At 54.1% G+C, this 115,343-nt stretch carries 104 protein-coding genes (1 of these 104 running past the window's edge); 29 read left to right on the plus strand and 75 right to left on the minus strand.

Annotated features, from left to right (window positions below; translation table 11 throughout):
- On the plus strand, window positions 1-1,848 hold a 1,848-nt coding region (locus Q1L85_RS00005; protein WP_300431914.1), incomplete at its 5' end, for a hypothetical protein.
- A gap of 72 nt (window positions 1,849-1,920) precedes the next feature.
- Window positions 1,921-2,958 (plus strand): hypothetical protein, encoded by a 1,038-nt coding sequence (locus Q1L85_RS00010; protein ID WP_300428118.1) that lies wholly within the window; start codon window positions 1,921-1,923, stop codon window positions 2,956-2,958.
- A gap of 3 nt (window positions 2,959-2,961) precedes the next feature.
- Here the strand turns inward: Q1L85_RS00010 and Q1L85_RS00015 are convergent, their stop codons facing one another.
- The 9 genes from Q1L85_RS00015 to Q1L85_RS00055 all read right to left on the minus strand — a co-directional run bounded on the left by Q1L85_RS00015 (window position 2,962) and on the right by Q1L85_RS00055 (window position 10,565).
- Window positions 2,962-3,402, minus strand: coding sequence for a hypothetical protein (locus Q1L85_RS00015; RefSeq protein WP_300428117.1), 441 nt, complete (start codon window positions 3,400-3,402; stop codon window positions 2,962-2,964).
- 41 nt (window positions 3,403-3,443) lie between these two features.
- Window positions 3,444-3,992 carry a flavodoxin gene (locus tag Q1L85_RS00020; RefSeq protein ID WP_300428116.1) on the minus strand — a complete coding sequence of 183 codons (549 nt, stop codon included), beginning with the start codon at window positions 3,990-3,992 and terminating at the stop codon, window positions 3,444-3,446.
- Between the two features lie 127 nt (window positions 3,993-4,119).
- Complete coding sequence (locus tag Q1L85_RS00025; protein WP_300428115.1) at window positions 4,120-4,575, minus strand: hypothetical protein; 456 nt, start codon at window positions 4,573-4,575, stop codon at window positions 4,120-4,122.
- Between the two features lie 66 nt (window positions 4,576-4,641).
- Complete coding sequence (locus Q1L85_RS00030) at window positions 4,642-5,859, minus strand: heme biosynthesis HemY N-terminal domain-containing protein (protein ID WP_300428114.1); 1,218 nt, start codon at window positions 5,857-5,859, stop codon at window positions 4,642-4,644.
- A complete protein-coding gene (locus Q1L85_RS00035; RefSeq protein WP_300428113.1) occupies window positions 5,856-6,962 on the minus strand; it encodes a uroporphyrinogen-III C-methyltransferase in 1,107 nt (368 codons plus the stop codon). The genes Q1L85_RS00030 and Q1L85_RS00035 overlap by 4 nt, the downstream gene beginning before the upstream one ends.
- A gap of 39 nt (window positions 6,963-7,001) precedes the next feature.
- On the minus strand, window positions 7,002-7,784 hold the full coding sequence (locus tag Q1L85_RS00040) for a uroporphyrinogen-III synthase (RefSeq protein WP_300428112.1): 783 nt from the start codon (window positions 7,782-7,784) through the stop codon (window positions 7,002-7,004).
- A complete protein-coding gene (gene hemC, locus Q1L85_RS00045) occupies window positions 7,781-8,713 on the minus strand; it encodes a hydroxymethylbilane synthase (protein ID WP_300428111.1) in 933 nt (310 codons plus the stop codon). Before hemC ends, Q1L85_RS00040 begins: the two co-directional genes overlap by 4 nt.
- Window positions 8,714-8,799: 86 nt before the next feature.
- Window positions 8,800-9,531 (minus strand): LytTR family DNA-binding domain-containing protein, encoded by a 732-nt coding sequence (locus Q1L85_RS00050; RefSeq protein ID WP_300431918.1) that lies wholly within the window; start codon window positions 9,529-9,531, stop codon window positions 8,800-8,802.
- Window positions 9,528-10,565 (minus strand): sensor histidine kinase, encoded by a 1,038-nt coding sequence (locus tag Q1L85_RS00055; RefSeq protein ID WP_300428651.1) that lies wholly within the window; start codon window positions 10,563-10,565, stop codon window positions 9,528-9,530. Before Q1L85_RS00055 ends, Q1L85_RS00050 begins: the two co-directional genes overlap by 4 nt.
- Window positions 10,566-10,685: 120 nt before the next feature.
- Here Q1L85_RS00055 and argH point away from each other — a divergent pair, with 120 nt between their 5' ends.
- Window positions 10,686-12,080, plus strand: a complete 1,395-nt coding sequence (gene argH / locus Q1L85_RS00060; RefSeq protein ID WP_300428653.1) for an argininosuccinate lyase — start codon at window positions 10,686-10,688, stop codon at window positions 12,078-12,080.
- A gap of 130 nt (window positions 12,081-12,210) precedes the next feature.
- Here argH and Q1L85_RS00065 read toward each other — a convergent pair whose 3' ends face one another.
- The 7 genes from Q1L85_RS00065 to Q1L85_RS00095 all read right to left on the minus strand — a co-directional run bounded on the left by Q1L85_RS00065 (window position 12,211) and on the right by Q1L85_RS00095 (window position 22,618).
- Window positions 12,211-12,936 carry a helix-hairpin-helix domain-containing protein gene (locus tag Q1L85_RS00065; protein ID WP_300428654.1) on the minus strand — a complete coding sequence of 242 codons (726 nt, stop codon included), beginning with the start codon at window positions 12,934-12,936 and terminating at the stop codon, window positions 12,211-12,213.
- A 74-nt stretch (window positions 12,937-13,010) separates the two neighbouring features.
- The gene (locus Q1L85_RS00070; RefSeq protein WP_300431921.1) at window positions 13,011-13,889 is read right to left on the minus strand and encodes a transglutaminase family protein; all 879 of its coding nucleotides are present in this window, start codon (window positions 13,887-13,889) and stop codon (window positions 13,011-13,013) included.
- Complete coding sequence (locus tag Q1L85_RS00075) at window positions 13,889-16,396, minus strand: circularly permuted type 2 ATP-grasp protein (RefSeq protein WP_300427025.1); 2,508 nt, start codon at window positions 16,394-16,396, stop codon at window positions 13,889-13,891. Before Q1L85_RS00075 ends, Q1L85_RS00070 begins: the two co-directional genes overlap by 1 nt.
- 59 nt (window positions 16,397-16,455) lie before the next feature.
- Complete coding sequence (locus Q1L85_RS00080) at window positions 16,456-19,851, minus strand: transglutaminase family protein (RefSeq protein ID WP_300427027.1); 3,396 nt, start codon at window positions 19,849-19,851, stop codon at window positions 16,456-16,458.
- A gap of 15 nt (window positions 19,852-19,866) precedes the next feature.
- Window positions 19,867-20,802: an alpha-E domain-containing protein gene (locus tag Q1L85_RS00085; RefSeq protein ID WP_300431923.1), complete on the minus strand. Its 936-nt coding sequence runs from the start codon at window positions 20,800-20,802 to the stop codon at window positions 19,867-19,869.
- Window positions 20,802-22,265, minus strand: coding sequence for a circularly permuted type 2 ATP-grasp protein (locus Q1L85_RS00090; protein ID WP_300427030.1), 1,464 nt, complete (start codon window positions 22,263-22,265; stop codon window positions 20,802-20,804). The genes Q1L85_RS00085 and Q1L85_RS00090 overlap by 1 nt, the downstream gene beginning before the upstream one ends.
- 107 nt (window positions 22,266-22,372) lie before the next feature.
- Window positions 22,373-22,618: a hypothetical protein gene (locus Q1L85_RS00095; protein ID WP_300427031.1), complete on the minus strand. Its 246-nt coding sequence runs from the start codon at window positions 22,616-22,618 to the stop codon at window positions 22,373-22,375.
- A gap of 145 nt (window positions 22,619-22,763) precedes the next feature.
- On the opposite strand from Q1L85_RS00095, the gene Q1L85_RS00100 reads away from it, so the two are divergent.
- The 3 genes from Q1L85_RS00100 (at window position 22,764) to cynS (ending at window position 26,713) form a co-directional block, all read left to right on the plus strand.
- Window positions 22,764-23,711, plus strand: coding sequence for an ABC transporter substrate-binding protein (locus Q1L85_RS00100; RefSeq protein ID WP_300427032.1), 948 nt, complete (start codon window positions 22,764-22,766; stop codon window positions 23,709-23,711).
- A 1-nt stretch (window position 23,712) separates the two neighbouring features.
- Window positions 23,713-26,145 (plus strand): bifunctional diguanylate cyclase/phosphodiesterase, encoded by a 2,433-nt coding sequence (locus tag Q1L85_RS00105; protein WP_300427033.1) that lies wholly within the window; start codon window positions 23,713-23,715, stop codon window positions 26,143-26,145.
- A 127-nt stretch (window positions 26,146-26,272) separates the two neighbouring features.
- The gene (gene cynS / locus Q1L85_RS00110) at window positions 26,273-26,713 is read left to right on the plus strand and encodes a cyanase (RefSeq protein ID WP_300427046.1); all 441 of its coding nucleotides are present in this window, start codon (window positions 26,273-26,275) and stop codon (window positions 26,711-26,713) included.
- Between the two features lie 3 nt (window positions 26,714-26,716).
- On the opposite strand, the gene Q1L85_RS00115 is transcribed toward cynS, so the two are convergent.
- From Q1L85_RS00115 to Q1L85_RS00220, 22 genes are all read right to left on the minus strand, one after another.
- Complete coding sequence (locus tag Q1L85_RS00115) at window positions 26,717-27,637, minus strand: LysR family transcriptional regulator (protein WP_300431926.1); 921 nt, start codon at window positions 27,635-27,637, stop codon at window positions 26,717-26,719.
- Between the two features lie 4 nt (window positions 27,638-27,641).
- A complete protein-coding gene (locus Q1L85_RS00120) occupies window positions 27,642-29,093 on the minus strand; it encodes a class I adenylate-forming enzyme family protein (RefSeq protein WP_300427037.1) in 1,452 nt (483 codons plus the stop codon).
- Between the two features lie 29 nt (window positions 29,094-29,122).
- Entirely contained in the window at window positions 29,123-29,716 is a 594-nt protein-coding gene (locus tag Q1L85_RS00125) for a hypothetical protein (RefSeq protein WP_300427039.1), read from the minus strand.
- 122 nt (window positions 29,717-29,838) lie between these two features.
- Window positions 29,839-30,444, minus strand: a complete 606-nt coding sequence (locus Q1L85_RS00130) for an outer membrane protein (RefSeq protein WP_300427040.1) — start codon at window positions 30,442-30,444, stop codon at window positions 29,839-29,841.
- A 55-nt stretch (window positions 30,445-30,499) separates the two neighbouring features.
- Entirely contained in the window at window positions 30,500-31,084 is a 585-nt protein-coding gene (locus Q1L85_RS00135) for an outer membrane beta-barrel protein (RefSeq protein WP_300427041.1), read from the minus strand.
- 136 nt (window positions 31,085-31,220) lie between these two features.
- Window positions 31,221-31,649, minus strand: a complete 429-nt coding sequence (locus Q1L85_RS00140) for a F0F1 ATP synthase subunit epsilon (protein WP_300427042.1) — start codon at window positions 31,647-31,649, stop codon at window positions 31,221-31,223.
- 62 nt (window positions 31,650-31,711) lie between these two features.
- Window positions 31,712-33,106 (minus strand): F0F1 ATP synthase subunit beta, encoded by a 1,395-nt coding sequence (gene atpD, locus Q1L85_RS00145; RefSeq protein WP_300427043.1) that lies wholly within the window; start codon window positions 33,104-33,106, stop codon window positions 31,712-31,714.
- A 38-nt stretch (window positions 33,107-33,144) separates the two neighbouring features.
- Window positions 33,145-34,005: a F0F1 ATP synthase subunit gamma gene (atpG, locus tag Q1L85_RS00150; protein WP_300431930.1), complete on the minus strand. Its 861-nt coding sequence runs from the start codon at window positions 34,003-34,005 to the stop codon at window positions 33,145-33,147.
- A gap of 69 nt (window positions 34,006-34,074) precedes the next feature.
- Complete coding sequence (atpA, locus tag Q1L85_RS00155; protein WP_300431932.1) at window positions 34,075-35,613, minus strand: F0F1 ATP synthase subunit alpha; 1,539 nt, start codon at window positions 35,611-35,613, stop codon at window positions 34,075-34,077.
- A 15-nt stretch (window positions 35,614-35,628) separates the two neighbouring features.
- The gene (locus Q1L85_RS00160; RefSeq protein WP_300431934.1) at window positions 35,629-36,165 is read right to left on the minus strand and encodes a F0F1 ATP synthase subunit delta; all 537 of its coding nucleotides are present in this window, start codon (window positions 36,163-36,165) and stop codon (window positions 35,629-35,631) included.
- A gap of 12 nt (window positions 36,166-36,177) precedes the next feature.
- The gene (locus tag Q1L85_RS00165; protein WP_300431936.1) at window positions 36,178-36,648 is read right to left on the minus strand and encodes a F0F1 ATP synthase subunit B; all 471 of its coding nucleotides are present in this window, start codon (window positions 36,646-36,648) and stop codon (window positions 36,178-36,180) included.
- Window positions 36,649-36,699: 51 nt separating this feature from the next.
- On the minus strand, window positions 36,700-36,927 hold the full coding sequence (atpE, locus tag Q1L85_RS00170) for a F0F1 ATP synthase subunit C (RefSeq protein WP_015488783.1): 228 nt from the start codon (window positions 36,925-36,927) through the stop codon (window positions 36,700-36,702).
- Window positions 36,928-37,032: 105 nt separating this feature from the next.
- The gene (gene atpB / locus Q1L85_RS00175; protein ID WP_300431938.1) at window positions 37,033-37,932 is read right to left on the minus strand and encodes a F0F1 ATP synthase subunit A; all 900 of its coding nucleotides are present in this window, start codon (window positions 37,930-37,932) and stop codon (window positions 37,033-37,035) included.
- A 23-nt stretch (window positions 37,933-37,955) separates the two neighbouring features.
- Window positions 37,956-38,324 carry a F0F1 ATP synthase subunit I gene (locus Q1L85_RS00180; RefSeq protein ID WP_300424557.1) on the minus strand — a complete coding sequence of 123 codons (369 nt, stop codon included), beginning with the start codon at window positions 38,322-38,324 and terminating at the stop codon, window positions 37,956-37,958.
- A gap of 169 nt (window positions 38,325-38,493) precedes the next feature.
- Window positions 38,494-38,778 carry a hypothetical protein gene (locus tag Q1L85_RS00185; RefSeq protein ID WP_300424559.1) on the minus strand — a complete coding sequence of 95 codons (285 nt, stop codon included), beginning with the start codon at window positions 38,776-38,778 and terminating at the stop codon, window positions 38,494-38,496.
- Between the two features lie 72 nt (window positions 38,779-38,850).
- The gene (locus Q1L85_RS00190) at window positions 38,851-39,777 is read right to left on the minus strand and encodes a ParB/RepB/Spo0J family partition protein (protein ID WP_300424561.1); all 927 of its coding nucleotides are present in this window, start codon (window positions 39,775-39,777) and stop codon (window positions 38,851-38,853) included.
- Window positions 39,778-39,804: 27 nt separating this feature from the next.
- Window positions 39,805-40,599: a ParA family protein gene (locus Q1L85_RS00195; RefSeq protein WP_300424563.1), complete on the minus strand. Its 795-nt coding sequence runs from the start codon at window positions 40,597-40,599 to the stop codon at window positions 39,805-39,807.
- A 12-nt stretch (window positions 40,600-40,611) separates the two neighbouring features.
- Entirely contained in the window at window positions 40,612-41,247 is a 636-nt protein-coding gene (gene rsmG / locus Q1L85_RS00200) for a 16S rRNA (guanine(527)-N(7))-methyltransferase RsmG (RefSeq protein WP_300424565.1), read from the minus strand.
- Window positions 41,248-41,324: 77 nt separating this feature from the next.
- Window positions 41,325-42,227 carry an FAD:protein FMN transferase gene (locus Q1L85_RS00205; RefSeq protein WP_300424566.1) on the minus strand — a complete coding sequence of 301 codons (903 nt, stop codon included), beginning with the start codon at window positions 42,225-42,227 and terminating at the stop codon, window positions 41,325-41,327.
- On the minus strand, window positions 42,205-43,383 hold the full coding sequence (locus Q1L85_RS00210; RefSeq protein WP_300424568.1) for a DUF3570 domain-containing protein: 1,179 nt from the start codon (window positions 43,381-43,383) through the stop codon (window positions 42,205-42,207). The genes Q1L85_RS00205 and Q1L85_RS00210 overlap by 23 nt, the downstream gene beginning before the upstream one ends.
- Before the next feature lie 8 nt (window positions 43,384-43,391).
- Complete coding sequence (locus tag Q1L85_RS00215) at window positions 43,392-44,744, minus strand: DUF1501 domain-containing protein (protein ID WP_300424570.1); 1,353 nt, start codon at window positions 44,742-44,744, stop codon at window positions 43,392-43,394.
- 10 nt (window positions 44,745-44,754) lie between these two features.
- On the minus strand, window positions 44,755-47,022 hold the full coding sequence (locus Q1L85_RS00220) for a c-type cytochrome (protein ID WP_300424572.1): 2,268 nt from the start codon (window positions 47,020-47,022) through the stop codon (window positions 44,755-44,757).
- A gap of 253 nt (window positions 47,023-47,275) precedes the next feature.
- Between Q1L85_RS00220 and Q1L85_RS00225 the strand changes: the two genes are divergently transcribed.
- Window positions 47,276-48,457 (plus strand): YbfB/YjiJ family MFS transporter, encoded by a 1,182-nt coding sequence (locus tag Q1L85_RS00225; RefSeq protein ID WP_300424573.1) that lies wholly within the window; start codon window positions 47,276-47,278, stop codon window positions 48,455-48,457.
- Here the strand turns inward: Q1L85_RS00225 and Q1L85_RS00230 are convergent.
- The 4 genes from Q1L85_RS00230 to Q1L85_RS00245 form a co-directional block, all read right to left on the minus strand.
- Window positions 48,448-50,199 carry a DUF4105 domain-containing protein gene (locus Q1L85_RS00230; protein WP_300424575.1) on the minus strand — a complete coding sequence of 584 codons (1,752 nt, stop codon included), beginning with the start codon at window positions 50,197-50,199 and terminating at the stop codon, window positions 48,448-48,450. The genes Q1L85_RS00225 and Q1L85_RS00230 overlap by 10 nt on opposite strands.
- Window positions 50,199-50,564, minus strand: a complete 366-nt coding sequence (locus Q1L85_RS00235) for a hypothetical protein (protein WP_300424577.1) — start codon at window positions 50,562-50,564, stop codon at window positions 50,199-50,201. Before Q1L85_RS00235 ends, Q1L85_RS00230 begins: the two co-directional genes overlap by 1 nt.
- 160 nt (window positions 50,565-50,724) lie before the next feature.
- Window positions 50,725-52,623, minus strand: a complete 1,899-nt coding sequence (gene mnmG, locus Q1L85_RS00240; RefSeq protein WP_300424579.1) for a tRNA uridine-5-carboxymethylaminomethyl(34) synthesis enzyme MnmG — start codon at window positions 52,621-52,623, stop codon at window positions 50,725-50,727.
- A 334-nt stretch (window positions 52,624-52,957) separates the two neighbouring features.
- Window positions 52,958-53,791, minus strand: a complete 834-nt coding sequence (locus tag Q1L85_RS00245; protein WP_300424581.1) for a hypothetical protein — start codon at window positions 53,789-53,791, stop codon at window positions 52,958-52,960.
- Window positions 53,792-53,894: 103 nt separating this feature from the next.
- Here Q1L85_RS00245 and Q1L85_RS00250 point away from each other — a divergent pair, with 103 nt between their 5' ends.
- The 5 genes from Q1L85_RS00250 to Q1L85_RS00270 all read left to right on the plus strand — a co-directional run bounded on the left by Q1L85_RS00250 (window position 53,895) and on the right by Q1L85_RS00270 (window position 58,512).
- Entirely contained in the window at window positions 53,895-54,443 is a 549-nt protein-coding gene (locus Q1L85_RS00250; RefSeq protein WP_300424583.1) for a TetR/AcrR family transcriptional regulator, read from the plus strand.
- Window positions 54,444-54,604: 161 nt separating this feature from the next.
- Window positions 54,605-55,447, plus strand: a complete 843-nt coding sequence (locus Q1L85_RS00255; protein WP_300424585.1) for a metal-dependent hydrolase — start codon at window positions 54,605-54,607, stop codon at window positions 55,445-55,447.
- 20 nt (window positions 55,448-55,467) lie between these two features.
- Complete coding sequence (locus Q1L85_RS00260; protein ID WP_300424587.1) at window positions 55,468-56,322, plus strand: metal-dependent hydrolase; 855 nt, start codon at window positions 55,468-55,470, stop codon at window positions 56,320-56,322.
- Window positions 56,323-56,476: 154 nt separating this feature from the next.
- Window positions 56,477-57,736 carry a hypothetical protein gene (locus Q1L85_RS00265; protein ID WP_300424589.1) on the plus strand — a complete coding sequence of 420 codons (1,260 nt, stop codon included), beginning with the start codon at window positions 56,477-56,479 and terminating at the stop codon, window positions 57,734-57,736.
- Window positions 57,733-58,512, plus strand: a complete 780-nt coding sequence (locus tag Q1L85_RS00270; RefSeq protein ID WP_300424590.1) for a transglutaminase-like domain-containing protein — start codon at window positions 57,733-57,735, stop codon at window positions 58,510-58,512. The genes Q1L85_RS00265 and Q1L85_RS00270 overlap by 4 nt, the downstream gene beginning before the upstream one ends.
- Here the strand turns inward: Q1L85_RS00270 and Q1L85_RS00275 are convergent.
- The 7 genes from Q1L85_RS00275 to Q1L85_RS00305 all read right to left on the minus strand — a co-directional run bounded on the left by Q1L85_RS00275 (window position 58,472) and on the right by Q1L85_RS00305 (window position 69,002).
- Window positions 58,472-59,800 carry a HAMP domain-containing sensor histidine kinase gene (locus Q1L85_RS00275; protein ID WP_300424592.1) on the minus strand — a complete coding sequence of 443 codons (1,329 nt, stop codon included), beginning with the start codon at window positions 59,798-59,800 and terminating at the stop codon, window positions 58,472-58,474. The two genes, Q1L85_RS00270 and Q1L85_RS00275, sit on opposite strands and share 41 nt — an antisense overlap.
- Window positions 59,797-60,516: a response regulator transcription factor gene (locus tag Q1L85_RS00280; RefSeq protein WP_300424593.1), complete on the minus strand. Its 720-nt coding sequence runs from the start codon at window positions 60,514-60,516 to the stop codon at window positions 59,797-59,799. Before Q1L85_RS00280 ends, Q1L85_RS00275 begins: the two co-directional genes overlap by 4 nt.
- The gene (locus Q1L85_RS00285) at window positions 60,516-63,716 is read right to left on the minus strand and encodes an efflux RND transporter permease subunit (protein WP_300424594.1); all 3,201 of its coding nucleotides are present in this window, start codon (window positions 63,714-63,716) and stop codon (window positions 60,516-60,518) included. Before Q1L85_RS00285 ends, Q1L85_RS00280 begins: the two co-directional genes overlap by 1 nt.
- The gene (locus Q1L85_RS00290) at window positions 63,706-64,908 is read right to left on the minus strand and encodes an efflux RND transporter periplasmic adaptor subunit (protein ID WP_300424595.1); all 1,203 of its coding nucleotides are present in this window, start codon (window positions 64,906-64,908) and stop codon (window positions 63,706-63,708) included. The genes Q1L85_RS00285 and Q1L85_RS00290 overlap by 11 nt, the downstream gene beginning before the upstream one ends.
- A complete protein-coding gene (locus Q1L85_RS00295) occupies window positions 64,898-66,286 on the minus strand; it encodes a TolC family protein (RefSeq protein ID WP_300424596.1) in 1,389 nt (462 codons plus the stop codon). Before Q1L85_RS00295 ends, Q1L85_RS00290 begins: the two co-directional genes overlap by 11 nt.
- 103 nt (window positions 66,287-66,389) lie before the next feature.
- Window positions 66,390-67,997 carry a methyl-accepting chemotaxis protein gene (locus Q1L85_RS00300; RefSeq protein WP_300424598.1) on the minus strand — a complete coding sequence of 536 codons (1,608 nt, stop codon included), beginning with the start codon at window positions 67,995-67,997 and terminating at the stop codon, window positions 66,390-66,392.
- Between the two features lie 15 nt (window positions 67,998-68,012).
- Window positions 68,013-69,002, minus strand: coding sequence for a cytochrome-c peroxidase (locus Q1L85_RS00305; protein WP_300424600.1), 990 nt, complete (start codon window positions 69,000-69,002; stop codon window positions 68,013-68,015).
- A gap of 204 nt (window positions 69,003-69,206) precedes the next feature.
- Between Q1L85_RS00305 and Q1L85_RS00310 the strand changes: the two genes are divergently transcribed.
- Window positions 69,207-69,647, plus strand: a complete 441-nt coding sequence (locus tag Q1L85_RS00310; RefSeq protein WP_300424601.1) for a MerR family transcriptional regulator — start codon at window positions 69,207-69,209, stop codon at window positions 69,645-69,647.
- Here the strand turns inward: Q1L85_RS00310 and Q1L85_RS00315 are convergent.
- On the minus strand, window positions 69,640-70,323 hold the full coding sequence (locus tag Q1L85_RS00315) for a type 1 glutamine amidotransferase domain-containing protein (protein ID WP_300424602.1): 684 nt from the start codon (window positions 70,321-70,323) through the stop codon (window positions 69,640-69,642). The two genes, Q1L85_RS00310 and Q1L85_RS00315, sit on opposite strands and share 8 nt — an antisense overlap.
- 169 nt (window positions 70,324-70,492) lie before the next feature.
- Here Q1L85_RS00315 and Q1L85_RS00320 point away from each other — a divergent pair, with 169 nt between their 5' ends.
- Both Q1L85_RS00320 and Q1L85_RS00325 read left to right on the plus strand, forming a co-directional pair.
- Window positions 70,493-71,422 carry an NAD-dependent epimerase/dehydratase family protein gene (locus tag Q1L85_RS00320; RefSeq protein ID WP_300424604.1) on the plus strand — a complete coding sequence of 310 codons (930 nt, stop codon included), beginning with the start codon at window positions 70,493-70,495 and terminating at the stop codon, window positions 71,420-71,422.
- A 79-nt stretch (window positions 71,423-71,501) separates the two neighbouring features.
- Window positions 71,502-72,290, plus strand: coding sequence for a type 1 glutamine amidotransferase domain-containing protein (locus Q1L85_RS00325; protein ID WP_300424605.1), 789 nt, complete (start codon window positions 71,502-71,504; stop codon window positions 72,288-72,290).
- 87 nt (window positions 72,291-72,377) lie between these two features.
- Here the strand turns inward: Q1L85_RS00325 and Q1L85_RS00330 are convergent, their stop codons facing one another.
- The 4 genes from Q1L85_RS00330 to Q1L85_RS00345 form a co-directional block, all read right to left on the minus strand.
- A complete protein-coding gene (locus tag Q1L85_RS00330; RefSeq protein ID WP_300424607.1) occupies window positions 72,378-73,841 on the minus strand; it encodes a coniferyl aldehyde dehydrogenase in 1,464 nt (487 codons plus the stop codon).
- Between the two features lie 13 nt (window positions 73,842-73,854).
- Complete coding sequence (locus Q1L85_RS00335) at window positions 73,855-74,856, minus strand: hypothetical protein (protein WP_300424609.1); 1,002 nt, start codon at window positions 74,854-74,856, stop codon at window positions 73,855-73,857.
- A gap of 69 nt (window positions 74,857-74,925) precedes the next feature.
- Entirely contained in the window at window positions 74,926-76,155 is a 1,230-nt protein-coding gene (locus Q1L85_RS00340) for an NADH:flavin oxidoreductase/NADH oxidase family protein (RefSeq protein ID WP_300424611.1), read from the minus strand.
- Window positions 76,156-76,267: 112 nt separating this feature from the next.
- Window positions 76,268-76,621 (minus strand): hypothetical protein, encoded by a 354-nt coding sequence (locus Q1L85_RS00345; protein WP_300424612.1) that lies wholly within the window; start codon window positions 76,619-76,621, stop codon window positions 76,268-76,270.
- Between the two features lie 152 nt (window positions 76,622-76,773).
- Between Q1L85_RS00345 and Q1L85_RS00350 the strand changes: the two genes are divergently transcribed.
- Window positions 76,774-77,145 carry a hypothetical protein gene (locus Q1L85_RS00350; RefSeq protein WP_300424613.1) on the plus strand — a complete coding sequence of 124 codons (372 nt, stop codon included), beginning with the start codon at window positions 76,774-76,776 and terminating at the stop codon, window positions 77,143-77,145.
- Here Q1L85_RS00350 and Q1L85_RS00355 read toward each other — a convergent pair.
- Entirely contained in the window at window positions 77,123-77,578 is a 456-nt protein-coding gene (locus tag Q1L85_RS00355) for a very short patch repair endonuclease (protein WP_300424615.1), read from the minus strand. The genes Q1L85_RS00350 and Q1L85_RS00355 overlap by 23 nt on opposite strands.
- Before the next feature lie 60 nt (window positions 77,579-77,638).
- On the opposite strand from Q1L85_RS00355, the gene dcm reads away from it, so the two are divergent.
- Entirely contained in the window at window positions 77,639-78,988 is a 1,350-nt protein-coding gene (dcm, locus tag Q1L85_RS00360; RefSeq protein ID WP_300424617.1) for a DNA (cytosine-5-)-methyltransferase, read from the plus strand.
- Here the strand turns inward: dcm and Q1L85_RS00365 are convergent.
- From Q1L85_RS00365 to rpmH, 7 genes are all read right to left on the minus strand, one after another.
- Window positions 78,983-80,179, minus strand: a complete 1,197-nt coding sequence (locus Q1L85_RS00365) for a type II restriction endonuclease (protein ID WP_300424619.1) — start codon at window positions 80,177-80,179, stop codon at window positions 78,983-78,985. The genes dcm and Q1L85_RS00365 overlap by 6 nt on opposite strands.
- Before the next feature lie 90 nt (window positions 80,180-80,269).
- Window positions 80,270-80,830: a hypothetical protein gene (locus Q1L85_RS00370; protein ID WP_300424621.1), complete on the minus strand. Its 561-nt coding sequence runs from the start codon at window positions 80,828-80,830 to the stop codon at window positions 80,270-80,272.
- A 34-nt stretch (window positions 80,831-80,864) separates the two neighbouring features.
- On the minus strand, window positions 80,865-82,256 hold the full coding sequence (mnmE, locus tag Q1L85_RS00375; RefSeq protein ID WP_300424623.1) for a tRNA uridine-5-carboxymethylaminomethyl(34) synthesis GTPase MnmE: 1,392 nt from the start codon (window positions 82,254-82,256) through the stop codon (window positions 80,865-80,867).
- Window positions 82,257-82,458: 202 nt separating this feature from the next.
- A complete protein-coding gene (yidC, locus tag Q1L85_RS00380; protein ID WP_300424624.1) occupies window positions 82,459-84,117 on the minus strand; it encodes a membrane protein insertase YidC in 1,659 nt (552 codons plus the stop codon).
- A gap of 2 nt (window positions 84,118-84,119) precedes the next feature.
- Complete coding sequence (yidD, locus tag Q1L85_RS00385; protein WP_300424626.1) at window positions 84,120-84,422, minus strand: membrane protein insertion efficiency factor YidD; 303 nt, start codon at window positions 84,420-84,422, stop codon at window positions 84,120-84,122.
- A complete protein-coding gene (rnpA, locus tag Q1L85_RS00390) occupies window positions 84,382-84,771 on the minus strand; it encodes a ribonuclease P protein component (protein WP_300424628.1) in 390 nt (129 codons plus the stop codon). The genes yidD and rnpA overlap by 41 nt, the downstream gene beginning before the upstream one ends.
- A 30-nt stretch (window positions 84,772-84,801) precedes the next feature.
- Window positions 84,802-84,936, minus strand: coding sequence for a 50S ribosomal protein L34 (rpmH, locus tag Q1L85_RS00395; RefSeq protein WP_068435451.1), 135 nt, complete (start codon window positions 84,934-84,936; stop codon window positions 84,802-84,804).
- Between the two features lie 565 nt (window positions 84,937-85,501).
- Here rpmH and dnaA point away from each other — a divergent pair.
- From dnaA to Q1L85_RS00420, 5 genes are all read left to right on the plus strand, one after another.
- The gene (gene dnaA / locus Q1L85_RS00400) at window positions 85,502-87,046 is read left to right on the plus strand and encodes a chromosomal replication initiator protein DnaA (RefSeq protein ID WP_300424629.1); all 1,545 of its coding nucleotides are present in this window, start codon (window positions 85,502-85,504) and stop codon (window positions 87,044-87,046) included.
- Window positions 87,047-87,085: 39 nt separating this feature from the next.
- Window positions 87,086-88,186: a DNA polymerase III subunit beta gene (dnaN, locus tag Q1L85_RS00405; RefSeq protein WP_300424630.1), complete on the plus strand. Its 1,101-nt coding sequence runs from the start codon at window positions 87,086-87,088 to the stop codon at window positions 88,184-88,186.
- 22 nt (window positions 88,187-88,208) lie between these two features.
- A complete protein-coding gene (gene recF / locus Q1L85_RS00410; protein WP_300424632.1) occupies window positions 88,209-89,300 on the plus strand; it encodes a DNA replication/repair protein RecF in 1,092 nt (363 codons plus the stop codon).
- The gene (gyrB, locus tag Q1L85_RS00415) at window positions 89,293-91,713 is read left to right on the plus strand and encodes a DNA topoisomerase (ATP-hydrolyzing) subunit B (RefSeq protein ID WP_300424634.1); all 2,421 of its coding nucleotides are present in this window, start codon (window positions 89,293-89,295) and stop codon (window positions 91,711-91,713) included. Before recF ends, gyrB begins: the two co-directional genes overlap by 8 nt.
- 236 nt (window positions 91,714-91,949) lie before the next feature.
- On the plus strand, window positions 91,950-92,726 hold the full coding sequence (locus Q1L85_RS00420; RefSeq protein WP_300424635.1) for a hypothetical protein: 777 nt from the start codon (window positions 91,950-91,952) through the stop codon (window positions 92,724-92,726).
- Here Q1L85_RS00420 and Q1L85_RS00425 read toward each other — a convergent pair whose 3' ends face one another.
- Window positions 92,727-93,560 (minus strand): metal-dependent hydrolase, encoded by an 834-nt coding sequence (locus Q1L85_RS00425; protein WP_300424637.1) that lies wholly within the window; start codon window positions 93,558-93,560, stop codon window positions 92,727-92,729.
- A 117-nt stretch (window positions 93,561-93,677) separates the two neighbouring features.
- Between Q1L85_RS00425 and Q1L85_RS00430 the strand changes: the two genes are divergently transcribed.
- Complete coding sequence (locus Q1L85_RS00430; protein WP_300431956.1) at window positions 93,678-95,078, plus strand: mechanosensitive ion channel family protein; 1,401 nt, start codon at window positions 93,678-93,680, stop codon at window positions 95,076-95,078.
- An 11-nt stretch (window positions 95,079-95,089) separates the two neighbouring features.
- On the opposite strand, the gene Q1L85_RS00435 is transcribed toward Q1L85_RS00430, so the two are convergent.
- Together Q1L85_RS00435 and Q1L85_RS00440 are read right to left on the minus strand one after the other, a co-directional pair.
- Window positions 95,090-95,281, minus strand: coding sequence for a PLD nuclease N-terminal domain-containing protein (locus Q1L85_RS00435; protein ID WP_300424640.1), 192 nt, complete (start codon window positions 95,279-95,281; stop codon window positions 95,090-95,092).
- Between the two features lie 55 nt (window positions 95,282-95,336).
- Window positions 95,337-96,131: a lysophospholipid acyltransferase family protein gene (locus Q1L85_RS00440; RefSeq protein ID WP_300424641.1), complete on the minus strand. Its 795-nt coding sequence runs from the start codon at window positions 96,129-96,131 to the stop codon at window positions 95,337-95,339.
- Between the two features lie 161 nt (window positions 96,132-96,292).
- Here Q1L85_RS00440 and Q1L85_RS00445 point away from each other — a divergent pair, with 161 nt between their 5' ends.
- Complete coding sequence (locus Q1L85_RS00445) at window positions 96,293-98,278, plus strand: BCCT family transporter (protein WP_300424642.1); 1,986 nt, start codon at window positions 96,293-96,295, stop codon at window positions 98,276-98,278.
- Here the strand turns inward: Q1L85_RS00445 and gmhB are convergent.
- Complete coding sequence (gene gmhB, locus Q1L85_RS00450; RefSeq protein WP_300424643.1) at window positions 98,272-98,829, minus strand: D-glycero-beta-D-manno-heptose 1,7-bisphosphate 7-phosphatase; 558 nt, start codon at window positions 98,827-98,829, stop codon at window positions 98,272-98,274. The genes Q1L85_RS00445 and gmhB overlap by 7 nt on opposite strands.
- A 211-nt stretch (window positions 98,830-99,040) precedes the next feature.
- On the opposite strand from gmhB, the gene Q1L85_RS00455 reads away from it, so the two are divergent.
- Window positions 99,041-100,696, plus strand: coding sequence for a hypothetical protein (locus Q1L85_RS00455; protein ID WP_300424645.1), 1,656 nt, complete (start codon window positions 99,041-99,043; stop codon window positions 100,694-100,696).
- 68 nt (window positions 100,697-100,764) lie between these two features.
- Here Q1L85_RS00455 and Q1L85_RS00460 read toward each other — a convergent pair whose 3' ends face one another.
- The 6 genes from Q1L85_RS00460 to speE all read right to left on the minus strand — a co-directional run bounded on the left by Q1L85_RS00460 (window position 100,765) and on the right by speE (window position 108,740).
- Window positions 100,765-102,315, minus strand: a complete 1,551-nt coding sequence (locus tag Q1L85_RS00460; RefSeq protein WP_300424647.1) for a GlyGly-CTERM sorting domain-containing protein — start codon at window positions 102,313-102,315, stop codon at window positions 100,765-100,767.
- Window positions 102,316-102,439: 124 nt separating this feature from the next.
- Window positions 102,440-103,597 (minus strand): hypothetical protein, encoded by a 1,158-nt coding sequence (locus Q1L85_RS00465; protein ID WP_300431960.1) that lies wholly within the window; start codon window positions 103,595-103,597, stop codon window positions 102,440-102,442.
- A 20-nt stretch (window positions 103,598-103,617) separates the two neighbouring features.
- Complete coding sequence (locus Q1L85_RS00470; protein ID WP_300431962.1) at window positions 103,618-104,493, minus strand: hypothetical protein; 876 nt, start codon at window positions 104,491-104,493, stop codon at window positions 103,618-103,620.
- 178 nt (window positions 104,494-104,671) lie between these two features.
- Entirely contained in the window at window positions 104,672-106,744 is a 2,073-nt protein-coding gene (gene glyS, locus Q1L85_RS00475; protein WP_300431964.1) for a glycine--tRNA ligase subunit beta, read from the minus strand.
- A complete protein-coding gene (gene glyQ, locus Q1L85_RS00480; RefSeq protein WP_300428055.1) occupies window positions 106,744-107,739 on the minus strand; it encodes a glycine--tRNA ligase subunit alpha in 996 nt (331 codons plus the stop codon). The genes glyS and glyQ overlap by 1 nt, the downstream gene beginning before the upstream one ends.
- Window positions 107,740-107,885: 146 nt before the next feature.
- Window positions 107,886-108,740, minus strand: a complete 855-nt coding sequence (gene speE / locus Q1L85_RS00485) for a polyamine aminopropyltransferase (RefSeq protein WP_300428056.1) — start codon at window positions 108,738-108,740, stop codon at window positions 107,886-107,888.
- 233 nt (window positions 108,741-108,973) lie between these two features.
- Between speE and Q1L85_RS00490 the strand changes: the two genes are divergently transcribed.
- From Q1L85_RS00490 to Q1L85_RS00500, 3 genes are all read left to right on the plus strand, one after another.
- Window positions 108,974-109,915, plus strand: coding sequence for a hypothetical protein (locus tag Q1L85_RS00490; protein WP_300428057.1), 942 nt, complete (start codon window positions 108,974-108,976; stop codon window positions 109,913-109,915).
- Window positions 109,916-110,138: 223 nt separating this feature from the next.
- Window positions 110,139-111,122 (plus strand): hypothetical protein, encoded by a 984-nt coding sequence (locus tag Q1L85_RS00495; protein WP_300428058.1) that lies wholly within the window; start codon window positions 110,139-110,141, stop codon window positions 111,120-111,122.
- Window positions 111,123-111,340: 218 nt separating this feature from the next.
- Window positions 111,341-112,306 (plus strand): hypothetical protein, encoded by a 966-nt coding sequence (locus tag Q1L85_RS00500; protein WP_300428059.1) that lies wholly within the window; start codon window positions 111,341-111,343, stop codon window positions 112,304-112,306.
- A 66-nt stretch (window positions 112,307-112,372) separates the two neighbouring features.
- Here the strand turns inward: Q1L85_RS00500 and Q1L85_RS00505 are convergent, their stop codons facing one another.
- A complete protein-coding gene (locus tag Q1L85_RS00505) occupies window positions 112,373-113,311 on the minus strand; it encodes an alpha/beta hydrolase (RefSeq protein ID WP_300428060.1) in 939 nt (312 codons plus the stop codon).
- A gap of 78 nt (window positions 113,312-113,389) precedes the next feature.
- Window positions 113,390-113,809: a gamma-glutamylcyclotransferase family protein gene (locus Q1L85_RS00510; protein ID WP_300428061.1), complete on the minus strand. Its 420-nt coding sequence runs from the start codon at window positions 113,807-113,809 to the stop codon at window positions 113,390-113,392.
- 173 nt (window positions 113,810-113,982) lie between these two features.
- On the opposite strand from Q1L85_RS00510, the gene Q1L85_RS00515 reads away from it, so the two are divergent.
- Entirely contained in the window at window positions 113,983-114,639 is a 657-nt protein-coding gene (locus Q1L85_RS00515; RefSeq protein ID WP_300428062.1) for a hypothetical protein, read from the plus strand.
- A gap of 12 nt (window positions 114,640-114,651) precedes the next feature.
- Here Q1L85_RS00515 and parC read toward each other — a convergent pair whose 3' ends face one another.
- Window positions 114,652-115,343 carry the 3' portion of a DNA topoisomerase IV subunit A gene (gene parC / locus Q1L85_RS00520; protein ID WP_300428063.1) on the minus strand. 1,567 nt of this gene lie beyond the right edge of the window, so the window shows 692 of its 2,259 coding nt (coding positions 1,568-2,259); its start codon lies off the right edge, out of view; its stop codon occupies window positions 114,652-114,654.

Below are 115,343 nucleotides of genomic sequence, written 5' to 3' on the forward strand. Positions count from 1 at the left end.
CTGAATAACTGGTATCAGGCACTGAGCAACGCAGATGTCGACACCAAAGGTGACATGTACGCTGCTCAGATTGAAGCCGCTGCGGAACTGCTGCCTGCGTTTGATGAAATGTCGACTGAGATAGAGAACTTCACAAGCCTGGTTGTCACTACCAGACCAGAATGCGCAGAGATCTACAGTTACTACAGTTATTACTACCAACAGTACTTTGCCTACTGTACCGCCTATCGCGACGTCACTGGTCCCGGCCCCCTCCTTGATGCTGCTGAACTTGTCGGGTGGTTAGGCCAATACGCTCAGTACATAGAAAATAACCATGCAAGCCTGCCGTATTCCATCAATGCGGACAGAAGTTACAGCCTGAATACCGCAGCACTCGGAAGTCGACTGAATCACCTCGGGATTAAAAAATTTCTTACATACGATGACGGCTATAACGACCCAGGCTCAAGTATCACCGCAAACTACCAATGGAGTAATGGACAAATCTCGGAAGTCACTTTCTATGGCATGAGTAACAATTTCAAAATTTCCAGCAGCACCCAACCTGCGTATCTTTCGGTAGAACAGAATGGTTCATCGTTAACCTATGAAATGACCAACCTGAAACTGACACCCCGGTCCTACTATCGCGCTGGATTCACCGAAGTGTCTGTCCCTTCCACCGCCGTGACACTTAACTTTGACAGCCCATACAGCGTCAGGAACTATCTTTACGCTGTCTACTACGACTATGGCGAGATTGACCCGGGTAGTCTCGAGTCAATGACGGCTGTCTCCTCAGGTCATGCCAAAGGCTACACAGGTACCGCTGCATTCAGTCTGAATACTGAACTGACGTCTCCTTCCGAAAACTCGCGACTACTGACAAACCGCCTGACGATATCCAGTGATGACAGCAGGGGCGAAGCACCGGATATGTCAGGAGACATAAACATTTCCGTATCAGGAGATTACGAGCAGCAAGGAAGCAGATTTCTTGGGTTCTCCGCCAGCCTTGAAAATGCTTCGCTGACGTCGGATTTTCAGGGGTATGCACAAGCGTCTGTGAGCGACGGCAGCGTTGCCCGCTTCGAAGGGAAAATCTCCGCATCTGTATCAGACAGCAATGCTCAACAAGTGATTGCACCGACAGGCGAAGTTGCTTTTGAAGGTGTAATGACGGTCAGTAATGCGGCTGCCTACCCAACAGAAACAACAGGTTTTTCAGGCGCAGCCCGTATAAAGATGAAAGCCAGACAAGCCACAGATGGTAGCCTTGTCATTATTGATAATGAGCCCGTCATACATCCATACGAAGCCACTATCGCTGGAGAGCTGAATACAGTATCAGCCGGTGAGAGTGCGTCAGTAAGCATCAATGGACTGATGCATGTAAATCGTATGGAAGATATCGACGATCCGGAGACGTATGGGGATGTAGCGCTTGCACTGCGCATTGGCTCCACTATCAGCGGGCTGGATAATGCAAAAATATTAGTGTCTGCAATACGCAGAGCTCAGGAAGATGTAAATGGGATTATCCAACTGAGTTACAACAGCCCGGATTCCAGCATAGAACGAATCATAAATATCAATCTGGATTCCAGTGCCGACGTCACCGACGGAGAGTTCAACTATCTGACTGTTGCAAATGCAGATACCGAGATGACCATTCAGGCGACCTGTGTTTCAGGTGACGGAACTTCTGACTGCGACGAGTTCGAATTCACCGGTGTTATTACCGTCGCAGGCCACCAGGTAGGTGTACTGGAATCCCGTGATGGTGTGCCGGTATTTAAATTCGGCAACGAAGAAAGATACCGCATTCTGACGCCGAACTTTCTGGTCGAGAGAGTCAGCAACTGATTCTGATCAGAATTTGATGACAGGTCCGGCAGCGTAAGCTCCGGACCTTTTTTATAATTTCTGGACCATCTGATGCGATTATTAGTTTTCGTCTTCTCCGCGCTTGTATTCACCTCACAATGCGGCGCTGAATCCCAGACCGGTGTGAGCTTTGAGTACGAGGGTATTGCTCACACGGGGCCGATGGCCATCGATGCCGTCGTCAACGACTGGGATGGAAAAATAATCAAGGAAGATGACGGATTTCTCTGGCAGCAGACCAGCGCCAACTTGTTTTTCGGACCCTGGCGGGTGAGTTACCTTAACCGCTTCCATGCTGAGTATCGCTTTCCATATCAGTTAGCAGAAGGCTTTTACTACGCAACTAACGATATCACTCCCGACAACGAATACTCCAGGTACAGCCGTATAGAAGCACGTGATTATCGGGGCAAAGGCTGGGAGGTCAGCCACACGTTCGAACTGACGCCTCAGTTGACTCTGACACCTAAAATTAGCTGGTTACTGCTGGACCGGATTCTCTGGGGAAGCGTCGAAGGTGATGTGAGGTATGGCTCGCCAGACGACTGGGGAGGGCGCCTTGATATCGACTATGGATATACCGAAGATAAAATCCTGCGCCGGACTCTTGAGCAGGAGCACTACGGAGACCTTTACGCATTGGGTCTTGAAGCTTCCTTCCGGAAGGGCCGCTATACAGCCTATTACCGTGGTGAAAATCTGTTGGGGGTTATCGACTGGCAGGGAATTCCGTACACAGATGCCAGGCTGGATACCGAAGGAAATTATCTTCTGGACGGCTATGAATATTATGACACAGTTAATCTGACACCCTCTGCCATCCATTGGCTGACACAACGCTGGCAGTTTCACGGCCGTCACCAGGCGTCACTGGAACTGTTGCTCACCGAAATACAGACCAGTGCGGCAATTAAATATTCCCGGATACTCGATAATTTGCAGCTGAGTGCTGGTTACCACCCACAATGGCGGGCTGCGTCACTGGGAATAAACAGTCGCTATGCCGGACTGGAAATATTAAGTGATTCTCTGGATCCGGATAGCAGTCGGAGTCTGACCATCAGTGCCCACATTACGGCGTCATTCTGACGATCAGTGCAGATAGCCCGCAGAAACTCCATGAGTCTGACGCTGGGCCTGTAACAGCGCATGAGCATAGCCTTCATCGCCGAACGCCAGTTCCCGTAACAACGACAGGCTTTCATGTGAACACTCGACCCGGGCTTCCTGTTCCAGTCGTGAGAGTACCTGGCTGAAGACAAAGCGGCAGCCATCTGACTGCTCTCCTGCCCGCAGCGCCCACATCATCTCACCAGCTGTTTCGATGTAGCGCTGCTGACTTCCACGTCCGGGCTGAGCTGACAGCAGCAGCTCGGACATTTCCCAGGCATTGCCAAAGAATACCGCCGCCTGATGCCAGTGCTCTTCAACAAGAGCCTCCCGCCCCATCCTGCAGGTACGTCGCCAGCCGGGCAGCAGCTCTTCAGGGTTTTGAGTCAGCCAGAGTCTGTGTTTTCCGCAAAGAAACTTCATGATGGATCCTCCTGAAGTGCTGAGATGCCTGAATGCTGACGTTATGCGGCGGCCAGTGCGTCGTATTCGGAAATAATCTGGGCAACCCAGGTTTCAATCCGGGAATCACTGAGTTCAAACTGCTGATCTTCGTCGATTGCCAGTCCGCAGAAGAGCGTGTTGTCTTCGTTCACAGCCCGTGATGCCTCAAACTCATAGCCTTCGGTAGGCCAGTAGCCAATCAGACGCGCACCGGCTTTTTCGACGTACTCCTTCAGCCAGCCCATCGCATCAAGAAAGAAATCACCGTAACCAAACTGATCACCCAGTCCGTAGAGGGCCACAACCTTTCCTGAAAGGTTCAGGTTGCTGAGCGTATCGGCGATATCTTCCCAGTCGGCCTGAATACCGCCGAAATCCCAGGTCGGAATGCCCATGATGGCCAGGTCGAAGCGTTCCAGATCGTCAGCACTGACGTCTGTGACATTCAGCATCTCGGCGACCACACCCGCATCGGTAAGCAGCTGACTGATTTTTTCACCGACTTCTTCGGTGTTACCTGTGTCTGTACCGTAGATAATGCCTACGCTCGCCTGACCAAGTGAACTCACGGGGTATCCCTCTGATAAATACATTTAATGCGAATCATTATCATTACATATCAATGCAAACGCAACCCCCTGTCAGACAATTTTGTGTCTGTCGTCAGGGCTTAAAAAGGGAAGAGAAAAGCGGCGTTCAGCGGCGCCGGAATGGCTTGATGACGGACATAACACCCAGCGGGATTGCCAGCGCGAGCCATATCACCAGAGAGGTAATAAAGTACGAAATCTGCACTTCAGCGAAGAGGTTCGCCTGCAGGATGATCTGGAACACCGCATACATTGCCATGCCCCCGAAATAGAAGAGACCAAATACCAGCCAGCGGGGAAGGACATTCCCCTCAGACATGACGATGCGACGGGCCAGCTTGACGGATTGATCCATAAAGAAGAACAGCCCCATCACGGTCAGCGCAATTGCCAGAGCATGGCGGAGAGGCGCGTCCCAGTACCCGGCGGCGGTGTCAGTCACCGGATCAACCGTTGCTCCTGACCAGAGAGAATACGCGCCACTGAACACAGTAAACGCTGCGGTAATGATCGTCAGATAGTCTGCGACTGCAGACCGGTAAGGTGGGCGGTATTCCGTCATGTGAGGCTCCGTTGCCTCTGCCGGCACTGCACGGCAGAGGCGTTCTTATTCTATGGAGGCTTCTGGTCAGTGACCCAATGCGAGCTGGAAGTGCTCACAGGCGAGCGTTTCATCACCCTCGGCCAGCATCACTTTGCCCATTTCTGCATGGAGGCCAGGCAGACCTTTGATGCGCAGACCCGTCTGCAGGTATTCGCGGGCCTTCTCGATATCATTCTGGCGCAGAGCCAGACGTCCCAGAGTCAGCAGCAGAACGGGATCATTAGGACGCTCCTGCAGTTGCTGCTCAGCGAACAGAAGCTGTTTACCAGCATCGGCGCCTTTGAGTCGGCCAAAGGTCTCCACGAGGTCATCGTGCCAGACACTCTTCAGACCTGAACGGAGTGCTTCTTCTGCTTTTTCTTCCTGCTCCGTTTCGAGCAGCAGTCCGACATAGCAGGACAATACAGTGTGGGTGTTACGGACATCGCGCGACAGACCATCGAACGTTTTAACCAGATCACGGCCACCATGAGCATGACGAGCCCGGTCGAGCAGTTGCAGAGCAACCTTCTCTTCCAGCTTTTTCAGTTCGTCGGCCGGGATCTTCGTCGCTTTACGCAGCGTCGGGAGCAGCTCATTAAGTGCAACCCAGTCGCTCAGGTCCTGCAGCGTTTTCACCAGCAGTTTAAGCAGGTATGGGTGACGCGGATGATCTTCACGCAGCTTCAGCAGAACCGCCAGAGCCTGTTCATTCTGATTACGCGACTGCAGTAGCTGAACCTGAGTGATGCCGACGGCCAGATCAGAACCTTTGGTGCTCTGACTGGCGGCTTTCAGCCATTCGTCAGTCGCTTCGTTTTTTCCCTGCTCATAGGCCGCACGCGCAGCCGCAAGGTAGTTAATCAAAGGCTGATCAGCATCTTTTGCACTGCTGGTCAGATTGCGTTCTGCACGACGCCACTGCCCCTGTGCGAGAGCCAGCAGTCCCCGGGTGGTCTGGCGACGGGCACGGACGCTACGACGGCGCTGACGCCATTCATTGAAGCGACGGTCACTGCCGATAATCACCAGCAGGGTACGCAGGACAAAATACACGGCAAAAAGCGCAACGGCGGTCAATATCAGGAACATCCAGAAGCTGGTTTCCAACGTCAGGGATTCGTAGCTGAGCATGACGTAGCCCGGATCAATATCCAGACCCAGAGCAGCAAACACATTCCACTGGTTAAACACCGCGAGTACCGCACCGCCTACCAGTGCCAGTGCAACGACAACCAGCAATGTGACGATCAGGAGTCTCATGCCTCGCCCTCCGCTGCAGCGTCAGCAGCCACTTCATCAGTGACTGGCTGTGCCGGCGCAACTGTGCCACGGCGTTGTTCTTCAACCAGTTTGCGCAGCAGAACCAGTGAGGCACTGATGTCTGGCACCTGCGGAGCAACGTCCCAGGTCATCAGCTCGGCCAGCGAGGCATAGGCTGCGCGGGTGCGCTCGTCTTCAATGATCAGGTACTGATCCAACCACTCCTGCACACGCTTCAGGCTGTGAACATACAGTTCTGGTTCTTCACGCAGCAGTGCCACCTGAGCCTGTTCCAGCATCAGCAGCATGTTCTGCTGCAGGTAATACTGCTGATCAGGCGTCAGAGGCGCTTCAACTGGCTTACCACGGTCGCGGATACGTACCATACGCTGAACCTGTTCCTTGATGGCGTACCAGGTCTTCCAGAACATGGTCTGCTCTTCAAGCGTCCGTGGCTCCTGCTCTGCCACAGGTTCTTCAATCAGTTTTTCAGGCATCCACGGCAGAGCCGTAACTTTTTCCTGCAGTGCCTGGATACGATAGACCGCACCGACGGTGTCAATCGCTGGTACTGCACGAAGCGCCATCAGTTCACGGGCAATCAGTGAACGGACTTTATTCATCGCCGGGTTGCGGGTTTCGATCAGTACGTTATCTGCGGCCACCAGCATGCTGACTGCGCCGTCCCAATCGCTTTCCAGCTCAAGACGCTGGTTCGCCAGGCGCAGCAGATACTCAGCCTCAGCGAGCAGCCAGTCCTGACGTTCAGCACCCGGCAGTTTGCCCAGACGTTCAGAGTTATGAGCCACCTGTGCCTGCAGAGTTTCTGCCGCGGCAGCAAGCGCTTCTGCGCGGGCCATTAATTCATTTTCACGGGCAGCACTGGCGTCGATACGGCTCAGTGCGTTGGCCAGATCATTTTTCAGAACAGCGGACTCTGCCGTCGCGTTCTGTTGTTGCTGCCAGCCCAGCCAGCCAGCAAATCCGGCCAGCAGGAAGAGGATGACGATCAGGACCAGATTGACCCAGGACAGCAGGTTACCACCACGCTTTGCCTGCTTGCTCTGTCCCGCTGGGGATGCGTTCTGTTGCTCGTTGCTCACTGTCGGTTCCTTATAAATAAAAATGCCTTCCGGCTATCACTATCTATCAGCTGCGGCTAACCACGCGCGCAGGCTGTGCAAAGTATCTTCATTACGGGCACTGGCCGCAACCAGAACCTCCCGGAAGCCCCGGGCTCTGGCCTGATCGGCAACTCTGGTGCTGGGTACCAGAATACCTGCGACCCTCTGGGGCAGGTCTGCGACCTGTTCCATGGCGATATCCAGCGCCTGGCCACTGCTCAGTAACAGCAGCGGCCCGTCTTCCAATGCGGCATCCCAGTCGGCTCCGCTGTAGTCAATCTGACGCCGCTCGTACAACTCCGCATAGTCAACGCGGGCACCGCGCTGGCGTAAAACGCTGGCCAGGGTTTCACGCCCACCCACACCACGCCAGATCAGTATTTTTTCACCTTCGATCACGGCTGCCTGCAGACCGTCCAACGCCAGCACACCTTCACTGTCAAAGCGCTCCGCCGGCATCTCGACCGGCAGACCTGCACCGCGCAATACCTCTGCCGTGGTCGGGCCAACGGCGTACCAGGTGATACCTACCGGATGTTGCGGCCAATAGTCGTCGAGCCATGCCAACCCGGCTTCGGCGGCATTCTGGCTGATGGCGATCACAGAGTGATAGCCATCAATATCCAGTATCCGCTGCTTCACCGCAGATGATTCGGGTGTGCCATCATCACGGAAACCACGGATATCAATCAAAGGGTGGTGACGGACGTCATTGTCCAGCACTGACAGGGATGACAATAATTCAGACGCCTGATCCGAGGGCCGGGTCACAACGAGCGGAATATTTTTCCTGTCGGTCACTTCACTTCATGTCCATAAACGGCCGAGAGGATATCACCTGCGCCCTGAGCTAACAGGTCTTCTGCTGCCTGAATGCCCAGTGCCTCTGCCGTTTCGGCCTTCCCCTGGTATTCGCAACGCAGAATCGTCGCACCGTCCACGCTGCCGACCAGGCCGCGCAGACGCAGATCATCGTCCTGACGCTCGGCATAACAGGCAATCGGGACCTGACACCCGCCCTGCAGGCGACGGTTGAGCGCACGTTCTGCCAGTACGCAGCTGGCGGTCACTTCATCGTGCAGCGGACGGATCAGCGCCTGAATGTCTTCATCACCTGTACGCCATTCGATACCCAGCGCTCCCTGACCACCTGCGGGCAAGGACTCTTCGGCCGGCATAAATGCCGCAATGCGATCATGCATTTCCATACGCAGCAGACCGGCTGACGCCAGAATGATGGCATCGTATTCACCAGCGTCCATTTTCCCGAGACGGGTCTGAACATTACCACGCAGGCTCTTGATGACCAGATCCGGACGACGCTGCTGTACCTGACACTGGCGACGCAGGCTGGAAGTCCCGACCACGCTACCGGCAGGCATGTCATCAATACTCTTGTACTTATTGGAGACAAACGCATCGAGAGGATTCTCACGCTCGCAGATCACCCCCAGCTCCAGCCCTTCCGGGAATTCCATCGGCACGTCTTTCATTGAATGCACGGCGATATCAGCGCGACCATCCAGCATGGCGGCTTCCAGCTCTTTAACGAACAGGCCTTTACCACCGATCTTTGCCAGCGGCACGTCGAGAATCTTGTCACCCTGCGTCGTAAAGGTGACCAGTTCAACGGACAAGCCTTCGTGCAGCGCCTCAAGGCGGGCCTTGATATGTTCAGCCTGCCACATGGCAAGCGGGCTTTTACGGGTAGCAATACGCAGCACAGACATCGTCGTTACAGACCTTCAATGGAAATTTCAGCCGCGGATGATAACAGGAATTTGCTGCGCGTTCTTTGACCAGTGCGCGACAGGCGTCAGGCGCTGCTGTAGTTCTTAAGATAGCGGCGCACACCCGCCAGATGACGACGACTGACCGGCAGGCCTTCACTGCAGTTGCGCAGATGAATAAACGTCCCTTCGTCATCCGTTTCCAGGCGCTCAATCGCATGCGCAGCAACGAGAGTGCTGCGGTGCGTGCGCAGAAACTGATCACCGAACTCTTCTTCCAGCTGCTTCAGCGATTCATCGATCAGCGTTGTGCCACCACTGTGCACGACTGAGACGTACTTCTGATCGGCGGTGAAATACCGGATGTCTTCAACGGCGATCAATTCCAGACCGTGGTGTGTACGGGCGCTGATATGAGTCCGGGTTGAGACCGGCTCTGAGGGCGACTGACGTTGCAGACGCTCCTGCGCACGGCCCAGCGCACGGGAAAGCTCTTCTTTCCGGATGGGCTTCAGCAGATAGTCTGCCGCATTCACGCGAAACGCAGGCAAGGCATGATCGTCATAGGCGGTGCAGAAGATCACCACGGGAGGCCGTTCCAGCGACAGAAAGTGTTCCGCAGCATCAAGGCCATCCATTCCCGGCATCTGAATGTCCAGCAGGACGACGTCGGCCTCAAACTGCTTTAACCAGTCAACCGCCGCCTGACCATCCCCCGCTTCGGCGACAATCCGGAAGTCTGCGTGTTCCTGCAGAAGTCGCTTCAGTCGCTCGCGGGCGAGAGGCTCATCATCAACGATCATCAGGCGATATGTCACAAGCCCGCCCCCCGGGGCAATGACAGGCGGGCAATATAACGCTCCCCCTGATCACTGACATCAAGGCGGGCTTCGCTGCCGAACTGCGCTTCCAGCCGGGCGCGGATATTCTGATGAGCAATACGGTTGCCGCCTTCTGCACGGACACCCGCAGCTTTGCTGTTGCTGATGACCATCTCCCATCCTGTTTCTTGCTGACTGAGAACAACCCGGATATCACCGGGAGCAACGACAGGCTGAATACCGTGATAGACCGCGTTTTCCAGCAGTGGCTGCAGTATCAATTGTGGCACCTGTAAATCCGGCAGGCTGTGAGGTAATTCCCATTCCACGCTCAGACGATCCCCAAGACGCGTCTGCTCGATATCCAGATATCCTTTACTCAGCTCAATTTCCTGACGCAACGAGGTACTGGCTTCAGCACCACGCAGTACCGCCCTGAATAACTGCGCCAGCTCCAGCAGCATCTGTTCGGCTTTATCCGGATCAATGACAATCAGAGACGCCACTGTATTCAGCGTATTGAAGAAAAAATGTGGGCGGATATTCGCCTGCAGCGCTGCCAGGCGGGAGCGCAGCTCAGCCTGAGTCTGCATGCGCCACTGGCTCTGAACGTAGAAATAGCGCAGAGCCATCGCTGTAAAAATGGCACTCACCAGTTGATTACGCAGTATCCACAACCAGTCGATGTCCGGCCCCGCTCCGGGGAGAATGGCATCCCCCAGCAGGCTGATCACCAGAGTAATGATCTGGGTGATCGCCATTGCGATAGCCGCAGCGCCGACAACGGGCAGACGCGCAAGCAGCCGGCGGGACTGGCACAACACCCCCACCGACAACAGAGCAATCCACTGTACGAACAGAGATACCAGACCAAAACGTGACAATGAGAATGCTTCGACACCGGTTTCAACCAGCGTCAGTGCCAGTACCAGTGCTTCAGTCACAATGAGCAGTATCAGAACTGCACGGGTGTTGCAGAGATCAGGAAGGAAAAATCCCTCCAGTAATTTATCGTCCCGGGTATCTGTCATGCGCGTACTTCAGCCTGCTTGGGTAACGCTCAGTCTCCTGTGCCGGGCGTCTTCTGTAAACCCCCGGGGCAAACAGGTATAATCCGCGCCGTTTCCCCCATCATCACCCTGAGGTGCTTTATGTCTGATCAGTCCACCAACGTTTCCTGGGGCGGCCGCTTTTCCGAGCCGACCGACGCCTTCGTTGCCCGCTACACCGCTTCTGTGGAGTTTGATCAGCGCATGTACCGCCAGGATATTCAGGGTTCCGTCGCGCACGCAACCATGCTCTGCAAAGTCGGCGTTCTGACTGAGCAGGAACGCGACGATATCATTCAGGGTCTGAGCGAAATTCAGGCGGATATCGAAGCCGGTAACTTCCAGTGGTCTGTGGAACTCGAAGACGTCCACATGAACATTGAAGCCGCACTGACTGCCAAAATCGGCATCACAGGCAAGAAATTGCATACCGGTCGCTCTCGCAATGATCAGGTGGCCACCGACATCCGACTGTACATGCGGGATGAAATAGACGTTATCTCCGCTGAGCTGACGCGCCTGCAGCAGGGTCTGGTCGATCTGGCTGAACGCGAAGCAGACACTATCATGCCTGGCTTCACCCACCTGCAGACCGCACAGCCAGTGACGTTTGGCCACCACCTGCTGGCCTGGAACGAAATGCTGGAGCGCGATTACGCCCGCCTGCAGGACTGCCGTAAGCGTGTTAACCAGATGCCTCTGGGCGCCGCCGCACTGGCAGGCACGACCTACCCGATCGACCGTCACCTGACGGCTGAGCTGCTGGGCTTCGAGGCTCCGACCGAGAACAGCCTCGACTCCGTATCAGACCGCGATTTTGCGATTGAATTTACCAGCGCCGCCTCGCTGATCATGATGCACATGTCGCGTTTCTCTGAAGAGCTGGTGCTCTGGGCCTCCGCTCAGTTCCAGTTTGTTGACCTGCCAGACCGCTTCTGCACAGGCTCGTCCATCATGCCGCAGAAGAAGAACCCGGATGTGCCTGAACTGGTTCGTGGCAAAACCGGCCGGGTATACGGCCACATGATTTCATTGCTGACACTGATGAAATCGCAGCCACTGGCATACAACAAAGACAATCAGGAAGACAAAGAACCGCTGTTTGACACCGTCGACACCATCCGTGACTCACTGCGTGCCTTCGCCGACATGGTGCCTCACCTGCAGGCAAAGAAAGAATATATGCGCGAAGCGGCCATGCGCGGCTTCTCTACCGCCACCGATCTTGCCGACTACGTGGTGCGCAAAGGCATCCCGTTCCGCGATGCACACGAAATTGTCGGTAAAGCCGTGGCGTACGGTATTGAGACCGGTAAAGACCTGAGTGAAATGACGCTGGAAGAACTGAAGCAGTTCTCTGGTGAGATCACCGCAGACGTCTTTGATGTGCTGACACTGGAAGGCTCAGTTGCCGCTCGCGATCACATCGGCGGTACCGCTCCGGATCAGGTTCGTGCTGCCGCAGGCCGTGCCCGCCAGAAACTGAGCGCGCGTTAAGACATATCCGGCTTGCAGGTCAGTGGCAACCGCTTTGCCACTGGACTGACCGTTTACTTTCCGGACAGTCTTTGAGAATTAGTACAGAAGAAGAAGACCCTGACAGACGTCAGGGTCTGATCAAGCGATATCAGAGCTTAATGCTGTCCTTAATACGGGTCAGCAGTTTCACCCCCATACCTTTCACACGCAGCAGTTCGTTCGGGCTGGTGTACGGACGGCCGGCCACAATTGCTGCCGCCAGTTTCTCAGAAACGCCTTTCAGTTCAGCAACGTCAGCAACAGACGCATCGTTGATTGAAATCAACTCAATGCTGCCTTTCTTTTTTGCCGACTTTTTAGCAACAGACTTCGCTTCAGCTTTGGCTTTTGGCGCGGTTTTAGGAGTCGCTTTCGCTTTTGGCTGTTCTGTTTTTGGTGTTTCTGTCCTGGCGACAGGCGCAGCTTTTTTCACTGGTGCCGCAACTTTTTCTGTGCGGTCTGCAATTTCACAGAAGGCCACCGTATCGTAGGATGCGCCATTCCATTCACGCAGCATGACCACAGGTCGTTCTGCCTGATTGCTGAAGGTCAGATTAATCAGGTCATATTCACAGGCAGGGTAGCAGTACCCGGACGTCAGTGTGCCAACTGTAAAGCCCGCCAGCGGCTCACCATTGAAATCGCCACCACTGTAGGGCGCATCGAGGTCCCACAGTTCAATACGTAAAGTACCGCTGATGTTCCCTTCGGCACGGTTGTTCATAATAGCTGGCATATCCAGCTGAACGCGCCCGAAGCCCATTGTGATTGATGGTGTACCTTCAAGGCGGATGCCAGAGGCAAGTTGTGTTGGTTTCTGGAGTTGCAGTTCCATGTTGTTTTTCCCTTTTAAAAAGTCAGGACTCTAATGTCATCAGATGACAGTTTTACGACAGTCGTTGTCTTGCCTCACAACCTGGCAACATCCACAGACACAGTCATAATCGGATCGGTGCCACCACCGAAGATTACCCCCTTCAGCGGCGTCACATCATAATAATCTCTGCCCCAGGCGGTGATGATATGCTGTTCACCTGCCATGCAGTTATTGGTCGGATCAAATTCAAACCAACCTTCTCCCGGTGAAAATACCGACAGCCAGGCGTGCGACGCATCAGCACCGACCATCTTTTCCTGCCCCGGAGGCGGCAGTGTTTCGAGATAACCCGACACGTACTTTGCGGCAAAGCCCAGAGCCCGCAGACAACCTATCTGCACATGTGCGAAATCCTGACAGACGCCTTTGCGGTTCTTCATAACTTCGGAAATCGGGGTGGCGATCGTCGTCGCCAGTGGCGAATATTCGAACTCAGAGTAGATACGTTCGGTCAGTGCCGCCACCGCCGACAGCAGCGGCCGGTCATCTGTGAACAGATCGGCAGCAAAGTCACGCAATTCTGCGGACGCCCGCACCATGGCAGAGTCCAGCTGAAATTCGCGGGCAAGGATGACTTCTTCCAGACGTGCCTGCTGCATCTGGCGTCTTGCTTCGGCACATGTCCGCCCCAGATCCAGATTGGTGTCTCCGATCTGCGAGTGTGTTTCAACCTCACTGGTGGCCGTAATCACCAGCTCGCGATGCGGCTTCTGAATTTCAAAGTGATAGGCGGTATTGCCAAAATAGTCTTCGCGACGGGAACCCGCGGCGACAACCGGCGTGACGTCGATGCGTGAGTTATGACAGGTCTGACGGCGAGAGCTTCGCGGGGTCATCTGCGCCAGGTTGTAGCAGTGTGACACCCTTCCGGCGTATTTGTATTCAGTGATGTGACGGATACGGTAGCGCATCAGAGGCCCTCCCAACGGGCGGTAACCAGCTGCTGAGATTCTTCACGGTGATCGAAGTAACGGTCACTGATCATGTCACTGATCTGCATCAGGTTGTCTCCCAGAGCCGCCATCGCCTCTCTCAGTCCCTGTCTTTCGCCGTCCTGATCCGCGGTTAACTCGCTCAGAATCGACAGACGGATATGAGTTGCACAGCTGACTAACGCACGTTCGGCAGGAGGAAGCTCATGCAGGAAGCCCTTATTGTTAGGCAGTTTACGGACATGTATCAGCATCTGATCCAGCTGATACAGCAGCGATCTTGGGTTGTCGGTATCCAGCATCACCAGGTCGAGTCCGGTCTGAATCGCAGTGCGGGCGCCATACCGCCGACGATAACTGATCAGCCCTTCCAGGGTTAACAGCAGGGCTTCTGTCATGCGCGACTGCTCCGGCTCCGCCAGGACTGGCCCCAGGAGTTCACCCATCATGCCCGAGCTCTGCAACGCCCGTTCGAGACGTCGGCCCAGCTCCATAAAACGCCAGCCATAGCCCCGCATCATACTTTCATGATTAAGGCCCGACAGCGCCATTAAGGCAGTTACAAGAGGGTCAATCACTTCATCCGCGGTACGGTAATCGTCCGGTGCAGCATTCAGCACCGGCAGAGCGTCACGGATGTCATTGATCACCCGGTAGGTATCCGAAGACAACAGCTCTTTGGCTTCATCCGCACAGAAGAGCATGCTGTTCAGCACCCCGGCAATGGCATGTGGAATCGCGCCTTCGCGCAGCAGTACTCCCATCGCTTCATCTGACTCCGGCAGCGGGGGTACCGCGGTAGCCGCAATGCTCGACAGTGAACGCAGCAGATAAGTACGCATGGCGGGTGTAACCGGCTCTTCGCCATTCAACAGGGCATGGGTCGTACGCAACAGACGCAGTGCAGCCTCTGCCCGCTCCGCATAGCGCCCCATCCAGTAAAGGTTTTCCAGCACCCGACTCGGCAGGTTAATCATGTCGGCTTCACGTGCCGCCTGATCTTCCGCAGGCTGATTGGTGATCAGCCGCTCGGGTTCCGAGGCCACCACCCAGGTGTCCTTACTCGATGCACCAGTCTGACTGGAGATGATAAACGCACCCTCATCCAGCCCTACCCGGGTAAGGCCGCCGGGCATCACACTGTATGAGCTGGTGCCAGCCACCGTAAAGGTACGTAGAATTCCCGGCCGTGGGGTCAGCACCGCGCCATCCAGCGTCGGGATATAGCTGGCGCCAATGACCGGTTGTGCAACAAACCCCAGCGGGTTCTGCATAATACGGGCTTTAAGCGCGTCCAGTTCTTCTGCGGTCGCCTGTCCGGCATTGATACTCAACTCACCCGGACGACGGTTGATGGGTTTAATCACCATTTCCTGCAGATGCTCAAGGACATACGCTTTGTCCTGTTCATCGCCACACCAGTAGGTCTGTACCGTCGGCATCCGCAACTCACGACCCAACAGTGCCTTGCTGATACCCGGCAGATATTTCAGCAGTACCGGGTTTTCCAGTACACCGGAGCCGAGCGGATTAGCGACCACCAGATTCCCGGAGCGGACCACCTCCAGCAATCCGGGCACCCCGAGGCGTGAATCACTGCGCAGTTCTACCGGGTCACAGAACCAGTCATCGACTCGCCTGAGTAGCACGTCAACGCGATTCAGGCCGTCGAGCGATTTCATCCACAGGAAACCGTTCCGGACAATCAGGTCGTCGCTCTGAACCAGATAGAAACCCAGGTAATTCGCGATGTAGGCATGTTCGAAATAGGTTTCGTTGCGTGGACCCGGGGTCAGTACCGCCACCCGCGGACGGGCACGGTTTGGGCACAGGCTCAGCAGCTTCGAGCGCAGCTGCTGAAAATACGCCGCTAACCTGTGAACATGACTGTCGCGGAACAGACTGGGGAACGTCCGGGACATAACGGTGCGGTTTTCCAGTGCATAACCAGCACCACTCGGGCATTGAGTGCGGTCAGCCAGCACCAGCATATTGCCGTCCGCACCACGTACCATGTCCACCGCGTGGGTGATCAGTTCATGCTCGCCGGGGGTACGGACGCCCTGACAGGCGCGCAGAAAACCACGATGCGAAAAGAGCGCCTCAGGCGGCAATACTCCCGTACGGATCAGCGTACGCGGGCCGTAGAGGTCACGCAGCAGAAGGTTCAGCAGCTCAGAGCGTTCCAGCAGCCCCGCCTCAATGTCCGCCCACTCTTCGCTACTGATGACGTTGGGAACCAGATCCAGACCCCAGATCCGGGGGGGATTAATATCGTCACTGTAGACGTTATAGGTCGCACCATCATCCCGCAGCAGTCGTAATGCTTTACTCTGACGTTCTGCAAGCGCATCTGCGGGCAGCGCAGACAGGCTGTCCAGCACATACTGCCAGTGTGGCAATACCTGCCCCTCGCTGTCGCGGATATCATCCCCCGCCCGGTCGAGCGGGGGGTAATGAAGGTTCAGTTCGGATTCGCCGGACATGTGAACACTCTGTGATGTCAGATAAGGCTTTTATTATGGCAGATCGTTCACAACAAGACTCAGCTACGTCGCCGCGTCCGCAGGTCCAGCGTTAACGGATACTCATCGTATGATTCTTCCGGTGGCGGCGCCATAGGACGCGGCGTGGTATGCGGGAAGAACTGACGCAGAGCATCAACATCCGGACGCGGAGTGAATGGCCCCTGAGTATGGCTCAGATCATCGAAACGGTTACCCCGGCGGGACTCCGCTTCAAAGGCATTCACAGGGAAGGTGTCATAACTACGCCCGCCCGGATGCGACACATGGTATGTACAACCACCCACCGAACGTCCGTTCCAGGTATCGATAAGATCAAACACCAGCGGCGCATGAATATCGATGGTCGGGTGCAGTGCCGACGGCGGAGCCCAGGCTTTATAACGCACACCGGCAACAAACTCACCATGCCGACCGGTACTGCGCAGCGGCACCCTGCGACCGTTACAGGAGAGCACGTAGCGACTGCCCGTCATACCGCTCACGCGTACCTGCAGACGCTCCACTGAAGAATCCACGTAGCGCGCCGTGCCTGAGCTGGTCACTTCTTCACCGAGAACATTCCAGGGCTCAATCGCCCAGCTCAGTTCCAGCTGGATATCATCGAGTTCAACGCGACCGTAGTTCGGGAACCGGAACTCACGGAAAGGCAGCAGCCACTCCGCACGGAAATCCAGACCATGAGACTGAAGATCGTCAGCGACTTCCTTCACGTCCTGCCAGATGTAGTGAGGCAGCATAAACTGATCGTGCAGGCGCGTTCCCCAGCGTTCCAGCTTCTGCTTGTACGGCTGTTTCCAGAAACGGATCACCAATGCACGCAGCAGCAGAGCCTGCACCATGGCCATACGACTATGAGGCGGCATTTCGAAGCCACGGAATTCAAGAATCCCCAGACGTCCGGTGGAACTGCCCGGCGCAAACAGTTTATCAATACAGAACTCTGCCCGGTGGGTGTTGCCCGTCAGGTCGATCAGCAGGTTACGCATGATGCGGTCCACCAGCCATGGCTGAGCGACTTCCCCGTCAGGCATCTGCTGAAACGCAATTTCCAGCTCGTACAGTGATTCATCACGACCTTCATCGACACGAGGCGCCTGACTGGTTGGCCCCACAAAGGCACCAGAAAACAGATACGACAAGGAAGGATGGTTCTGCCAGTAAGTAACAAAACTCCGCAGCAGATCCGGACGACGCAGCAGCGGACTGTCTGCAGGCGTCGAACCACCCAGCGTAATATGATTACCACCACCTGTGCCGGTATGACGGCCATCAAGCATAAACTTCTCTGTCCCCAGACGGGACTCACGCGCCGCCTGATAGAGTTCTGTCATGTTGCTGACCATATCACGCCAGTTGGTCGCCGGGTGAATATTCACTTCAATCACACCGGGGTCTGGCGTCACCAGCAGTTTCTGCAGACGATGATCTTTCGGCGGCTCATAGCCCTCGATAATCACCGGCAGATCCAGCTGCTCTGCGGTTTCTTCAATAAGCGCCAACAGATTGATGTAGCTTTCAAGGTACGGCAGCGGTGGCAGGAAGATATGAATTTTACCTTCACGCGCTTCCACACAGAGTGCCGTGCGCACCAGGTTCTTCCACAAGTAGCCATCGTCACGAGGATTGCCTGACTTATCCGTGCCCGCTTTCTGCGGCTGGGTCAGTTGCGCAGTCCTGGTACTCAGTGCCTCTACACGCTCCAGCGCCACCTGAACGGCATGCGCAGCCGTTTCGAGCGGGTCTGTTTCACGCATAGGGTCTGCTTCCTGCGGCAACCGGTCTTCATCAGCGATCGGCGGCAGGCTGTCCAGCGGTAAGCGCAGGCCGACCGGAGAATCCCCGGGGATCAGGGTCAGGCGCTCGCGACGGAACTCCCACCGGCTCGACTGCCAGCGGTGCGCGTAAAAATCCCATTCCACCGGAATCACAAAGCCCGAAGGTGTATCCAGGCCCTGCTCCAGAACCCGTGCCAGACGACGTCGATCCAGACTGTCTTTGGCAGAAGCGATATGCGCATCAACCCCCGGAGGCAGGTTCTGCTCCTGCAGCAGGTAGTGCAGGCCATCTTCGTACGCAGGGTGCACGCAGAAATCAGCAATCCCCATCAGGGTGGCGAGGCGCTGAGAGAACAGCTCCGCATCGCGATGGCTGTGGCCGTAATTTTTGTCCACCCGCGCAAGATAGTCCTGGCGCTGCCAGAGCGGCTCGCCATCGGTACGCCAGAACAGGCCCAGCGCCCAGCGTGGGACTTCCTCACCCGGATACCACTTGCCCTGCCCGTAATGCAGCAGGCCTTTGGGCGCAAAATGATCCCGCAGACGCAGCAGCAGTGTCTTCGCCAGCGAAAGTTTCTCTTTGCCCAGGGCTGCGGTATTCCACTGTGCGGATTCCATATCATCGATCGATACAAACGTTGGCTCACCCCCCATGGTGAGACGCACGTCGTTTTCCAGCAGCAGCTTGTCGACCTTATCGCCCAGAGCCAGAACATCGGCCCACTGGTCATCGGTATAAGGTTTGGTCACCCGCGGATCTTCGTGAATCCGGGACACTTCATTGCTGTATGAAAACTCAACTTCACACTCATCGGTGAAGCCACTGATCGGAGACGCAGACACAGGATCAGGCGTACAGGCCAGAGGAATGTGACCCTCAGACGCGAACAGACCCGAGGTGGGATCAAGGCCCACCCAGCCTGCGCCTGGCAGGAAGACTTCGCACCAGGCGTGGAGATCTGTGAAGTCGGCTTCCGGACCCGATGGACCGTCCAGTGATTTTTCATCTGACGTCAGCTGCACCAGATAACCTGAAGCAAAACGTGCCGCCAGCCCCATGTGGCGCAACAGCTGCACCAGCAACCAGGCGGAATCACGGCAGGAGCCTTTCATCAGCGTCAGCGTTTCTTCCGGCTCCTGAACGCCGGGCTCAAGGCGCACGCCGTACTCGATCATTTCCTGCAGACGCTGGTTAATCGCCACCAGAAAATCAATCGTACGTGTCTCTTTGCGTGGAATACTTTCCAGCAGTTCGGTGAACTTATCGCCTTCTACGGTGCAGGCGAGATACGGCTCCAGCTCATGATGAAGCTGCTTGTCATAGCGGAACGGGAAATTTTCGGCGTATTCTTCGATGAAGAAGTCGAATGGGTTGATCACTGTCATCTCAGCGATCACTTCTACCTCGACGGACAACCGGCGGGTCTTCTCAGGAAACACCAGGCGCGCCTGGAAGTTACCGTAAGGGTCCTGCTGCCAGTTAAGAAAATGCTCTTCCGGACCAATCTTCAGACTGTAGCTTTTGATCGGCGTGCGGCTGTGTGGCGCAGGGCGCAGCCGCACCACATGCGGCGACAGGTTAACCGGGCGATCAAAATCGTAATAGGTATTGTGCTGTATAGCGACGGTAATCGTCATGGCGAATCCTGCCTGTTACTGGTCTGTAAGGAACCAGGTAGTACCGATCAGAAAGTGCAGTTGCTGAATGGCAATCTGCAGGTCATTAAGTTCATCGCGGAACTCAGTGCCATATTCCTCATGTTCAAAGTTACCCATGACAACACGATGAACCTTGCGTATGGCCGCAATCACTTTTTCCGAACGGGGCAGAGCCTCCGCAGCATTAATCAGTTCGCTCAGGCAAAAACCGACCGAACGCGGGAAGTGAGGATCTGTCATCAGAAACTCCACCACTTTCGGCCCCTTGATTGAGCTGCGCATAGCACGACGATACGGCTGGTCGGCATTCAGTGAGCGGACAACATTCCCCCAGATAATCTGGCGGCTGTTCACCGCGTGCTCATCATCTTCGACCTGCATGATGGCGGCAACGCCCGCATCCAGATTCCGGGTCGTCATGTCGGCTCGCTCAATGTTCTGGCCAAGCATCAGCATTTCCCAGCCTTCGTCCCGAGGCATACTGACGTACAGCAGACCTGCGATCTGCTGGCAGGATTTGATCAGGTATTCGAGAAATTCATGACGATTACTGCGGTTGATGCCCTGCGCCAGGTTCTCCTGAACATACAGGCTCAGTTCATTAACCAGCTCCCAGGCCTCTGCGGGGACCACATCGCGCGTGGTGCGGATGTTCTCGCGGATTGCGCGCAAGGAAGATACGACAGAGCCAGGATTGGAATCATCACCAATCAGGAATTTCACCACGTTACGCTCGTCCTGAACGGTATAGCGCTCAGCAAACGCAGATTCGAGGCTGTTAATGACGATCAGGTTATACCAGCCCAGGTTAACCTGACGCGGCATATCAAACAGCAGCATGTCATAGATGCTGACCAGGCGTGCTGTGTTCTCTACCCGCTCAAGATAACGGGCAGCCCAATAAACGCGTTCTGCAACTTTTGAAAGCATCAGGATTTACTCGTTCCGGTATCTACAATCCAGGTGTCTTTACTGCCACCGCCCTGAGAAGAGTTCACCACCAGCGACCCCTTCTTCATTGCCACCCGGGTTAATCCACCGGTGGTGACATAACTGTCTTTGCCCTGAAGGATGAAGGGTCGCAGGTCGAGGTGTCGTGGCTCGACTTTATTACGACCAATCAGTGTTGGAGCAGTCGACAGTGCCAGCGTTGGCTGAGCAATGTAGTTACGCGGGTTCGACTTAATCAGATCGGCAAACTGCTCCCGTTCCTTTTTCGTAGAATGAGGCCCGACGAGCATGCCGTAGCCGCCAGACTCGTTCGCCGGCTTGACCACCAGCTTATCCAGATTCGCCAGGACATATTCACGTTGCTTATCGTCGTAGCAGAGGAATGTTTCGACGTTCGGGATCAGTGGATCCTGATCCAGATAGTATTTGATAATTTCCGGAACGTAGGCATAGATCACCTTGTCGTCGGCTACGCCCGCACCCGGAGCATTTGCCAGTGCGACCTTACCTTTGCGCCAGGCGCGCATCAGCCCGGGGACACCCAGTACAGATTCCGGATGGAAGACTTCCGGGTCAAGGAACATGTCATCAATACGGCGATAAATAACGTCCACACGCTCAAGACCAGCGATGGTCTTCATGTATACGCAGTCGTCTTTACCGACGATCAGGTCGCTGCCTTCTACCAGCTCAGCCCCCATGCGCTGCGCCAGAAAAGCGTGTTCAAAATACGCTGAGTTGAAAATGCCGGGCGTCAGTACCACCACAACCGGGCGCTCGTCTTTGCGCGGAGACAAAGAGGCAAGCATGTTAAACAGGTTCTCCGGATAATCACCGACCGGGGCAATATTCACCTTTTCAAAGACTTCAGGAAGAACTCGCTTCATGATCGACCGGTTTTCAAGCATGTAAGACACGCCCGACGGTACCCGCAGGTTATCTTCAAGAACGTAGAACTGGCCATCCTTATCGCGCACCAGATCGGTGCCGCAAACGTGTGCCCACACACCAAAGCGGGGCGATACGCCCTCACACTCTTTGCGGTAGTTCTTCGACTGTTTCAGCACAAACTCAGGAACGATCCCATCTTTCAGAATCTTCTGATCGTGGTAGAGGTCATCGATAAACATATTCAGCGCCTGCAGACGCTGCTTGAGCCCTTCTGCCGTTTTATCCCACTGATTACGGGAAATGACACGCGGAACAATATCAAACGGCCAGGCACGGTCGATATTCCCACCCTCGGTATAGACGGTGAATGAAACCCCCATGTCTTTGATGGTGGATTCCGCCGCAATCTTCCGGGAGAGAATATCTTCTTCGGTGAGGCTACTCAGATAGTTTGCCAGCTGGCGCGCTGGCTGACGGGCATTTCCGGGAGAGCTGATCAGCTCATCGTAGAATCCGTCCTGCAGTTCATACTGCTTCCAATCGATAGACATAACTTCCTGTCTCAACAGGTAAACGACACATAACCCACGACGAAAAACCGCCGCTGCCAATCAGACCGCAATATACACACCCGGGTCACACAAGAATGTCACATTTGTCACTTTTCCATGCTTTTTGACGGGGATTTGCGAAACCACTCAGGCACCCGGTTCACGGATACGAAGCGGAACACCAACACGGCGTGCACCAGCGCAATGATCAGCCCTATGGCAGCATCACCGGCTTCCATCAGGTCCCACACCATCATGGGCAGGGTAAGAATCGGGAACCAGGCAAAGTAGCGGAAAAAAATCCGCTCAAACCGGGTGGTCGGCTGTTCAGGATTATTGTGCGTGGACATCATATTTCTCCTCATGATCACTCCTCAGAGGAACACAGAGCCCTGCTCACCGGTATTAGTCTAAAGTCGCACATATCCGGCCTTTTAAGATAACCCGGGAATCGCTGCTAGACTGAAAGTTGACCACTATTAAGGAAAGCGCATTAACGTGACTCTGAGATTGCTGTTCAGTCTGATCACAGTTCTGTCCCTGAGCGGCTGCCTCCAGGAGGATACGCCCCTGCGTATCGGTACGAACGTATGGCCGGGCTACGAGCTACTATATCTTGCGAGAGATAAAGGGCTGCTGCCGGAAAATCACGTCCGGCTGGTTGAACTGCCCGCAGCGACCGATGTGATGGAGGCCGTCATGGTTGGCCGGCTGGAAGGCGCCGCAGTGACGCTGGATGAAGCCATTCGCCTGCGCGAGCGTGGCGCCCCCGTGGTCGTCATTCTCGTCTGCGACATATCAGATGGCGCAGACGCCGTACTCGCCCGGGAATCGGTCAGGGACCTCGCCGATATCAAAGGCCGCGTTGTGGCTGTTCCCTTTGATTCTGTCGGGCTGCTCGTTCTGGACGCTGCTCTGACAGAAGCGGGCCTGACGCTCAACGATGTTACTCTGCGCGACGTTCCGCCGGGTCACCATGTGTCTGTGCTTGAACAGGGTAAAGCCGATGTACTGGTCAGTTTCGAGCCCTTCAGCAGCCATCTTCGTGACCGCGGTGCAGTCACCCTGTTCGACAGCTCTGCCATTCGCGGACGCATTGTCGATGTGCTGGTCGTACGTCAGGAGGCAATCGACGATCACCCGGAGAAAGTCAGTTCGCTGACCCGCGGTTTCCTGGAGGGACGGCGGGTACTTATGGCACACAGAGAAGAGAGCCTTGCTCATATCAACCGCCGCCTGCAGTTATCCCCTTCTGAGCTTCAGACGGTGTATAACAAGCTTCATATTCCCGGTGCAGAAGAAAATAAACGCCTGCTGGATAAAAGCAGTGGACGCCTGATCCGCACCTCCGAAGCTCTGACCACCCTCATGAAGCTTAACGGAATGCTGGGCTCACCTCCTGATCTGAGCGGTTTTATCACCGACGAATTTATTCCGGAGCCCTGAAATGCAGCAGCGCTCCATTACCCTGATTCTGCGCAACTGGTCGGCCCTTATGCTTGGGGTAGTGATCATCTCGCTCGGGTATTTTCTGCTGCAACTGCGCCTTGATCACTTCGAGGAATCCTGGCACCACCGCATTCTGTTTGAACTGGAGTCACTCCAGAATACGATCGAAAGTAACTACTCAGATCACGACCAGATTGCCGCGGACAGTCAGCTGGCTCTCATGGCCACCGATCATCAGGTTCACTATCTCGCGCTCTTCTCTGGCGAGAACAACAACACCCTGTTGAGCACGCGCCGCGCTGATATCCAGAACACGCTGCCGGTCCGCCTCGGCGAACTGAGTCTGAACCCGGATGTCCGCATGATTCAGATTGAACGGCACCTGAACAATTTCTACGTACTCTATCCGGTACGGCTCAAAAGCCAGGACCCACTGCGTCCTCAGAATGCTTGGCTATACGCCCACTACGATGCCGACCGCGATTACCGCATGATGCTCCTGTCGACGGCAGGCAAAGTTCTGCTGATGGCGCTTCTGGTACTGGCGTATCTGTTGATACAGAATCAGCTGGTCAAACAGTATCTGATTAACCCCATCCGCAACCTGGTACGGATAACGACGTCGCTACAGGAGGGGAAGCTCGGGCAGACGACCAAGACCGCTGCTTCTGTGGAGCTGGGAAAGCTCGAAGATGCGGTGAATGAACTCAGCATTCACCTGGCAACTTCCCGCCTGCAGATCCAGCAACAGCAGGCCCTTACCTCAGCCTTCACTCTTGCCTTCCCGGATGTCGGCCTAGTAGTCAACAGCAGCGGTATCATCCGCGGCCGCTTCGGAAATCAGTCCAGCCCGGTCATACGTCTCAACAGCGACCTGATAGATACCCCATATACCGCCTGGGCAAACCTGTCTGAGGTACACGCGATTGAACAGAGCCGGCGCCGCGCACTGGATACCGGAGAGCTGATCGTGCATGAGTTCCGTCACGATGACCTGTGCCTGGAATCCCGCATGGTCCCACTGCCGGAGGAGGAAGGCGATGAGGGCGAAAAGCGCGGTATCATCTGGCTGATCCGTGACATCACTGACCTGAAGCGCAAGCAGCAACTGATCGAGTACCAGGCGAATTATGATCCACTGACCGATCTTGCCAATCGCCGGATGGCGCTGCAGGAGCTGGACCGCCGGGTGCACGAAGCGGCCCAGAAAGCGCTCTGGGGGGCTGTGCTTTTTATCGACCTCGATCACTTCAAAACGATCAACGACTCACTTGGACACCCCATTGGTGACCGCCTGCTGATTGATATGTCCCGCCGGTTAAAAGACTGTGCTGCCGACGGCGACCTGATTGCCCGCCTTGGGGGTGATGAATTTCTGGTGATCTCCGGCGAGCTGGCGACCAACGCTGACGAAGCGGGAAGGCTCGCCATGCAGCTGGGTGAACGCCTGTTGGACACCATCCGTCAGCCGGTCATTATCGACGTCAATAATTTCCACCTGTCTGCCAGTATCGGGATCGCGCTGTTTCCAACCAGCGCATGCAGCGCCAACGATCTCGTTCGCCAGGCGGATACCGCTATGTACCGGGCCAAGAAGGAAGGACGCTCGCGTATTTCAACCTACAACAGCCATATGCAGGAAGAAACGCGGGAGCGACTACACTTATTTAATGACCTCTACCAGGCAATTCAGGAAGAGGCTTTCACTCTGGTGTTCCAACCTCAGGTTAACGCCAGTGGCGAAATCACGGGGGCTGAAGTGCTCTGTCGCTGGATCAATCGCGGCCAGTCGGTATATCCGGATGTCTTTATCGCCGCTGCCGAAGAGACGAATCTTATTCTGCCGCTGGGTGACTGGGTACTTGCCCAGGCCTGCCGCGTACTGAGCGAATGGCACAGCCAGAACTGCCTGCCTGAAAGCTTTCGTAAGCTGGCAGTGAACATCAGTGCCGCACAGTTTATGGCTCAGGATTTTGAATCTCAACTGATGCAGACCGTCCAGGCCAGTGGTATTTCCCCTGACATGCTGGAACTGGAGCTGACGGAAAGCCTTTTCATGGGCGACAAAGACCTGATCAGAGAAAAGATGCAGCGCCTGCACGAACTCGGCTTTACCTTTGCGCTGGACGACTTCGGCACCGGTTACTCTTCACTCAGCTATCTGCAGAAACTCCCCATCGACAAACTTAAGATCGACCGCTGCTTTGTCATGGACATCGAAGGCGACGCTCCGCAGGCCAGTATTGTTGATGCCATCATTCAGCTCGGCAGTAATCTGAAGATGGAAATCATCGCAGAGGGAGTAGAGTCACAACAGCAAAGGAATTACCTCTGCGACCAGGGGTGCCTGTTATACCAGGGATATCTGTTCAGCCGACCACTGCAGGAAAAGCGGTTCCTCTCGTTTATCAATCCCGCCAGTCCCTCCTGAACTGGCACTTCACTTGCTCATTATCCCCTGCACACCCGCACTGCACGCGGGCGATGCTCTGGTTTCGCACCACACCAGAGCACCCCGGTGTTGCTGATGCCTCACAATCAATCAGGAGAACAACATGATGGATAAAGCCACCATGACCGAAACCATCATCGCGCAGAAACTGGCCAAAGGCCTGAGCTGGGAAACGATGGGCACCGACCTTGGTATGTCGCCAGTCTGGCTGACATCTGCCTGTCTGGGCATGAACAGTGCACCAAAAGAGAAGGCCGCAGCGATTGCCGAATATCTTGGCCTGGGCAGCGACGTCGCCACCGCACTGGAGGCTTACCCGACCAAAATCTGGGATCAGGCCGTTCCGACTGATCCGCTGGTCTATCGTCTCTACGAAATCGTGGGCGTCTATGGAGAGACATTGAAAGAAGTGATTCAGGAGAAGTTCGGTGACGGCATTATGAGCGCCATCGACTTTTCGATGGAGGTCGACAAAATCGAAGATCCCAAAGGTGACCGCGTACTGTTAACGCTGAATGGCAAATTCCTGCCCTACAAGAGCTGGTAACTTTCAGAACAGGTCGAGCATCTGATCCCGCAGCCACATGATCGCGGGATCCCGCTCTGACTTGCTGTGCCAGTAGAGATGTATGTCCACGGGCTCCGACAGCACAGGCAGCGGGCGGGTGACATGCTTCTCCGGGTTCAGCAGATATCCGGCAAAGGTCTCAGGCAGCGTCAGCAGCATATCGGTGTCGCTGATCACCTGTAGAGCCGAGAGGTAATTCTGGCAGCGCAAACGGATATTGCGGTTATGACCTGCACGGGACAGCGCAAAATCCTCCACCCCGGGACCTTCCGGGCGGCTGGATACCAAGATGTGATCCGCAGCCACGTATGCATCCAGGTTCCACGTCGTTAATGCCAGTGGATGATGCCGACGCATCGCAACAACCAGCGACTCTGACAGCACATGGCGGTGTCGTAGCTCATCACTGACGGGCAAAAGGACGTCCGCTGCCAGATCAACACGACCGTTTGCCAGTGCAGCCTCCATGTCCCGGCGGGACAGGCGGACACTGCGCAGGCGCACAGCCGGAGCAATGTCCTGGAAGCGGCACATCAGTTTATTCAGCGTCGCTGACTCCATTGCATCGCGGCAGGCAATGGTGAACTCACGGTCCGACTCCGCTGGATCGAATGCCAGCCCCTCGGCCATCGCCGATTCCAGTTCAGCGAGTGCAGCACGCACACGCGTGACAATGGCCTTTGCCATGGGCGTTGGCTGGACACCTTTGCCTGCGCGCTCAAACAGGGGGTCATCAAAGTTTTCGCGCAGGCGCGCCAGTGCATGACTGACCGCTGGCTGCGAGAGACTGAGCTTATCTGCTGCCCGTGTCAGGTTCTTTTCACGGTAAATCGTGTCGAACACCACGAAAAGATTCAGATCAACACGGTTGAGCCCATCCCGCTTCGCGCCTGGCTTTGCCATTCGCTCAGAAACCCGGACGACCGGCAGCAACCAGCTGCTCACGGAAGGAGGCCGCCATCTGTACCCGCAGAGGTTTCCCCATCTGATTACGTGGCACTGAATTCACCCGGAACAGGTGCTGAGGAACCGCCACCGGATTAAGCTCTGCACGTAAAGCGGCCTGCAATGCCGGAATATCAAAATCTTCCGGAATCACCAGTGCCGCTGCGACTTCGGCAACACCCAGTTTATTCTCAACACCAAACACCGCAGCGTCTTCAATGCCGGGATAGCTCTGCAGGAAATTATCAATCAACACCGGGCTGATTTTTTCTCCGCCACGGTTAATGACTTCGGCCTCCCGAGCGCTCAGTGTGAGCAGGCGCTCGCTCGATAAGCTGCCACGATCTCCGGGGTAAAACCACCCGTCGCGGAACGCATCGGCATCCACATCATTCAGGTAACCGCTGATGTTAGCAGCACTCCGGACCCGCACAATGCCCTCTGCTCCGGGCAGAAGCACCTCATCGTTTTCATTGACGATCTCCACATCCACCTGAGGACGGACGTAGGCTGTCTTAGTAAGGTCTGCCGGCGAATCCAGCTTCACCATGCCCGTACCCCCGGCTTCTGTAGAGCCGTAAATGCTGTACACGTCGACATTGAATGTCTGCAGAATGGCGTTCAGCAGCCTCGGGCTGACGGCACTGCCAGCCATACGGATTTCCTTCAGCGCAGGCAGTGGTGTGCGCTCCCGCTCATAAATCTGCAGAAACTTGGATATCTGCGCGGGTGAACCGGTAAGGCACGACATCCCGGTACGGGCCAGTAAACCGACCAGTCCAGCTTCAGAAAATACGGTGAAATACGGGCGGCCAGCGCGCCAGGAGTATAGCGCTGATGATAAACCGCCGATGGTCGAGAGCGGCATCAGGTTGAGGCCATCCCCCAGAGGAGACACCCAGTCTCCGATCAACTGTTCAACCCGGTGCCGGAGAGAATTGAGACTCAGAGGCGCTCCCTTGGGAATTCCCGTGGTGCCGCTGGTAAGAATGATTCTGACGCACTCATCAGCCTCATACCGCGCAGCAGGCTGATCTGCCGGATACGCACCGAGCCCGTTAAACCATGCCTGATCAATCCGGATCACATTCTCGCCTTCGATCCCGTCGCGGTCAGTGACGATCCAGTCCGGGGTAAATGGCAGCTCATCACCGACCACAGCTCCCGGGTGAGCCGAACAGGACACACAGCCTCGATGAAACAGAGCCGCTGTCGCAATCCACTCGATATTAGGCTGCATAAGAACGTAGATTTTCTGGCCGCTGTTAACGCCCTGGGAAGCCAGCCGCGCAGACATCCTCGCACTCAGATCACGCAACTGAGAAAAGGTCAGCGATTCCTGGCCATTACTCAATGCGGTTTTATTGCCATGGATGCGTGCCTGCTGCTCGAGCAGTTGATAAAGGTTGTTCATATCCGGGTCCGTACTGCAGATTGGATGGGTCAGAATAATTGACGCAGAGAAAAGCGCAATGCATTGACGGTAGCATTTGCCTCTCTACCGTCATCATTTTCCGTATTGGCGTCCCATTTCATAATGCGATGAAGAAAGCTGACATCGGCTTCCAGCGTGCGCGTGATGTTACCGACAAGAGCCAGTCCGAATTTATAAGAGACCGCCTCGTTATCAGCGCCCTCCTGGTTGAAAAAGCTTTCCGCCTTGGCAGAACTGCGATCGCCATAATAACGTTGCAGTCCTGCGCCTATGATCAGATACGGCCGTAGCCGTCTGGTGGGATCTCCCGGCAGCCAGAGATCAGCATCCATCCCGGAAGTGATCCAGTCTCCGCTCGAGTCGACCAGGCGCGCCCAACTAACTTCAAACCGAACCGCCTGCGGGCCGACGCCCCCCAGTGCGATAACCGGGGCTGCGACATCATAGTTGCCCTGTCCGGTCAGACTCTGGTCAAGCTTACCCGCCTCATATCCCAGGCTGAGATACCAATGCCCCTGACCGCTGTAGTCCTCGTAGTAGGTATTGGCATAGACGAGTACCGAGGAGCAACACCAGAGTATTAAAATCAGACATGTCCGCATAACCGTAAACCCTGCAACATCATCTGCTGATAATACACGGGATAAACGGCGCAGTGATCAGAAGACAGCTTCAGGCTGTCATTTTAAGAAAAGAGAAAGGCCGGCAATACCGGCCCTGAGGTTCACTGAAACAGAATCCGGAATCCTGCACTGGCATAACTGAAGTCATTGCCCAGGTCGTAGTCAAAGGTGTTTCCGTTGCTATCGGTGTAGTTCAGATCTTCCCAACCAATCGATGTGTAGTGATAACCCACATCAAGCTCCAGCTGTGGCACCACCTCTATAAGCAGACCCGCACCACCGGACAGAGCGAAACCCCGCAGGTCTTCATTCTTACCAGCGATATCTTCGTGAGAGCCTACATAGTTAGTGAAGCCAAATCCCAGGCGCACGAATGGACGCACCCGGAACTCCGTGACAGTGATCACTGCATCGAGATTGAGACTGGTGATCTGTTCATCAGACCAGTCGTCACTGGAAAGATCGTTCTGCACATACGAAATCTCAAAACGATTATCCTGGTGACTGCGGAAACCAAGGGTAAAGCGGGTAAGATCATGATCAACATCAGAGCTGAAGTCCTGATCACCGATCAGATAGGTCTCCTCACCGGAGCCCGTTCCCAGCTCGGCACCCAGATACACAACCGGGCGTTCCTTGATTTCGAGTGCCGATACTGTGAAAGGCACCACTAACACAACGAATGACAACAATGCTGTTCTGTTCATAAACAATCCATGTAATTAAGACCTCTGATGCTCGCCTAAAGGCGAGCCTTATTGATCAGAAGAGTACTCGTCCACCAATACTGATAACGCTCAATGAGTTGCTCGTCTCGAAATCGGTCTCAAAGACTTCAACTGTTTCCCATACAATCGCTTTCATCCGGTAAGAAGCATCTAACTCGAAATTATCAGCTGCGGAAAAAATCACACCACCGCCTAACTGAAAAGACAGGCCTCCGAGGTCATCGCCATCGTCAATAAACTCTCCCGTATCTTCATAGGTCGCTATGCCAATACCGCCGGTGATGTAGGGTGTAATTTCGTCAGAAGGAAACAGAAGAATGCCATCGAATTCGAGAATATTGACATCACTCTCGCCGCCACCATCAAACTCAAAGTCATAAGTGTTGTATGACCCTTCAAGTCGCAGGCGCTCATCAAGTATGAGACCGGCGGAAAGTCGGATTGTCGACACATCTAAGTCATCTTCATACTCTTCGTCGTCAAACTCGATTGTCTCATCACCCGAACCGAAGCCAAAATTCACGCCCAGATAAAGTTTCTTTTCAGGCTCCTGTGCCTGAGTGAAGGATGATGCCAGCGTTAAAGCGATAGCAGATGCTAATACAGTTTTCTTCATCATTGCTCTATTTCCATATTTTCCTTGAGTACGCTACAACGAACCACCCAGCTTTCTAGATAATCATCTGTTTCAGCGACATTGATGGTTCAAGCCAAAAAAAACCCGCCGTAGCGGGTTCTTTCTGATCCGATAAAACTCAGTGCTTACCAAGTTTCTCACGGATCTGCTGAATCGTACGCAGCTGTGCTGCCGCTTCAGCGAGCTGAGTCAGTGCGCGGGAGTAATCAAAGTCTGCACCCTGATTCTCAATCGCCTGTTCAGCATGTTTCTTAGCCTCCAGTGCGGCAGCCTCGTCGATATCTTTCGCGCGTACGGCGGTATCGGCAAGGATAGACACTGAATTTGGCTGTACTTCGAGATAGCCGCCAGACACGTAGACAATCTCTTCTTCACCGCCTTGTTTTACAATGCGGACCGGGCCTGGTTTCAGCGGGCTCAGCAGGGCTGCGTGGCCGGGTTCAATACCCAGATCACCCAGAGTACCTGATGCAATCACGCGCTCTACCAGTCCGGAGAAGAGGTTCTCTTCTGCGCTGACGATATCGCAGTGGACGGTCATTGCCATAGTGTATTCCTCTGTTCAGAGGAGGCAGAGCGCTGGGCTTTCACTCAGCGCCTGCCCGCCCATTACATTTTACCGGCTTTCTCAACAGCTTCGTCGATAGTACCAACCATGTAGAACGCTTGTTCTGGCAGGTTATCGTAGTCGCCGTTCAGGATGCCAGAGAAACCACGGATGGTTTCTTTCAGAGACACGTACTTACCAGGCGCGCCTGTGAAGATCTCTGCCACGTGGAATGGCTGAGACAGGAAACGCTCGATCTTACGTGCACGGGCAACCAGCTGCTTATCTTCGTCAGACAGTTCGTCCATACCCAGAATCGCGATGATGTCCTTCAGCTCTTTGTAGCGCTGCAGTACACCCTGAACGCCACGAGCGATGCTGTAGTGTTCGTTACCGATTACCAGTGGATCCAGCTGACGAGAGGTAGAATCCAGCGGGTCGATTGCTGGATAAATACCTTTTGCAGCGATGTCACGAGACAGTACTACTGTAGAGTCAAGGTGAGCAAAGGTGGTCGCTGGGGATGGGTCAGTCAAGTCATCCGCTGGTACGTATACGGCCTGGATCGAGGTGATCGAACCAGTCTTAGTAGAAGTAATACGTTCCTGCAGTACACCCATCTCTTCAGCCAGAGTTGGCTGGTAACCTACCGCTGAAGGCATACGGCCCAGCAGTGCGGATACTTCAGTACCTGCCAGAGTGTAACGATAGATGTTATCGACGAACAGCAGTACGTCTTTACCTTCGTCACGGAACTTCTCAGCCATGGTCAGACCAGTCAGTGCTACACGCAGACGGTTGCCTGGTGGCTCATTCATCTGGCCGTATACCATTGCTACTTTCGACTTGGCTTTGTCGTCCAGGTTTACAACACCGGATTCAGCCATTTCGTAGTAGAAGTCGTTACCTTCACGAGTACGCTCACCAACACCTGCGAATACAGACAGACCGGAGTGTGCCTTCGCGATGTTGTTGATCAGTTCCATCATGTTTACGGTTTTACCTACACCGGCACCACCGAACAGACCAACTTTACCACCCTTAGCGAACGGACATACCAGGTCGATTACCTTGATGCCAGTTTCCAGCAGGTCTGTAGAGTTCGCCTGCTCATCAAACGATGGTGCAGCGCGGTGAATTTCGTAACGCTCTTCTTCGCCGATCTCACCACATTCATCGATCGGGCGACCGAGAACGTCCATGATACGACCCAGAGTTGCATTACCTACTGGTACACGGATAGGTGCGCCAGTGTTGGTTACTGGAAGGCCACGCTTCAGACCTTCAGTGGAGCCCATCGCAATAGTACGGACAACACCGTCGCCCAGCTGCTGCTGAACTTCGAGGGTGGTCTCGGTACCATCTACGGTCAGGGCGTCGTAGACCTTAGGCACGCTGTCACGTGGGAATTCCACGTCGATTACGGCGCCAATGATCTGTACGATACATCCGCTCATTTTCGGTTCCTCTTAACTTAAACCTTTCGTTACCGGGCTTATACCGCCGCGGCACCGCCAACGATTTCTGAAATTTCCTGGGTGATAGCCGCCTGACGAGCTTTGTTATACAGCAAGTTCAGCTCGGTGATCATGCTACCGGCGTTATCGGTGGCGTTTTTCATTGCCAGCATACGCGCGGCCTGTTCACAGGCGTTGTTTTCTACTACACCCTGATACACCTGAGATTCTACGTAGCGCACCAGCAGACCTTCGAGGATCTCTTTGGCGTCTGGCTCGTAGATGTAGTCCCAGTGATGCTTCAGTGTTTCGTCTTTTTCTGCCTTGAGTGGCAACAACTGCACCGCTTCAGGCGATTGGGTCATGGTGTTCACGAAACGGTTGTAGATGATGTACAGACGATCGATACGACCTTCGTCGAACGCTTCCAACATCACTTTAACCGCACCGATCAGGCTGGCCAGCTCAGGTGCATCGCCCAGTTGAGACTGAGACGCTACTACCTTGCCGCCAAAGCTGTTGAAGAACAGAGATGCCTTAGAGCCAATAGCACAGTATTCGACTTCGACACCTTTGCCCTGCCAGTCTTTGGCTTGCTGTGAGAGGCGCTTGAACAAGTTGTTGTTCAGACCACCACAGAGGCCACGGTCGGAAGACACCACGATATAGCCAACTCGCTTGACGTCGCGGTCCTGCAGATAACGATGACGGTATTCAGATGTGGCATTCGCCAGATGACCGATCACATCACGGATTTTATCCGCGTATGGACGGCTCTGCTGCATGCGCATCTGAGCGCGACGCATTTTACTTACAGCAACTTTTTCCATTGCTGAAGTAATTTTCTGCGTGCTTTTTACGCTCGTAATCTGCTCTTTAATTTCTTTACCGACTGCCATAGTGCAACCTTGTTTAGCTGAGTGAATCCAGCTGGCGGCTTGCCTTAACAGCAACCGCCAGCACCGGACTTACCAGGTCTGAGTGCTCTTGAACTTCTCGATACACTCTTTCAGACCTGCCGCGATCTCATCGTTGTAGTCGCCCTTAACGTTGATCTTCGCCATCAGTTCAGCGTATTCGCTGTTGGCGTAGCTCAGCAGAGCGGCTTCAAATGCCTGGATCTTGGCAACTTCAACATCTTCAAGGAAGCCTTCAGTAGCAGCATAAATCGACAGACCCATGTCTGCAGTAGACATTGGAGCGTACTGACCCTGTTTCATCAGTTCAGTAACGGCTTTACCGTGCTCCAGCTGCTTACGGGTAGCTTCATCAAGGTCAGATGCAAACTGAGCAAATGCTGCCAGTTCACGGTACTGAGCCAGTGCCAGACGGATACCACCGCCAAGCTTCTTGATGATCTTGGTCTGTGCGGCACCACCTACACGAGAAACCGAGATACCTGCGTTCATCGCCGGACGGATACCGGAGTTGAACAGGTTAGTTTCCAGGAAGATCTGACCGTCGGTAATAGAGATCACGTTGGTCGGTACGAACGCGGATACGTCGCCGCCCTGGGTCTCAATGATAGGCAGAGCAGTCAGGGAACCAGTCTTACCTTCAACACCGCTTACCTGCTTAACGTAGTCAGCGTTTACGCGACATGCGCGCTCCAGCAGACGGGAGTGCAGGTAGAAAACGTCACCTGGGTATGCTTCACGGCCCGGTGGGCGCTTCAGCAGCAGGGAGATCTGACGGTATGCCCATGCCTGTTTAGTCAGGTCATCGTATACGATCAGAGCGTCTTCGCCGTTGTCGAGGAAGTATTCACCCATCGCACAACCACCGTACGGAGCCAGGAACTGCATTGCTGCAGGATCGGCTGCGCCAGCGGCAACGATGATGGTGTTTTCCAGAGCGCCGTGCTCTTCCAGCTTACGTACAACGTTAGCGATAGAGGACTGCTTCTGACCTACAGCTACGTAGATACATTTAACGCCAGTGTTTTTCTGGTTGATGATGGCGTCGATAGCCATCGCCGTTTTACCAGTCTGACGGTCACCAATGATCAGCTCACGCTGACCACGGCCAACCGGTACCATGGAGTCAACAGCTTTGTAACCAGTCGGCAGAGGCTGATCAACACCCTGACGTGCAATAACGCCCGGTGCAACGCGCTCTACTGGAGCTGAGGTAGAAGTCTCAATAGGACCTTTACCGTCAATCGGGTTACCCAGAGCGTCAACTACACGGCCCAGCAGGGCGTTACCAGTAGGTACTTCCAGGATGCGGCCGGTACACTTCGCAGTCTGGCCTTCAGCCAGACCTTTGTAGTCACCCAGTACAACAGCACCAACGGAGTCACGCTCCAGGTTCATTGCCAGGCCGAATACGCCGCCTTCAAATTCAATCATTTCACCGTACATGGCGTCAGCCAGACCGTGAATACGAACGATACCGTCGGATACAGATACGACAGTGCCCTCGTTCTGGGCTTGTGAAGTTACATCAAGGCTTTCAATTCGCTTCTTGATTACTTCGCTGATCTCAGATGGATTCAGTTGCTGCATGAATCGTCCCTCAAACTAGGATTTCATCGCTTCGGCTAACTTCGACAGTTTGCCAGTTACGGTACCGTCAATAACCAAGTCCCCGGCACGTATGATCGCACCACCGATGAGAGACTCATCGATTTCACTGGTCACACGCACATCACACTGCAGTTTGGCTTTCAAAGCTGTTGCCAGTTTGTCAGCCTGAGCATCGCTAAGCTCGAATGCAGAAGTCACAACTACATCAACAGTGTTCTGCAGTTGAGCTTTCAGCTCTTCGTAGAGCGCCGCGATTTCAGGCAATAAAGCCAGACGCTTGTTTTCGGCCAGAATGGCCACCAGGTTTTTGGCTGCTTCGTTCAGCTTGTCGCCACATACGTCGATAAGTGCCTGTGCCTGCTTCTCAGAAGTCAGAGACGGGTGCACCAGTACTTTTGCCAGATCGGCATCTGCTGCAAATGCAGACAGAGTTGCCAGGTCGTCAGACCAGGCGTCGAGTGCACTCTTCTCGCTTGCTTCAGCAAACACGGCCTTAGCGTATGGCCGAGCGAGAGTTGTTAATTCAGCCATGGAAAACCTCGCTTAGAGCTCTTCGGCCAGTTTATCCAGCAGCTCGTTGTGAGCTGTTGCATCTACTGATTTGCCAAGGATTTTCGCTGCACCGGCTACTGCCAGTTCAGACACCTGCTTACGCAGAGCTTCTTTAGCGCGGTTTGCCTCTTGCTCAACTTCAGCTTGAGCAGCAGCTACGATGCGCTGACCTTCGGAACGAGCAGATTCTTTTGCTTCGTCCACGATCTGGTTAGCACGCTTATTCGCTTGCTCGATGATTTCAGCAGCTTTTTCTTTCGCAGCACGCAGCTGGTCAGCGGCTTCTTTCTGAGCCAGTTCCAGATCACGTGCAGCGCGGTTAGCTGCGTCCAGACCATCAGCGATTTTCTTTTCGCGTTCTTGCATAGCCGTCAGCAGGTGAGGCCATACAAACTTCATGCAGAACCACACGAAGACGCCGAAAGTGATGATCTGGCCGATCAGAGTCAAATTTATGTTCACGCCAGAGCCCTCATGTTCGTTGATTAAGGAAGTTCGTTAAAAAATGAACCCTTAGGCAGCGAACATCAGGTACAGGCCCAGACCAACACCGATCATAGGTACGGCGTCAAGCAGACCAGCGATCAGGAACATCTTGCCCTGCAGCATTGGACCCAGTTCAGGCTGACGAGCAGTACCTTCCAGCAGACGACCACCCAGCAGACCGAAGCCGATAGCAGTACCCAGAGCACCCAGACCAATCATCAGAGCCGCAGCCAGGAATACCAGACCTTGTTCCATAATTTTCTCCAAATAGAAGTTAAGTTAGTGAGTTAAAAGTTAAATTGTGGCTCTGCCTGCAATCACAGCCAGAGCCGGTTAAACCCTTGTTACCGGCGATTCAGATCAATGATCTTCGTGCGCCATGCTCAGATACACGATGGTCAACATCATGAAAATGAACGCCTGCAGCGTGATCACCAGGATATGGAATACCGCCCATGCCCACTGCAGAACACCAGCCATCAGGCCCAGTGCAATACCGGCAGAGAACATCAGAGCAATAAGGATAAAGATCATCTCACCGGCGTACATGTTTCCGAACAGTCGCAGACCCAGAGAGATTGGCTTAGCGATCAGGGCCACAGATTCCAGGAAGAAGTTCACCGGAATGAAGATAGCCTGAACTACAGGATTCTTAGAGTTGAACGGGTGCAGCGTCAGTTCACCAACGAAGCCACCGATGCCCTTGATTTTGATCGAGTAGAAGATCATCAGAGCGAATACGAAGATCGCCATACCCAGAGTGACGTTCACGTCAGTGGAAGGTACGACTTTCATGTAGCCAACGCCCATAGCGCCGAAGAGGGCAGGCAGTACGTCGACAGGGATAAGGTCCATGAAGTTCATCATGAAGACCCAGGTAAAGATAGTCAGAGAGAGCGGTGCCACCAGAGCGCTGCGGCCGTGGAAGGCTTCCTTCACAGTGTTGTCGATGAACTCAACGATCATCTCAACAAAGTTCAGCATACCGCTTGGTACGCCAGTGTGTGCTTTCTTCGCCATGCGCCAGAACAGGAACATGATCAGAGCGCCAAGACCGAAAGACCAGCCCAGGGAGTCAACATGTACTGCATTGAAGCCCATCGCAGCAGCTTCATCACCGCCGTGTGCCATTGTCCAGGTGGATTCTGTCAGCTCTGTAGTGGAGCCGTCTTCGTTGTGACGAACATAACCTGCTGGCAGTTTGCCAAAGGTCAGATTGGTCAAGTGGTGCGAGATATACTCTTGGGAGTTACCAGCCATCGTTCACTCTCAAATCTTAAGGTTTATAAATTGGCAATTCTCGCCGAGGCGATGTGCCCCAGCTGCACTGTTATGAATCCTGCAAACAGTGCCAGAACATTCAGAGGCTCAACGCGTTGGAAGATGACACCAAAACACAACGCCGTGAGCACAAACTTCCAGGACTCTCCCTGGTAAAACGACTGCACCACCTGAGTGGCTGATCTTGCACCTGTGTAGCGGAATGCTCGCCAGATAAAGTAGGCGTTTGGCAAGGCACATGTGAGTCCTCCCAATAACGCCGAATAGGCAGCTACATCGCTATGCATCCAGGCCAGAGCGGCGGAAATCAGTGTCAGGGCAAGCTGTAAAATAATGACCCTGTAGACCGGTGGACGCGGTATCGAAGACAACCTGTGCTCCACTTATCAGTACGATTTCTGCAACACCCTGTTCGGGCAACCCATTTTCAGGGCGCGGAGATTATAGGGGGTCAGCCTCTGCGCTTCAACCGCTCAGACGTGAAAGAGAGAAGAAATATAGGACGCAGCACGCCACGTCAGGGGAGGGGATGCGGCCAGCTCAGCGGCGGCGCACGTCTACGGTAACACCCGTTGCAGGCAGCACAGGGGCCGTATTCAGGATTCGGGGAGCGTTTTCTGACGATCTTGAATCGCTGGGAAGCGTGTCGCGTTCAAGCTCTTTATCCCGACTATTCTCCTGATTGTCCTCAAGATTCACCTCAGTGAAGTAGTCGACCCGCGTCTGCTTCAGCTGAGTATCATCCAACATTTCCATCAGACGGGGGGCAGCAAGTACGTGAACGCTTACCAATGAAAGAATGAAAGTAAGTGATAGATACTTCATAGTCGACTCCTGAATACTTGTTAAGTATAGACAGAGGTCGACTATGGTCAGGCAGACTGACAGGTTAGCCAGTTATTTAATGTGCGCGATGATACCGTCGAGTTCATCGAGGTTGGTGTAGTTGATCACCAGCTTTCCCTTCCCTTTTGCTGAGTGCTGGATAGCAACTCTGGCCCCCAGCTTTTCGCCCAGCATACGCTCCAGGCGCTGCACATCCGGATTCGGCCGGGAGTCTACTTCTTTCTTACCGCTGCCTGACTGGAGATTACGCACCAGAGCCTCGGTCTGCCGGACAGTCAGAGCCCGGCTGACCACGTCATTGGCGGCAGTACTCTGCTGATCACCTGAAAGCCCCAGTAGCGCACGGGCATGCCCCATTTCAATGTCACCATGCTCGAGCATCTTTTTGACATCGTCATTCAGGTTCATCAGGCGCAACAGGTTGGCCACCGTCGCACGGTTTTTACCGACGGCTTCAGCGACTTCCATCTGAGTCAGTTCGAATTCATTCTGCAGACGGTGAAGCGCCATGGCTTCTTCCATCGGATTCAGGTCTTCACGTTGAATGTTCTCAATCAGCGCCATGGCAATGGCCGCTTCATCGGGCACATCCCGCACCAGGGCAGGCACCTTATCCAGCTGCGCCAGCTGAGTTGCACGCCAGCGACGCTCACCGGCAATAATCTCAAAGCGATCCGTCTGCCCCGGCAGAGGCCGCACAACGATTGGCTGCATCAGGCCCTGCGCCTTAATCGACGCCGCCAGCTCCTCCAGCGCCTCAGGCTGAATATCACGGCGCGGCTGATAGCGGCCGGGCTGTACCCACTCAACAGGCAGGTGCCTTAATTCACTCTGTACACCAAGTGCTGCGACTGCCTGCGCTTCAGGCACGGATGTATCGGGGGCGTCGCCGCTGACCGTCGGTACCGCATCTGCCCGGCTGCTCGCCAGCAATGCATCCAGTCCACGACCAAGCCCACGTTTTTTCTTTGCTACCATCAGTTTCTGCCTGCTTCAGCAACGCCCTCAGGCGCTTGCTGCTTCTTTTTTTGCTGCCGCTTTCATACGGCGATTCAGTTCTCCGGCCAGCGCGAGATACGCCATCGCGCCGCGGGATGATTTGTCGTATATCAGCACCGGAACCCCATGACTGGGAGCTTCCGCCAGACGGACGTTTCTCGGAATCACCGAGGTAAACAATCTGTCACCAAAGTGCGCTGCAAGCTGCTCTGACACGTCATTCGTCAGGCTGTTTCGTGGATCATACATGGTCCGGATCAGCCCACTGATTTCCAGCGCCGGATTAGGGCCGGTCTGGATGGACGTGATTGTCTGGATCAATGCGCTGAGACCCTCCAGAGCGTAGTACTCACATTGCATAGGAATAAGCACGCCCTGCGCCGCCACAAGAGCATTCAGAGTCAGCATATTCAGCGATGGTGGACAGTCGATCAGAATGTAGTCGTAGGAAGACTTTAGCGGCTCCAGTGCCGCCGCCAGGCGACGCTCACGCCTTTCAACTTCCATCAGCTCAACTTCTGCTGCAGTCAGATCACCATTGGCTGGCAGCACATCAAAGCCTGCCGCTTCACTGCGCTGCACAGCATCAATGGCAGCGCATTCGCCCGTCAGTACCTCGTACATCGACTGCTCGAGGTCATATTTGTCAACGCCACTGCCCATGGTGGCATTTCCCTGAGGGTCCAGGTCAATCAACAGCACCCGGCGTTTGGTCGCCGCCAGTGACGCGGCAAGATTCACTGCCGTGGTCGTTTTACCGACACCGCCCTTCTGGTTCGCAATGGCAAAAATATGAGTCACAGATTACGTCCTTTATGGCTTAGCCGGGAGCATTCTCAGCAGATGTCGCTGACCTTCTACCCCTGGCACCTGCAGCTCGGTAGTGTGGGTGACCACGAACTGACCTTGCAGATCATCAATTTCCTGCTGCGGAAACTGGCCCTTCATGGCCAGAAAGCAGCCGTCTTCAGCACGCAGGTGCTGACACCAACCGGTCATATCAGCCAGCGATGCAAATGCGCGGCTGACAATCATATCGAAGGGCTGCGGAGGATTATATGCCTCAACCCGATCGTTCACTATGGTCACATTGCTCAGACCCAACGCCGTTTTTGCCTGAAAAAGAAACCGGGTTTTTTTGCCGTTACTGTCCAGCAGGGTGAAGTCTTTTCCGGGATTCATAATGGCCAGGACAATCCCGGGTAATCCGGGGCCGGTGCCGACGTCGATAATACGCTGCACATCCGCCACGGCCGGGTGAACGGCCAGGCTGTCCAGAAGGTGCAGCGCCACCATGCCACTTTCATCGCGGATGGCCGTCAGGTTGTAGGCTTTGTTCCACTTCTGCAGCAGCGCCAGATAATCCAGTAACGCCTGAAGTTGTGCCTCAGACAACTCAATCCCAAGCGACTCAGCGCCTTGTCGTAACTGCTGTTCAGGAGTGCTCATAAAAGTATCGGTCTGAGATTGGAAAGTGCGCGAGTTTACCACAGCTTTCACCCGAGTCGGACGTGGGACTTACGACATCAGAAAGAGATCAGTGACAGATCCGGCCGTATCATCAGCGCAGGTACTTCCTGCTCCCGCAACCAGTGTTCAGCACTGGCTTCCTTCAGCATGGCGATGCTACTCAGAGTTCCTGCCAGCAGACAGGTCGGAGCCACCACAGTAACTGATGCCCAGTAACTGACCGGGAAACCTGTCTGAGGATTCAGCAGATGACAGTAACGCTGACCATCCAGCTCAAAGAAACGCTCGTAATCACCACTGGTTGCCATGCCTCCCTGTGCGACCGGCAGGCTGGCAGTGGCTTTTTCTGGTATCCGGGGATGGCGCACCCCCAGCATCCAGGGAGCACTCCCCTGAGGATCGGGGCGCGGGCCAATCACCTGCAGATCACCGCCCAGGTCGATGATCCCCCAGGTGACGCCCAGACGGCGTGCCACACCGGCAGCAGCATCCGCGGCGTATTCTTTACCAATGCCTCCGAGATCCAGTTCCATATCCGGCGGCATCAGCAGCAGGTTGTCTTCCAGCCGGATTCTCTCAAGACCAATCCGACGCAACAAAGGGGAGAGGTGTTCACTTTCAGGAAGCGCCGGCTCCCGGAAGTTCCATGCCTGTCGCAGGATTCCGGAACTGATATCAAATAAGCCATCACTCTGCCGGAAGCACTCGCGGGCATACCCCAGCAAGGCCGTCGTCTCCCCATCGAGCGGGGTCTGCTGGCCTGCATTCTGATTGATCTGGCTGAGCACACTGTCGTCGCGATAACGACTGTACTTCTGCTCGATACGACGCACTTCGGCTTCAATGGCGTCTGCCACCTCCTGCCAGCGCGGGTGATCAGCAGGCAGGTGCAAAGCACAGGGGGAGGCCATCGCTTTAAAGCGATGGATCTTTACGTCAGTTGATACGGTATTCGACACCAAAACTCAGCACCATAAAGTCGACCAGTGCCGGAGTTTCGCTATCCGGCGATGGCAACAGTACCAGATCTTCACGCGACATATACTGTTGCCAGTCGGCACTCAGGGTCCACTTCTGCAAGTGCAGCTGAGCGGTAGCGCCAAGGGTCAGAGCACCGTAGGTGGCAAGCCGGTAGTCTGAGCTGTTGTACTCATCGGCCGGCGGCTCAAGTTGCAGCGAGTAAAAGCTGGCCTGGGTCTGACGGTAGTACCGGACCATCGGAGTGACCTGCCAGCGCAGATCCCCCTGAAGTATTTCCTGTGCCCAGCGAAGCGTCAGTGTCTGCGAGTACACCCCCCAACTGTCGGAATACAGACGGGCATCCGCATGCAGAGCGGCACCATCACCGACATCCATAAACCGCCGGTACTGACCACTGACATTGAACTGTGTGCGCTCACCGGGCCGCCGGTCCTCAAACTTATAAGGATCGGAGAGATATCCGGACATCCGGGTAAAACCCGCGCCGACCAGCAATACAGACTTTCTGTTCAGAACCTGAGACACACCCTGATACAGTGAAATACTGCGTTTTACCCGGCCATCAGCCGCCTCACGTGCATCCGACAGGAAGGCATCCGTTGGCGACAGCTGGTCGTAGGACATACTCAACGAACCGAACAGGGTTGTGCTGCGGTTAAACAGATCGAGCGAGCCATCGACTCCGGCGGAGACTGAGTCGTAATCGTTTTCAGTCGACATGGCCAGCGTGCCACCCAGAGTAGCGTCGACGCGTTCACTGAAGTAGCGGGTCGGTGACACTTTAATATCAAAACGGCTCTCATCAATACTGGCGCCACTCATCAGCACCACGCTCTGATCTTCGCTGTTCCGGTAGGTCTGCATGGGAGAGGCGCCACTCAGGGTTTCGTATTGCGCTTCGCCATTGATGTACCAACCACCGCCCAGTGGCCTTCCGTAACGCACCTGATGCACATCAATGTCGTAACGTTGCGTCACCGGGGTGTAGGTCCGCTCCTGAGGGATATCGCCTTCCTGATAACTGGTGTAGCGATAACCGACCACCTCTTCGACGGGCGCAGGCTCGGCTGCGGCGTGAAGGGCCGTAGACGCCGCCGCAAGAGCGGCCAGCGAGCGCACGGGTTTACTGCTCATAGTGCTCCTCAGGTGAAGATACGGAATGGATTCTCTGGCAGTGGATACTCTCCAGCCAGAGATGCCGACCCCATTCCGAGAAGATCGCGCAGGGCTCGGTTAACGTGCGCCGGTGTCATTTGCTGACCACTCGCATCCGCAACACCGGTGCTCGTATTCAGTGACTGCGCCAGAAACGCCGATGTCGACGCCCCAAACACACGTCCACCGGTCGAGCCAGGGTGCAACACAATCATACTGGTCACCGGCCAATGGTCTTTGCCATTGCCAGAGTTGTAATAAGGCGTGCGACCAAAATCTGACCCAAGTACCACGGTCGTTCTGTTGGCAATGCCCGCGTACTCCAGAGCAGCCATCAGAAAGTGAACGCCCTCGAGCATATCACCAAGCTGGGGGTAGGCATTCGCATCGTGATTGCCGTGCGTATCAAACCCACCAATGTTCAGGTTGGCACTGGCGGTCAGGCCGGCAGCCATGGACGCGACCACCACCTCTGCCTGACCCTTGAGGCTGTTCGCCCGGCCTGCATTCCAGTTGTCGTCGCGCAGAACATTTGCGGTAATGCCTTCAAGCTGAACATTCAGCTGCCCGAGGTTACTGGTCTCACTGCGGATCGCTAAAAGACGCTCCAGCTGAGCACGCCTCTGTGGCAGCGCCTCGTTATTTAACTGCCGCGCAATCCGCGCTGCCTGAGCCTGACGGACATCGTCGTGCAGGTCAGCGCTGCGGTTAGCACTGCGATAGAGAAATCCGATGTCGTCGTAGTAACGATTCGGGTCAGCGACCTCTGTCACAAAGGAAGCACTGCTTGCTCTCGCCCTTGCCACCAGAGAATCGGTAAAGTCATAACCGCCATTACTGATGTATGCCAGCGGCAGTGTCGGTGCTGTTGCCGCCGCAAAACAGGCCGCCAGACTCGGGTAGCCCATCTCGTCCTGCCCGGACCAGACAAAGCGGTTACCCGTATCGTGGTTATTGGTACCAGTATTGATGCCATTAATCACCGTCATACGGTTGCCGTACGTATTAAAAAACTGATCAAACTGATCATTAATGCGCTGACGGACGGCTTCGTCATTAGAGACGCCTTCGGGGATGGCGCTCCAGCGGATCGGCCCAAACGCTTTGTTCGCATCAAGATCGACAGAGTTTGTGGAGCCACCAAAACGATCAGACCGATCGGTATAAGCGGCGTTCAGTCCCTTCGGATCGCAGATAGAGGTTGGGTCCCAACCGCCGGAGGCATTCACCACAACCAGAAAATTCTGCGGTGCAGCAGCCTCCGCACGAGGTGCCCAGACCGGCATCTGGGCGGTAAGACCGGTAGCGGCAAGTAGCTGCAGAAAATTACGACGTTTCATCTCTTGCCCCTTACTCAAAAATAAACCGGAAATCGGACAGCAGGTACGTCATCACCGCAATCCAGGCCCTGAGGGTGTATTTGGAATCCTGCTCAATACGGTCCTGCGACGGCAGACCATCACCGGTGCGCCCGTCTTCCTGACGTTCCCAGCGAGCCCGGCACTCCCACTCAAGATAGGTACTTGGAGACGGGCTGTAGGCGTCGGGGTTGTCGAGCATCTCCTGCCCCTGATTCATCACTGACACAAAAAGGTTATAGGTCGCGTCCACTTCCGGGTCGTCGGCAGCTATCCGTTCGCCCAGCAGAACCCAGTGCAGATGACGGATATTCTCGCGGATACGCGCAATATTCGCTGGGGTATCAGGCTCGGTAATGGTTTCTACGTTGGGAAACAGGCGTCGCTCTGTCGCCGGAGACAGAAAATCATAAGCCGTGGCGCGACAGGCCATTTCTGATGCCATGCGGCTCTGAATCGCAACGATCAGGCCACCCGGATCCGTGATCCGCTCAATGATGCTGTCAGAATCCATACCGCCAAACATGATGCGGTTGTCTTCCCAGCGGAAATCGTCCCAACCAAAGCCCAGTGTCGCCACCAGTTTGTTGTGCAGCCGCTCCGGACTGATGAACTGGCTGGACCCAATATGGCTGTTGGCAACCAATGTCTCACTGTCTACCGCCCGCGCACGATAGTAAGGACTGAGGATGATCGCTTTTACCGCCTCTTTGACATCCCAGCCACCCGCGACCATCACGTCACCAACGTCGTTCAGAATCGCGCGTTGACTGTTAAAGGCAAGAATATCAGCCTCTGCAGCACCTTCACCCGGAGCAATCAATGGCGGCTGTCCGACCAGCCCGGTATAGAGAGTACGGACAGTAGCGCGCACAAAACGGGGGTCCTGAGCAATTTTCTGTCCGAGCCACTGCAACAGATTACGGAAGTAACCACCGCTTCCAGAGAGCGGTGTCGATTCACCACCGAGTCCTGGCGGTTCAATATCTGAGCCATCCCAACGGTTAGCCGATGACCGCCCGGTCGTTATGTACTGGCCGCGATCGGTCCAGTGCTGGAACGCCGACGACACAGGATCCATGATCTGGTGACAGGAATAACAGGCAGGATCAAGCAGTGTCGGGTTGTCAGAGCCATTGCCAATGCCATCCCCCGGGCGCTCCCCCTCAATCGCGAGAATGTCGGTATCCAGGAAGAAGTCGAATACCTTACGCGCCCTGTGACGGTTGCGGTTGGTATCCGTCGTCGGGAAGCGGTTCAGGAACATAGGCGATGTCAGAATCCCGGCGTGCGGGAAACCACCCAGCTCATGCTCCAGGTCTTTGGTCACCCGTGCCGGACGGAAGTCCGTCGGATCGTAATACACCTGCACGCCATTCGCATCGCAGACGGGCTCGTCCAGCTGGCGGAATGACACGCTACGATCGAGTAATTCGGCTTCATACACCTGCTGGCTATACCAATTAACCATCATAAAGTCGGCGGTCATAAATAGCGTATGAGGCAACTCATTACGGGCGGCGTAACTCACCAGCTCAAGCGGTTCGCGGGCGACAGCGTCATTGGTCACGGCACGGAGACAACCGCGGATACTGCCCTGGTCGTCCCCGGAGTACTGATCGTTGTACCATTTGCGACCGGGAAAATCGTCGGTATCGAGCAGATTGATACCGCCCTCATTCAGATTGCGGGTCAGGTACTTGTCAGTGAGCAATTGCTGATTGAAGGTCTCCATCAGCACGTCATAGAAGGTATCTTCCTGCATCAGGGTATCAAGAGCCGCACTGAGAGCGACTTCACCTTCCGCCTCTACCGCCGCAATTTCAGCACTGGTTGGCATACGCCCGGCCAGTTGCAGAGACGCTTTGCGCAGCGTGACAGCCAGTTCATCGGTGGCAACACCTTCAATCGTGACCTTGGCATCCGCCAGGGATTTACCGTTAAAGGCATAAAGAATGTATTCGGCAGTATCGCGGGCACAGCTGTCCGTACAGGCTTCCACATCTCCGACGGGCATAGTGCGGTTAATCTCGTCCGCAAGCACCAGGAAGGATGAACAGGTCGCACAGCCCACCAAGGTCGGGCCGATTGAGGTACCGTTACCATCGATACCATGACAGGACGCGCACTGTTGTTGATACAACGCGTGGCCGACGGCGTTATAGCCATCATCTTCTAAGTCGTCTGAAAACCGCTCGCAACCTGTCAGCATGGTCAGCAGGCCTAAGAGCAGCAACAGCCCCCGGATGTTATTCATCATCGCACTCCTTCGTGGGATGTCGGATTTTATAGCAAGGAGAGTGACGGAAAAATGTGAGCCCGTTCGGAAAACCTTCTGAATCGCAGGGTTACTTCTTTTTTGTTACTAAAAATGCGCCATTGATTACTTTTTGCCAGAACAATCCCGGGTTTGCGTCCGCACCAGCCGCGATTAACGCAACAGTCTGTCTACCAAAGAAGGGCTGCAGCGCTCCGGTCGCGCAGATATACTCCGCGCTTGCACTGAGGATGTTATGAACCCACGTAGCCCGCTTTTACCTCTTCTGGCCGCCGCAACTACCCTGATTGTGGTTCACGGTTTTGGCCGCTTCATCTACACCCCGCTGATTCCACTGCTTGTCAGTGATGGCTTACTGACCCTGCAACAAGCTGCACAGCTCGCCACCTGGAATTACATCGGCTATCTCAGTGGCGCAATGATCGCCCTGTTCGCCTGGCAGAGCGGCTGGGGCCGCAGCGCATTGCTCGCAGGGGTACTCGGCAATGCCATCATTACTGTGCTGCAGATCGGCGGCGACTATTACCCATACATGGCCGGGCTGCGCCTGTTCAACGGCATCACCAACGGTGTTGTCTTTGTACTCGCACCGGCACTGGTGCTGGAGTGGCTGGCAGCACGCAACAAGGCCACGCTCAGCGGGCTGATGTACCTTGGTGTCGGCGCAGGGCTGCTGCTCAGCAATCAGATCGTTGAAAGCACCGCTATCTGGCTTCAGGGTAACGACCGCTGGATCCCCGCTGCGGCAGTCAGTATTCCGCTGGCTCTTTGGTCGGGTATCTATCTGTTCCGGCTCAGTTCCGGTGACGCCCCTGTCAGTCGTGATGATCACTCCGCGCTGTGGGATAAGCAGAGCACGCCACTCTTTCTGTCGTATTTTGGCGCCGGACTTGGCTACATTCTGCCGATGACTTTCCTGCCCGCCGTTGCGCAGGAATGGAATATCGACGTCAGTCCAAGCCCCTGGCTGATCGCCGCACTGGCTTCTGTGCCTGCCATCTTCATCTGGAATTCACTGGGCAACCGGATGGGTGACCGCAACGCCCTGATTCTGAACTATGCCGTACAGGCTGTTTCTGTCGCTGCCATTCTGATTCTGCCGGGCACAGAGCAGGGGCTGTGGCTCTGCGCTGCGCTTATGGGTGGCAGCTTCCTGGGGGCTGTTTTTCTGACTCAGCGGCTGGCTCGTGCCATTCACCCGCATCAGGGGCCACGCCTCAGCGCTGCACTGATCGCACTCTATGGTGTCGCCCAGTTGCTCGGCCCGATTGTCGCCGAAGCAGGAATTCATATGGGCGCGACGCTGGCCTCAACCTTTATCTGGGGGCTGGGGGCATGTGTGTGGGCGCTGGTGTTGATGGCGTGGGTTCCGAAAAACCCAATCGTTCATCACAACCCGGCCGCCAATCAGAAATAGTGACGGTAATCCAGAGACAGGCTGGTTTCAGCCTGATTACCGGCCAGCTCACGACCTGCGATGAATACCAGCCTCCCGGTATCACCCACCGCCAGGCTCTGGTCCCACAGTAGTCTGGTGACGGCCTCCCCTTGAGCGGGCAGGTCGTATCCGATACGGATCCGGCTTTTCATATTGCCAACCTCATATATCCAGGCGCCGGCTTCAGGTAACAGCGACACTCTGGCGTCATCACTGAAGAATCGGATGCCCGCGCCCAACAGGGCATATACTCCAATGTCCCGGTGCAGATTCCACGCAGCGCCAACCCCGCCTGATAACTGGAACGTCAGCCTGTCGTGCTCCTGGCCCGGCATCAAAAAGCGACGGAAGCCAAAATTGAAATATCCGGAAACACCGCCCGTCAGCGAATGACGCGGGTTAAGCGCAGCAGTCTCATACAGCATCCATTCATCGAGCTGAGGCAGGGAATAAGCCCGGCTGTATCGGAACGTCATTGCAGTAAGCCGCAGCAGGGTCTCGCCAAAATAATTGCGGTTGTCATCGCTGAAGTCATGCGCAGCCGGCAGCCAGCCAAACGTGAGCCAACGATGATCCAGCTGATGTCGCCAGCCTACGCTCAGGTGGCTGTCAGGCGCTGACTTGAGGGGGTCCCGGTAGTCATCGAGTGACACACTGACCTCTGGCCAGTCAGTCGAAGCCTGTAACACATCCTGATAAGCAGCTTCAGTGATAAAGCCTTCGGTGAGGCGGAAGCGTGCCAGCGTCAGAGCCAGCCGTTGTTCCAGCGGATCAGCCAGAACACCCGCTGCCGGGCTCTGGATAAACGCCTCTACCCGACGCTCCTGTTCTGTGGTCATAAAGTCGGCCAGCATACGTACCTGCCACTGATCTGAAGGCATCAGCTTCCGCTCTCCGATCAGGCCTGCTCTGTCGGCATAGCGGACCACGTCAACGGGGCTGATCCAGTCACGCCGCTCACCAGCCTCAGGCAGTACAGCCCGGAGAATATCCAGTGTCATGGTGGCGCAGTTGTGCCCCTGAAACAGATAGGGAATATTGGCCTGACGCAACTCCCACAGATGTGCCTGTAGCAGAGCTTTCTGCCCTTCGGTCAACGCCAGCGGATAACGCCAGACGTTGCGTTGCTCACCAAAACGGTAAGTCGTTATCGCCTTTCCTAACGGCTGTACGACAAAGAAGCCTTCTTTACCGGTAAACAATGTCTGAGAGATAAACGTCAGCGGCGTGGAGAAATCGAGAGAGGTAAAGAAGGTGGCCACGTGATCTACAGGGACTGAGTCATCATTCACGCCGCTCATCGATAACATGATGTGGCCCATCATGCTGCTCGGCCGGGTCAGGTGCTCTGATGCAAAAATAAGACTGACAGTATCTACCGGGACTTTACGGCGGAATTCATCAAACTCAGGGCAGACGACAGGGTCCTCCGACAGCAGCCCTTGTTGTCTCAGATACAGTGCGCGGGCAGGGTAGTCACACTCCAGCTGAGGAAAATCCCGAAAACGTTCTGCAGCACTATGCCCGGATATCACATCATCAGCGGCGCCCATCGACAGAAAGCGGGAATCCGGAATCTGGGCCTGTCCGTTATGAAAATGCAGCAGGCGCTGCCATTGGTCGGAGCTGTTGCTGTGTGCAGAAGAGAAAGGCAGAAGAACAAGAAGCCAGAAACACACAGCAGGAGGCGCGATACGCCCCCTTCTGAACAACGGAGGCATCAGCCGCCGCAGTTAACCAGCGCAGTATCTGCGTAGGTCCACATCTTCTTGGTTGAGTAGTCGGTCGTAGAACCGAGCAGACCACCAGTCAGGATGTTACCGAAGAACGCTGGCTCAAGCTTACGAGGCAGAACAGTCTGGCCCTGACAGCTTTCAGAATCTGCAACGAGGATTTTGTCAGTACCTGTCTTATGCAGTACAGCAACACCTGGAGCAGTGAACGTCTGACCATCAATCTTGACCTGAGTTTCTTTACCGTTAGAGGTAGTCAGGTTAACAGAGGTAGTCTGGTCAGTAACGATACTGGCACAACCAGCCAGTGTAGAAAATGCAGCAATCGTTGCTACAGCGAAGATCTTCTTCATTCCATTGTTTCCTTCAGAAGAATAGTTATATGGGATTGTCCCGCAGAGGATTATTACAGACTTATCAATAACGGACAATCAGTGCCAGACTGTCAATTCGCGACCTCAATGGCCTGATTTCAAACGGAATTTAAGCCAGCACCGAATTCAGTCAAAGAGATCAGGCGCTCATTTTTCCTGCCAGATTACGCTTCTTCAGATGAATCAGAATCTGACTGATGGCGGCTGGAGTAATGCCCGAGATACGTGATGCCACGCCTAATGTTTCAGGCTGAACGGTGCGCAGTTTCTGCTTCACTTCGTTCGACAGACCACCAATGGCATCGTAGTCGAGGTCGTTGGGCAGCAGGGTGTTTTCATAGCGACGCAGCTGTTCGATTTCTTCCAGCTGACGGGCAATATAACCATCGTACTTCGCCTGAATCTCAACCTGCTCAGCGACCTGTGCATCACCAACAGGCTCGCCTTTCAGACCCGCCACATCGGCATATACCAGACCCGGACGCTTAAGCAGATCATGCAGGTTGTACTCGCGCTGAAATTCGCTTTCGCCTTTGGCTTCCAGGATGGCCGCTTCGGCAGACTTCGGCTGAATCCAGGTGGTTTTCAGGCGCTGCGCTTCTGTGTCGATTGACTCTCGTTTGGCCGTAAATGCCGCCCAACGCTCGTCATCGACTAAGCCCAGATTGCGGCCGATCTCCGTCAGACGCAGGTCAGCGTTGTCTTCACGCAGCACCAGGCGGTATTCCGCACGGGAGGTGAACATACGGTACGGCTCTTTAGTGCCCATGGTGATCAGATCGTCGACCAGAACACCAATGTAGGACTGGTCACGGCGTGGAACCCAGGCGTCTTTCTCGAGCGCGCGCAGGGCAGCGTTCGCACCGGCCAGCAGCCCCTGAGCGCCGGCTTCTTCATAACCGGTAGTGCCGTTAATCTGGCCAGCAAAGAAAAGGTTATTCACAAACTTGGTTTCAAGGCTGTGCTTCAGATCCTGCGGATCGAAGTAATCGTATTCGATGGCGTAACCCGGACGGGTTATGTGCGCATTTTCGAAGCCCCTGATGCTGTGGATAAGATCCAGCTGCACATCAAACGGCAGCGAGGTTGAAATACCGTTCGGGTACAACTCATTGCTGTTCAGGCCCTCTGGCTCAACAAACACCTGGTGGCTGGTTTTATCAGCAAAGCGGGTGACCTTGTCTTCGATCGACGGGCAGTAACGCGGCCCGATGCCTTCGATCACGCCAGCAAACATCGGCGAGCGATCGAGATTCGCACGGATGATCTCATGGGTGCGCTCGTTGGTGTGGGCAATGTAGCAGGACACCTGCTCAGGGTGTTCATCCACCGACCCCATAAAGGACATGACTGGGATGGGCGTATCACCCGGCTGCTCCTGCATCACAGAGAAATCCACAGAGCGGCGGTCGATACGCGCTGGGGTACCGGTTTTCAGGCGGCCAACATTAAATGGCATTTCACGCAGACGCTTTGACAGCGCAATTGATGGCGGATCACCGGCGCGGCCACCGGAGTGGTTTTCCATACCAATGTGGATAAGTCCACCCAGGAAGGTGCCAGCAGTCAGTACCACGCTGGTCGCATGAATACGCATATTGGTGTTAGTCACAACACCAGCCACGGTAGAACCAACGCCATCGCCCTGCATGATCAGGTCATCACAGGCCGCCTGGAAAATATCCAGATTCGGCTGGTTTTCCACAATATTGCGGATTGCGCTGCGGTACAGTGCCCGGTCGGCCTGAGCACGGGTCGCCCGGACAGCAGGGCCTTTGCGGCTGTTCAGTACGCGCCACTGAATACCGGCTTTGTCGGTCGCGCGCGCCATGGCGCCGCCAAGCGCATCAATTTCTTTTACCAGATGGCTTTTACCGATTCCGCCAATCGCCGGATTACAGGACATCACGCCCACGGTATCGGTGTTGTGGGTAAGCAGCAGAGTCCTGGCTCCGGTACGCGCCGACGCCAGCGCCGCCTCAGTACCTGCATGACCACCACCAACAACAATCACGTCATAACGAACGGGATAATCCACAACACACCTCAATCTTCTGGTTCACACCGGCCCTGCCGGTGAAAAAGGGCGCGCATTGTAACACCGACGCTGAAAAGGCCATAGCGATTGATTGATTTTTGATCAAACAGATTATTCACATGCGATATTCAGTGAGCGCCGGCTGTGAGAAAAGATTATCCACACCCCTGTATAAACAGCCCCAGTCCACACATACTGTGGATCAGAAGGTGTGTATAAGTATGTTGATGAATGTGGATAATTATTGAGTTCCAGGTCAATAATAAAAGTTATTATCCAGTCCGTACAACTAACCCACGAGTTTTATGCACATTTATCACAGGGTTATCCACAGCTATTCCGTGGTTTCTTCTGAGTCATCCGCCGTCTCATCTGTGGTATCTGTCGTATCTGTACTGGTGGCAGGATTAAAGCGGGCATAAAACAGCTGTGAGTCACGGCGGATAAACCATTCGAGATCACCATCGGCGTTTACCGTGGCGTAGCCAGGGGCGTTGGTGACATTGAATCCATTACAGTTTTTACGCTCGGCCATCTGTACCCGGTACAGATTCACCGCACTGTCGACAACTTCCATCGTCCCGCGGCTGGTGCAGCCGGCGACCGTACTGCTGACCTCACGGAAAGAGAGCTCGCCATTCACCTCGGTCAGATAAAGGTCGTATCCGGTCGCACCCCACTGGCCACGGATACTGGTCAGCGACGACCGGGTCGTCCAGGTTCCATCGTCGGCCAGCAGAAAACTGCCCACGTTGCTTCCGCCCTCGTAGTCTCCTACCAGGGTGTCGTCTGCTTCAGTGGTTGGATACAACAACCCCCAGAACTCGTACGAAGTACCGGTGCCACCAGCGACCCGCTGATCCGCGCCGGTATCGGTGGAGGAATAGCTGTACGCCGTGAGAGTGGCAGACATGGCCGCGTCTTCTTCGGTGAGGGACACGGTGCCGTAGTAGGCCAGCGTGTCATCAAACGCAAACAGATTGCCGTTATAGATGAGGGTGCGCAGGGCGCCAGCCTGATCCAGCTGTCCGTTCCATAACCCATTCAGTCGTAGGGTAGGATCCGCCACTGTCTCACCCTGATCGTTAAGAATGTCGTCCTCATCATCCTTCGCGATGCATGCAGACAGACACAGAGGTAGCACAATGAAAAAGAGGGCGCGTAACATGATCAGTCCTGAAATTTGAAACTACTGATCTGAAAGATTAGTCAACCACCGGGATTTTGCCGCTGGCAGAGCCGCGGAATGCATAGAGAGTAGGGAGGCAACCATGTCAGAGACGAGAACGCAGCTCAAATCACTGGCCATCGATCAGATCCGCCAGGCCAACCTGCAGGCCGCCAGTTTCCGCGAGCTGGGCAAGGCCGCAGGCATCAAGTCCAGCTCAGTGCACTATCACTTTCAGAGTCGCGATAAGCTCCTGACTGAACTGCTGCATGATTACGACATGGAGTTCTTTGAGCACCTGGATGTGCTTACCGAAGGAATTCACCGCCCCAAAGAGCGCCTGAAAGCCCTGGTGAGCGTGTTTGAACAGAGCCATGCCGAAAAACGCCAGTGCATGAGTCTCGCTTATGCCGCCTCACCCCATGAGTTAAGCGACACCAATCTGGCGGCTGTGGATAAGTTTATCTTTCATCTGGAAAACTGGGTCACAGACACCCTGCAGAACGCCAGCCTGCTACCGGTCCCCAGGGATGAGCTCGCGTGTGTCATCGTTGCAGCTCTCGAAGGTTCGCTGCTCTTTGATCGCCTGCACGACGACCCCCGTCACCTGAACGCTGCCCGCCGCTGGATTGCCAGCCTGAGCAGCTACTGATTCACCACCAGGCCCCATTCTGTGGGGCCTGAGACCAATTCTGTACGTCTCAGTCCGCATCTTGAGCACCGAACTTGTCTGCCTCGCACCTGTCTTAGCCAATATCCAGCAACTATCTTAGAAACACACTAACGACAACCGCAGTTGCAAGGCAGGTAGGTATGACTCAGTCATCACGTGAAATCAGCGCTGATATTCAGTTTCCTGGCCGCAAAATGGATTTTGGTTTCGAGTTTAAGGATCTCCCGCGCTACTGGAACGACAACGACGCGTTCAAAACGCACTTTATGAACGCACTGTCGTGCCTGTTTCTCGAAGGCGAGCGCATGTTCATCGATGCCGTTCGCGACCACCAGCACCTGGTCAACGATGAGCGCCTGCAGGAGCAGGTAAAAAGCTTCATCAAGCAGGAGGCTATTCACGGCCACGAACACCATCAGTTCAGCAAGTATCTGGATTCGATCGGCTACCCGGCGACCAAAGTTGAAAACTTTGAGCGCAAAGAAAAGCAGCTGATGAAAAAGTACATGCCGGCCCGTCGTCGCCTTGCGATCACCTGTGCTGTCGAGCATTTCACCGCCATTCTGGCCCACCAGGTACTGACCAATCCTGAGGCCACCGAAGGTATGGACCCGCGCTTTGCCGAAATGTGGAAGTGGCACGCGATTGAGGAGACCGAGCATAAAGGTGTCTGCTACGATGTTTACGAACAGACTGGCGGTGGCTACTGGCTGCGCGTATTTGCCATGTTCAACGTCACCTGGATGTTCCTGCTGAGGACCACCATAGTGCAGAGCATCTTCCTGTGGAAAGACGGCAAGCTGTTCAGCCCGTCAACGTGGAAATCAGGCTTCCGTTTCTTCTGGAAACGCCCGGGTCTGATCCCCAGCATCTGGCAGGACTACAAAGACTATTATCGTCGCGATTTTCACCCGTGGGATCACGACAACCGTGAGCTGCTGCAGGGCTGGCAGGCAGAGCACGACAATTTTAAAACCGTATAACGACAATAACAGGACAGGCCATGAACGACATGACACCTCAGGCGGCGCGCGAAATAAGCGCTGGCATCAGCTTTCCGGGACGCAAAATGGACTTCGGATTCCGCTTCGAAGACCTGCCACGCTACTGGTTTGGTGATGATGCCTTCAAAAGCACACTGATGAATGGACTGTCATGCCTGTTCCTGGAAGGCGAGCGCCTCTTTATTGATGCGGTCCGTGACAATGAACACCTGATCAAAGACGAGCGGCTGAAAGAGCAGGTGAAAAACTTCATTAAGCAGGAAGCGATTCATGGCCACGAGCACCACACCCTGAGCGAATACCTTGATACCCTGGGATACCCGGCCACCAAAGTTGAAGCTGAAGAGCGGGCGGTGCGACTCTTTCTGAAGAAATATGTGTCCGCCAAAGATCGCCTGGCCATCACCTGCGCTGTTGAACACTTCACCGCCATGCTTGCTCATCAGATGCTGACCAACGATGAACTGACCGGAGAAATGGATCCGCGCATCCGCGAGATGTGGAAGTGGCACGCCATCGAAGAAACGGAACACAAAGGTGTGTGCTTCGATGTATACGAAGCCATCGGTGGTAGTTACGGCCGCCGGGTTTTCCATATGGCGACCATTACCATGACCTTTGTTACCCGGCTGAGCATAGTTCAGGCTCGCTTCCTGTGGCGCGACAAACAACTGTTCAAATGGTCTACCTGGAAATCTGCGTTCCGCTTTTACTGGAAAACCCCAGCCCTGATTCCGGCCATCTGGCGTCAGTACCGGGATTACTACCGTCGCGATTTTCACCCCTGGCAGCATGACAACCGCGAGCTGCTGGAGGGCTGGATAGCCGAACACGACAATTACAAAACCGTATAAAAAACATTTATCGGGCGGCGCTCTGTGCGTCGCCCGATAAATATATTCCCCAACAGTTTTACTCCGCCGTTACGTTTCCCGACAGCCACTGTCTCGCTTTAGACCCTGCCGTCAGCTAGTATCAACAGAATAATTTTCTGTGTAGATTCAAGGCATGAATTCTAAAATTTCCCTTCTCATGGCTGCGGTGGTTCTGCAGAGCGGCTGCGCCACACTTTCAGGTACCAGTGACACCAGCAAAGAGCGCAATGACTTTATCGACGTTGCGGCCTTTCCGGATTGGTTTCAGCAGGCAATGAAGCGAGAGTCAGACGATGAAACCACCTCGGTTCTGGATATTCACTATTACAATATAAATACCCCGGTGAAGGGCGAAATTACGCTGCTGTATGAAGACGAGCGTCTGCTGAATTACGCCATCGACTTCGGTGCGGATGCGCCCGCCGAATGCTACGTTATTTATGAACACAGCGGCCTCTCAAATACACTGAATAAACTCACCGATGTTCAGATTGCGACCGTTGCCGAAAATAACCAGAAAGACCTCGTCAACCGCCTGACCTGGGCACTGAATGTGGGCATGGTCACGGATACTCCTTATCTGTCTCTGGACACTCTGCTGACTCTTGAGGCTGATGGTGAGAGAGTTCTGGGCATGGTTAAATCCCGTGCCGCTCAGACCAACGACAGCCTGCAGGCGTGCTTCCATAATTCGGTGGGATATCGCGACAGTTTTGACGCTGTCTTTGAATCTTTTGTCAGCGCATTTACCGACGGTGAAACCAGCCCTGAATTTTTCGAAAACATCGTCACCCTGTCACTGGCGGACCGCACCATTGGTTACGCCCGTGAAAAATACACTCTGGATGCCGATGGCGACATCGCGGGCACGAAAGACACCGCTCTGCTGATTCCTGTAGATCCGGGCAACCTGATGAGTTCTGATTCAAAAGTACTCAGCTGGGCCCGCACTGATGGCACATTAATTAACCAGTTTAATACCTCGGTCGACAACGGCGAACTGTCTTCCCGCTACCTGATTCAGAACGATGGCGCGCAATGGCAGGTCGAAGGTGAACTGCAGAAAAAGCCGATAGCAGCGACGCTCGATTATCAGGGACCACTGGTGTCTGATTACGGGCACTACCTTAAATACGTCGACCTGCTGAACAGTGAAGCGCCTGAGCTGAGCGTCTACGGCTGGGTAGCCGAAGCCGACCCGACCAGTGCGATGGAAATCCGCCTGGAGAAGGCAGATGCCGCCGATCACAATATGGTGATGTATGCCGGCCCGTTGACGGTTAATTTTATCGCCAATGAAGACGGCACGTCAGAAACTGGATCACTCACTCAGGGCCCGGTTGTTTTCAGCTATCAGAAAATTTACCAGAAAGGTGAGCCACAGCTGCCATGAAACTGGCTCTGCTGTTTCCGCTGTTAATCAGCATGACGGTATCAGCATCCGACTGGCTGATACCGATCAGTCAGGTCAGAACTGAACTTGCTCAGGGGCAGGGCCTGCCGCTGGGCAACACCATCCAGTTCCGGATTGAAAACCCGGGTGCTCAGAAAATTTCAGAAAATCTCTCTGACTACCAGGGCATCAATGCTGAGATAACAGGGCATAATCAGCTCGATATTACTCTGGATAAACACCACGTTTTCACCGGCGGCATTTTACCGCGCCACCGACACAGCAGCTTTGTTATCGATTTTGACGAGCCCAGCGCCGTTGGTATGACCGAGCAGTTTAAGAGCCAGTATGCGGCGCCATTCCGCATCAAGGATATTGCAGAATTTATTTCTGTATTTCTCGATAAACCATCTCTGATCCATGGCTTTAACATTGCCTCAAAGGTTGCCGTTTCGAAGGCAGGTGACTGTACCGAATACGCGGTGCTGACAACGGCACTGGCCCGTGCTCTGGGCTTTCCTGCTCGCCTGATGGTGGGTACCACGCTGATTGAAGAGCAGCGGTTTGTGCTTGGTTTCGGTCACGCCTGGACCGAAGTATATGCAGACGACAAGTGGCAGATACTCGATGCGGCGCTCTACACGGCAAACAAAACACAACGCTTTTACCTTCCCATAGCAGAGCTGAGCAACGAAGGCCCCGGGTTTAGCCTGAGCCTGATCTCAACGATTGGCCTCAGCCCCGCGGCACTGCAGGACGTCCGTTCAGTACCCTGACCTCGGAATACCAGTGCGTCGCTGTCTGTTGCTGATCGAACTTCCAGCCCAGTTGCTCGCAGAGTTTTTCCGTCAGGGCTAAGCCCAGGCCAAACCCCAGGTCTGCGACACTTTCATCGCCATCTGGCGACTCCAGCGTGTTCACCACGGTAACAAGGTCGCCAGTCTGCCGGATCTCTACCTTCCCCGCCCAGGTATGCTGAAAGGCGTTACGGATCAGGTTACCAAACACAATGCGTGCGGCGGCTTCGGGCAAGGTGCTGGTGTGCGCTTCAGTAGTGACCTCCAGTTCAACGTCTTTCCCCTGCAGCAGATACTTAAGCTCTTCGGCCAAAGACTCCAGCAACTGATCAAGTTGCACATCCGTCTGCGGAAGGTCTTCGTGGTCCTCCCGGCCCAGCCACAACAGAGTTTCTGTCAGGTGCTTCATGGTCAGGCTGGCGCGGTCGATACGCTCAATCGCAGCCAGCTCTTTCGGGTTCGTTTCTGTTTCAGCGCTGCGTTGTTTCAGAGTTGAAATAAGCTGGATGTTGTTGCGGATAACGCTGATCGGCGTACGTAACTCGTGGCTGGCGTGGCGCAGGAATGTCTGCTCACGGTCCAGAGCATCACGAACACTGACGAGGCTGTTGCGAACAATGGCGGCAAACTCATTCAGGTCGCGATAACGGAAATCAGGAATTTCCTGCTGAAGGCTGGTTTCGTTCAGACTCCGCGCCCAGGCACCCAGCTCGGTCACAGGCTGTGTCATCCGGCGCCACAGCCACCACACCAATAGTGAAATCAGCAACACACTGCCCAGCCCGATGGCCGCAAGCACCTTGAGCGAGCCAGTGACGTTTTCAAACACGAGTTGAGAGACTTTGTCCGGCGACACCTGATAACTGACGTAGTAGCGTTCGCCCGCCTGCTCTGTCATCAGGTAAAAGTACATCTTTCGATCGTTCTCATCCGCGCTCTCACCTTCGCTCTGAGCGTCATCGTCGATACGCAGTTGCTGAAGTTGATCGAGTGTCTTCGGAGGCTCAGCAATGTGTGTCGTCATATCCTGCGGCTGGCCCTGCCACGTCGGTGTCACCCGGAAACTGGAATAAATACTGTGCCCACTGACGAACTCACCACGCGATTCCGCGACTGCTGCGCGCACCAGGTTTTCGGTGATCAACGTGTCCATGCCAGCAATAAGGTAGCGCGAAGAAAGAAGGCTGTACCCGACGACAAGAATCAGTGCCACGCTGGCAAAGGTCAGCATAAGCACGGCACGCAGACTCAGATTGGGTGCTTTCATTCGCTCTTACCCGTATTCGCATTACCTGCATCAGCAGCATCGCGGTCAGAGGGATTCACCAGCGCAAAACCGTATCCTGTCACTGTCTCAACCATAGACGCATCAGCACCACCATCGATGACTTTACGCAGATGATGCATATGCACTTTGAGTGGATTGCTATCCGGCGGCACATCCCCCCAGACCTGCGCCTCAAGCTTCTGACGGGATACCGCCGCAGGGGCCGCACGCATCAGAGCTTCGAGAAGCTGCCATCCAATTGGAGAGATTTTTAATACGGTACCCGCGCGGCGGACTTCATGACGATTCAGGTCCATGCTCAGATCGCCAACACGCAATAACTTGCTCTGACCACTGCGCCGCCGGGCCAGTGCATGAATGCGCACCTCAAGCTCGGCGAGTTCAAACGGCTTCACCAGAAAATCATCGGTGCCCGAATCAAAGCCCTCCAGTTTGTCCTGCAACTGATCCCGCGCCGTCAGCATAAGCACCGGAATATCCTGCCCCTGCTCGCGCAATGTGCGGCACACCGTTAAGCCGTCGATGCGCGGCAGGTTGAGATCCAGCAGCAGTACGTCGTAGCGATTTTCAGACAGTAGCTGCAAGCCCTGAGCGCCATTCGCGGCGTGATCGCAGCGCAGGCCAATCAGTTCCAGATAATCGACAACGGTAGCGGCCAGATCGCGGTCGTCTTCGACCAGCAGAATGTCAGTCATCAGGCCTCGGCTCCTTCGGTATTATCGGTATGCTCAATAGTAGAACTCCCTTTGATCCAACGCTGCAGCAGGCGTGCAATGTCTTCCTGAATTTTCACCAGCGCCGGAATCAGAATCAGGGTAATCACGGTCGCGAACACAATACCATAGGCCAGCGATACCGCCGCCGGAATCAGAAACTGTGCCTGAGTAGAGGTTTCACCCAGCAGCGGCATCAGACCCGCAAAGGTAGTCGCAGACGTCAGCAGTACCGGACGCAGACGACCAGTACAGGCAGTGATCATGGCCTGACGATGATCTTTGGTGTTTTTCACTTCTTCATTGTACTGGCTGACCAGCAGCAGACTGTCATTAACCACCACGCCCGACAATGCGATCACCCCGTTCAGCGAGAGGATGCTGAGCGACAGATCATTCAGCCAGTGGCCGAGAATAGCCCCCACAATACCAAACGGAATCGCAGTCATAATGATGACAGGCTGAATGTATGACTTCAGCGGAATCGCCAGCAAAGCATAGATCGCCAGCATAGCCAGCAGGAACATGGTCACCATTGACGACGAGGTCTCCTGTTGCTGTTCGGCTTCACCGGCGAAGTGAATATCCAGCCCCGGATACTGGGCCTCCAGGTCCGCGGCGGCGGTGGCTTTGAGTCGGGCCACCAGTTCCGTCACCGACGTTGTGTCTTTATCAACGTCAGCGGTGATGTAGACCGCGCGCTTGCCATCAATGCGGGTGATGCTGTCACGGGCGAAACCGTACGTCGCTGTCGCCACCGACGACACCGGTACAACGTCGCCGTTCGGCGTACGCACGTTGGCATTCAGTACGTCGGCGATACTGCCGCGTGCGGATTCCGGATAACGGACCTTCACTTCGACTTCATCGCTGCCACGCTGATAACGCTGCGCGACCTGACCACTGAACGCCTGATAGACCTGCGAAGCCAGCTCATCCGTGGTCATGCCCAGCGCTTTGCCCTGCTCGGTTAATGCCAGATTCAGCTGCGGCATGGTCGGCGTCAGGTTGTCTTCAATACCGCTGATCGCAGCAATCGCCTGCAGCTGAGTTTTCAGCGCACCGCCAGCCTGACTGAGTACGTCGTCATCGCTGGAGCGCAACTCTATCCGCAAGGCATCGACCATACCGCGTCGACTCTGAATACTCAGGGTGCGCGTCCCCTCGGGTTCGGTCGTGCTCTCGCGCCAGCGACGGGTAAACTCCGCCAGTGTGTATGGCGCATCTTCGGTCAGCTCTACCGTAACACTGCCCGACTGATCCGCCTCAGAGATCACCTGCAGATTGGCGATACCGATGTCACCCGAATTCGCCCCGCTAACACCATCGATAACACCATCGCTACCGGCCAGCTCGTGCGCCACACGAAACGCATTTTCTTCAAGCTGACTCAGGCCTTTATGAGTCAGCCCGTAGCTGACGTCCTGCTGCATAGTGAGGCTGGCGGTGATGGTCTCGGCCGGGACGTCCGGGAAGAAACTGATGCGCACCGTGCCGTTAAACGGCATTGAAATGACCAACGCAAACACCCCCACACCGATCAGCAGCACGGCGTAACGAAGACGAATCGCGTGCTCAATGGCTGGCGTGTAGACCTTCTCGTTAAAGCGGGCGAGCAGGCGGTCGGCACCGTTCTGCAGCGACTGCCAGCTACGGCTGAGCAGGTTGCGCTTTTCTCCGTCACGGTGGGTTTTCAGGTGCGCCAGATGCGCAGGCAGAATCAGCTTGCTCTCGACCACCGAGAGCAACAGACAGATAGTGACGACCACAGCGAACTGGGCATACAGCTGACCCAGCATGCCGCTGGTCTGCGACAAAGCCGCAAAGGCGGCCACTGTAGTAAACACGCCGAATAAGGTCGGAATGGCCACCGCCATGGTGCCGCGAATGGTGTTGCCCAGGGTATCGCCGTACTTCTCCCGTGTGGTGTATACGCTTTCACCAACGACCACCGCGTCATCGACGACAATCCCCAGGGCCATGATAAAACCGAACGTCGTAAATTCGTTCAGCGACAGGCCGGTAAAACCATCGCCCATAAAAAACAGAGTCCCGAAGAAAATAAACGGCAGGCCCATCGCCACCCAGAAAGCGACTTTCAGATTCAGGAACACCGCCAGCAACAGAAACACCAGCACAATCCCCATGACCGCATTTTCGCCCAGCAGGCTTAACCGGCTGGTGATGTTTTCGCTGCTGTCGCTCCAGCTGGTCAGTGACACGCCGGCGGGCAACTTGCCATCGGCCTGCCATTCTTCAATCACTTGATGCACCGCGGTGACGGTACGCACAACGTCATCGGTGCCCGTGCTGACCACCTTCAGGGCCAGGCTGTTTTCACCGTTAAAACGTGACAGGACCGGCGTGGTGTCATCAAAAGTATCGCGGATATCCGCCACATCGCCGAGGCGGACCACCCCTTGCCCATTGGTACTGACCAGCGGAATCTGAGCAAACTGTGTGGCGTAATAGGCCTGTTGCGACGCCTGCACCTGCAGGTAAAGACGCTCGTGGCGCAGAATGGCGGTAGACGAAGTCGACGATGACTGGTTAATCGCATCCTGAACGTCCGTCAGAGACAAACCGTAGGCCTGCAGTGCCGCATCTTTGATCTCAATCGCCATCACCGGGTCGACCCAACCCGAAAAACTGACACGACTGATATCACTTTCCGCCAGCAGATCCGCCTTCAATTGACGACCCAGCTGTTGCAGCGTCTGGCGGTCAGCGTTGCCATAAAGCTGCAACGTAATGGCATCGGATTCCCGCTCGCCCTTTTCGACCACGGCTTTTTCAGCGGTAGAGGGCAAATTAGAAACGCTGTCGACTTTGTTTTTCACATCCGTCAGCAAGGCATCCAGATCGTAATCTGACTGGCGCTCGACTGTAATGGTCACGCCACTGCTGTTCGACGACGAGGTGATGGTCTTTATACCCGTCACACCCTCAAGCGCCTCTTCAATTTTGATCGCGACGCCTTCTTCACTCTGCTGCGCCGAGCCACTCAGATACGTCACCGAGACCGTAATCGTGTCCGGTTCAGACGCCGGAAACGCCTCTTTGCGCAACTGACCCGCTGTGAGCAGGCCAGCGACAATGACCATAATCATCAGCAGGTTGGCGGCAACCGGATTAGCGGTAAACCAGGGAATAATTCCGCGTGCCTGTGCTTCATTCGCCATCGCTATTCTCCTGCTGTGGATTCACGCTCATGCCGGCGCTGTAACTGCTCAGTGGCTGTACCAACACGTGAGCGCCATCAGTCTGATCACCCACTGGCGTGACGTAGATATGTTGGTTATCTGAAAATTTCACCTGAGCCGGCCAGGCAGCCAACAGGTTGTCGTCAGAGACTGTCCAGATTTCGCCGCGCTGGCTCAGCGCCGAGGCTGGCAACTGCCAGAGGCCGCTCATTTCCGCACCTTTGAGGCTGACGTTAACGAAAGTCCCCGGAAACAGCGGCGTCGCCTGAGTCAGTGGCTGATCCACCGAGACAATCAGAGAGCGCTGGCGGGTGCTGGTGTCGAGATGTTTGCCAGTGTGGCGGACATAGCCTGTCCACTGAGCTATATCCTTTAAACCATCGGTAGAGCCAGCAGAATCACTGGCAATCAGGCTCACCGGATAGTCGTCACCCAGCAGCTCGGCCTCAGCAGGCAAGGCGGCCCACTGACTGGCCGACAAGGGCACGGAGATATCGACCCGCTCTGCCCCAAGCAGACTGCCAAGCTCACCTCCGGCCTGAACATAGCTGCCCGGGGCGATGCTGCGACTGACAACAACAGCATCAAACGGCGCAACGATGGTGGCGCTTTCGAGGTCACGCTGCGCTGCTTCAAGCGCGAGGCGCGCACTGTCGACTTCGGCCTGCGCCGCCTTCAACTGAGGCTCGCGCAGCACCAGGGGTGACAGGGGGTCATTACTGATGCCAGAAATAGCCCACTCTTCCCGCGCCTGATCATAAGACTGCTGCTCTTCGAGATAACTGACCTCCGTCGTCGCCAGTGCATTACGCGCTGATTCGACGTCCGCCTTCAGCTGGCTGTCATCCAGCTGAGCGAGGGCTGTCCCGGCCTTCACCCACTGCCCGGCATCAAACGCTGCGGCCACAGACTGAACCTGTCCGCTGACGCGGCTGCTGAGTGTCAGCTCATACTGGGCAGTCACGCTGCCGGAGCCTGTGACTTCCGCACGATAGGTGGCGGGCGATACCGTCACGACCGCCACGGTTGGCGTTTTAGTCGCCTGAGGTGCCGGTGGCTGCTGCATGGATGCCTGATACGACGACATGCGCGCACTGTTGTAGACGAAGACACCCGCGACAAACACACCGGCGATAACGAGCGCGGCACCGCCGCTGAGTTTACGATTCATAAGATGCTCCAAGACCCAGCGCAGAGGCCAGGGTGATGCGATTGCTGAGGCGGGTAAAAATCAGAGTGTCGAGCTGCGATTCGAGGTCGTAGGTTTCCTGCTGTACGCTCAACAACTCAAGGATGGTGGCATTACCGGCACGGTACTTTTCCTGATAACGGCTCAGGGCCTGTTGCTGCTGCGCCAGCGCCTGACTCACATACTGCGAGCGTTCGGCTAACGCCTGTTCGTTGTCCAGGGCGGTGCGCACTTCTTCCACCGCGTTCAGCAGAGTTTCGCGATAGCTCTGGTACTGAATGGCGGTTTCAAGTTCAGCACTTTTCGCCGCCGCTCTGAGCTTGCCCCCCTGAAACAAAGGCGCGGTCAGCTGACCAAGAACCGACCAGACGGGGTCCGTCAGCAAGGCTGCTGAGGGGGAATCGGCGACGTCCTGCAGGGCCGCCTGAAGATCAATACGGGGCAGCAGATCTTTGTAGGCCACACGGGCATTGCTTTCTGCGACGGCGATGCCGTGGTAGGCCGCCAGCAGATCCGGGCGGCGGGCCAGTGTCTGCTCAGGCAGTGTGATCGGAGCGGATGCCACCTGCGGGTAGTCAGCAGGCACCTGATAGTGTGTATCCGCCGTGTCGCCCGTGAGCGTGTTCAGCGTTAATTCCGACTGACGCACCGACTGCTGCAGCTCACGTACGGATGCACGAGCACTTAGCGTCGAGCTGCGGGCACTGTCGAGATCGTCCAGCGCGCTCAAACCACGCTGATAACGTTGCACGATAAGGCGCTCAACCGTTTCGAGGCTTTGCAAGCGACGCTGCTCAATTTCGAGTGCGCGCTGATCAGCCACCAGACTCAACCAGGTGTTCATCACCTCGGCCGCCAACGCATCGCGGGCTGCCTGATACGTGGCCTGTTGTTGAAACAGCGTCTGCTCGGCGGCGTTAATGCCATCTTCGATCTGGGCCCAGAGATCCAGCTGCCAACTGAGCGTCAGCGAACCTGTGTACTGGGTATCTTCGCCAGCATTTTTACTGGCGCTGAGCCCGGCTTCAGCGGTTGGGTAACGATCAGCACGGGTCTGACGCAGGCTAAGGTTAGTCTGCTCGAGCGCCAGCAAGGTCTGTTGCAGCCCCGGGTTATTCGCCAGCGCGCGCCGCACCAACGCATCGAGATCGGCGTTCTGAATGAGATCGGACAACTGGTTGGGTGCTGTTTCGGGTGATTCTGAATAATCCGTCTGAACATTGGCCCAGTCCGGCACACCGGAAACCAGCTCATCCACACGACCGGCATATTCACCGGACGGCTGTGACGAAGAAAACGTCGCGCACCCCGTCAGCGTCAGGCTGAGCACAAGTACGGACAATACAGATTGTTGATTCATGGTCTGTCCCTCTGAGGGCAGGATTAAGCATTCAGAGGTCAGATTAACGGGAGGGGGGGTTAAGACCGGGTTAAGAGATTTAACCCAGTCTTAGAGGGGTGGGTTATCCGTGGCGCGCCATTAGCTCAGTCAGGTGACGACTCAGGCTGTCGAGCGCGCCTGACACTTCGCTCAGACGGTCGGCATCCTGCAACGCAGCGCGACTCGCCTCGTTCAGGCCACTGATATTGCGCGACACATCATCCATGCGCACCAGCTGCTGACGGGTTTTTTCCGCCGTCCGCTCATTCATTTCCGACACCGACACCACAGCTTCGTGCACTTCACCCAGCGCTGCGCTGACGTTAGTCATGGCTTCCTGATTCCGATGCGTAAGCTCCTGGCTGCGACTGATCGCATCCACCGCCGACTGAGTGCCACCCTGGATATTCTGAATCATGGCCTGAATTTTCTGCGCTGATTCCTGTGTCATGTTGGCCAGACTGCGCACTTCATCCGCCACCACCGAGAATCCACGACCATGCTCACCCGCACGCGCAGCTTCAATCGCTGCGTTCAGAGCCAGCAGATTCGTCTGCTCAGCAATGCCTGAAATAACCTGCAGCACCTCACCAACTTTAACGCTGTCATCTTTCAGGCGGGAGATAGTCTCAACCACCATTTCCATCTGCTGAACCGAGTCATTCACTGCCGTGCTGGAGGCCTTCACATCGGCTCCGATGCCGGTGGTTTTCTCTGCGGCATCGCGGCTCTGCTCCAACAGTCCTGTGGTCTGCTCACCCACAGCGTTCAGTTCAGAAACGGTTTCGCTGATGTGGTTGTTTACTTCATCGACTGTTTTCTTCTGCTGCTGCAGACCAGAACGGGTCTGAGCGGCAATACTGGTAAGGTTGTCAGCATTACTGCGCAGACTCTTCACCGCATCATCAATACTGTGCTCCAGTTCATCCCGCGCCTGTGCTGCATCGCGGAAGACGCGTAGCGCACGGGCCATTTCTCCGATTTCATCGTTCTTATCGGCATAGGGGACACGGGTGCCGCTATCACCGCCGGCCAGAGCCGACATCCGCGCGCTGAGACGACGTATCGGTTTGCTGATGGTCCAGGCAAGAAAGCCAGAAAAGCCCACCGCCGCAATCGCAAAAGCAATCGCCATAAGGGCGGTATTCCGCCCGGTCTCATCCATCTCCTGCTGAGTACTGGTCGCAAACACACGGGCACCCGCCACCGTATCGGCCACCAGAGTATTAATCGCAGCTTCGAGCTGAGTGCCCCGGTCTGCCGTGGCGATGGCGGAAGGCAGAGCCGTCGAATTACTGGCTGAGAGGCGAGACAGCATCTGTTGTTTCCAGCCCTCTGCCAGCGTTCTGGCTTCTGCAGCGGTCGCTGCGAGTTGTGGCTGCCCGGACGACAGAGACTCCACCAGAGCAAGACGCTCAGAGAACGTCCGGTAGAGGCGCTTGAACTCCTGATCGACCTCCGAGCTGTTCAGCGGTTGTATCATCGCCAGCACACCCGAGGTGTAGTCCCGCACATCGCGGAAAGCATCCCAGGCAGCCCGACTCTGGTCTACCGCCTGAATCGTACGTTCACTTTGCTGCAACATCTCGCTGCTGCGCTCGGTAAAGCCTGAGAAGAAGCCCCACAACGCAAGGTTATAAAACAGAATCAGTCCACCAAAACTGACCAGCAGGCGCGTAATAATATTCATCCTGATCTCCTTGAATTACAGCGGCAGCGCTGGCAATGACATTGGCTGATCTTCGCCCTGAAGCGTTCCCAGAAATGCCTTCAGGTCTTTCATATCCTGCGGTGTCATCGGCACGGGTTTCATATCGGGAGAGCGCGAAGGGCGTGGCACCCCGCCCGACAGATAGTGCACCAACACTGCATCGAGATTAGGCAGAGAGCCATTGTGCATGTAAGGGGCACGCTGCGTGATATTGCGCAACCCCGGGGTTTTGAAAGCATGACGGTTAAGCTCGTCTGAAGGATCAAACGCGTAACGCCCCAGATCTTCCGTGGGCATGCCAATGTCGTGGAACTTGTTGTCGGTGAAATTCCAGCCGGTATGACACGCAGAGCAGCCCGCCTGACCGTTGAACAGCTCGAATCCTCGTTTGGCAGACTCCGGAATCGCCTCTTCATCACCTTCGATCCAGCGATCGAACGGTGCCTGACCTGACACAATCGTGCGCTCGAAGGTCGCGATCGCCCGGGCAATGTTCTCTGGCGTAATCTCGCCACCGAAAACCTGATCAAAATACGGCTGATAACCCGCGATGCCTTTCACCCGCGCAATCAGCACATTCAGCGGCATATTCATTTCAACATCCGCCTGAATCGGCCCCAGTGCCTGCTCCTCCAGCGAGGCCGCGCGGCCATCCCAGAAGTACTTGTTGCCCCAGGCAAGATTCAGAACCGTTGGGTTATGGCGGCCCAACTGAGTATTCAGTGCCCCAACAGCAAGCGGCATCGCCTGCTCCCAGCCAAACGACGGGTTGTGACAGGTCGCGCAACTGATGTTCTGGTTAATGCTCAGGCGTGGATCGAAAAACAGCATCTTACCCAGAGCCGCCTTTTCCGCCTGATACGGGTTATCCGCCGGAAATGGAATCGTATCCGGACGCTTATACTTGGCTTTTAACTCGTCAGAGCCAGCCGCTGACATATTCGCAACCACCGCCAGAATGACGGCTACCAACCAATGTTTCATATGCTTCTGCCTGATGCGTAGATGGGCACAGTTACATTCAGACTAGAAACGACCTGCAGACTCGTCAAAAGGGTCTGCAATGACTTTACTGGCATTGGCGCAGAAGGCCCGAGAGGCGTACAAAATGAAACAGGTGTGGCTGAACCTGCACTGGTGCTGAGTTTCCAAACGGCCTACCTTAGCCAATACAACAGGAGTAAAAACATGAGTGCCACATTAAGCATCGGGGAACTGTCGAAGCGCAGCGGGCTGGCTGCCTCAAAGATCCGCTTTTATGAAAGCATTGGGTTACTGCGCATGGTTAAGCGTAAAGCCAATGGCTATCGGGAATACCCGCCTGAAGCCGCCATTGCACTCAGCCTGATTACAACCGCTCAGAAAGCCGGATTCAGCCTCGATGAATTGAAAGGACTGATGCCGGCAGATCTTGATCACTGGGATCACGATGCGCTGGTTGAATCACTGGAAACAAAACTCAAAGAAGTTGAAACCCTGATCGCCAGCCTGGAAGTGAGTCGTGCGGAGCTGAAAAAAGTATTAGGTCAACTGAATGCCCGCCCGGATGACATTACCTGCACCGACAATGCCCGCCGTATGATTAACGAACATATGAGTCAGGCAACAAATACTCAGATCGTTAAATAACAGCCAATACCGCTCTGGCCGTGGCCGACGCAGACCCCGGATTCTGCCCCGTGACCAGACGGCCATCCGTCACCACATTCGAGGCAAACGGCAGCCAGGTTTTCTGGTAATCCGCACCACGGTCTTTCATTTCCTGCTCGCAGTTGTACGGCACTTTCTTTGCGACGCCGGCTAACACTTCTTCGGTCCAGGAAAAGCCGGTCAGTGAGCGCCCGCTTACGACAAGCCCCCCTTCAGAATCAGGAATATTCAGCAGGCCACAGTAGCCATGGCAGACTGACGAGACCACTCCACCGTGACCCCAGATACCGCTGGCGAGCTGCTGCAGGCCAACATGATCAGGGAAATCGTACATCACCGCATGACCGCCGGTGTAGAACACCGCATCAAAGTCGGCAGCGTTCAGATCTTCCGGACAGGGCGTATTCTCCAGCAGGCTCATCTTCGCCGGGTCGTTCAGCCAACGCTTAGCAGACGCATCCAGCGCCGGCCACTTTAACGAGCGTGGCTCCAGCGGCACCTTGCCGCCTTCCGGGCTGACCAGAGTCTGCTGATAGCCAGCCGCCTCGAACACATCCCAGGCGTGTGTCAACTCAGACAACCACAGACCGGTCGGATGATCAGTACCCAGATAACGGTCTACATTAGTAACTACATGAAGAATGCGCTTTGTCATAATTCTCCTGTGTGGGCTCCGGCTCTGTCTGTGGATTACAAGGCACTGTAAGTCTGAAGTAAGGTTTAAGGTCAACCCCGATTGCCAAGCTTGACCTTAAAGTAATCTTCAACGTTAAAGTGCCCGTCATCGGAATAACCATAGCAATAATTCAAAAGAGGCAGCGACCATGCAGACCATACTCGGAGCCAACGGCCAGATAGGACGCGAACTCGCCCGCGAGCTGAAGCAGAACTTCACCAGTGACATCCGCCTCGTCAGCCGTAATCCACAGAAGATTAACGACACCGACACTCTGATGAGCGCCAACCTGCTGGATGCTGATCAGACGCGGGATGCCGTCGCCGGGTCTGACATCGTCTACCTGACGGCAGGCCTGCCGATGGATACCGAGCGCTGGATTCGCGAATGGCCACCGATCATGAAAAACGTGATTGATGCCTGCGCCTTCCATAAGGTGAAACTGGTGTACTTCGATAACACCTACATGTATCCGCAGACCGACACACCGCAGACCGAAGACACACCGTTTAAACCACATGGCGACAAAGGCCGCATCCGCGGCGCCATTACCGGACAACTGTTAGAGGCGATGAGTGCGGGGCGTGTAGAAGCCTTGATCTGCCGCGCGCCTGAGTTTTACGGCCCGGGCCAGACCCAGAGCATCATAAATGGTCTGGTGCTGGATGCATTGGTCGCAGGCAAAAAACCGAAAGTCTTCCTTCGTGATGATACTAAGCGCACTCTGATATATACGCCGGATGCATCTCGCGCTATGGCACTGCTCGGCAATACACCAGATGCTTATGGCCAGACCTGGCACCTGCCATGCGACGACAATCGCCCGACCTACAAAGAATTCATCAGACTCGCCGCCGATGCTTACCGGCGCCCATACGAATACACAGTTCTGAAACCCTGGCTGCTGTGGATCGCCGCGAAGTTTAATCCTCAGCGGCGTGACGCCAGCGAGTTGCTGCCGCGCTATAAACAAGACAATATCTTCGTATCGGATAAATTTAAGAAACGTTTTCCTGACTTTAAAGTCACCACCTTCAGTGAAGGGCTGAAAGCCACCGCGGCAGAGCAGAAACACTGACACCCCCCTGTAACGCTTGACCTTCAACCGTACTTCAAGGTGAGCATAGAGCCTCAGTTCAGACACAACCGAGGCTCTTATGCATAACCCGCTCAAATCGCTGGCACTTGCAGCCACACTAACGATCACTGCCTGCGCATCCGTAACTCCCCTAGCCACTCATCCCGACACTGAAGACCGCACAATTCTCGTCGTCATGACCAACCACTCAGAGTACCCAACACGGGATGACTCAACCGGCCTATGGCTGACCGAGCTGACCCATTTCACGGATACTGTTGAAGCGGCGGGTTTTCGTACCGAATTCGTCAGCCCGAAAGGCGGCTCAGTGCCACTCGATGAGCGCAGCCTCAGTTGGATGTACATGGACGATCGCGCAGAAACCCTGCTCAAAGATGACGGCTTTAGCCAGAAACTTAACAACACCCGTGCGGCCGCAGAGGTGAATCCTGAAGATTACGCCGCGATCTATTTCACCGGAGGTCATGGCGTTATGTGGGATTTCCGTGGAGATGAATCACTCAACGCACTGACCAGCGCAATTTATCAACAGGGCGGTGTCGTATCGGCCGTATGCCACGGGGTTGCTGCCCTGGTCGATCCGGTGGATGAACAGGGTGAGCCACTGATCCAAGGCCGGAAAATCACCGGGTTTTCGAATCGCGAAGAATTCCTTTCTGGCTTAAAAAATGAAGTGCCCTTTTTTCTTGAAGACGAACTGGTGAAGCAGGGCGCTGACTATCAGAAAGCCTTTATTCCATTCCGCTCGTACGCCATCACGGATGGTCGTATCGTCACGGGTCAAAACCCATCTTCTGCACACGCGGTTGCCGTACAGGTCATTGACGCATTAAATAGAAAACAGTGAATAAACAACACTGAATAAAAAGCAGAAAATAAAAAACCGGGACTCTAATCACATGATAGAGTCCCGGTTTTATTGTTACGCGGCTATTTATTTAATCCGTGACGACAAGCCAAGCGTCGTCGCCAATGCCATATCCGCCAGACGCCCGAACGGAGCACGCGCCATCGTTGCCATGTTCCAGCGCCCCTGATGATAAACACCCTTGGCGTGACTCATCGAGCGGAAGCCTTCAATGCCGTGGTAAGCGCCCATACCACTGGCCCCGACACCACCAAACGGCAGATCATCCTGCGCCACATGCATGATGGTATTGTTGATGCCGACATTCCCCGAGGTAGTCTGCTGCAGAAGCTGCTGACAGGCCTGATCCCGGCCACCCATGTAGTACAGCGCCAGCGGGCGGGGGCGTGCATTAATAAACGCGACCACTTCATCGATTGTGCGGTAAGTACGCACTGGCAATACCGGCCCGAAGATTTCTTCCTGCATCACTGCGCTGTCGTCCGGCGCATTCAGTACCAGCGTGGGTGCAATCGTGCGGGTACGCGAGCGGGCTGCTTCTGGTTGATTGCCCATCCCCAGTACTTTGGCACCCCGGGTACGAGCATCATCCAACAGATTGTTCAGCCGCTGATAATGACGTTCACTGACGATAGAGCTGTAATCATCAGAGGCCGCACCACCCGGGTAGGAGCGTTTCACCGATGCCGAGTATTCCGACACAAACACATCGATATCATCTTCGTGTACCAGAGCATAGTCAGGCGCCACACAGGTCTGCCCCCCATTAGAAAGCTTACCGTAGACAATATTATCGATGTGACGGGAAGTTACCTGACCACGACCCACCACGACCGGGCTCTTACCGCCCAGCTCAAGCGTCACCGGCACCAGATTAGCACTGGCCGCGCTCATGACCTTACGGCCTACTTCGGTGCTGCCGGTAAAAAACAAATGGTCAAACGGGAGGCCGCTGAAGGCTGCGCCGACTTCCGGGCCACCAAGCACGACGGCAACGTCTTCTTCACTGAAGAACTCAGCAACCATATTCCTGATCACCTCGCTCGTCTTTGGCGTCAGTTCCGACGGCTTTAGCATCGCCCGGTTGCCCGCAGCCAGGGCCGTAGCGAGCGGCACCAGTGTCAGCGAAATCGGATAATTCCACGGCGCCATAATGCCGATCACGCCCTTCGGCTGATACTCGACATGCGCCGAGGCTGAGCGGAACAACAGACTCACGTGACGCTTTTCCGGCTTCATAAACCGGCGCAGGTTGCGTGCCAGATAATCAATCGACTGAATAATCACCGTCAGCTCAAGCAGGCCGGTTTCGTAGCGGGAACGATGACCAAAATCGGCATCAACGGCCTCTTCAAGACGCCCGCGATATGCCAGAACGGCCTGTCGCAGAGTCGCCAGCGACTTTTTACGCTGGCGCATATCCGGAGCACCATCACGCAGGAAGGCATGGCGCTGACGTTCAAGAATGGATTCGGCATACGCCATTTCCGGAAGACTGTTGTCTGCAACACGCGCGGCTGAATGGGTCATCGTCATCTCCTGCTTAGTGTTGTTCGTTCAACAGTTCATCCAGAGATTCCGGCGCATACAAAGCACTCTGGAAATCTGGCACGTAGTCGTAACGGATCATCTTGCCCAGATCGAGTTCACGCAGGTATTCAGAAAAACTGCCGGAGCCCAGCGTCAGCGATACCTTGTCGCCATCCATACTGGAGCCGTGCTTCATATGCCGCGATACCGCATGACCCCAGGTGCGCTCACCCTGATGACCAATATTGGTAAAGCTGTTGGTGACGAAGGTTGGCTGCTCAGAAATATCATTCAGCTTGGCCGTTTCGAGCACGAAATCGACCTTGCCGGTATCGCTGTCCATCACTTCGAACACCAGCGAAGACGCCTCTTCACGATAATGAATACCCGTCACCCATTTCGGCAGGTTATAACCAACTACGCCGCGCACCGCCGCAAGTTTGGTATCGACCGGCAACTTCAGCACGTAGCCCCAGAAGCTGGCATCTTTGCCCTGGCCAATCAGACTCAGAGGCCCAAAGGTAGAGCCGCCTGGTTTGTTGGTCACAATCGCCAGCGAAATTTCGTTATAAGTGTCGTTGTCGCAGTAGTGATAAGCATACGCCGTCAGCGCCACCAGGCCACGGCCCGGCCAGATCTTCAGCGGCTGCACATCGTCCATCAACTCAACTGGCATCAGCTCACGCAAGCGATCGATGTCGGCAGTAAAAATCGCCGTTACCTTCGTATTCTCGTAGTAGAAGTTCGGCGAGTAGGTCTCGAATCCAACATCCAGCTTTTCTTTCTTCAACGTTCTGAACCAGCTCAGATCTGTATCTGGTGATTCGTCTGCAATCACCGACAGAGGCGGATTCGAACGGAAACGGTCGTACAGGCCGTCTTTCACAACGGGCACCTGATGGCCCGCCAGCTCAATCGTCACGTGTTCAACATCATCCGTATCTGCCGCCATCACTTGATGAGAGGCCGCACTGAACAGCAGCGCAGAAGCCGCCAGAAGTTTGATCACTTTCATTCTTATTCTCCTGTGTAGGTGGTGTGGTTATCCACCTGAGCCACTCTAAGGTTAAAGCCGAGTTTAAGGTCAAGCATCGGAGGCCATCTTTTTACGATAGCGGCGGGACAGTAGGGCATCATCGATCTGATTGAGGATAAGCGCCCACAATGGCGAGACAGCAGGGTTAGACGGTCGCTTTCGGGCGTTCTTTACCAGCTGATACTTCACCACAGACATATAGGCGAGGGAGGCCAGCGGTTTGTTCTTCCACGTGATGGGCGACAGCTCAGGCGTGCGTTCCTGGCCACGCTTCCAGGCCGCCGGCAACTGCGGATCAATCGCCAGCGCAGTCGCAATACCGACCATCTCGATCCCACTCTCGACCACCTGCTCAGCCACAGGCAAACGACGAATGCCACCCGTGACCATCACCGGCATATTGGCTACCGCACGGATATCGTTTGCGAACTCAAGAAAATACGCCTCGCGTGCCAGCGTCCGACCATCACGCGCAGTACCGTGCATCGCCGGTGCCTCATAACTGCCACCCGACAGCTCAACCAGATCGACCGACATATCGTTCAACATGCGAATCACCCGGCGGGCGTCTTCCTGATCAAAGCCACCGCGCTGAAAATCCGCCGAGTTAATCTTCACCGCAACAGCAAACTCCGGTGCAACACGAGCACGAATGCCCTCAACGATACGCAGCAGCATACGTGCACGATTCTCCAGCGAACCGCCCCACTGATCCGAACGCCTGTTAGTCAACGGCGACAGAAACTGGCTTAGCAGATAGCCATGCGCTGCATGCACCTCAACGCCATCAAAGCCGGCCTGCTCAGCAAGAACCGCAGTATTTACAAAGCAGGCGATGATCTCTTCGATCTTGCCCTCAGACATCGCCTTCGGCGCTTTAAAAAACTTCGAAAGCTTGCCCAGCTCCACCGACACCTCCGACGGCGCCCAGGTCTGCTGAGCCAACGTCGCTGGCATCTGACGCCCCGGATGATTGATCTGCATCCACACCTGACCACCGCCAGACTTCGCTGCCTGCGCCCAGCGCTTAAACTGTTTCAGATGCTTATCGTCTTCCAGCACCACACCACCGGGACCTGTCATCGCACGGCTGTCGACCATCACGTTACCAGTGATCAACAGACCCGCACCGCCGTCGGCCCAGGTTTCATACAACTTCAGTAACTTTTCAGAAGGCGCAAAGCCATCGCCCGCCATGTTCTCTTCCATAGCGGCCTTAGCAATACGGTTAGGAATAACGCCACCATTCGGTAGCTTGAGTTCGGTAAACAGGGTCATGTTGGTCACCTCAGTTTTGGTTGATGAGGTGACCTTAACCTTCAAGGGAACTTTAAGGTCAAGCACTGTAATAGTCTGGTCAGTTACACACCAGACCACAGATACAATCTCGCTAGCGACATGCCTGTTCGAATATACGTATTCTGGAAACGTCTTCAGGACTAACAGCGATCAGCTCATGAAATTCACTCATGTAGTCATCCAGCTCATCCGTTACATCAACAAAACCGACTTCAAAGTCTTCGCTGTCCTGAAACTCACCGTACAAGCATGTTCGCATGTGCCGGAAAGCCTCAAGATATATTTTCGCTGCTACCTCGTCTGTACCTTCCTCGAATGCGACAAAACAATCGGACACCTCATAACCCCGAGCAGATATGTAATCGCACAGCAGCCCCTTAGCGACCTCCTCCATATGGCAGGCGACAGGACCAAAACCATCTACAACCAAATAGAAATAGCGCATTGCAAAACCCTCCTGTTGAAGAGTTTTAGTGTGTCAGTTGAACACCAGAGACTCTACGGACTATGAGTCACATGTATAAATAAACAGTAAAAACTTTACTTATCTGAAACCTGCATATACTGTTTATACAACCAGTACAGGAGAGCTGAATCATGGAAACGAAACAGGCAACTTCCGTTCTTGAAGAAACCCGCACTTACCACCACGGCATCGGCCTCAGAGGCGAACTCACACTGGAGACTGTTATCCGCTACCGCGCCGCTGTTGCTATCGAATGGATCAAAGAAGATCTGCGCAGAGGCGTGCAACCTGAAAACATAAAGACCTTCTCTGAACTGCACGACGTTGTAGACGCCAGCATGTACCTGTTAGATGAAGACCACCCGATACCGAAGGCCGGTAACTTCTACGATTGGGAAGAACTGGATGTAGAAGGTGTAAACATACAGCTCACAAGAATGATGGACATCATCAATGACTGGCTCGAGACGCGGGATTACGTCAGGAATCACCCGCTACAGTGAGAAAGTGCTGATCTGAGGCCAGCCAATCAGAAAGCTCGTCGACAACTGCACTCAGATCCTTTCTGTGCTTGCCACGGATGCTGCATTCCCAGACCACAGCAACGCGCCAGCCGACATTCAGAAGTAAGTTGATATTGCGCTCATCGCGCTCGTAATTGGCATTCAGCTTTTCCCGCCAGAACTCCTCGCGGGAAGAAGGCCAGTGAAACATAGGGCAAGCATGGCGATGCCAGAAGCAACCGTGGACGAAGATCGTAGCGCGGTACTTAGGTAGCACCAGATCTGGCGAGCCTGGCAGCGCACGGTTATGCAGACGGAACCGGAAGCCACGAGCATGCAAGGCACGCCGGATCAGCATTTCCGGCTTTGTGTCTTTACCCCGGATAGCCGACATATTGCGGCTCCGGGTAGCAGGGGAGTGGACATCTGACATACTGCTCCCGAATGGAATGAATCAGTGATAATATGTCACACAATTGACCTGGAGAAAGAAATGGCCACTGAACAACTCGCGCTAATCACTGACGGCTATGACGATGTATCAGACGCCACGCTTATCAGTCAGTTGCTTGAGATCTATGATCAGAAGGCTATTGCCGACTTTCTCAATTCTGTGACTCCCGGACACTGGTGCCGCGAAACCATTAATCGCTGGAGCAAAGGTAAGTCAGAACCTCGCCTCAGTGCAAAAGAATTCAAAGCCCTTAAAGGCCTTCTGCCGAAAGAAAAAGTTCATCCAGATAAAGCCAAATTCAAGTTTATTGACTTGTTTGCGGGTATTGGCGGAATCCGTAAAGGCTTTGAAGACGAGGGCGGTCTTTGCGTCTTCACCAGCGAATGGAACAAGTTTGCTGCGCGTACCTACAAGGCAAATTACTACAGTCACGGTGATTACCACACCTTCAATGAAGATATCAGGGATGTAACGCTGTCATCTGACGAAACCGTTTCTGAAGAAGAGGCCTATCAGAATATCGACAGAATGATTCCGGATCACGACATTCTGTTAGCCGGGTTCCCATGTCAGCCCTTTTCTATTGCTGGAGTTTCAAAGAAAAATTCTTTAGGTCGTGCTCATGGTTTTGAGTGCAATACACAAGGAACTCTGTTCTTTGACGTCGCACGTATTATCAAAGCCAAGCAACCAAAAGCATTTGTTCTTGAGAATGTTAAAAATCTGAAAAGCCACGACAAGGGCAAAACCTTCAAGATCATCATGCAAACCCTTGATGAGCTTGGCTACTGGGTTGCTGATTCAGATCACGAAGGTCCCAAAGACCCTAAAGTGATTGATGCAAAAAATTGGGTTCCTCAGCACCGTGAACGAATTGTTCTTGTAGGATTCCGCAAAGACCTGAACATCCATGAAGGCTTCACCCTGAAAGATATTCGCAAGTACTACCCTAAAAAGAAGATCACCCTTGGTGACATCTTTGATCAGGACGTCGACGCCAAATACACACTGACTCCAAAGCTTTGGGAATACCTCCATAACTATGCGATTAAGCATAAGGAAAAGGGAAATGGCTTCGGTTTTGGTCTGGTCGGCCCCAACGATGTCGCACGTACGTTGTCTGCACGATACTACAAAGACGGATCGGAAATACTCGTTGATCGAGGCTGGAACTTCAGTAAAGGATTTGGAGATAATACGAATCTTGAGAATCGCCCAAGACGGCTTACTCCATATGAGTGCGCCAAATTAATGGGGTTCTCTTCAATCAATGGTAATGATTTCAGAATTCCAGTGTCTGATACGCAGGCGTACAAGCAGTTTGGCAATTCCGTAGTCGTGCCCGTATTTCAATCGGTAGCCAAACTGCTATTAAAAAGAATCTTATAACTTAACTTCGTTAATGAAATCCTTAAACGATATAACTGTCGAAGAGCTATCGTATGTTGGATGTAGTGCAGATGGTACAACTAGCTGAACATTTTCGGCCACCATCTCATCGATTTGCTGCTTGGAAATAGCTGGCTGCAAAGTTATTAAGTGCTTGGTATTAATCCTTCGAGCCTCTGGAAGAATCTGACGCCAACGATCCTTACAGGTCGTTTTCGCACCCAGCATATGTAGCTTCTTATCAGGGTAGTTAGCATCTAAATACTGAGTTATTCCTGGGAAAATAAAGTCTGGTTTTCTGTTACCCTCTGTCTTTTTTCCTCTGGAGAAAAGGACTGCGTTCTGCATCAAGATCTCTTCGATATGATTTTCAAAAGCATGACCAACTCTCGACTTTCTTCTATTCTGAACAGATAGTGAAAATGAAATAAATTCATCTACATTGTCGTTAAATCCAGCTTTCAACTTTCTTTCAACAATCTCTTTTTCGATAGCCCTGAACATCGATTCCTCGACCGACATCCAATGCATCAGACTTCCGTCTGGATCATCCACAGGGGATACAACTGACGAGTTATTCCTGGCATACTGAGACAGATCCTTTGTCTTTGGAAATACACCTTTAAATGTAGAAAGCAGTTTTTTGACATCAAAACTCTCTGAACTACCTAGTTCCACACCATATCTGGACAAAATGATATTTAATGGGAGTTGGACCTGATTTTTAAAGGTATCGATTTTCCGGAATTTTTCACCAGATGCATCTTCAATGCTAAAAATATTGACCAGTTCATTTTTATAGGAACTGTCAGGATCGCAAAATATTATAAGTAAGCGGTTTGTTTTAGTGACTGCAACTAGTAAGAAATCCCCTTCCGATGCAGAATGTACGGCACTGCATGAGGGGTAATATAAACGCCACTCGGGACCTCTGTTTGGATTTTGGAAACGAACGTCGTACCAGGTAACCTCTTCCTCCGAAACTACCGGATCAGCATTGTCAGAAAGGTGAACGATTTCAGCGGCATACTTATATTGAGTTCCGTCGTTCCGACTACCCAGAACTTCCTTTAGTCCTGCTTGCACCAAACCACCCAATTCGTGTTGATTCGATGATTCAGGATCAACATCTACTGCACTCGAGAACTTAAATGCTACTGCAGAAAAAACGTCACTAACTTTTTCAAACACTGATAATCCCTTTTCTTATATACGTTATAAACACCTTCGCAATATGGAAGTCTCTTGAATCTAATATTGCGATAGCAACCGAACTGTTTATCAAAGTACTTTGTATACCATCGGCTGGCGCTTGACCGCATCGCAATGAAGGACACCTTGATAGGTTTTCTCCAGAACGATCTGTTTATCTATGCCAGCTTGATACTGCTTTGACGTACCCGTAACTCGATCGCACTTATTGAAGTGGCATAACTCGATAATCTGGCCATCAAATGTGACGTTCAGACTCACATCAACAAAGTCATCTTTTTCTATATTGAGCTGAAGCTTGTCACCAGCCAGGATTTCGAATGCATCGTCCTGTGCCTGCTTCCACTCAAAACCTCGATAAATCCGATTCTCGGTCAACGTGCACTGTAGCCATTCACCCGGGTTGGAATCAGCCTTCTGCTGAGCGCGCTCCTCCTGCTCACGTATTTCTGCTTCCTGTTGGGCAATGCGGTACTTATCATCCAGTTCAGCCTGCTGTTGAACCGCTTGCTGACGCTGCTCCGGCGTCAATGCATTCCATTCAGATTCGCTCAAACCCATCGGGTAGGTAGAGCAGGCCGATATAGCGAGTGCAGAAAAGAGAATCGATAGAGAAGAGAGTACTTTCATCAAACATATCCATGTTTAGAAAGCGCTAGTTTGCCTACTTCCCAATACAGAAGCTACCAAATATCTCGCCCAGCAAATCATCGGCGGTAAAAGCCCCGGTGATTTCGTTGAGTGCGTTCTGGGCCATTCGCAGATCTTCTGCAAGCAGTTCACCTGCGCCCATGCCTTCGAGCTGTTGGCGGCCGTAGGCGAGGGCGTCTTTGGCGCGGTTCAGAGCGTCGATATGGCGGCGGCGGGCAAGGAAGCCACCTTCGCTCGCGGCGTTGTAGCCCATCACATCTTTGAGGTGTTCACGCAGGGTGTCGACACCGATGTTCTGTTTCGCAGAGAGTGCAATGGTTGGGTAGCTGCCTGACGTATCTAATCCCACGGTTTCTGTGGATAAGTCAGCTTTGTTGCGGATAACAGTTACGCGGCCACTGGCAAGCAGGTCGTCGGTGACTTGTTCGAGGCCGCGTTCGTCATAAAGCGCGTGTAAAAGCTTCTCTGGATCAGTTTCGTTAGTCGTGGAGTCGATCATCAGCAATATGCGGTCGGCTTTGCTGATTTCGTCCCAGGCGCGCTGAATGCCGATGCGTTCGACTTCGTCGGGAGCATCACGTAGGCCCGCGGTGTCGATGATGTGCAGGGGCATACCGTCGATGTGGATATGTTCTTTCAGTACGTCGCGGGTAGTGCCGGCAATGTCGGTCACAATGGCACGTTCCTGACCAGCCAGTGCGTTAAGCAGAGACGATTTACCGGCGTTCGGGCGGCCTGCAATCACAACGTTCATGCCTTCGCGCAATATCGCGCCCTGATTCGCTTCTTTCAGTACCAACTCTAACGCCTGTTCGACGTCAGTGAGCATGGCTTCAACTTTACCATCTGACAGAAAGTCGATTTCTTCTTCCGGGAAGTCGATCGCGGCTTCTGTGTACATGCGCAAATGAATCAGCTGATCGAGCAGTTCGTGTACGCGCTTGGAGAATTCGCCCTGCATGGAGCGCAGTGCACAGCGGGCGGCTTGCTCTGAGGCGGAGTCGATCAGATCGGCAATGGCTTCGGCCTGGGCCAGGTCCATTTTGTCGTTAAGGAAGGCACGTTCTGAGAATTCACCCGGCCGTGCCATACGGCAGCCTGCGGCGACGACTTCTTTCAGCAGCAGGTCGAGTACCACCGGGCCACCGTGGCCTTGCAGTTCGAGCACGTCTTCACCCGTAAAAGAATTTGGATTCGGGAAGAAGAGGGCAATGCCTTCGTCGAGTACGGTCCCATCCTGTGCTTTAAACGGCCCATAGTGCGCATAGCGCGGTTTTGGCTCGTACCCCAATACGTTGAGTGCAACCTCTATGGCCTTGGTACCAGACACACGAATAATGCCGACGCCGCCACGCCCTGGGGCTGTTGCGATGGCTGTGATGGTGTCCTGGTGTACCTGGGTCATGGTCTGGCCTTTGTTAAGCAATATCACTGGATACATGAAGCAAGCATTTATGCCACGGATGGCATAACTGAGCGCACATGGATGTGCTTGCCGCGTCCTGCTGATGTATCCAGTGGTATTAGTATCTGTTGGTTTCGGGCTGCAGCCCATTTTAAGGCAACAAAAAAGGCGCCGCAGCGCCTTTTTTGGATTGATCACAGCATCAGCTGTTTTCGATCTGTTTGGTGATCACATACTGCTGTGCAATCGACAGTACGTTGTTCACTACCCAGTACAGTACCAGACCGGCTGGGAACCACAGGAAGAACACAGTGAAGATGACTGGCATCAGCTGCATCACACGTGCCTGCATTGGGTCAGGCGGCGTTGGGTTGAGTCGCATCTGGATAAACATAGACAGACCCATCAGCAACGGCAGGATAAACAGTGGATCTTTGATCGAGAGGTCTTCAATCCACAGGAAGAACGGAGCCTGACGCAGCTCAACCGATTCCATCAGTACCCAGTAGAGTGCGATGAACACTGGCATCTGAACCAGGATTGGCAGACAGCCACTGAGTGGATTGATCTTCTCGTCTTTGTAGAGCTTCATCATTTCCTGACCAAGCTTCTCACGGTTATCACCGTAACGTTCTTTGATTTCCTGCATCTTAGGCGCGACTTTGCGCATATTCGCCATTGAGCGGTAAGACATGGCAGACAGCTTGAAGAAGGCCAGCTTGATCAGAACCGTCAGCAGGATAATCGCAATACCCCAGTTACCCACGTAGTCGTGGATAAAATCGAGCAGCCAGAACAGCGGCTGAGCCACCCACCAGAGGATGCCGTAGTCGACAACCAGTTCCAGGTTGGGTGAGATCTCTTCGAGGCGATCCTGGATTTTAGGGCCAGCGTACAGCTGTGCGCCCATGGTCGCAGTTTCACCCGGCGCCACAGACACCGCATTGTCGTAGAAGCCGAAAACGTAGTTACCTTTGACGAAACGGCCGTTATAGGTGTGCTGCTGATCCTGCGCTGGTACCCAGGCCGACACAAAGTAGTGTTGCAGTACTGCAGCCCAACCACCCTGTTCAACAGCTTTGAACGGCGCATCTTCAAGATCATCAAAAGCAACTTTCTTATAACGCTCTTCGCTGGTCGTCAGTGCCGCACCCAGATATGCCTGCATACCCATCGAGCTAGATTTCGAAGGATCAGGCGTGCCGTCACGTTTCAGCTGAGCATAAAACACACCCTGCCAGGCGTCTGCCGAGGTGTTCTGCACCCGGTAACGCACATCAATGAGGTAGTTACTGCGGGTGAAGGTGAAAATTTTCTCGATGTTCGCTTTGTCAGATGTTGTTTTCAGTACAACCTGAAGAGTTTCCTGACCGTCTTCCAGACGATATTCGCTGCTTTCGGCACTGTAGAGTGCACCGCCGTTTTTGTCGACGCCGTCACGGCCGAGCAGGCCGCTTTGCGCTACAAAGGTACGTAACTGGCTGTTTTCCAGCAGAGTGAAAGGAACGTCCTGCTGATCAATTGAGTAAGGGTATGCAGGCAGACGTACTTCAGATACCTGACCGCCACGAGGGTCGATCACTACCTGGAGAACATCAGTTTCAATACGGATCAGATCACCGGTAGGCTTTGCAACCTCAGGTGAGTCAGTGGTTACTAACGGCTGCTCACTGACATCAGGAGTATCAGATTCTGCGGCAGATGCGGGCGCATCGCCTGCAAATGGGCTGTCACTGGTCTGAGTAGCAATTACAGAGGCTGAAGGTGCTTCGGTCGAACCGTAGTCGTTATTCCAGGCCATGATCAGAGCGTAAGAGCTGATCGCCAGACCGGCAAATATGATTAAACGGCGGATATCCATGGTCAGGGTTTCCGTTGGCAGCAATGAGAAGAATGAGTGTGGACGTCCCGATCCGGGACAAGATCTACCCCGTGGCCACCCCAGGGGTGACAACGGCCTATCCGGCGCAATGCCAGCATACCACCACGGATGACTCCGAAACGGCGGATTGCTTCATCAGCATAGGAAGAACAGGTGGGGTAGTATCGACAGCGACTGGGAAAAAGAGGACTGATCGCATAGCGATAAACAGCAATCAGGGCGAGTGCGATCTTTGCGACCGGATTAACGCCGCTTTTTGCGGCCTCTTCCTGGGTGTTTACCATGAGGTTGCTTCAGTCTGAACCAGAGGCTGTCGATCATCGCACGTATCTGCTGATTGTCCAGTTCAACAATTCCCGAACGGGCAAGAATGACGAAATCATTCTTTTCCAGATCATGCTGATGTTGGCGGAAAGACTCACGGATCAGGCGTTTCACCCGGTTGCGGTCTACTGCTTTCTTCAGCTGTTTTCTGGCCAGAACAAACCCCACACGAGGTTGTTCAAGCCCATTCGGTGTTGCCAGCACCAGCAGGTGAGGCGTGCTACCTCGCAGAGCCGTGTTATCAAAAACACGTTTAAACTCTGCCGCTTTCAGTAACCGTAAATCTTTACGGAACGACGAATCCGGCATTGAGTATTGCCCTGCAGGTTAAAACAGCAATTAAGCGGCCAGGCTGTGACGGCCTTTAGCGCGACGACGAGCCAGAACCTGACGGCCGTTTTTAGTAGCCATGCGAGCACGGAAACCGTGAGTACGCTTACGCTTCAGTACGCTTGGTTGAAAAGTACGTTTCATAACACTTCACCCGGTTAAGTGATAAGGGTCAAAATTTAGGGCCGTGAATTGTATGCAAAAGACCCAGGTAAAGCAACGCCAGTTACGGATTTCTTTTCCGGTCACCAGAAGTTCTCTTTCTGACTCATCTCACTGAACACCTGAATCACTTTTCTGATCCACCCGGTCATCATGTTTGTATTGATATGAATGATGTGATGTGAAGAAGAGAAGAAATCTGTATTTATTTTGATTAAGGGCGTCCGTTTCTGTTGATAACCATAAAATTATTATAAAAATCATATGGTTACGGTAATGATAACCTGTCGGGAAAGTCGTGGATTTACTCAGGATGAGCTGGGAAAAACGAGTGCATGAAATGGTGGGTTATGCACAGATGAGGAGAGGTGTCGAGTTATTCACATTTCTGTTCATGCTTGAAATTACAGGGTTTTCAGTGAGTTATCCACAGATGGGCAGTGATGACAAAATGAGATTGGCTGTCGATTTCTGTGGATAACAGGAAGCCACTCAGATAGAATGTCCTGCTCTTTCCGACATTAACCCAGCCAGTACAGAGGTGTTTGTGACAGGTTTGTGGGATGACTGCCTGGGGTATCTTCAACATGAGTTACCTGCACAGCAATACAACACATGGATTCGTCCTCTGATTGCCAGTACTGATAATGGTCAGCTCGTCCTGAGTGCGCCAAACCGGTTTGTAAAAGACTGGGTGCGTGACAAATATCTGCAGCGTATTCAGGAAATCATGTCTGAGCTGAATGGCGGACGCATTACTCATGTGGATGTCGTTGCCGGTGAAAGCCGTCCTATGTTCAGCGCGTCAGTGGCTCCTCCGCGTCCGGAGCGTCGTCAGCCAGTCGCTGAAAACACGATGAATTTTGCTGCTCCGCGTGAAGAACCTGTTGAGTCGGTCAGTGCGCCGGTTTCCGCGCCTTCATATGCAGCACCTTCTTCCTTTATAGACCCGCTTGAAGGTCCACCGCCTTCATCTGAAGAACTGGCTGTGGTTCCGGTTGAAGAAACGCCGCCTCCAGCACCCGCGCCTAAAGCGAAGCGTAATGTGCAGGTAGAAGGGGGGCTGCAACATCAGAGTTTCCTGAACCAGGCGTTTACTTTCAGCAGTTTTGTTGAGGGTAAGTCTAACCAGTTGGCTCATGCTGCTGCTAAGCAGGTCTCGGAAAATCCGGGGGGATCTTACAACCCACTGTTTATATATGGTGGTGTTGGTCTGGGTAAGACCCACCTTATGCATGCGGTCGGCAACTTTCTGCAGTCTAAGAACCCGAACGCCAAAGTGCTTTACGTTCATTCTGAACGCTTCGTTCAGGACATGGTGAAGGCTCTGCAGTTGGGTGCTATTAACGAATTTAAGCGGTTTTACCGTAGCCTTGATGCCTTGCTGATCGACGATATCCAGTTTTTTGCGGGTAAAGAGCGTTCGCAGGAAGAGTTCTTCCACACTTTTAATGCGTTGCTTGAGGGTGGTCAGCAGATGATTCTGACCTGTGATCGTTACCCGAAAGAAATTAATGGTCTGGAAGAGCGCCTTAAGTCACGTTTTGGCTGGGGTTTAACGGTTGCAGTAGAACCTCCGGAACTGGAAACGCGCGTTGCTATTCTGATGAAGAAGGCGGTACAGATCGGTATGGATCTTCCCGATGACGCAGCGTTTTTCATCGCGCAGAAGATACGCTCTAACGTGCGTGAGCTGGAAGGAGCGTTAAAGCGCGTCGCGGCTAACGCCCAGTTCACAGGCAGTGAAATAACCCTGCCTTTTATTAAAGAATCTCTGAAAGACCTTCTCGCTCTGCAGGATAAGCAGGTGAGTGTCGAAAATATTCAGCGAACGGTCGCTGAGTATTACAAAATCAAGATGTCTGATTTATTATCTAAGCGCCGCACGCGTTCAGTTGCCCGACCACGCCAGGTAGCAATGGCATTGAGCAAAGAGCTGACGAATCACAGTCTGCCTGAAATAGGCGAACTCTTTGGTGGTCGTGATCACACCACGGTATTACACGCGTGCCGTAAGATAAAAGAATTACAGGAATCCAGTGCAGACGTTCGGGAAGACTATAAGAACCTGCTGCGCTCACTGACAACCTAAAGGCCCTGCCGTAAAGGCACCGGAACTGAGTGGAGAACCATGAAATTCGTCATATCCAGGGAAGCCCTTCTGCGACCACTGCAACTGGTGGCTGGTGTAGTTGAAAAGCGCCAGACTCTGCCTGTGCTGTCTAACGTACTGCTGGAGACAGAAGGTCAGCAACTTTCTTTAACGGGTACCGATCTTGAGGTCGAACTGGTTGGCCGTGTCACACTTGATGAAGTGGGACAGGAAGGCGCAATTACAGTACCGGCGAAGAAGCTGATGGATATCTGCCGCTCACTGCCTGATGGTGCACAGATTGAAATTGAACAGGAAGAAGCGCGCGTAAACGTCCGCTCTGGTCGTTCGCGTTTTACGCTTTCTACACTTCCTGCGACTGAATTCCCGAATGTTGATGCCATTGCCAATGAGCAGACATTCGCACTGGCGCAGCAGGATCTTCGCCGGATCATCGATCGCACCAGTTTCGCGATGGCTCAGCAGGACGTCCGCTACTACCTCAACGGCATGCTGATTGAGGTAAACCCGGAAGGTCTGCGTGCGGTAGCGACTGACGGCCACCGTCTGGCGACCTGTCACGTGGCTGTATCTGGTCCTAAAGAAGCGCAACAGATTATTCTGCCGCGTAAAGGTGTGCTCGAGATGGCTAAGCTGCTGACTGACCCTGAAGCGTCTGTCAGCCTGTCACTGAGTGCGAATCACCTGCGTGCTCATACCGAAGCCTTTACCTTCACATCGAAGCTGGTCGACGGTAAATTCCCTGACTATGGTCGCGTGATTCCGAAGAATGGTTCAAACGTGATGCTGGGTGATCGTACTGAACTTCGCCAGGTATTTAACCGTACTGCGATTCTTTCGAACGAAAAGTATCGTGGCGTGCGCATGGTGCTCAGCACAGACAACCTGCAGGTGTTTGCAAACAACCCTGAGCAGGAAGAAGCTGAAGAGTCGGTTGGTGTTCAGTATCAGGGCGATTCACTGGAGATGGGCTTCAATGTGTCTTATCTGCAGGACGTTCTGGGTGTAATCGATTCTGATACGGTGAAGTTCACTATGTCAGATGCTAACAGCAGTGCATTGGTTGAAGAGCCGGAAGGCGGCGATGCCATGTACGTTGTCATGCCAATGCGCCTCTAGTAAATCCTTCGGATTTCTCTTTATGCCAGTCCGGCATCTCAGAATCAGCGGCGTGCGCAACCTGCAGCCGCTGGTCATCGACCCCCACCCGCATGTGAATTTTATCTACGGAGACAATGGCTCCGGGAAAACCAGCATTCTGGAAGCTATTGCGGTGATGGCGTCTGGCAAGTCATTCCGTACGTCTCAGCTTAAGCACGTCCTCTCTCACGATCACGACCGCATGGAAATGCGGGTTGGATTGAGTGATCCGGATCTCGGAGAGTGTGATATGGAAAGCCTGAGACTGAAGTCTGGGGACCACCTTCTTAAACTGAATGGTTCCGTTCTCACTTCTCAGGCGGAAGCTGCGCATTGGTTGCCGGTTCAGATTATCGAACCCAATACATTTAAGCTTCTGTCAGGCTCTCCCGAAGAGCGTCGCGCCTTTATCGACTGGGGCGTGTTCCACGTGGAACATACCTTTATGGATCAGTGGAAGACCTTCCGTAAGCATCTGAAGCAGCGCAATGCGGTACTGAAGCAGAAAGAAGCGGAATGGCTGGATGTCTGGAACGACGGCTTTATTGAAAGTGCAGAGGCGATTGATGCTCAACGTCGAGCTTACCTCAGCCGCTTTAAGCCAGAATTCGAGCGGATACTGAACCAGTTGGATCCTGAAATCGGCGTCTCTCTCGCCTATTATCCCGGTTGGGAAAAAGATTCGAAACTTGCTGACGTCATGCAGCGTCAGCAGGAGCGTGATATGGTTCTGGGGTATACCCAGTCTGGCCCGCACAGGGCAGAACTACGTATCAAGTGTGATAAGCAACCTGCGGCTGAGATTCTCTCCCGCGGTCAGCAGAAAACCGTTGTCGCTGCGCTGAAGATTGCGCAGGGCGCTCTGTTCCAGCAGGAGAGCAAACGCAGCACCATCTATCTGGTGGATGATCTTGCGTCAGAACTCGACGAAAAGCACCGTTTCGCTTTATGCCGGCTGCTGGAAGAATTAAAATGTCAGGTCTTTATAACCAGCATCGACAAAGAAAAACTAACCGATGTCTGGAAGCCCGTCGCCAGTAAAGTGTTCCACGTGGAACATGGCAATCTAAACGAGGAAACACCGAATGAGTGAGCAGACTTACGATTCGTCCAGTATTAAGGTTTTGAAAGGCCTTGATGCAGTGCGGAAACGTCCAGGGATGTATATTGGCGATACCGATGATGGTACAGGCCTGCACCACATGGTGTTCGAAGTTGTCGATAACTCCATCGACGAAGCGCTGGCGGGTCACTGCGATACGGTCGATGTGATCATTCACCCCGACAATTCAGTGTCTGTTGCCGATAACGGCCGGGGCATTCCGACTGAGATGCACCCGGAAGAAGGTGTCTCTGCAGCGGAAGTTATTCTGACCGTACTGCATGCGGGCGGTAAATTTGACGACAATTCCTATAAGGTATCTGGCGGTCTGCACGGCGTAGGTGTTTCGGTGGTGAACGCACTGTCCGAAAAGCTCAAGCTGACCATCCGTCGTGGCGGGAAGCTTTACGAGCAGGAATACACCCACGGTGTGCCTGACTATCCACTGAAAGAAGTCGGCGTATCAGAGACCACGGGTACTATGGTGACCTTCCTGCCGTCTAAGGCGACCTTTACCAATAAGACCGAATTCAGTTACGACTACCTGGCCAAGCGCCTGCGTGAACTGTCGTTCCTGAACTCTGGCGTACGCATCCACATGAAGGATGAGCGTTCAGACAAAGAAGATGTGTTCGAGTTTGAAGGTGGTCTGGGCTCGTTTGTCGGTTTCCTGAATGAAGGTAAAACCACAGTCAGCGACGTGTTCCACTTCAACGTAGATCAGCGTGAAGACGGCATCGGCGTAGAAGTCGCCATGCAGTGGAACGACGGCTTCCAGGAAAGCATTCACTGTTACACCAACAACATTCCCCAGCGCGACGGTGGTACCCACTTAGCGGGCTTCCGCGCGGCGCTGACACGCTCCCTGAACAGTTACATCACTCAGGAAGGCCTGGATAAGAAAGCCAAAGTATCGACCACCGGCGATGACGCCCGTGAAGGTCTGACGGCGATTATCTCGGTGAAAGTGCCTGATCCTAAATTCAGCTCACAGACCAAAGACAAGCTGGTTTCCAGTGAAGTGAAACCTGCGGTTGAACAGGAGATGGGGCGTCTGTTCCAGGAGTTTCTGCTGGAAAACCCACAACAGGCGAAAGACCTCGTTGGTAAAATGATCGACGCCGCCCGTGCCCGTGAAGCCGCCCGTAAAGCGCGTGAAATGACCCGCCGTAAAGGTGCACTGGATATCGCAGGTCTGCCAGGTAAGCTGGCTGACTGTCAGGAGAAAGACCCCGCTCTTTCTGAAGTTTACCTGGTGGAGGGTGACTCTGCGGGTGGTTCTGCGAAGCAGGGCCGTGACCGCCGGACCCAGGCGATTCTGCCACTCAAAGGTAAGATCCTTAACGTAGAAAAAGCCCGCTTCGACAAGATGCTGTCTTCTGCCGAAGTCGGCACCCTGATTACCGCACTGGGTTGTGGTATCGGCCGGGAAGAATTCAACCCGGACAAGCTGCGTTATCACCGCATCATCATCATGACCGATGCCGACGTCGACGGCGCGCATATCCGCACGCTGCTGTTGACCTTCTTCTTCCGTCAGATGCCAGAAATCATCGAGCGTGGTCACGTTTATATTGCCCAGCCACCACTCTACAAGATCAAGCGTGGCAAGCAGGAACAGTACATCAAAGACGAAGAAGCGATGGAGAGTTACCTCACTCACATCGCTCTTGAGAAGTCTGCTCTGCATCCTTCTCCTGAAGCTCCAGCGATTACCGATGAGGCCTTTGCTGGCCTCGTTACCCAGTATCGCGCAGCGCAGGAAACCGTCGATCGTATGGCCAACCTGGTTCGCAAAGAAGTTCTGCACGCTATGCTGACGCTTCCACGTGTAACACAGGACATGATGAATGATCATGCGGCGATGACTGCGTGGGCAGATAAGCTGCGTGAATCTCTGCCTGATGCGGGTCGCAGTGGTTCTCACTTTGAAATCAGCGTTGAGAAAGACGTAGAGCGTGGCAATTTCAACGTCGACGTAAAAGTCATCACCCATGGTCTGGCGCGCGATTACATCCTCGATACCGAGTTCTTTACTGGCAATGGCTATAACAAGCTCGCGTCTATGAGCGAGAAGCTGAGCGAGACGATCGAAGAGGGTGCGTACATTCAACGCGGTGAGCGTGTTCATCCAATCGTTGATTTCTGGGATGCCGTACAGTGGCTCCTCGCTGAAGCTAAGAAAGGCTTCAACATCCAGCGCTATAAAGGACTGGGCGAGATGAATCCTGAGCAGCTGTGGGAAACCACCATGGATCCGGAAACCCGTCGTATGCTTCAGGTAAGTATTGAAGACGCGATCGGCGCGGACAAGATGTTCACCACCCTCATGGGCGATGATGTTGAACCACGTCGTGCCTTCATTGAAGCGAACGCGCTGAACGTAGCGAACCTGGATTTCTGATCCACGCTTGTGTTTCACGTGGAACACTGGCCAGCTAAACAGAAGCCCTGCCTGACTTGCGTCAGGCGGGGCTTTTTTATTATGACAGGGAAGCGAGATGTCAGAAGGTCGTCATTTGGCTCATATGGCAACCTTGCGCACTTGAAGCTGGTATCGCGTCAGGCCATGATACTGAACCAGCAGTAAACGGCCTCAGCGCTTCGCTGAGAGGTTTCACGCTTCAGGGAGGGCACGACATGGCAATAGAAGCCAGCGTTGGCCAGGAGGGCGTTAACGCGCCTTCAGATGTGCGGGTGATACAAGCGGCTCTGAATGCCGTTATGCATCCGGAGATTCCATTGGCAGTTGATGGGCTGATTGGTCCGAAAACGATTGGAATGATTACGTCTTTTCAGGATGACAAGGTGGGTCTGCGACGACCGGACGGTCGGGTAGATCCGGGTGGACGCACGCTGAGGACATTACGCAGTCTGATCCCTAAGGCGCTGACGCCGGATGCGCTGGCGGCCGTGATGCCGTCTGCGTCGCCCCGGGTCGTAGAGAAGTATTTTCCATTACTGAATCATCAATGTGATTGCCACAGCGCGATCAGCTCGCCGTTGCGCCTGTCTCATTTTCTCGCTCAGATTGGTCACGAGAGTCTGTCACTGCAGCTCACAGAGGAACTCGCATCGGGTGAAGCCTACGAGGGCAGGGATGACCTGGGGAACACTCAGCCTGGTGATGGTGTGCGCTTTAAGGGGCGTGGGCTGATTCAGTTGACCGGGCGCTATAACTACGAGCGTTATGCCGTGTTTGCCGATCTGGATACATCCGATGAGCACTGGCCGGAGCAGCTATGTTCACCAGAGCATGCGCTGGCGGTGAGCCTCTGGTTCTGGGAGCAGCGCGGACTGGCAGATAAAGCGGACAAGGATGATGTGAAAGGCATCACCAAGGCGATCAATGGCGGTTACAACGGTCTGGCAGACCGTGAAGCCTATCTCGCCCGGGCGAAGTTTTTCCTGACCTGATCAGCTGGCCTTCCAGGCTTCTATTTCGGCTTTCCAGCGTTCGATCAGTTCGCGGTTGTCATGATCTTCCGGATGGAAGTCGTCGCGATAGAAGTCTTTGAAGGGCGCTTTGATGCAGGTGATCATGCCGTCTTTACCGAAGAGCATGGTCCAGGCCTCTTTGGTCTGTGCCCAGGATGGCATGCGCCGTGCCGCCCACAGCAGATAGAAAGTACGGCCCACCGTGAGCGCAGGAAACAGCACAGAAATGGCTTTCATGATCCGTCGCAGCGTCGAGCGCTTTCCGCCGGTTGTCATATACACATCGAAGGCGACTGACTTGTGCTCGATCTCTTCAATAGCGTGCCAGATCATCATGTACTTGATTGAAGGGTGCATTCCCTCAAGTTGTTGCGGGTGTGTGAGTACATACTCTGCAACGATGGCGGTGATGTGTTCGAGGCAGACGGTGGCAGCAAGACGCTCGCGCGGAGTACGCTTGTGGTTAAAGAAACCGATGGCTTTCTCGACTCTGCGTTCAATCTCCTGTGCTTTCCAGCCCAGCGATTCCAGCGCCTCGTTCGCCAGTTTGTGCTGATTGGTATGATGCGCTTCCTGGCGGGTGAAATCGGCGACGTGTGCCAGCAACTCTGGATCAGATACGCGGTCTTTATAGTGGCGCACTGATTCAATAAACATCTGCTCACCCGGCGGGAAGGTCCCCGACAGGACGGACATAAACGCGGTCAGGACCGGGTTATTCCGGTACCAGTCCTGCTGATCGAGTTTACCGAAGTCAAAGTCCATACGACGCACTTCGATCATTGGTGTGCTCAGAGGAATGCTGCCTGTCACGGTGAGTCTCCTTTAATACTTTTTGATAATTTTATAGCTAATATAACGCCTAACGCACAATGACTGACCTGCCTGTTCACTCTGGCACCCGGGTCAGTATTCAATTAAGGAGAACCTATGCGTCTGTTTTTCTGTTTTCTCGCACTGACGATGAGTACGTTGAGCTGGTCGGCGACAGAGCCGGAGGTTAACAAGGAAACCGTGACTGACCTGATCGCGACACTCGAAAACGAAAGTGAGCGGCAGGCACTGGTCGAGAAGCTGAAAATCATGATCGATGCTCAGCCCGAGGCCGAGGTGCCTTTTATTGCCACTCTGTTTGATATCGACGCACAGGCGCCGGGCCTGATGGCGGAGTTGATGGATCTTATCCGCAGTTATGGCCTGCCTGAGAGTTTTATGGGTGATCTGATCACGTTTTCTGTGACGGTTCTGCTGGTGTTACTGGGGCTGTTTCTGAATGGGGCGCTGAGTAAGTTTCTCGACCGGCGGCTGAACCTGATCCGTCATAGCCTGAGTTGGGATGATAAGCGGTTCAGCAGTATTTTCCGTATTCAGCGCTGGGCGGGCTATGTAGTCAGCCTGATTCTTATTGGGTATGCGAGCTGGCATCTGATTGCCAGTTCGATGGGCAAAGAAGAGTCGGAAGGCCCGGGTTCGCTGCTCAGCGCGGTGTTGACGATTGCTCTGGTTGGTATGGTCTTTTCGATGATATGGGAAGGCGTCAATGCGTTACTGGAATCCATGATCGAAAAACACGAGCGCCTTAACAGCTCTCGATTTCAGACGATTACGCCCATCATCCGCAATATTCTGATGATCGCGCTGACCATTATGTCGTTGATGGTGATTCTGTCTGAACTGGGCATCAATATCATGCCGCTTCTGGCGGGTGCCGGGGTGTTGGGTATCGCGATTGGTTTTGGCGCGCAGACGTTGGTGAAAGATTTTCTGACCGGGCTGACGGTGGTATTTGAAGACCTGCTGCAGATCGGGGATGTCGTAAGAATTGGCGATAAGTTCGGGCTGGTCGAGAAGATTACTCTGCGTAAAGTGCAGCTGCGTGATCTGGATGGCACCGTTCATACGGTGCCATTTGGTGATGTCACCATAGTGTCGAACCTGACCAAAGAGTTCAGCTATTACATTTTTGAGGTGGGTGTCGCTTACCGCGAAAACGTCGATGAAGTGATCAGCGTGCTGAAGGAGCTTGATGAAGTATTCCGCGAGGACGAAGCGTACGCCAGCCGGGTTCTGGCACCTCTGGAGGTTCTGGGGCTGGATCGCTTTGACGACAGTGCGGTGGTGATCAAAGCGCGCTACAAGACTCAGTCACATGAGCGCTGGAACGTCGGGCGAGAGTTCAACCGGCGTATAAAAGCGGCGTTTGATGAGCGAAATATTGAGATTCCATTCCCACATCAGACGATCTACTTCGGCGAAGACAAACAGGGCAGTGCGCCGAATGCGAATGTTCGCCTGATGCGTGAACAGGCGACGGACGAACAGGCGTCCTGAGGGCGTGTGCCTCAGGCGACCTCACGCTCTCTGGGTCCGAACAGGGCCCAGGCGAGCAGTCCGGCCACAGGCAGCAGTATGATGGCAACAATCCAGGTGGCTTTCACTGCCAGTGTCTTGTGTGACTGGACAACATTAAGCACGGCGTAGACATCACCGATCAGGATGAGAATGCCGAACAGGCCACCGATTTCTATAGTCATTCTTACTTCCCCCGAAGAATTCTCAGGCGATCATAACACGCCCCTTGTGACACATTCAGAATCGCTTACCGCTGGTGAGTTCCGTAACCACGCTGCCGTTGAACGGGGTGTCTGAAATGCGGTCAGTGGTGTTGTTGATCCAGTCTTCGCTGTGACTGTGAACTTCTTTAGTGGACAGGTCGCTGGTATCAAGTGGTGCGCCTACGACGATATGTATCGTGCCCGGGTAGCGTATCCAGCTGTCATTCGGCCAGCATTCCCCCGCATTGTGGGCGACGGGAACGACCGGCACCTTCAGGCGGCTGGCGAGCATCGCACCGCCTTTGCTGAATTCCTTACGCGAGCCCGCAGGAATACGACTGCCCTCTGGAAAGATAAGTACGTGGAAGCCGTCGTTGAGGCGCTCTTCTCCCTGTCGCACCAGTTGTTTAAGGGCCTGGGTTCGTTGGCTGCGATCCAGGGTGATCGGGTTCATCAGGGCCAGAGTCCAGCCAAACAGTGGAATCTGCACAAGCTCTTTCTTGATGACCTGAACCTGAGGAGGCAGCAGCACAGGCAGCATGAAGGTCTCCCAGCTGCTCTGGTGTTTAGCGAGTATGACGGATGGCTCCGGGGGCAGAGCACTCTGCCATACAATTTCCCAGCGGATGCCTAACACGGTTCTGGCGAGCCAGAGAAACACGTGACAGAACGGCCGGCCAATGAAGCGATGGCGTTCTTTTACTGGCATGAGCAGGCCCAGCAACAGGGCAGGTGGCAGCCAGAGGCAGGTAATCAGCGTCATGATGATCATGAACACCACAGTGCGGAAGGCAGAAAAAAGCCGCATAGAAACGGGGCGCTGAATCACACAGAACTCCGGTAAGGGGGATCACTCCAGAGTACGGCGACTCAGCTCGGGTGAAAAGCCCTGATTTGAAATCCTGCGCTGGCTTTGTCAGGGTAGTAGGCCCTGCCTTGTACCTAACGTCATAAAAATCCCAGAACCCGGGGCAGGAGATTGGAGAAATTATGTCGCCAGATCCGAGTAAAACACTGAACAAAGGCCTGCAGGCAACCCTGTTGTTGCCGGTCGCCGTGCCAACCATCGTGGTTGCTGCGTTGCTGATTATTGGCACGACGGCCAACCCAGAGCTGGCAGGCAGCGCCTTCAGTGGAATGCTGGGGTGGGTGACAGAAACCTTTGGTTGGTTCTACATGCTGGCCGTGGCGGTTTTCCTGGTATTTATTCTTGGGGTCGGATTCAGCAGCTGGGGCAATATTCGTCTGGGCTCGGACCATGCTGAACCCGAGTACAGCTTTCCTGCCTGGTTTGCCATGCTGTTCTCGGCGGGCTATGGCATTGCGCTCCTCTTCTTCGGGGTTGCGGAACCTGTTCTGCACTATTCCACGCCGCCCGCGGGTGCTGCAGAGACGATTCCCGCAGCGAAGCAGGCGATGCAGATTGCGTATTTTCACTGGGGGCTGCATATCTGGGGAATCTACGGTCTGATGGGGTTAGTGTTGGCTTACTTCGCCTACAGGCACGGTCTGCCGCTGTCTGTGCGTTCCGCCCTGTATCCCTTAATTGGCGATCGGATTCATGGTTGGGCCGGGCATTTCGTTGATGTGTTTGCTGTGCTGGGCACCATGTTTGGCCTGGCGACCACACTGGGCCTGTCGGTCACGCAGATCAATGCTGGTATCCATTATCTGTGGCCTCAGATTCCGATCAGCACCAGTGTCCAGGTTATTGCGATTGCCATTATCACTCTGGCAGCGACGGCATCGGTGGTTGCAGGCATGGATAAAGGGATCAAAAATCTCTCTCTGCTGAATATGGCTCTGGCGGTTTTTCTGATGGCCGTGGTCTTTGCGGTCGGTCCCAGCGTTCATATTCTGAATACTATGCTGCAGAACACAGGCGCGTATCTGGGCGGAATCGTTGAGCGCACGTTTAATATGCAGGCGTATACGCACAGTGACTGGATCGGAAACTGGACGCTGTTTATCTTTGCGTGGACGATTGCCTGGGCGCCTTTTGTCGGGCTGTTTATCGCGAAAATCAGCCGTGGGCGTACCATTCGTCAGTTTGTATTTGGGGTACTGGCGGTTCCGACCCTGTTTACGTTCCTCTGGTTCGCCATCTTCGGTGATACGGCGCTGCACATGATAATGGAGCAGGGTAAAACTGCGCTGATTGGTGAGGTACAGGCCAATCATGCTGTGGCTCTGTTCGAGTTTTACGACCGTTTGCCCGCGTCCTTCTTTCTGTCTCTGATCACGGTTTTTCTGATCATCACCTTTTTCGTTACCTCGTCTGACTCCGGATCTATGGTGGTGGATTCACTGGCAAGCGGTGGTTTGCTCGAGACCCCGGTATGGCAGCGGGTGTTCTGGGCCTTCCTGGAAGGCGGTATCGCCGCGACACTGCTGTTGGCGGGCGGGCTCAGCGCGTTGCAGACAATGACGATTGTCAGTGCCTTACCCTTCGCCATCATCATGCTACTGGCCGTTGCCGGGCTCTGGCGGGCTCTGGTAATTGAAGGCCATCGTGATCTGTCTATCAGTGCGATCAACCCGGTGCGGCCGCACAGCGACGGGGGCGACTGGCGCAAACGCCTGAGTGGCCTGATGAAGTTTCCTGTGGCCAACAAAATCGAGCATTTTGTTGCTCAGGTAGTAGTCCCGGCGATGCAGGACGTTCGTGATGAGCTGGCGGTGCATGGCTGGCAGGCACAACTGGAAACCGCGACGGGCGAAGCCACACTGACGTTGACTCGGGAAGGGGTCGCTGATTTCTTCTATCAGGTTAAGGCGACAGAACATGAAGCACCGGCTTACGAGACCGACAGCTCGTTCTGGCGGGCTGATGTCTATCTCAGCCATGGCGCGGTGGGGTACGACCTGTTCGGCTGCAGTAAGGAAGAGGTGATCCGCGATATGCTCGACCATCTGGAGCAGTACCTGAACTTTATTGAAGCGTCACCGGGTGTTCTGCCCTGGGAGCCTCAGTAACCGGCAGGTCTGCTGAGCAACCATTCAACAAAGGCGCTCAGGTCGTCAAAGACGGGTGCCTCTGATAGTGTGGCGTGAGAAGTAAGTTTGTGCTCACTTATTTCCCCTTTGCCGGTACGCACCAGCGCGACTTGCGTGCCCGCTGCGGCGCCGGCCTCCAGGTCGCGGATCGAGTCTCCGATCATCCACGCACCTTCAGCAGACACATCCAGTGCACGCTCGATCTGATGAATCAGCCCTGGTAATGGCTTGCGGCAATCGCAGTGGTCGTCGGGGCCGTGGGGGCAGTATGCTATGTGTGCAAACACTCCGCCGTGCTCTGCGGCAAGCGTCGTCATTTTCGCGTGCATGGCATCGAGATCCTGCTGAGCAAAATATCCACGTGCCAGACCGCTCTGGTTTGTGGCAACGGCGACGGTATAGCCCGCACTGCAAAGCTTACCGACCGCTTCTGCACTTCCCGCCAGAGGAATCCACTCGTCCACAGATTTCACATAAGCGTCTGAGTCTTCGTTCAACACGCCGTCGCGGTCGAGAATAATGAGTTTCATAGTGGGTCGGTTCCGGATAATCAGTGCGGCGAGTATAACGGAAGTCAGAACATCAGACTTAAAGTCTGATTACGCCAACTGCATCCCGGTGTCCATGCTCAAAAAATAATGTCCTCCGGCGCCATCCCCGACAGGCAGTTCTTCCCTGTGAGTGGTGAAAGCCTCTGCTAGCATCAGTGGCACTCTTCCCATCACACAAAGGACGATGGATATGGAAATAACAAGAAAGAACGCCCGGAAGCACTTTGCTCTCGCCCTTATTACCCTTGGTGCCGTGCTGACGGGTTGCTCGTCTGATGACGATGACGTGCCGGACATCATCAGCGGCACCTGTACCGGAACCTACCCAAGCTACTGGCAGGATCCTGCATTTGCGCTTCAGTCGGAAGGGCAGCTGATCAGTAACCGCCCCACCAATGGCTGGACCGGCCCGGTGTATCAGCTGTCGGATGATTACCCGCGATCTCCTGTCGATGACAAAGCAAATCAGCCGTGGCGTGACAGCCGCTTCGACGCACTCTTTAATCCGGCAACCGCGCAGCCTGAGAAAACACAACTAGCGACAGAGTATGCCTGGCTGGTGATGGATTACATTCAGGCCGGGAATGTTAACCGTCCCGGTATCGAAGACTGGAATGTCTGTAACAACAACATCCGTCCTTGGTACAACATTCCTTACCAGACGTATGATCCGATGAGTGGCCGCGAGTTTACCCATGGCCTGACACGAGAGGCTCCTGTGACCTTCTCGACGCCTGAGGGGAACATAGATACCACCATGTGGGCTGTCGGCTTCTTTAACGCGACGGCTGCCTACACTCTCGGGACCGTTTGGCAGAAGGATGGTACTGCGAAGGTACCAACCACGGATATCAGCTTCGATGAAGGTGCCGTAGTTGGTAAGCCGCTATTTAATACCTCAGGGCCTGAACAATTACCGGTGCTGGCCAATATGCCGTCCTGGAACGCAAATATCTCTGCTCCGGACTTCTGTTCCTGTACCCCGGCAGACGGCGACGAATGCACCATGATAGAAGAGAGCCAGCAGTGTCCGCGCAGTACCAGCAAATACGGCAATGTGGCCCTGCTGCAGTTTGATTTTGCGGTAAAAGACAGCAGAGCACAGGGGACCGAGTGGGTGTTCGGTACCTTCGTTGCGGATGGCCAGCGTAAAGCAACCGAAGCAGATCCGTGGAAGCGTATCAGCCTGTTAGGAGTCATGTGGGGTAACGATACTCCGCCCGATGGGCAGTTGGCTTACAACTTTCCGGATAATGTGAAAACGGAGGGCTTTAAAGAAGAAATCATCCTCTGGGACACAGTTGATGAACTCAACAGATATGGCGGCGATGACGTGATGAAGCGCATGGGGCATCTCGGCTGTAACTATCGACTGAACGGACCTGCGGACAACGCCAACAACTCCTGTATGTCATGTCATGGCACAGCCTCTGTGCCAGATAAAACTCTGACTACACCACCGCTGCTGGCTCAGTTTTCAGCCATGACCAAAGAGTGCGTGACCCCCGATGCGGCCAACCCCACAAAAGGCTTTGACCGCAGTGGTGCTGCAGCGACAGTCAACAACGGTATCAACTTTGCTGAGATGGATAGTATTTACTTCGCGAATACTGGTGCGGGCGAGCCATTTAATATGACAGTAGAAACCGGCTCAGGCCCGGTCAATGTTATGGGGACCGGCGTGCCGACGTACGAAAGCGGTCGTGATACGTGGATCTCACTGGATTACTCATTGCAGCTATCTATCTCGTTAACGCAATGGATGCAGTGGCAGCAGCACAAAGGTGATGATGTTGAAGATCGCATTCACATGAAAGAGATACGCCGGGGATATCCAGCTAACTGAAGCGTTCTTGAATAAAAAAGCCCGGCTACTTATCAGTAGCCGGGCTTTTTTGGTTGAGCAGTCAGAGCTTATGCTTTGCGACGTAACCGCAACAGCGGCAGTGCAAGGAGTGTTAACCAGAAGGTGGAGCCCCCGGAATCACCACTGCTTTCGCTCTCCGTTTCGTCGTCTATCTCATCCCCGGAGGCTGTCACTGTTACCTGCCCGGCGGTGTACTCAACGTCGCTGCAACGGTTCAATAAGGTTTCGCAAGCCCGGTATTCAAAGTCAGTATCGCTGTACAGGCGAAGCCTGAGGGTTGCTTCAATACTATCGCCGGCCTCGAGTTTGCTGACACGGCAGGTGATCGCGATATCGGTATCAGCTTCGTTAGAGGTGCGGCTTGTCAGGCAACTTCCCGCCTGATCAGAGAGTGTGGCAGAAAATATGCCCAGCTCCGCCTCCGCATTGGGCAGTGTGAACCTGAGAGATACCTGAGGCTCGCCTGCATCTGTGCCGGTGTTACTCAGCAGGAACTTAATATTGGTTATATCGTTCTCTAACACGGTCAGTGGTGCATCATTTTCTGGTCCGAAGCTGTACGCGCTCTGTACGTCTGTCGTGAAGGCGACAGGCTCTGACCAGGGAGAGTAACGTGTACTGCTGTCGGTACTTGAGGTAGCGGAATAACGAACCTGAGCGTAGTACTGAGTTGCCGGGTCCAGAAGATCGCTGGCTGCGAGGTCTGTGGTGTCTGATGTTGCGAAAACCTGCTCATCGTCGGTAGCAAAGAAAATGCTACTTTCTTCATCCAGTGAGCTGGTGATGATGCCGTCGTTATCGTGCGCAAATGAAATAAGCAGTGATGTTGTTTCAGGTGCCAGAGCGCCGGTCCAGGCGTCGAGCGAACGGTTGTCGCTGTTTCCAGAGGTGAGACTGAGGCCAATACTCCCAGTGGTGTCTGAGAATGCAGGATCGGTCAGTTCTGCCCCACCGAAGCCAATAAACACCGCGGAGTTTTCTTCGGTGCTACCGTCGGTAAATCCCCGAAAAATACTCGCCTGCGCATAAACATCGCCGGCACCATCGGCAAGAGCATCAAAGTACCACTGAATCGTAATTCTGATACTGCTCAGGCTGAGCAGGATAGCTTCGGTAGCAACGGGAGCATACTCATCTGGCGTGCTGATGCCGGTATTAATGATTGCCAGCTCGGTATCCAGTTCATCCCGGAGTGAGACAGTACCGTTCGCCCGTATTTCCATCGAAGTGACTGCGGTCCCTTCCACCCTGAAACCGGCCTCCGCCGGAATACTTACATGCGTGACATCATCAGGCAGCTGATCAAACGCCAGAGGTGTCGTAGCAGCGAACCCTCCCTCCCGGGTCAGGCTCTCTACTTCAGAAAAACGCCATTGTGAGCCGAGTGGTGTCAATGTGCCGCCCGGAGCACTGTCGCCGCTGTCATTCACAGGAGTGAATGCCGAACCTTCAAATGTTGCCGAGGTAGATATATCCGTGCCAGAGGGGAGTGGATATTCAATGGACGGCTGTGCCGGAAATTCCGAAGTACTGACGGCAAACGTCAGAGGCGAAAGCAGCAAAGCGGGCAGAAACAGGGGGGAAACGCGCAGAGGCATGTACATCACCTTTTATTATTGAGCGGTCAGCCTAACTCACAGCAGGTAGGAAAGTAAGAATGATTCGGAAAAACCCGGCACCTTTGCCAGTTGCTGACAAGACGCCGGGTTTTTCAGAGGCTTATCAGGCAGCCCAGTTCTGGTTGCCAGAGCCGAAGGTGGAAGACATCGCGCCTTTCAGGTTGCGGGCCATTCCGCACAGGCTGGCGGCTTTACCAGCAATAACCACAACGCCACCGGCAATAGCCAGTGCGGAACCTAAGCCCGCTGGGCTTGAAGCTGCGAGCTCAATGAGTTTCTGAACACTTTCAACGCCTGCTTCTCCCGCAAAATGGGCGCCTGCACCGGTGAATGCAACTGCCCCTGCCGCTTTACCAATTTCTTTCAGGGCATCATTGCGAGCGTCTGGATTATGTAGCACGTCGTTCTTATTGAGGTTTACATCGACAAAGCTCATCCCAACGGACTTACAGATGGCTTCCAGATCTTTTTTACTGGTATGACGTCCACGAGGATTCGAAAAGAAGACATCCTGGTTGGCCATGCCTTTCTGCGCGGTAATAATATCGCTGGCAACCGGGTTCGCTTTGATAAAACGCAGTGCCTGAACGAAGGTGCCGCAGCCTTCTCCGTGGATCAGCCACTTCATACTCTTGCTCTGCTTCTGAGCCTGCTGAATCATTGAGACAAGGCTTTGAATATGTTCCTTACTGGTGAATTCGTTGTTCAGCCAGAACAGTGAGAAATGATTTCCTCGTTGATGGGCTGTTGTCAGAGCATTGCTACCCTTCAGGTAAGCTTTCTCAATATGTACGCCCATCATTGAGCCGGCATCTTCTTTGTTTTTAAATTTACCGGAAACTGCAGCCGTGTGAGCTTTATCGCTCCAGCTGTGACTAAGATTCATTGAAGGTACGGGTGTAGAGCCTTGTGGGATGATCCATTTATCTTGATCCCACTCAGTCTTGTAGATACCGGGTGTTCTGCTGGTCAACGTAGTTGTAGTTGCGCTAATGAGGTGGATGTATATATCTTTCCGGTCGCTGCTTGTCGTATAGGAAAAATTGAATTCACCGATGTTGGCTTGCGGAGCCACCGTTTTATCTCCTATGGCGAGTCGTAATACCGCACGAAGGAGCGATGTCTCGTAATAGTTGCCCACATGTGAGTTTTTTATCTCTTCCCATGAGGCCTTCTGACTCTCCGGAATATGCACATTGTGCGCTATCCCCGCCTCGCGGCTGCTGAATATCTGAGCGTATCCTGCCTTGGTGGCTGACATAACTTCTCTCCTTGTTATGATTAAATATGAAATTCTGGTGCTGGATCACCAGCCTCGATAACGACAATTCTTGGCTCACCTTTTTCTAGGTCGCCGTCCCGCCATTTAGGTGGATATTTCCACGGTTCTGGTTCACGGTGTGGAGTAATCGAGGCGTTTGAAATGTTAGTTAGGGCCTCTTGCTTGCGTTGCTCTGCATAGCTACTGAGGTGCCATTGGATACTTCCACAGATACGATCACGCACTCGGTTAGCAGCATTAATCGAGTACTCAGCAGGAATATCTCCAAAATTTATAAAACGTAAAAATAATACGTATCCATCATCAAGAGCGGTAAAGGCATAAGCTTCAAAGTTAGCGTCTTCGGGTTCTTCGGGTTTATTGCTTGGTAAGTCTTTATGTTCCTCGCAAAAAATCCACGGGTTACCTTGCTTAGATTCGACCCTCCAGTTTACCGGTGATAGCTTCTTACCATGATGAGGTCTAGCTGGCCCACCATCGTACAAGTACCGCATCACAACCTGCTCCAGAATGGCTGGATTAAAACAGCTCATTCCTTCTGGAAGGCAGTCGACCCTTAAAGATGTGACCTGAAAGTCGGTACGACCGATATAGCCGAACTCCCAGATAGGTCCGAAGAATTCCCACCCGCGTCGGATACAGTTGGCGTAGCTGAACTTGTTGTCCTCGTATTCGTGGCCGTAGTCGTAGATGGAGCGTTCGTAGATATTGGGGATATCTTTGGGTGCAACATCAGCGTCAAAACCGGCTGAGGAGTAGTGCGGTGGCAGCGTGATATTCAGCTTACAACCAGCGATTGACACAGAGACGCGCTCTGGATTATCCAGACCCGGTACATAAGGGTTTTTACGAGAGGCAAAGAGGCGCTTAAACATAGTCCGTTGCATTGGTTCCGTTATAAGACCGAGTGTATCAGCGCTGTTTGTGTCGGGCCAACATCTGCGTGTGCGCTGGTTCCTGATTTCAATAAAAAAGCCCGGGCTGTGATTTCTACAGACCGGGCTTTCGATGGTTACGTCGCTGCCTGTCTTAGCACACCGAAACCGGTGCCGATTACAGCACCGAAATATCCGCGATACCGATAAACAGCCCTTGCAGCTGCTTCAGCAGTGCCAGGCGGTTGTTTTTCACGGCTTCGTCGTCGGCCATCACCATAACGTTGTCGAAGAAGGCGTCGACGGATTCACGCAGGCCGGCCAGTTCGGTCAGGGCTGCGCTGTAGTCGCCAGCGGCCATCAGCGGGGCAACTGCAGCTTGCTTGGCAGCAACCTGTTCTGCCAGTGCTGTCTCTTCGGCTTGTGCCAGCAGAGCGTTGTTTACGTCTGCAGTGACGGCATCGCCGCCGTTCTTAGCGAGGATGTTGGATACACGCTTGTTCGCAGCAGCCAGTGATTCGGCCGCATCGAGCTTGCTGAATTCGAATACGGCTTTCACACGACGGTTAACGTCCAGTGCATTCGTTACGCCCAGAGCACGTACGGCCTGGAATACGCCAGCCGGGATGTTTTCATCCGCGTACCAGGCGCTGAAGCGATCCAGCATGTATTCGATCAGGGTGGCTTTGGTGTCGGCCTTTGGCGCCGTTTTCCAATCACCTTCCAGCGCGTAATCAATGAGCGTTGCCAGGTCGATGTTGATCTCTTTCTCAACCAGAATGCGCAGCACACCCAGAGACGCACGACGCAGGGCGAACGGGTCTTTAGAGCCAGTTGGAATCTGACCAAGACCAAACAGACCCACAAGGCTGTCGAGGCGGTCGGCCAGTGCAATCAGCGTACCGGTTTGTGTGGCAGGCAGTTCATCACCGGCAAACGCAGGCATGTACTGTTCAACCATGGCGGCAGCAACATCAGCGTGTTCGCCATCGTGCTCGGCGTAGTATTTACCGGCCAGACCCTGCAGGTCGGTGAATTCGAACACCATGTTAGATACGAGGTCGTTCTTACACAGCTGCGCTGCGCGCTCTACCAGTGCCTTGTCGCCACCGGTTTCGCCAGCAATGCGGGATGCCAGAGCACCGATACGGCGGGCTTTATCTGCAACAGAACCGAGTTTGTTCACCCAGACGACGTTTTCGAGCTTGGCGAAACGGCTTTCGAGTTTCTGCTTACGGTCGGTATCCCAGAAGAAGGCCGCATCTGCCAGACGCGGGCGGATCACTTTCTCGTTACCGGATATCACCTGCGCCGGATCTTTCGATTCGATGTTCGATACGGTAATGAAGTTCGGCAGCAGTTTGCCGTCTTTCATCACGTGGAAGTATTTCTGGTGCTCTTTCATGGAAGACACCAGTGCTTCTGGCGGTACGCGCAGGAAATCTTCGTCGAATGAGCCAGCCAGTGCCACTGGCCACTCGTTCAGTGCGGTTACTTCGTCGAGCAGGTCGTCGTCGATGACGGCTTCGCCACCCAGCTTCACGCCTTCGGCAGCAACTTGCTCTTTGATCAGAGCAGAGCGCTCTGCGAAGTCAGCCATAACATAGGCTTCGCGCAGCTTGGTTTCGTACTCGCCCGGAGACGCAATAGTGATTTCGCCCGTTGAGTGGAAGCGGTGGCCACGCGTGGTGTTGCCTGCTTTCAGGCCCAGTACTTCAGCGTCTACAACGTCATCGCCCAGCAGCATCAGCAGCCATTGAACCGGACGTACGAATTCAACGCGTGACGCACCCCAGCGCATACGCTTAGGAATTGGCAGCTTGTCGAGGCTGGTCTGAACGATATCGCCTAGCAGTTCGGTCGTCTGCTTACCCTTAATCGTACGCTGAATCATCAGCTTGCCAGCGTTTTTGCCGTGAGATTCCGGTGCGGTCTGCAGGTCAGCAGCGCTCGCGCCAGCGCGGGACGCAAAGCCTTCAGCAGCCTTGGTTGGCTTACCATCAGCGTCGAAAGCGATCTTGGCGGGCGGGCCGTACAGGGTTTCTTCCTGATCGGCCTGCTGGGTTTCGAGGCCAGCAATACGCACAGCGAGACGACGTGGTGCGGCAAACGCGACGACCTCACCGAAGTTCAGGTTGGCGTCTTTCAGGCCTTGGGTAATACCCGAGGTGAAAGCGTCAGACAGGGTTTTCAGTGCCTTTGGCGGCAGCTCTTCGGTACCCAGTTCGACCAGAAAATCTTTCGTAGACATTACTTCTTCTCCTCCTCAGCAGCCGCTTCTTTGGCTTCGCGCTCAGCCTTCTGTGCTTCATAACGTGCGAGTACATCGGCACGGTTGGCTTCTTCCGCCAGCGGGAAGCCTTTTTCAGCACGGCTGTCGAAGTACGCCTGAGCTACTGCACGAGCCAGGGTACGGACGCGGAGGATATAACCCTGACGCTCGGTCACAGAGATCGCGCCACGGGCATCCAGCAGGTTAAAGGTGTGAGACGCTTTCAGTACCTGCTCGTACGCAGGCAGAGGCAGGTTCGCTTCGATTAAGCGCAGGGCGTCTTTCTCGTACTGGTTGAACGCGGTGAACAGGAAGTCCACGTCCGCGTGTTCAAAGTTGTACGCAGACTGTTCCACTTCGTTCTGGTGGAAGACGTCGCCATAGGTCACGGCTTTGCCGTCCGGGCCGTAGGTCCAGACCAGATCGTAAACAGAATCCACTTCCTGCAGGTACATGGCGATACGCTCAAGACCGTAGGTGATTTCACCAGTCACCGGGAAGCATTCGAGGCCGCCCACCTGCTGGAAGTAAGTGAACTGAGTCACTTCCATACCGTTCAGCCAGACTTCCCAGCCCAGACCCCAGGCGCCCAGTGTTGGCGATTCCCAGTTGTCTTCTACAAAACGGATGTCGTGAACGAGAGTGTCGATACCCATGGCACGCAGAGACTCAAGGTAGAGCTCCTGAATGTTTACTGGGTTTGGCTTCATTACTACCTGAAACTGGTAGTAGTGCTGCAGACGGTTCGGGTTTTCACCATAACGGCCATCGGTCGGGCGGCGGCTTGGCTGAACATAGGCAGATGCCCAGTTTTCAGGGCCAATAGCACGCAGGAAGGTAGAGGTGTGGAAGGTACCGGCACCGACTTCCATATCGAGCGGTTGGTTAATCACACAGCCCTGCTCGGACCAGTATTCCTGCAGGGCAGCGATAAGACCCTGGAAGGTTTTGATGTTATGGCGGCTCTCACTCACGGTGATAATTCCTGTGGTTTGCGCGAATTCAAAGACCCGGGATTATAACAGTGGTTTTGCGGGATAACAGGGGGAGTTAGCAGAGAGGCAAAGGGATGGCAGCGATTGCCAGAGAGGAGGGCACAGAAGGCCCTCCTTTCAGGGGATTACTTCATCAGAACCCGGATGTAGTTTGGCAGCGCGAAGCTGGCGACGTGTACTTCCGGATTGTAGTAACGGGTCGCGAAACCAGCGGCGTCGTATCGGGCCTGAATGTCTGCAACAGACTGCTTACGCAGTGCTTCGTTATCGGTTGCCCAGGCCAGTGACATAAAGCCGCCGGCGTAGGTTGGTACCGGCGCGACATAAAAACTGGCCTCGTTGTAGAGCTTGCTCAGGCGCTGGTAGGTGTTGGTCACTTCGTCACCCTGCATAAACGGAACACCGTTCTGAGCCACCATGATGCCGCCTTCGTTCAGGCACTTCTTCTCATCGGCGTAGAAGTCCGAGGTGAACAGCACTTCACCCGGGCCGATCGGGTCGGTGGAGTCGGAGATGATGACATCGAATTTATCGGTGCAGTTCGCCACGAAATCTTTACCGTCTGCGATCACGATATTTGCCCGCGGGTTGTCGTACGCACCGTCAGAGTGTTTCGGGAAGTATTCCTTACACATATCAATCACGCTGCCGTCGATCTCAACCTGAGTGACATGCTTAACGTTCTTATGACGCAGCACTTCACGCAGGATACCACCGTCACCGCCGCCAATAATGAGTACCCGCTCAGGATTCGGATGCGCAAACAGAGGTACGTGAACCATCATCTCGTGATAGATGAACTCGTCTTTCTCTGTGGTCTGAACCACGCCATCCAGCAGCATCACGCGACCCAGAAATGGCGTTTCGAAGATCTCAAGGTGCTGGTGCTCGGTTTTAACTTCAAACAGCAGGTCGCTGACAGTGAAGGACTGGGCGTAGTCGTCGTAGAGACGCTCGCGGACGAAAGTTTTCTCAGTCATGGGCGGGTTCCACAGTGGAGGAGATAAAGCGCGGGAGTATAACGGTCAGGGAAGCTGAGACCAAGGTGGCACCGGGTTTTCGCGTAATGGTTGTTACAGCGATCATTGATTTTGTGGACAGCAGCTCTTCTGTCTGCAAAACGTAAGTTTACACTTGTCTACTTTTGGCAGTTGTAGGCCGGTGATAACGTCGATTGGCTGAATAACAGCGTACTTTGCAAGAGGAATGCAAAATGAAAATAAAAATGCTCGCACTTATCTCTCTGTCATCCGTTCTGTTCGGTTGTGGCGGAGATGACGATAGTGACAGTCTGGATCAGCGCATGATGACTCTTGAAGAGCTCGAAAGTGCATTGCCTGTCGACGCACAAGGAACCAGTAGCAGTCTTGCGGGGCTGTGGCTCATGCAGCTGACTTCGCAAATGTCCGTTGATACTAATTCTGAAGATGACAGTGTTGATGAGCTGCATTACTTGCACGGTCGTCAGGTGGCTCTGATCACAGAGACAGAGGATGGCTTTCACACCAGTTTTTGTGGAAGTTATGCCGTACAGACAGACCTGGATTTCGCCGCAGCAGATGGTGCGGAGGGGACGTCATATTCGGCGGGGCTGGTTGACGATCAGACGCATTTTAATCTTGATATCACCGACAACCGGGAGCTGACCGGCGAGTTAACGGTTGCTCATGATGATGAAGTAACGGGCGACTATCAGTTTCTGGGAGTTAAGCTCAGCGATGCGACTTCGTTCGCAGCGGCCAGCAATGAGATGGATATCACTGCGAGTCTGACGGTAAACGGTGTCGAGTATGCATTTTCTGAACTGGGTACCGATGTGACTTGTGTTGGCAGTAGCGCTGGCAGCGCAGAAAACACTGCAGATTCGTACCGTACTGACGCATTCCATGTAGGTTTTACGACGGTTGAATCTGGTGCATCCGGCGTGAGCCTTGCCCTGGGTGAATTGAGCTGTCCGCAGAATATGATCGATGGTAGCAGTGAAACAGCGATTGCTGAGTGTGACGCAGCTTCTCTTGTCGTGGAGCTGGAAAGCAGCAGTTTTGAATATGATGAAAAGGAAGTCATCCTTGATTCCGGTTTCTCTGTGACATCAGCAGAAAACACCGATCGTAACGCTCTGTGGGATGTGCGCATCGGTTTGCCCGGAGCCTGACACCTTCCTTTACCGAGCACAAAGGCCAGCAATCGCTGGCCTTTCTTTTTAGCAGAGCACGACAGATTACTTTGGCACTTGCAGAACGTCGACCACACCGACGTGCAGCACACGATCTTCCCTGGCCACGGCCGGCAAAGAAACGGAGGCCGGCATTTCACCTGAATGTCATAAAGCTGGTGCAGGGTGCGCGCATGGAGAATCAAACAAAGGAACAGTTTCAATGAACAAACCTCTCATCTGTCTACCTCTGATAACTTTTACTTTACTGACTGCGTGTGGTGGGGGTGAAGGTGTCAGCCCCCAAAGTATTGAGTCGATGCAGCGGTTGCTTCCACAATCCCCAGTGTCCGGCGCATCGGATTCGCTGAATGGTTTCTGGCTGGTGCTTTCCAGTACCACATCTGAGGGTCACAGTGAGTATGGAAACGCTTCCTCGTATGACGAAGGCCGTCAGCTGGCGCTTGTATCAGAGGATGAAAACGGAGTTCGCCTGCACCTCTGTGCTTCTGATTATTACATGGAGTTTGACGAAGTAAGCCTGATCCGCGAAGGGCAGCAGCTGGCGTATGACGTGGAATATGGCTCAGAGGAAGAGGGGGACTGGTATTACGAACACTTCGCTGCGGAGATCACCGGGAATCATCGTTTCACAGGAACGGCGAAGGTCGGCAATCTCGATTCCGACCGAGAGTCGGAAGCAGAAGATGTTACTAACATTGTTGCTGTGAAGCTCAGTAACGCTCTCACTCTGACGGAACTGGCCAGTGAAGTCAGCCTGGACCTGTATCTGTCAGTAAATGATCAGGCGCTGACCACAGCGGAGCTGGCGAATGACATTATTTGTGCAGGCAGTTCAACGGGACGTGTGCGGGGGTCGGTCGACGGCATTCAGTACGACTTCGATAGTACTTATGTGGCAGCACTGACTGACAATGATTTTGAGGACATCAAATACAGTGCGCTGAGAGGAGCAGAGACCATTGATGATCAGATACTGCTCTCTCAGGATCTTATTCCAACCCCTGAAACGCCGGTCTTCATACGTGAGTGCGATCTTTACTGCGAGGAAGTTATCCGGGGATCGATCGATTCTGAGAACATCAGTGCGTTTGATAGCGAGGGCTTCGAGCTGCACTCCGAGATCTCGGCATCCCGTCCGGATGGCGCCACATTTGAGTGGCGCTTTAACCTGGAAGAAAACTGAAAAACAAAAAAAGGCCAGCAATCGCTGGCCTTTCTTATTAGCAGAGCACGACAGATTACTGTTCGAGACCTGCGATAAAATCTTTCAGGTCCTGTGCCGTTTTAGTTGGTGTTTCCGCCTGTTAGATGAGACTCAAGGTGTCGTCACAGGAGTCTACTGTTTATTGATATGTCTGTTATGCTGCAGGGAGTAAATACAAGAACAAGGGAATGTAATATATGAATCTCCGTTCAGTTCTCATGATTTCTGTTGCTGGATCGCTCATTGCTTGTGGCGGAAGCGATAAATCATCCTCACAGAAACAGCTGTCTTTAGATACGCTTCAGAAAAATCAGCCTCAGGTGAATATCGCGCTGGATTCTATGACACCGGCGGGAATTTGGGTTGGTGACTTCAGTAATACCGCTGAATTTACATTTCATTCGACCAGTGGCTCACACGTGGATAACGGTCGCATGGTATTCCTTATTGAGCCCACCGACGACGCATCCCAGTATGTGGTCAATTTATGCGCCTACAACACAGAGGCGATGACAAAAGATATTTTCTCTGTAAGTGGTAGTTCTCTGGGACTGGAAATCGATGAATCCTACCCTGAAGAAGACGAGGTGTGGCGTTGGACCATAAACTTCGCGATGGAGCAGAACCTGTCGGCGACCATGACTGGCGATTATTTTGACGAGTATGGAGACTATAGCCGTACAGAGACGTTCCTGATGGCTGCAACTAAGATCAGTGATGCAACCAGTTTTACGGAGGCAGCTAGTTCTCTGGACATCAGTTACCACTCTTCTAGCAGCGATGATACTGCCTTCTCTGATGTGAGTGATAAATTGACCTGCCTTGTATCATCGGAAAGACCGGTAAAAGGTACCGCGACCACGGGTGAAAACTACAGTGGTACATTTGCATTCGCTGGGGCAGTGCTTGGCCTCTATGAGTACATTGATATTCTCGAGTACCGCATTGAGGGTGTTGACGACCTTGACGCTGGTGAAGTGGCGTACATAGTCGGCTCTGAGGCCAGAGCTAGCCTTTGCTACGATGAGCCGTGCGCCGCTGTCACCGACGCTTCCGTCGCTATTACAGAGAGTAGCGCTGCTGCTTTCTCTTTTGAAGGTTCAGCCTCTCTTGATGACGGTTTGCCAGATGTAGAATTTTCTTTTTCTATTGCAATTCCTTAGACAGCCCTGAATGACACAAAAAAGGCCAGCAATCGCTGGCCTTTCTTATTAGCAGAGCACGACAGATTACTGTTCGAGACCAGCGATAAAATCTTTCAGGTCCTGTGCCGTTTCTGCGGGCGCTTCCAGTTGTGGCAGGTGACCAATGCCATCCATCTTGATGGTGGTTACGTTAGGCATCAGTTTTTCCAGAACGTCGACTGCACCAACGTGCAGTACGCGGTCTTCTTTGCCCCAGACCAGTAACGTCGGCGTTGCCAGGCCAGTGACCCGGGCTTCAACGCTGTCTGCTTTCAGCTGGGCAAAGATTTTCTGCTCAAGATCGAAGTTTGCGATACGTTTTCTGGCCATCTGGTCTTTAACAAAGCCGGGTACGAACGGAGGTTCGCTCATGACCAGATCGAATACATCGCGGAACTCCTCTTCTGTCTTGGCCGTCAGTGGGTTTACCCCAGTCTCGCGGATGATGCGGGCCATTTCAGATTCAGGTGCAGACCAGACACCGCCGGGATCAAGCAGCCACAGGCTTTTCACTTCAGCCGGATAAATCGATGCGTATGTCATGGCGATATGTCCGCCCATTGAGCTTCCGCCAATATGAATTCGGCGTTTAAGGTCCAGCAGTGTGAACAGCTCGTGCAGGCGGCGTGCCTGTGCCAGAGGGGAATAATCTGCATCTTCCGGCTTAGATGATTCTCCGAAACCGATGTGATCAGGAACGATCAGGTGGAAGTCTTTCAGGTAGGGAGCAGATTCGGTGAAGTTGTCTTTATCGGCACCGAATCCGTGTAGCAGAACCAGAGTGTCCGCGTCTTTGTTATCCGACTCGAGGTAGACGTACTTCAGGCCACTGCTGAGGGTAATTTCTTTCTTTTCCAGGTCGCCCAGGCCGCGCTTAAGATCTACCAGAAATGCCGCAGTGCCGGCGGGCGCAATCATTACGGTGGCTGCAGAACCGATAACGGCGAGTACAACGACCGCGATGAGAACTTTGATGATTTTCATTATGTCTTCCTTAAAAGTAACAGGCGCGCCTATCTTACCCCGCAAATGCGACTTCGCCATGGTTAAAACCGCCGGACTTCACTCCTGAACCTGCAATTTCAGCCAATCTCCGCTCGCAACAACCTCCGCTCCGGGCGGCCTGAACAGGCTTTCGTATACCCAGACGGGGTGGCGGAACATCTGTCCGTTAAATTCGACCTGGGTTTCGACACGTTGATACTCGTGCGGGCGGGGAGATACTGCATCGCACCCTTCGTAGCGGTCCAGAGTGCGTAACAGGCTGTCGTCATGGATCAGAAACAGATCGCCTGTAACCCAGCGGCAGTCGTTCAGCAGCAGCCCCGGGTAACGTCCAAGGTCAAACAGCTCACCCCCGACCCTGGCCTGACCGAGGTGCCTGGCTTTCTGGCGCAGCGCCTGCTTTGCCATTGCAGCACCCCCTATGCTGCTGGTGCGGCGCCAGGCAGGGCGCAGGCTCCCGTATACAAAAAGGTACATATGTTGTGCTTCTGTCATTCTGAGAACTGCCTGTCAGAAAATGTGGAATCCAGTGAGATGAATGTGACCGGAGACACGTTAGGGAGGTTGTGACGTTCGGCGTCGGTTTGCAAGTTGAAAATGCCTGCTAAATTGAACATCAGTTAAATTTAAATCTGCAAACAGGATACGACATGAAACTGACGACCTCTGCAATTCCCGCATGCGCGGCTGTTCTGGCTCTGACACTACAGGGTTGTGCTAATGATGTTCAGGTAGCGCGCGTTCAGTCAGCGGTTCCTGACTCTCCGGTCGGCATCTGGCTGACGGAAGCTCAGGTGGGCGAGGAGGCAGAGATCCGCCAGCTGATGGTGATTGAGGCTCTGGGCAGTGGTGACTACCGCATCCATGAATGTGCATTGACTGCCAATGCCAGCGAGGCACTGAGCCGGACTCATTTTCATGGTGGTCGCCTGCGGAGCGGCTGGGCAATTACGGATGAAAATTTCGTGCAGCCTTACAGTGAGTCTGAGCTGATCACTCTGGTCGTCGACGGCCATTCGCTGGCGGGTGAATATCATCAGTACGATCGTAATCTTGATGGTTCGTATGTGGCCCATCAGGTGGTGGGCATCACTGGCACCCGGATCAGTACGGCGCAGAGTCTGGATACCTTGTCGGCACTGGAAATCCAGTCAATGCTGGGAACGGGGGCTGCCTGGACCGCGGATACCGGGCATCTTGGGCAGACTTGTGCGGCTGTGAGTACAGAGACTGATGTTGCGTCGCAGCTGGTGGCTGAACTCTTTGAGGAAGGCGGCACTCCGACGGTTCTCGCCGGAGGCCGCTGAGTTATCAGTGCCTTATCCGGCGCTGACAACTTCCATGGCATCGACGTTCTGGAAGCCGCGTGGCAGCTTGTTACCGCGACGTCCCCGCTCCCCCTGGTAGTGCTCAAGATCGGCAAACTTCATTTTCAGATGACGTTTGCCGGCATGAACCAGCAGAGTGTCTGCTTCGCTGAAGGCCACCGCAGCAACCATCAGTTCTTCGCGCTTCGCGGCCCGGTCTGAGGGGATACCAATCATTTTATTGCCCTTACCGCGCGCCATCTGAGGCAGATCGGCGGCTGGGAATACCAGCATCCGGCCTTCGTTGCTGATGGCTGCAATCCAGCATTTTTCTGGTTCTTCGATACGCGCCGGCGGCAGAATCTTCGCGTTGTCTGGTACGTTGATCAGTGCTTTACCTGCCTTATTCTTACTTTGCATATCGCCAAGAGTACCGATAAAGCCGTAGCCCGCATCGGTACTGAGCAGATACTGGTCTTCATCTTTACCCATCAGCGCTTTAATAAACAACGCGCCGGCGGGCGGGTTGAGGCGACCGGTCAAAGGTTCGCCCTGACCGCGCGCTGATGGCAGGGTATGAGCCGCGATACTGTAGGAGCGCCCGGTATTATCGAGGAAGATCGCGTTCTGATTGGACTTACCGAATGCTGAGGTCAGGAATTTGTCCCCAGCTTTATAGCTCAGGTTCTCGCAATCAACATCGT

Origin of the sequence: uncultured Thalassolituus sp., from assembly GCF_950066645.1 — a bacterium.
In the GTDB taxonomy this organism is placed as follows: Bacteria; Pseudomonadota; Gammaproteobacteria; order Pseudomonadales; family Oceanobacteraceae; genus Thalassolituus.

Coding starts and splice junctions, on each gene's coding strand:
- argH (WP_300428653.1), top strand. CDS start 10,686: ATGTCTGATCAGTCCACCAACGTTTCCTGGGGCGGCCGCTTTTCCGAG.
- Q1L85_RS00250 (WP_300424583.1), top strand. CDS start 53,895: ATGTCAGAGACGAGAACGCAGCTCAAATCACTGGCCATCGATCAGATC.
- Q1L85_RS00505 (WP_300428060.1), bottom strand. CDS start 113,311: ATGAAAATCATCAAAGTTCTCATCGCGGTCGTTGTACTCGCCGTTATC.
- Q1L85_RS00125 (WP_300427039.1), bottom strand. CDS start 29,716: ATGCGGACATGTCTGATTTTAATACTCTGGTGTTGCTCCTCGGTACTC.
- Q1L85_RS00460 (WP_300424647.1), bottom strand. CDS start 102,315: ATGCCTCTGCGCGTTTCCCCCCTGTTTCTGCCCGCTTTGCTGCTTTCG.
- rnpA (WP_300424628.1), bottom strand. CDS start 84,771: ATGCCGGATTCGTCGTTCCGTAAAGATTTACGGTTACTGAAAGCGGCA.
- Q1L85_RS00075 (WP_300427025.1), bottom strand. CDS start 16,396: ATGTCCGGCGAATCCGAACTGAACCTTCATTACCCCCCGCTCGACCGG.
- rpmH (WP_068435451.1), bottom strand. CDS start 84,936: ATGAAACGTACTTTTCAACCAAGCGTACTGAAGCGTAAGCGTACTCAC.
- Q1L85_RS00270 (WP_300424590.1), top strand. CDS start 57,733: ATGAAACTGGCTCTGCTGTTTCCGCTGTTAATCAGCATGACGGTATCA.
- Q1L85_RS00095 (WP_300427031.1), bottom strand. CDS start 22,618: ATGATGTCCACGCACAATAATCCTGAACAGCCGACCACCCGGTTTGAG.
- Q1L85_RS00225 (WP_300424573.1), top strand. CDS start 47,276: ATGAACCCACGTAGCCCGCTTTTACCTCTTCTGGCCGCCGCAACTACC.
- Q1L85_RS00030 (WP_300428114.1), bottom strand. CDS start 5,859: ATGAGACTCCTGATCGTCACATTGCTGGTTGTCGTTGCACTGGCACTG.
- hemC (WP_300428111.1), bottom strand. CDS start 8,713: ATGTCTGTGCTGCGTATTGCTACCCGTAAAAGCCCGCTTGCCATGTGG.
- Q1L85_RS00140 (WP_300427042.1), bottom strand. CDS start 31,649: ATGGCAATGACCGTCCACTGCGATATCGTCAGCGCAGAAGAGAACCTC.
- Q1L85_RS00210 (WP_300424568.1), bottom strand. CDS start 43,383: ATGAGCAGTAAACCCGTGCGCTCGCTGGCCGCTCTTGCGGCGGCGTCT.
- Q1L85_RS00495 (WP_300428058.1), top strand. CDS start 110,139: ATGAACAAACCTCTCATCTGTCTACCTCTGATAACTTTTACTTTACTG.
- atpA (WP_300431932.1), bottom strand. CDS start 35,613: ATGCAGCAACTGAATCCATCTGAGATCAGCGAAGTAATCAAGAAGCGA.
- Q1L85_RS00275 (WP_300424592.1), bottom strand. CDS start 59,800: ATGAAAGCACCCAATCTGAGTCTGCGTGCCGTGCTTATGCTGACCTTT.
- Q1L85_RS00055 (WP_300428651.1), bottom strand. CDS start 10,565: ATGACAGATACCCGGGACGATAAATTACTGGAGGGATTTTTCCTTCCT.
- Q1L85_RS00420 (WP_300424635.1), top strand. CDS start 91,950: ATGGCAATAGAAGCCAGCGTTGGCCAGGAGGGCGTTAACGCGCCTTCA.
- Q1L85_RS00280 (WP_300424593.1), bottom strand. CDS start 60,516: ATGACTGACATTCTGCTGGTCGAAGACGACCGCGATCTGGCCGCTACC.
- Q1L85_RS00330 (WP_300424607.1), bottom strand. CDS start 73,841: ATGACCCATTCAGCCGCGCGTGTTGCAGACAACAGTCTTCCGGAAATG.
- yidD (WP_300424626.1), bottom strand. CDS start 84,422: ATGGTAAACACCCAGGAAGAGGCCGCAAAAAGCGGCGTTAATCCGGTC.
- Q1L85_RS00230 (WP_300424575.1), bottom strand. CDS start 50,199: ATGCCTCCGTTGTTCAGAAGGGGGCGTATCGCGCCTCCTGCTGTGTGT.
- Q1L85_RS00305 (WP_300424600.1), bottom strand. CDS start 69,002: ATGAAACATTGGTTGGTAGCCGTCATTCTGGCGGTGGTTGCGAATATG.
- Q1L85_RS00085 (WP_300431923.1), bottom strand. CDS start 20,802: ATGCTTTCAAAAGTTGCAGAACGCGTTTATTGGGCTGCCCGTTATCTT.
- Q1L85_RS00255 (WP_300424585.1), top strand. CDS start 54,605: ATGACTCAGTCATCACGTGAAATCAGCGCTGATATTCAGTTTCCTGGC.
- Q1L85_RS00090 (WP_300427030.1), bottom strand. CDS start 22,265: ATGTCTATCGATTGGAAGCAGTATGAACTGCAGGACGGATTCTACGAT.
- Q1L85_RS00215 (WP_300424570.1), bottom strand. CDS start 44,744: ATGAAACGTCGTAATTTTCTGCAGCTACTTGCCGCTACCGGTCTTACC.
- Q1L85_RS00500 (WP_300428059.1), top strand. CDS start 111,341: ATGAATCTCCGTTCAGTTCTCATGATTTCTGTTGCTGGATCGCTCATT.
- speE (WP_300428056.1), bottom strand. CDS start 108,740: ATGACTGAGAAAACTTTCGTCCGCGAGCGTCTCTACGACGACTACGCC.
- atpG (WP_300431930.1), bottom strand. CDS start 34,005: ATGGCAGTCGGTAAAGAAATTAAAGAGCAGATTACGAGCGTAAAAAGC.
- Q1L85_RS00160 (WP_300431934.1), bottom strand. CDS start 36,165: ATGGCTGAATTAACAACTCTCGCTCGGCCATACGCTAAGGCCGTGTTT.
- Q1L85_RS00510 (WP_300428061.1), bottom strand. CDS start 113,809: ATGTACCTTTTTGTATACGGGAGCCTGCGCCCTGCCTGGCGCCGCACC.
- recF (WP_300424632.1), top strand. CDS start 88,209: ATGCCAGTCCGGCATCTCAGAATCAGCGGCGTGCGCAACCTGCAGCCG.
- Q1L85_RS00325 (WP_300424605.1), top strand. CDS start 71,502: ATGCATAACCCGCTCAAATCGCTGGCACTTGCAGCCACACTAACGATC.
- Q1L85_RS00470 (WP_300431962.1), bottom strand. CDS start 104,493: ATGTTTAAGCGCCTCTTTGCCTCTCGTAAAAACCCTTATGTACCGGGT.
- Q1L85_RS00340 (WP_300424611.1), bottom strand. CDS start 76,155: ATGACCCTGTTTACCGAACTCAAGCTACCGAATGGTGGCGTTATTCCT.
- dcm (WP_300424617.1), top strand. CDS start 77,639: ATGGCCACTGAACAACTCGCGCTAATCACTGACGGCTATGACGATGTA.
- Q1L85_RS00455 (WP_300424645.1), top strand. CDS start 99,041: ATGGAAATAACAAGAAAGAACGCCCGGAAGCACTTTGCTCTCGCCCTT.
- Q1L85_RS00285 (WP_300424594.1), bottom strand. CDS start 63,716: ATGGCGAATGAAGCACAGGCACGCGGAATTATTCCCTGGTTTACCGCT.
- Q1L85_RS00300 (WP_300424598.1), bottom strand. CDS start 67,997: ATGAATATTATTACGCGCCTGCTGGTCAGTTTTGGTGGACTGATTCTG.
- Q1L85_RS00370 (WP_300424621.1), bottom strand. CDS start 80,830: ATGAAAGTACTCTCTTCTCTATCGATTCTCTTTTCTGCACTCGCTATA.
- atpB (WP_300431938.1), bottom strand. CDS start 37,932: ATGGCTGGTAACTCCCAAGAGTATATCTCGCACCACTTGACCAATCTG.
- Q1L85_RS00265 (WP_300424589.1), top strand. CDS start 56,477: ATGAATTCTAAAATTTCCCTTCTCATGGCTGCGGTGGTTCTGCAGAGC.
- Q1L85_RS00465 (WP_300431960.1), bottom strand. CDS start 103,597: ATGTCAGCCACCAAGGCAGGATACGCTCAGATATTCAGCAGCCGCGAG.
- Q1L85_RS00220 (WP_300424572.1), bottom strand. CDS start 47,022: ATGATGAATAACATCCGGGGGCTGTTGCTGCTCTTAGGCCTGCTGACC.
- Q1L85_RS00295 (WP_300424596.1), bottom strand. CDS start 66,286: ATGAATCAACAATCTGTATTGTCCGTACTTGTGCTCAGCCTGACGCTG.
- atpE (WP_015488783.1), bottom strand. CDS start 36,927: ATGGAACAAGGTCTGGTATTCCTGGCTGCGGCTCTGATGATTGGTCTG.
- Q1L85_RS00345 (WP_300424612.1), bottom strand. CDS start 76,621: ATGCGCTATTTCTATTTGGTTGTAGATGGTTTTGGTCCTGTCGCCTGC.
- Q1L85_RS00115 (WP_300431926.1), bottom strand. CDS start 27,637: ATGGCAAAGCCAGGCGCGAAGCGGGATGGGCTCAACCGTGTTGATCTG.
- atpD (WP_300427043.1), bottom strand. CDS start 33,106: ATGAGCGGATGTATCGTACAGATCATTGGCGCCGTAATCGACGTGGAA.
- Q1L85_RS00025 (WP_300428115.1), bottom strand. CDS start 4,575: ATGACGGAATACCGCCCACCTTACCGGTCTGCAGTCGCAGACTATCTG.
- mnmE (WP_300424623.1), bottom strand. CDS start 82,256: ATGACCCAGGTACACCAGGACACCATCACAGCCATCGCAACAGCCCCA.
- Q1L85_RS00515 (WP_300428062.1), top strand. CDS start 113,983: ATGAAACTGACGACCTCTGCAATTCCCGCATGCGCGGCTGTTCTGGCT.
- Q1L85_RS00435 (WP_300424640.1), bottom strand. CDS start 95,281: ATGACTATAGAAATCGGTGGCCTGTTCGGCATTCTCATCCTGATCGGT.
- Q1L85_RS00310 (WP_300424601.1), top strand. CDS start 69,207: ATGAGTGCCACATTAAGCATCGGGGAACTGTCGAAGCGCAGCGGGCTG.
- Q1L85_RS00105 (WP_300427033.1), top strand. CDS start 23,713: ATGCAGCAGCGCTCCATTACCCTGATTCTGCGCAACTGGTCGGCCCTT.
- gmhB (WP_300424643.1), bottom strand. CDS start 98,829: ATGAAACTCATTATTCTCGACCGCGACGGCGTGTTGAACGAAGACTCA.
- dnaN (WP_300424630.1), top strand. CDS start 87,086: ATGAAATTCGTCATATCCAGGGAAGCCCTTCTGCGACCACTGCAACTG.
- glyS (WP_300431964.1), bottom strand. CDS start 106,744: ATGTCTACGAAAGATTTTCTGGTCGAACTGGGTACCGAAGAGCTGCCG.
- Q1L85_RS00260 (WP_300424587.1), top strand. CDS start 55,468: ATGAACGACATGACACCTCAGGCGGCGCGCGAAATAAGCGCTGGCATC.
- yidC (WP_300424624.1), bottom strand. CDS start 84,117: ATGGATATCCGCCGTTTAATCATATTTGCCGGTCTGGCGATCAGCTCT.
- Q1L85_RS00120 (WP_300427037.1), bottom strand. CDS start 29,093: ATGAACAACCTTTATCAACTGCTCGAGCAGCAGGCACGCATCCATGGC.
- Q1L85_RS00080 (WP_300427027.1), bottom strand. CDS start 19,851: ATGACGATTACCGTCGCTATACAGCACAATACCTATTACGATTTTGAT.
- Q1L85_RS00015 (WP_300428117.1), bottom strand. CDS start 3,402: ATGAAGTTTCTTTGCGGAAAACACAGACTCTGGCTGACTCAAAACCCT.
- Q1L85_RS00235 (WP_300424577.1), bottom strand. CDS start 50,564: ATGAAGAAGATCTTCGCTGTAGCAACGATTGCTGCATTTTCTACACTG.
- Q1L85_RS00320 (WP_300424604.1), top strand. CDS start 70,493: ATGCAGACCATACTCGGAGCCAACGGCCAGATAGGACGCGAACTCGCC.
- Q1L85_RS00350 (WP_300424613.1), top strand. CDS start 76,774: ATGGAAACGAAACAGGCAACTTCCGTTCTTGAAGAAACCCGCACTTAC.
- rsmG (WP_300424565.1), bottom strand. CDS start 41,247: ATGAGCACTCCTGAACAGCAGTTACGACAAGGCGCTGAGTCGCTTGGG.
- Q1L85_RS00130 (WP_300427040.1), bottom strand. CDS start 30,444: ATGAACAGAACAGCATTGTTGTCATTCGTTGTGTTAGTGGTGCCTTTC.
- Q1L85_RS00335 (WP_300424609.1), bottom strand. CDS start 74,856: ATGAAAGTGATCAAACTTCTGGCGGCTTCTGCGCTGCTGTTCAGTGCG.
- Q1L85_RS00355 (WP_300424615.1), bottom strand. CDS start 77,578: ATGTCAGATGTCCACTCCCCTGCTACCCGGAGCCGCAATATGTCGGCT.
- Q1L85_RS00245 (WP_300424581.1), bottom strand. CDS start 53,791: ATGTTACGCGCCCTCTTTTTCATTGTGCTACCTCTGTGTCTGTCTGCA.
- Q1L85_RS00190 (WP_300424561.1), bottom strand. CDS start 39,777: ATGGTAGCAAAGAAAAAACGTGGGCTTGGTCGTGGACTGGATGCATTG.
- Q1L85_RS00065 (WP_300428654.1), bottom strand. CDS start 12,936: ATGGAACTGCAACTCCAGAAACCAACACAACTTGCCTCTGGCATCCGC.
- Q1L85_RS00490 (WP_300428057.1), top strand. CDS start 108,974: ATGAAAATAAAAATGCTCGCACTTATCTCTCTGTCATCCGTTCTGTTC.
- Q1L85_RS00010 (WP_300428118.1), top strand. CDS start 1,921: ATGCGATTATTAGTTTTCGTCTTCTCCGCGCTTGTATTCACCTCACAA.
- Q1L85_RS00445 (WP_300424642.1), top strand. CDS start 96,293: ATGTCGCCAGATCCGAGTAAAACACTGAACAAAGGCCTGCAGGCAACC.
- Q1L85_RS00135 (WP_300427041.1), bottom strand. CDS start 31,084: ATGATGAAGAAAACTGTATTAGCATCTGCTATCGCTTTAACGCTGGCA.
- Q1L85_RS00185 (WP_300424559.1), bottom strand. CDS start 38,778: ATGAAGTATCTATCACTTACTTTCATTCTTTCATTGGTAAGCGTTCAC.
- gyrB (WP_300424634.1), top strand. CDS start 89,293: ATGAGTGAGCAGACTTACGATTCGTCCAGTATTAAGGTTTTGAAAGGC.
- Q1L85_RS00070 (WP_300431921.1), bottom strand. CDS start 13,889: ATGCGCTACCGTATCCGTCACATCACTGAATACAAATACGCCGGAAGG.
- Q1L85_RS00290 (WP_300424595.1), bottom strand. CDS start 64,908: ATGAATCGTAAACTCAGCGGCGGTGCCGCGCTCGTTATCGCCGGTGTG.
- cynS (WP_300427046.1), top strand. CDS start 26,273: ATGGATAAAGCCACCATGACCGAAACCATCATCGCGCAGAAACTGGCC.
- Q1L85_RS00315 (WP_300424602.1), bottom strand. CDS start 70,323: ATGACAAAGCGCATTCTTCATGTAGTTACTAATGTAGACCGTTATCTG.
- Q1L85_RS00430 (WP_300431956.1), top strand. CDS start 93,678: ATGCGTCTGTTTTTCTGTTTTCTCGCACTGACGATGAGTACGTTGAGC.